Annotated in this window: 97 protein-coding genes, 10 tRNA genes, 1 rRNA gene and 4 pseudogenes (2 of these 112 only partly in view); 25 read left to right on the top strand and 87 right to left on the bottom strand. The window is 51.7% G+C overall.

What is annotated here, in order from left to right; translation table 11 throughout:
* From M655_RS26465 to M655_RS26520, 12 genes are all read right to left on the bottom strand, one after another.
* On the bottom strand, window positions 1-832 hold the 5' portion of the coding sequence (locus tag M655_RS26465) for a GntP family permease (RefSeq protein WP_005832570.1). The gene continues 551 nt to the left of window position 1, outside the view; the window shows 832 of its 1,383 coding nt (coding positions 1-832); it begins with the start codon at window positions 830-832; its stop codon lies beyond the left edge, outside the window.
* Between the two features lie 503 nt (window positions 833-1,335).
* A complete protein-coding gene (locus tag M655_RS26470; protein ID WP_005832568.1) occupies window positions 1,336-2,718 on the bottom strand; it encodes a sigma-54 interaction domain-containing protein in 1,383 nt (460 codons plus the stop codon).
* A gap of 128 nt (window positions 2,719-2,846) precedes the next feature.
* Window positions 2,847-3,239: an MmcQ/YjbR family DNA-binding protein gene (locus tag M655_RS26475; RefSeq protein ID WP_025847176.1), complete on the bottom strand. Its 393-nt coding sequence runs from the start codon at window positions 3,237-3,239 to the stop codon at window positions 2,847-2,849.
* 114 nt (window positions 3,240-3,353) lie between these two features.
* Window positions 3,354-4,583, bottom strand: coding sequence for an MFS transporter (locus M655_RS26480; RefSeq protein ID WP_007779357.1), 1,230 nt, complete (start codon window positions 4,581-4,583; stop codon window positions 3,354-3,356).
* 281 nt (window positions 4,584-4,864) lie between these two features.
* Entirely contained in the window at window positions 4,865-5,431 is a 567-nt protein-coding gene (locus M655_RS26485) for a nitroreductase family protein (RefSeq protein ID WP_026558561.1), read from the bottom strand.
* Window positions 5,432-5,530: 99 nt separating this feature from the next.
* Window positions 5,531-6,550: a FecCD family ABC transporter permease gene (locus tag M655_RS26490; protein WP_026558560.1), complete on the bottom strand. Its 1,020-nt coding sequence runs from the start codon at window positions 6,548-6,550 to the stop codon at window positions 5,531-5,533.
* Entirely contained in the window at window positions 6,543-7,550 is a 1,008-nt protein-coding gene (locus tag M655_RS26495) for a FecCD family ABC transporter permease (protein ID WP_005832560.1), read from the bottom strand. The genes M655_RS26490 and M655_RS26495 overlap by 8 nt, the downstream gene beginning before the upstream one ends.
* Window positions 7,551-7,570: 20 nt before the next feature.
* Window positions 7,571-8,578, bottom strand: coding sequence for an iron-hydroxamate ABC transporter substrate-binding protein (locus M655_RS26500; protein ID WP_026558559.1), 1,008 nt, complete (start codon window positions 8,576-8,578; stop codon window positions 7,571-7,573).
* Between the two features lie 109 nt (window positions 8,579-8,687).
* On the bottom strand, window positions 8,688-10,337 hold the full coding sequence (locus M655_RS26505; protein WP_026558558.1) for an AraC family transcriptional regulator: 1,650 nt from the start codon (window positions 10,335-10,337) through the stop codon (window positions 8,688-8,690).
* A 234-nt stretch (window positions 10,338-10,571) separates the two neighbouring features.
* Window positions 10,572-12,194, bottom strand: coding sequence for a DUF3880 domain-containing protein (locus M655_RS26510; protein ID WP_026558557.1), 1,623 nt, complete (start codon window positions 12,192-12,194; stop codon window positions 10,572-10,574).
* A gap of 28 nt (window positions 12,195-12,222) precedes the next feature.
* Window positions 12,223-13,419: a DUF3880 domain-containing protein gene (locus M655_RS26515; RefSeq protein WP_025847191.1), complete on the bottom strand. Its 1,197-nt coding sequence runs from the start codon at window positions 13,417-13,419 to the stop codon at window positions 12,223-12,225.
* A gap of 45 nt (window positions 13,420-13,464) precedes the next feature.
* Window positions 13,465-14,364, bottom strand: coding sequence for a phosphotransferase family protein (locus tag M655_RS26520; RefSeq protein WP_025847193.1), 900 nt, complete (start codon window positions 14,362-14,364; stop codon window positions 13,465-13,467).
* Window positions 14,365-14,654: 290 nt separating this feature from the next.
* Between M655_RS26520 and M655_RS26525 the strand changes: the two genes are divergently transcribed.
* The gene (locus M655_RS26525; protein WP_007779376.1) at window positions 14,655-16,661 is read left to right on the top strand and encodes an ABC transporter ATP-binding protein; all 2,007 of its coding nucleotides are present in this window, start codon (window positions 14,655-14,657) and stop codon (window positions 16,659-16,661) included.
* Window positions 16,662-16,751: 90 nt separating this feature from the next.
* Here M655_RS26525 and M655_RS26530 read toward each other — a convergent pair whose 3' ends face one another.
* Together M655_RS26530 and M655_RS26535 are read right to left on the bottom strand one after the other, a co-directional pair.
* A complete protein-coding gene (locus tag M655_RS26530; RefSeq protein ID WP_026558555.1) occupies window positions 16,752-18,983 on the bottom strand; it encodes a heavy metal translocating P-type ATPase in 2,232 nt (743 codons plus the stop codon).
* 623 nt (window positions 18,984-19,606) lie between these two features.
* A complete protein-coding gene (locus M655_RS26535) occupies window positions 19,607-20,797 on the bottom strand; it encodes an ISL3 family transposase (RefSeq protein WP_007786573.1) in 1,191 nt (396 codons plus the stop codon).
* 275 nt (window positions 20,798-21,072) lie between these two features.
* Here M655_RS26535 and M655_RS26540 point away from each other — a divergent pair, with 275 nt between their 5' ends.
* On the top strand, window positions 21,073-21,792 hold the full coding sequence (locus M655_RS26540; RefSeq protein WP_025847198.1) for a hypothetical protein: 720 nt from the start codon (window positions 21,073-21,075) through the stop codon (window positions 21,790-21,792).
* A gap of 67 nt (window positions 21,793-21,859) precedes the next feature.
* Window positions 21,860-22,402 (top strand): hypothetical protein, encoded by a 543-nt coding sequence (locus M655_RS26545; protein WP_025847200.1) that lies wholly within the window; start codon window positions 21,860-21,862, stop codon window positions 22,400-22,402.
* A 184-nt stretch (window positions 22,403-22,586) separates the two neighbouring features.
* Here the strand turns inward: M655_RS26545 and M655_RS26550 are convergent, their stop codons facing one another.
* The 3 genes from M655_RS26550 to M655_RS26560 form a co-directional block, all read right to left on the bottom strand.
* The gene (locus tag M655_RS26550; protein ID WP_005832674.1) at window positions 22,587-22,883 is read right to left on the bottom strand and encodes a hypothetical protein; all 297 of its coding nucleotides are present in this window, start codon (window positions 22,881-22,883) and stop codon (window positions 22,587-22,589) included.
* 134 nt (window positions 22,884-23,017) lie between these two features.
* Entirely contained in the window at window positions 23,018-24,433 is a 1,416-nt protein-coding gene (locus M655_RS26555; RefSeq protein WP_026558554.1) for an MBL fold metallo-hydrolase, read from the bottom strand.
* A gap of 40 nt (window positions 24,434-24,473) precedes the next feature.
* On the bottom strand, window positions 24,474-25,682 hold the full coding sequence (locus tag M655_RS26560; RefSeq protein ID WP_026558553.1) for an NAD(P)/FAD-dependent oxidoreductase: 1,209 nt from the start codon (window positions 25,680-25,682) through the stop codon (window positions 24,474-24,476).
* A gap of 276 nt (window positions 25,683-25,958) precedes the next feature.
* Between M655_RS26560 and M655_RS26565 the strand changes: the two genes are divergently transcribed.
* Window positions 25,959-26,324, top strand: coding sequence for an ArsR/SmtB family transcription factor (locus M655_RS26565; protein WP_025847209.1), 366 nt, complete (start codon window positions 25,959-25,961; stop codon window positions 26,322-26,324).
* A 13-nt stretch (window positions 26,325-26,337) separates the two neighbouring features.
* On the opposite strand, the gene M655_RS26570 is transcribed toward M655_RS26565, so the two are convergent.
* A complete protein-coding gene (locus M655_RS26570) occupies window positions 26,338-28,524 on the bottom strand; it encodes a heavy metal translocating P-type ATPase (protein ID WP_026558552.1) in 2,187 nt (728 codons plus the stop codon).
* A gap of 139 nt (window positions 28,525-28,663) precedes the next feature.
* On the opposite strand from M655_RS26570, the gene M655_RS26575 reads away from it, so the two are divergent.
* The gene (locus tag M655_RS26575) at window positions 28,664-29,107 is read left to right on the top strand and encodes a FixH family protein (RefSeq protein ID WP_026558551.1); all 444 of its coding nucleotides are present in this window, start codon (window positions 28,664-28,666) and stop codon (window positions 29,105-29,107) included.
* 13 nt (window positions 29,108-29,120) lie between these two features.
* On the opposite strand, the gene M655_RS26580 is transcribed toward M655_RS26575, so the two are convergent.
* From M655_RS26580 to M655_RS26615, 9 genes are all read right to left on the bottom strand, one after another.
* Complete coding sequence (locus M655_RS26580) at window positions 29,121-29,807, bottom strand: sulfite exporter TauE/SafE family protein (RefSeq protein WP_005832663.1); 687 nt, start codon at window positions 29,805-29,807, stop codon at window positions 29,121-29,123.
* A gap of 174 nt (window positions 29,808-29,981) precedes the next feature.
* Window positions 29,982-31,376 carry a sensor histidine kinase gene (locus M655_RS26585; protein ID WP_005832661.1) on the bottom strand — a complete coding sequence of 465 codons (1,395 nt, stop codon included), beginning with the start codon at window positions 31,374-31,376 and terminating at the stop codon, window positions 29,982-29,984.
* The gene (locus M655_RS26590) at window positions 31,373-32,053 is read right to left on the bottom strand and encodes a response regulator transcription factor (RefSeq protein ID WP_005832659.1); all 681 of its coding nucleotides are present in this window, start codon (window positions 32,051-32,053) and stop codon (window positions 31,373-31,375) included. The genes M655_RS26585 and M655_RS26590 overlap by 4 nt, the downstream gene beginning before the upstream one ends.
* A 462-nt stretch (window positions 32,054-32,515) precedes the next feature.
* Window positions 32,516-33,127, bottom strand: a complete 612-nt coding sequence (locus M655_RS26595; RefSeq protein WP_025847222.1) for an alpha/beta hydrolase — start codon at window positions 33,125-33,127, stop codon at window positions 32,516-32,518.
* A complete protein-coding gene (locus M655_RS26600) occupies window positions 33,127-34,074 on the bottom strand; it encodes a ring-cleaving dioxygenase (protein WP_026558550.1) in 948 nt (315 codons plus the stop codon). Before M655_RS26600 ends, M655_RS26595 begins: the two co-directional genes overlap by 1 nt.
* Window positions 34,071-34,730 (bottom strand): nitroreductase family protein, encoded by a 660-nt coding sequence (locus M655_RS26605; protein ID WP_026558549.1) that lies wholly within the window; start codon window positions 34,728-34,730, stop codon window positions 34,071-34,073. The genes M655_RS26600 and M655_RS26605 overlap by 4 nt, the downstream gene beginning before the upstream one ends.
* A 250-nt stretch (window positions 34,731-34,980) precedes the next feature.
* A complete protein-coding gene (locus M655_RS26610) occupies window positions 34,981-35,472 on the bottom strand; it encodes a hypothetical protein (RefSeq protein ID WP_026558548.1) in 492 nt (163 codons plus the stop codon).
* A 37-nt stretch (window positions 35,473-35,509) separates the two neighbouring features.
* On the bottom strand, window positions 35,510-35,698 hold the full coding sequence (locus tag M655_RS28205; RefSeq protein ID WP_007779412.1) for a hypothetical protein: 189 nt from the start codon (window positions 35,696-35,698) through the stop codon (window positions 35,510-35,512).
* A 241-nt stretch (window positions 35,699-35,939) separates the two neighbouring features.
* Window positions 35,940-36,398 (bottom strand): class I SAM-dependent methyltransferase, encoded by a 459-nt coding sequence (locus tag M655_RS26615; RefSeq protein WP_035423446.1) that lies wholly within the window; start codon window positions 36,396-36,398, stop codon window positions 35,940-35,942.
* Between the two features lie 463 nt (window positions 36,399-36,861).
* On the opposite strand from M655_RS26615, the gene M655_RS26620 reads away from it, so the two are divergent.
* Window positions 36,862-37,956 (top strand): helix-turn-helix transcriptional regulator, encoded by a 1,095-nt coding sequence (locus M655_RS26620; RefSeq protein WP_026558546.1) that lies wholly within the window; start codon window positions 36,862-36,864, stop codon window positions 37,954-37,956.
* A 69-nt stretch (window positions 37,957-38,025) separates the two neighbouring features.
* Here the strand turns inward: M655_RS26620 and M655_RS26625 are convergent, their stop codons facing one another.
* The 4 genes from M655_RS26625 to M655_RS26640 form a co-directional block, all read right to left on the bottom strand.
* A complete protein-coding gene (locus tag M655_RS26625) occupies window positions 38,026-38,964 on the bottom strand; it encodes a coiled-coil domain-containing protein (RefSeq protein WP_026558545.1) in 939 nt (312 codons plus the stop codon).
* Window positions 38,965-39,073: 109 nt separating this feature from the next.
* A complete protein-coding gene (locus tag M655_RS26630) occupies window positions 39,074-39,460 on the bottom strand; it encodes a VOC family protein (protein ID WP_005832645.1) in 387 nt (128 codons plus the stop codon).
* A 118-nt stretch (window positions 39,461-39,578) separates the two neighbouring features.
* Window positions 39,579-40,679 (bottom strand): threonine aldolase family protein, encoded by a 1,101-nt coding sequence (locus tag M655_RS26635; RefSeq protein ID WP_026558544.1) that lies wholly within the window; start codon window positions 40,677-40,679, stop codon window positions 39,579-39,581.
* A gap of 110 nt (window positions 40,680-40,789) precedes the next feature.
* Window positions 40,790-41,353, bottom strand: a complete 564-nt coding sequence (locus M655_RS26640; protein ID WP_026558543.1) for a bifunctional transcriptional activator/DNA repair enzyme AdaA — start codon at window positions 41,351-41,353, stop codon at window positions 40,790-40,792.
* 148 nt (window positions 41,354-41,501) lie between these two features.
* On the opposite strand from M655_RS26640, the gene M655_RS26645 reads away from it, so the two are divergent.
* The 3 genes from M655_RS26645 (at window position 41,502) to M655_RS26655 (ending at window position 44,047) form a co-directional block, all read left to right on the top strand.
* On the top strand, window positions 41,502-42,470 hold the full coding sequence (locus M655_RS26645) for a DNA-3-methyladenine glycosylase family protein (protein WP_081414816.1): 969 nt from the start codon (window positions 41,502-41,504) through the stop codon (window positions 42,468-42,470).
* A 20-nt stretch (window positions 42,471-42,490) separates the two neighbouring features.
* Window positions 42,491-43,609 carry a deoxyribonuclease IV gene (locus tag M655_RS26650; protein ID WP_005832638.1) on the top strand — a complete coding sequence of 373 codons (1,119 nt, stop codon included), beginning with the start codon at window positions 42,491-42,493 and terminating at the stop codon, window positions 43,607-43,609.
* A gap of 87 nt (window positions 43,610-43,696) precedes the next feature.
* Window positions 43,697-44,047: an Ada metal-binding domain-containing protein gene (locus tag M655_RS26655; protein WP_007779436.1), complete on the top strand. Its 351-nt coding sequence runs from the start codon at window positions 43,697-43,699 to the stop codon at window positions 44,045-44,047.
* Here the strand turns inward: M655_RS26655 and M655_RS26660 are convergent.
* The gene (locus M655_RS26660) at window positions 43,995-44,423 is read right to left on the bottom strand and encodes an SgcJ/EcaC family oxidoreductase (protein ID WP_025847243.1); all 429 of its coding nucleotides are present in this window, start codon (window positions 44,421-44,423) and stop codon (window positions 43,995-43,997) included. The genes M655_RS26655 and M655_RS26660 overlap by 53 nt on opposite strands.
* Window positions 44,424-44,580: 157 nt before the next feature.
* On the opposite strand from M655_RS26660, the gene M655_RS26665 reads away from it, so the two are divergent.
* The gene (locus M655_RS26665; protein WP_005832633.1) at window positions 44,581-45,072 is read left to right on the top strand and encodes a MarR family winged helix-turn-helix transcriptional regulator; all 492 of its coding nucleotides are present in this window, start codon (window positions 44,581-44,583) and stop codon (window positions 45,070-45,072) included.
* Between the two features lie 25 nt (window positions 45,073-45,097).
* Here the strand turns inward: M655_RS26665 and M655_RS26670 are convergent, their stop codons facing one another.
* A complete protein-coding gene (locus M655_RS26670) occupies window positions 45,098-45,463 on the bottom strand; it encodes a hypothetical protein (protein WP_026558541.1) in 366 nt (121 codons plus the stop codon).
* A 185-nt stretch (window positions 45,464-45,648) separates the two neighbouring features.
* Between M655_RS26670 and M655_RS26675 the strand changes: the two genes are divergently transcribed.
* From M655_RS26675 to M655_RS26695, 5 genes are all read left to right on the top strand, one after another.
* Window positions 45,649-46,314, top strand: a complete 666-nt coding sequence (locus tag M655_RS26675; protein ID WP_005832629.1) for a response regulator — start codon at window positions 45,649-45,651, stop codon at window positions 46,312-46,314.
* 1,061 nt (window positions 46,315-47,375) lie between these two features.
* Window positions 47,376-48,521: an IS4 family transposase gene (locus M655_RS26680; RefSeq protein ID WP_025845287.1), complete on the top strand. Its 1,146-nt coding sequence runs from the start codon at window positions 47,376-47,378 to the stop codon at window positions 48,519-48,521.
* 222 nt (window positions 48,522-48,743) lie between these two features.
* Entirely contained in the window at window positions 48,744-49,196 is a 453-nt protein-coding gene (locus M655_RS26685) for a hypothetical protein (protein ID WP_286085883.1), read from the top strand.
* A gap of 107 nt (window positions 49,197-49,303) precedes the next feature.
* Window positions 49,304-50,506, top strand: coding sequence for a transposase (locus M655_RS26690; RefSeq protein WP_129552163.1), 1,203 nt, complete (start codon window positions 49,304-49,306; stop codon window positions 50,504-50,506).
* Between the two features lie 150 nt (window positions 50,507-50,656).
* Window positions 50,657-51,064 (top strand): hypothetical protein, encoded by a 408-nt coding sequence (locus M655_RS26695; protein ID WP_286085937.1) that lies wholly within the window; start codon window positions 50,657-50,659, stop codon window positions 51,062-51,064.
* Window positions 51,065-51,656: 592 nt separating this feature from the next.
* Here the strand turns inward: M655_RS26695 and M655_RS26705 are convergent.
* Window positions 51,657-52,840 (bottom strand): annotated as a pseudogene (locus tag M655_RS26705) (IS110 family RNA-guided transposase).
* Between the two features lie 275 nt (window positions 52,841-53,115).
* Between M655_RS26705 and M655_RS26710 the strand changes: the two are divergent.
* A pseudogene (locus tag M655_RS26710) lies at window positions 53,116-53,340 on the top strand (TetR/AcrR family transcriptional regulator); the annotation flags it as partial.
* A gap of 191 nt (window positions 53,341-53,531) precedes the next feature.
* Here the strand turns inward: M655_RS26710 and M655_RS26715 are convergent.
* A complete protein-coding gene (locus M655_RS26715) occupies window positions 53,532-54,563 on the bottom strand; it encodes a LacI family DNA-binding transcriptional regulator (RefSeq protein ID WP_026558563.1) in 1,032 nt (343 codons plus the stop codon).
* A gap of 331 nt (window positions 54,564-54,894) precedes the next feature.
* Here M655_RS26715 and M655_RS26720 point away from each other — a divergent pair, with 331 nt between their 5' ends.
* A complete protein-coding gene (locus tag M655_RS26720; protein ID WP_005827925.1) occupies window positions 54,895-55,947 on the top strand; it encodes a 2,3-butanediol dehydrogenase in 1,053 nt (350 codons plus the stop codon).
* A 108-nt stretch (window positions 55,948-56,055) separates the two neighbouring features.
* Here the strand turns inward: M655_RS26720 and cntE are convergent, their stop codons facing one another.
* Genes cntE through M655_RS26765 form a run of 9 tightly spaced genes read right to left on the bottom strand, consistent with a single transcriptional unit; the run spans window position 56,056 to window position 65,377 of the window.
* On the bottom strand, window positions 56,056-57,276 hold the full coding sequence (gene cntE / locus M655_RS26725; protein WP_025848680.1) for a staphylopine family metallophore export MFS transporter CntE: 1,221 nt from the start codon (window positions 57,274-57,276) through the stop codon (window positions 56,056-56,058).
* Window positions 57,277-57,326: 50 nt separating this feature from the next.
* A complete protein-coding gene (locus M655_RS26730; RefSeq protein ID WP_026558564.1) occupies window positions 57,327-58,070 on the bottom strand; it encodes an ABC transporter ATP-binding protein in 744 nt (247 codons plus the stop codon).
* Window positions 58,057-58,878 (bottom strand): staphylopine uptake ABC transporter ATP-binding protein CntD, encoded by an 822-nt coding sequence (cntD, locus tag M655_RS26735; RefSeq protein ID WP_005827919.1) that lies wholly within the window; start codon window positions 58,876-58,878, stop codon window positions 58,057-58,059. Before cntD ends, M655_RS26730 begins: the two co-directional genes overlap by 14 nt.
* Before the next feature lie 6 nt (window positions 58,879-58,884).
* On the bottom strand, window positions 58,885-59,778 hold the full coding sequence (gene cntC / locus M655_RS26740) for a staphylopine uptake ABC transporter permease subunit CntC (RefSeq protein ID WP_025848684.1): 894 nt from the start codon (window positions 59,776-59,778) through the stop codon (window positions 58,885-58,887).
* 1 nt (window position 59,779) lies between these two features.
* Entirely contained in the window at window positions 59,780-60,712 is a 933-nt protein-coding gene (gene opp1B, locus M655_RS26745) for a nickel/cobalt ABC transporter permease (protein WP_026558565.1), read from the bottom strand.
* A gap of 8 nt (window positions 60,713-60,720) precedes the next feature.
* Window positions 60,721-62,343, bottom strand: coding sequence for a staphylopine-dependent metal ABC transporter substrate-binding lipoprotein (gene cntA / locus M655_RS26750; protein WP_026558566.1), 1,623 nt, complete (start codon window positions 62,341-62,343; stop codon window positions 60,721-60,723).
* Between the two features lie 21 nt (window positions 62,344-62,364).
* Entirely contained in the window at window positions 62,365-63,690 is a 1,326-nt protein-coding gene (locus M655_RS26755) for an opine metallophore biosynthesis dehydrogenase (RefSeq protein ID WP_026558567.1), read from the bottom strand.
* 11 nt (window positions 63,691-63,701) lie between these two features.
* The gene (locus M655_RS26760; protein WP_026558568.1) at window positions 63,702-64,508 is read right to left on the bottom strand and encodes a class I SAM-dependent methyltransferase; all 807 of its coding nucleotides are present in this window, start codon (window positions 64,506-64,508) and stop codon (window positions 63,702-63,704) included.
* 35 nt (window positions 64,509-64,543) lie between these two features.
* On the bottom strand, window positions 64,544-65,377 hold the full coding sequence (locus M655_RS26765; protein WP_026558569.1) for a histidine racemase CntK family protein: 834 nt from the start codon (window positions 65,375-65,377) through the stop codon (window positions 64,544-64,546).
* 199 nt (window positions 65,378-65,576) lie between these two features.
* Between M655_RS26765 and M655_RS26770 the strand changes: the two are divergent.
* A pseudogene (locus M655_RS26770) lies at window positions 65,577-66,125 on the top strand (SDR family oxidoreductase); the annotation flags it as partial.
* A 204-nt stretch (window positions 66,126-66,329) separates the two neighbouring features.
* On the opposite strand, the gene M655_RS26775 reads toward M655_RS26770, so the two are convergent.
* Window positions 66,330-67,109 (bottom strand): TrmB family transcriptional regulator, encoded by a 780-nt coding sequence (locus M655_RS26775; RefSeq protein WP_005827903.1) that lies wholly within the window; start codon window positions 67,107-67,109, stop codon window positions 66,330-66,332.
* Window positions 67,110-67,480: 371 nt separating this feature from the next.
* Between M655_RS26775 and M655_RS26780 the strand changes: the two genes are divergently transcribed.
* Window positions 67,481-68,256 (top strand): IS5 family transposase gene (locus tag M655_RS26780; RefSeq protein ID WP_170206163.1). Its coding sequence is split into 2 segments (ribosomal slippage): window positions 67,481-67,808 and window positions 67,808-68,256, totalling 777 coding nucleotides; the frame shifts between segments, so codons are not numbered across the junction.
* Between the two features lie 99 nt (window positions 68,257-68,355).
* Here the strand turns inward: M655_RS26780 and M655_RS26785 are convergent.
* Genes M655_RS26785 through M655_RS26805 form a run of 5 tightly spaced genes read right to left on the bottom strand, consistent with a single transcriptional unit; the run spans window position 68,356 to window position 72,093 of the window.
* Complete coding sequence (locus tag M655_RS26785) at window positions 68,356-69,885, bottom strand: GNAT family N-acetyltransferase (RefSeq protein ID WP_081414817.1); 1,530 nt, start codon at window positions 69,883-69,885, stop codon at window positions 68,356-68,358.
* Window positions 69,819-70,451, bottom strand: a complete 633-nt coding sequence (locus tag M655_RS26790; RefSeq protein ID WP_026558570.1) for a response regulator — start codon at window positions 70,449-70,451, stop codon at window positions 69,819-69,821. The genes M655_RS26785 and M655_RS26790 overlap by 67 nt, the downstream gene beginning before the upstream one ends.
* Before the next feature lie 48 nt (window positions 70,452-70,499).
* A complete protein-coding gene (locus M655_RS26795; RefSeq protein ID WP_026558571.1) occupies window positions 70,500-71,189 on the bottom strand; it encodes a sensor histidine kinase in 690 nt (229 codons plus the stop codon).
* A gap of 45 nt (window positions 71,190-71,234) precedes the next feature.
* Window positions 71,235-71,777, bottom strand: coding sequence for a HAMP domain-containing protein (locus M655_RS26800; protein ID WP_129552149.1), 543 nt, complete (start codon window positions 71,775-71,777; stop codon window positions 71,235-71,237).
* 13 nt (window positions 71,778-71,790) lie between these two features.
* A complete protein-coding gene (locus tag M655_RS26805) occupies window positions 71,791-72,093 on the bottom strand; it encodes a hypothetical protein (protein WP_026558573.1) in 303 nt (100 codons plus the stop codon).
* Between the two features lie 409 nt (window positions 72,094-72,502).
* On the opposite strand from M655_RS26805, the gene glpT reads away from it, so the two are divergent.
* The gene (gene glpT, locus M655_RS26810) at window positions 72,503-73,867 is read left to right on the top strand and encodes a glycerol-3-phosphate transporter (protein ID WP_005827889.1); all 1,365 of its coding nucleotides are present in this window, start codon (window positions 72,503-72,505) and stop codon (window positions 73,865-73,867) included.
* A gap of 101 nt (window positions 73,868-73,968) precedes the next feature.
* Here the strand turns inward: glpT and M655_RS26815 are convergent, their stop codons facing one another.
* The 15 genes from M655_RS26815 to M655_RS26885 all read right to left on the bottom strand — a co-directional run bounded on the left by M655_RS26815 (window position 73,969) and on the right by M655_RS26885 (window position 91,130).
* The gene (locus M655_RS26815; RefSeq protein WP_005827887.1) at window positions 73,969-74,976 is read right to left on the bottom strand and encodes an ABC transporter ATP-binding protein; all 1,008 of its coding nucleotides are present in this window, start codon (window positions 74,974-74,976) and stop codon (window positions 73,969-73,971) included.
* Window positions 74,957-75,976, bottom strand: coding sequence for an ABC transporter ATP-binding protein (locus M655_RS26820; RefSeq protein WP_026558574.1), 1,020 nt, complete (start codon window positions 75,974-75,976; stop codon window positions 74,957-74,959). The genes M655_RS26815 and M655_RS26820 overlap by 20 nt, the downstream gene beginning before the upstream one ends.
* A gap of 20 nt (window positions 75,977-75,996) precedes the next feature.
* A complete protein-coding gene (locus M655_RS26825; protein ID WP_005827883.1) occupies window positions 75,997-76,917 on the bottom strand; it encodes an ABC transporter permease in 921 nt (306 codons plus the stop codon).
* Between the two features lie 14 nt (window positions 76,918-76,931).
* The gene (locus M655_RS26830; protein WP_005827881.1) at window positions 76,932-77,882 is read right to left on the bottom strand and encodes an ABC transporter permease; all 951 of its coding nucleotides are present in this window, start codon (window positions 77,880-77,882) and stop codon (window positions 76,932-76,934) included.
* 73 nt (window positions 77,883-77,955) lie between these two features.
* Window positions 77,956-79,560 (bottom strand): ABC transporter substrate-binding protein, encoded by a 1,605-nt coding sequence (locus M655_RS26835; protein WP_025848712.1) that lies wholly within the window; start codon window positions 79,558-79,560, stop codon window positions 77,956-77,958.
* Window positions 79,561-79,599: 39 nt separating this feature from the next.
* On the bottom strand, window positions 79,600-80,721 hold the full coding sequence (locus tag M655_RS26840) for a C45 family autoproteolytic acyltransferase/hydrolase (protein WP_005827876.1): 1,122 nt from the start codon (window positions 80,719-80,721) through the stop codon (window positions 79,600-79,602).
* Between the two features lie 223 nt (window positions 80,722-80,944).
* Window positions 80,945-81,817, bottom strand: coding sequence for a LysR family transcriptional regulator (locus tag M655_RS26845; protein ID WP_005827874.1), 873 nt, complete (start codon window positions 81,815-81,817; stop codon window positions 80,945-80,947).
* Window positions 81,818-82,034: 217 nt separating this feature from the next.
* Window positions 82,035-83,792: a Rieske (2Fe-2S) protein gene (locus tag M655_RS26850; protein WP_026558575.1), complete on the bottom strand. Its 1,758-nt coding sequence runs from the start codon at window positions 83,790-83,792 to the stop codon at window positions 82,035-82,037.
* 1,221 nt (window positions 83,793-85,013) lie between these two features.
* The gene (locus M655_RS26855) at window positions 85,014-85,787 is read right to left on the bottom strand and encodes a DUF3800 domain-containing protein (RefSeq protein WP_026558576.1); all 774 of its coding nucleotides are present in this window, start codon (window positions 85,785-85,787) and stop codon (window positions 85,014-85,016) included.
* Window positions 85,788-85,944: 157 nt separating this feature from the next.
* Window positions 85,945-86,751, bottom strand: a complete 807-nt coding sequence (locus M655_RS26860; RefSeq protein ID WP_005827865.1) for a hypothetical protein — start codon at window positions 86,749-86,751, stop codon at window positions 85,945-85,947.
* A 211-nt stretch (window positions 86,752-86,962) separates the two neighbouring features.
* The gene (locus M655_RS26865; protein ID WP_227278673.1) at window positions 86,963-87,667 is read right to left on the bottom strand and encodes a hypothetical protein; all 705 of its coding nucleotides are present in this window, start codon (window positions 87,665-87,667) and stop codon (window positions 86,963-86,965) included.
* 49 nt (window positions 87,668-87,716) lie between these two features.
* On the bottom strand, window positions 87,717-88,253 hold the full coding sequence (locus tag M655_RS26870; RefSeq protein ID WP_165328968.1) for a DUF6037 family protein: 537 nt from the start codon (window positions 88,251-88,253) through the stop codon (window positions 87,717-87,719).
* Between the two features lie 78 nt (window positions 88,254-88,331).
* The gene (locus tag M655_RS26875; protein WP_026558579.1) at window positions 88,332-89,180 is read right to left on the bottom strand and encodes a hypothetical protein; all 849 of its coding nucleotides are present in this window, start codon (window positions 89,178-89,180) and stop codon (window positions 88,332-88,334) included.
* Window positions 89,181-89,278: 98 nt separating this feature from the next.
* Window positions 89,279-90,415: a helix-turn-helix domain-containing protein gene (locus M655_RS26880; RefSeq protein WP_026558580.1), complete on the bottom strand. Its 1,137-nt coding sequence runs from the start codon at window positions 90,413-90,415 to the stop codon at window positions 89,279-89,281.
* Between the two features lie 31 nt (window positions 90,416-90,446).
* Window positions 90,447-91,130: a hypothetical protein gene (locus M655_RS26885; protein ID WP_005827855.1), complete on the bottom strand. Its 684-nt coding sequence runs from the start codon at window positions 91,128-91,130 to the stop codon at window positions 90,447-90,449.
* A gap of 459 nt (window positions 91,131-91,589) precedes the next feature.
* Between M655_RS26885 and istA (M655_RS26890) the strand changes: the two genes are divergently transcribed.
* A complete protein-coding gene (istA, locus tag M655_RS26890) occupies window positions 91,590-92,348 on the top strand; it encodes an IS21 family transposase (protein ID WP_286085939.1) in 759 nt (252 codons plus the stop codon).
* Window positions 92,349-92,441: 93 nt separating this feature from the next.
* Here istA (M655_RS26890) and istB (M655_RS26895) read toward each other — a convergent pair whose 3' ends face one another.
* Entirely contained in the window at window positions 92,442-93,185 is a 744-nt protein-coding gene (istB, locus tag M655_RS26895; protein WP_197186756.1) for an IS21-like element helper ATPase IstB, read from the bottom strand.
* Entirely contained in the window at window positions 93,182-93,964 is a 783-nt protein-coding gene (locus M655_RS26900) for a Mu transposase domain-containing protein (protein WP_286085862.1), read from the bottom strand. The genes istB (M655_RS26895) and M655_RS26900 overlap by 4 nt, the downstream gene beginning before the upstream one ends.
* 48 nt (window positions 93,965-94,012) lie before the next feature.
* Here M655_RS26900 and M655_RS26905 point away from each other — a divergent pair, with 48 nt between their 5' ends.
* Complete coding sequence (locus M655_RS26905; protein ID WP_221843694.1) at window positions 94,013-95,299, top strand: IS110 family RNA-guided transposase; 1,287 nt, start codon at window positions 94,013-94,015, stop codon at window positions 95,297-95,299.
* A 389-nt stretch (window positions 95,300-95,688) separates the two neighbouring features.
* Here the strand turns inward: M655_RS26905 and istA (M655_RS26910) are convergent, their stop codons facing one another.
* Window positions 95,689-96,501 carry an IS21 family transposase gene (gene istA / locus M655_RS26910; protein WP_221842538.1) on the bottom strand — a complete coding sequence of 271 codons (813 nt, stop codon included), beginning with the start codon at window positions 96,499-96,501 and terminating at the stop codon, window positions 95,689-95,691.
* A gap of 209 nt (window positions 96,502-96,710) precedes the next feature.
* Between istA (M655_RS26910) and M655_RS26915 the strand changes: the two genes are divergently transcribed.
* Together M655_RS26915 and istB (M655_RS26920) are read left to right on the top strand one after the other, a co-directional pair.
* Window positions 96,711-97,379 carry a hypothetical protein gene (locus tag M655_RS26915; protein ID WP_286085940.1) on the top strand — a complete coding sequence of 223 codons (669 nt, stop codon included), beginning with the start codon at window positions 96,711-96,713 and terminating at the stop codon, window positions 97,377-97,379.
* Window positions 97,376-98,104: an IS21-like element helper ATPase IstB gene (gene istB / locus M655_RS26920; protein ID WP_286085941.1), complete on the top strand. Its 729-nt coding sequence runs from the start codon at window positions 97,376-97,378 to the stop codon at window positions 98,102-98,104. The genes M655_RS26915 and istB (M655_RS26920) overlap by 4 nt, the downstream gene beginning before the upstream one ends.
* 19 nt (window positions 98,105-98,123) lie before the next feature.
* On the opposite strand, the pseudogene M655_RS28210 reads toward istB (M655_RS26920), so the two are convergent.
* From M655_RS28210 to sigW, 7 genes and pseudogenes are all read right to left on the bottom strand, one after another.
* Window positions 98,124-98,412 (bottom strand): annotated as a pseudogene (locus M655_RS28210) (cyclophilin-like fold protein).
* Between the two features lie 353 nt (window positions 98,413-98,765).
* Window positions 98,766-100,598, bottom strand: a complete 1,833-nt coding sequence (gene glmS, locus M655_RS26925; protein WP_026556996.1) for a glutamine--fructose-6-phosphate transaminase (isomerizing) — start codon at window positions 100,596-100,598, stop codon at window positions 98,766-98,768.
* 458 nt (window positions 100,599-101,056) lie between these two features.
* On the bottom strand, window positions 101,057-102,403 hold the full coding sequence (gene glmM / locus M655_RS26930; protein WP_005832267.1) for a phosphoglucosamine mutase: 1,347 nt from the start codon (window positions 102,401-102,403) through the stop codon (window positions 101,057-101,059).
* Window positions 102,404-102,446: 43 nt separating this feature from the next.
* Window positions 102,447-103,694: a CdaR family protein gene (locus M655_RS26935; protein WP_005832269.1), complete on the bottom strand. Its 1,248-nt coding sequence runs from the start codon at window positions 103,692-103,694 to the stop codon at window positions 102,447-102,449.
* The gene (gene cdaA, locus M655_RS26940) at window positions 103,687-104,505 is read right to left on the bottom strand and encodes a diadenylate cyclase CdaA (protein WP_007780837.1); all 819 of its coding nucleotides are present in this window, start codon (window positions 104,503-104,505) and stop codon (window positions 103,687-103,689) included. The genes M655_RS26935 and cdaA overlap by 8 nt, the downstream gene beginning before the upstream one ends.
* Before the next feature lie 107 nt (window positions 104,506-104,612).
* Complete coding sequence (locus M655_RS26945; RefSeq protein ID WP_005832273.1) at window positions 104,613-105,236, bottom strand: zf-HC2 domain-containing protein; 624 nt, start codon at window positions 105,234-105,236, stop codon at window positions 104,613-104,615.
* A gap of 17 nt (window positions 105,237-105,253) precedes the next feature.
* Window positions 105,254-105,817 (bottom strand): RNA polymerase sigma factor SigW, encoded by a 564-nt coding sequence (gene sigW, locus M655_RS26950; RefSeq protein ID WP_005832275.1) that lies wholly within the window; start codon window positions 105,815-105,817, stop codon window positions 105,254-105,256.
* 178 nt (window positions 105,818-105,995) lie between these two features.
* On the opposite strand from sigW, the gene M655_RS26955 reads away from it, so the two are divergent.
* On the top strand, window positions 105,996-106,145 hold the full coding sequence (locus M655_RS26955) for an aspartyl-phosphate phosphatase Spo0E family protein (protein ID WP_005832277.1): 150 nt from the start codon (window positions 105,996-105,998) through the stop codon (window positions 106,143-106,145).
* Window positions 106,146-106,238: 93 nt separating this feature from the next.
* Here the strand turns inward: M655_RS26955 and rocF are convergent, their stop codons facing one another.
* The 12 genes from rocF to M655_RS27015 form a co-directional block, all read right to left on the bottom strand.
* Entirely contained in the window at window positions 106,239-107,135 is an 897-nt protein-coding gene (rocF, locus tag M655_RS26960) for an arginase (RefSeq protein WP_005832279.1), read from the bottom strand.
* 195 nt (window positions 107,136-107,330) lie between these two features.
* A tRNA-Gly gene (locus M655_RS26965) sits at window positions 107,331-107,404 on the bottom strand.
* Between the two features lie 48 nt (window positions 107,405-107,452).
* Window positions 107,453-107,529: transfer RNA gene (locus tag M655_RS26970), tRNA-Pro, on the bottom strand.
* Window positions 107,530-107,577: 48 nt separating this feature from the next.
* Window positions 107,578-107,651, bottom strand: a tRNA-Arg gene (locus tag M655_RS26975).
* Between the two features lie 22 nt (window positions 107,652-107,673).
* Window positions 107,674-107,749 (bottom strand) — tRNA-Lys (locus M655_RS26980).
* 5 nt (window positions 107,750-107,754) lie between these two features.
* A tRNA-Gln gene (locus tag M655_RS26985) sits at window positions 107,755-107,829 on the bottom strand.
* Window positions 107,830-107,844: 15 nt separating this feature from the next.
* Window positions 107,845-107,929, bottom strand: a tRNA-Tyr gene (locus M655_RS26990).
* A 20-nt stretch (window positions 107,930-107,949) separates the two neighbouring features.
* Window positions 107,950-108,025 (bottom strand) — tRNA-Val (locus tag M655_RS26995).
* A gap of 84 nt (window positions 108,026-108,109) precedes the next feature.
* A tRNA-Glu gene (locus M655_RS27000) sits at window positions 108,110-108,183 on the bottom strand.
* 17 nt (window positions 108,184-108,200) lie between these two features.
* Window positions 108,201-108,276: transfer RNA gene (locus tag M655_RS27005), tRNA-Thr, on the bottom strand.
* 7 nt (window positions 108,277-108,283) lie between these two features.
* A tRNA-Asn gene (locus M655_RS27010) sits at window positions 108,284-108,359 on the bottom strand.
* A 54-nt stretch (window positions 108,360-108,413) separates the two neighbouring features.
* Window positions 108,414-110,000, bottom strand: a 23S ribosomal RNA gene (locus tag M655_RS27015); it runs 1,385 nt beyond the window's last position.

Here is a 110,000-nt window from a genome sequence, read left to right on the forward strand (position 1 = left end):
CGACGTTTTTCACTTTTTCAATTTTGAACGAATCTTTGAGCATCGTAGCGTCATACCAGTTTTCGACCGTCCAGATGCCACGGCTGAACAGGTAGTTGCCGACGAGCACGAGCGCCAGCGGAAGAATCGCTACCCAGATGTTCATGTACGTTTCGGTTTTCACCAACTCCGGCTCGTTCGAATGTCCTTCGCCATAGCCTTCTCCGGCGGCAGCCGCCTGTTTGCGTCTGCGTTCCAGCCACGCCATCCCGCCGACAAAAACGATGATGGCGCCGATAATCCCCACAACCGGAGCCGCATAGGCGTCCGTACCGAAATACGTCGTAGGAATGATGTTTTGAATTTGCGGCGTTCCCGGCAAAGCATCCATCGTGTAGGTGAATGCCCCGAGCGCAATCGTTCCCGGAATGAGGCGCTTAGGAATGTTTGCTTCACGGAAGATCGCTGCGGCAAACGGATAAACGGCAAAAGCGACGACGAACAGCGACACCCCGCCATACGTCAAAATCGAACATGCCAGAACGACTGCCAAAATCGCCCGGTTGGAGCCAAGCGCTTTCACGATCGTATGCGCGATCGACGAAGCGGCACCGCTCAGCTCCATCACTTTTCCGAAAATCGCACCAAGCAGGAAGATAGGAAAAAATGATTTCACATAGTTGGCTGCGTTGGTCATGAATGTTTCCGTGTAGCTGGGCAGCAGCGCAATTCCCGACATCACGACTGCCAGCAGCGTAAAAATCGGGGCAAAGACGATAACAGGGTAGCCCCGGTACGCGAAAAACATCAACAGACCAAGCGCGATCACGATGGACAACACTTCAATAATCATACAATTCTCCTTTCAAATGGCCCTCCGCCTGGAGAGCATAGTGTGTGTACCCACCAAAAGAAATCGCTTACATCCTCTCTTGAATTGCATGGATCGTGCCAACGTGGGCCAAATTCCGACAAATCGCGATCAGACGCGGCTTTGCGCCAAACGGACAGCAACAGTAAAATGATAGCGCTTGCAAAAACTTCCGGATTTCCGGAAAAACGCGTCCGCATTTATGGAATCTAGCAAAAATCACCGCGAAATCCATCTGCCCGAAAAGTCAAAACCTTCTGCCGCTGTCCGCCTTCTCTCTTTTTCTCTTTCCGGAAACGCGGAATCTAGCAAAATGCGACAAGGGACGACAGTTAGCACACCACCTGGCTCCGTCCAGCTTTCTCGCGTGAACGTCGCCTGCCCCTCCAGCCCCTCCGGCCTCCACAGCGACAGCGCCTCTCTCGATCAAAAAAAGCCGGGACCGCGGCTTGTCCGACATGTCCCAGCTTCTAAAAGCACTGCCTTTATTTCTTCTGCTGATACTTCTCCCACTTTTCATAAAAGCTGGACTTGCTGATCTGCAAAAGCTTTGCCGCCTCCAGCTTGTTGCCTCCGGCCTGCTGCATCGCCAGCAAAATCGCTTCCCGCTCCGTCTCTTCCACCAACTGCTTGAGCGGCCGCAACTCCCTGCCGGACGGAGAAATAGCAGCAACTGGCACCACCTCGTCAGAAGCCGGCAGCCAAATGTGCTCCTTTTTCAGCACATCGTCCTCCACCAGATGCAGCGCCCGCTCCAGCACGTTGCGCAGCTCCCGTACATTTCCCGGCCAGGAATAGCCGCGCAGCACCGTCCACACGTCTTCGTCGATCACCTTGACCGTGACGCCCGTGGACTCGCTCAGTTGTTTGAGCAGGTTGGAAACAAGCTCAGGCAAATCCTCCAGCCGCTCTCGCAGCGGAGGAATCGACAGGGTGACTACGTTTAAGCGGTAGTACAGGTCGGCGCGGAACTTGCCTTCCTTGATGCGCTGCGGCAAATCCAGGTTGGTAGAGGCGATGACCCGCACATCAATCGGCGTCGTCCGCACGGCCCCGACCCGCTCCACTTCTTTTTCCTGCAGCACCCGCAGCAGCTTGGCTTGCAGCGGCAGCGGCATGTCTCCGATCTCGTCCAGGAGGATCGTTCCGTGATTGGCCAGCTCGAACTTTCCTTTTTTCCCGCGGCGCACTGCTCCGGTAAACGCTCCCTCTTCATAGCCAAACAGCTCGGACTCCAGCAATGAATCAGGAATCGCCGCACAGTTCACGCGGATGAACGGCCCCATCTTCCGCTTGCTCTGCGCATGAATCGCATGGGCAAACAGCTCCTTGCCCGTGCCGCTCTCTCCGGTAATCAGCACCGTCGAATCGCTCGTCGCCACCTTTTGGGCGAATTTTTTCAGCTCCTGCAGCTTTTGATTGTACCCGACGATCTGGTCAAAATGATAGGTCGCCCCCATCCTGCGCCGCAGTTCTTTTTTATAGTAAGTCAGCTCGTCCTTCAACTGATCGACCATTGCGGCCAGGGCAGTCAGCTCTTGCACATCCTGAAACAGCACCGTCCCGAGCACGGCAATGACCTTGCCCTCGTCCATGATCGGGATGCGGTGGGCGATCATCTTCTGCCCTTTGATTTGCTGGATATCCGCAATTTCCGCTACGCCCGCCTGGCCGACGATATGCATGCGCGTATTTTCGATGACGTCCGTCACTGGCTTGCCGATGACGTCCTGCACATTCAAAAATTCCCGATAGCTCCGATTCATCAAAAGGATTTTGCCGTCCCTGTCCGTCACGATCATCGGCTCATGGGCATTCTCGAAGACGACCTCGAGCAGCTTGCTGATTTGCTGGAGATTCCAATCCAACACGGCTCCCCCTTTGCCTGGAATATCGCTGTGCCGAACGGTCGTTCACAGCTCGTTACTTATGAATTATAGCAGGAGACATCAGGGGAAGCCTGCCTTTTCCCGCGAAAAGCACCCACAAGCCCGCTCTACTGTGCCTGCGCGTTCGCCTGCACCTGCTTGACCAGACGCTTGGGGGCTGCGCACAGATAGCCTTCCAGCAAATAGTCGGCGAGCATGTCGTAGTCCGCGATATGTTGGGCGCGAATGGACACCCAGCCGTGCTGGCCGATGTACGGCGTCTTGTAAAAGTGCTCCTGCGCAAGCAAAATTTCCTGCGTCGTCTTGAGCACCTTGAAGGACAAGGCTGGCCCGTCAGCACCGCCCTCGCCCATAATGACAAACGGCTTGTCGCTTACCCGAAACGACGTGTGCCCAAAACCATCCACCTGTTCCGTTACCTCCGGCAGACGGACCGCCAGCTTTCTCACGGCCGCTTCCATAGCCAGACCTTCCTTAGATGAAATCCGCTCATGCGCCACCTGACCGCACCCCCGCTCTTTTTTCCAATGCTCTGGCTCAAGCCTCGCTCGCGCCTGGGACAAGGCCAGAGCATTTGCCGCCACCGCAGCACACGCTGCCAACCTCATGCAGCCTCAATATGATCCAATCTGTTCTGCATCAGCTCCGGCCTTTCCTTCTTTCATGCGATACAGCGGCAAAATAAAGCTCAAGCCGATAATGAACAGCGCTGCCGAAATCGTATAGATCGCGACGAGCGGAAGGTGCAGCTTCAACACCCCGGCTATACTCATCATGATGACCATAGAACCTGTAAACAGCGGGGTCAAAATCCCGTTAACCCGCCCGATGAAGGAGCTTTCCGTATATTTGAGCAGCATCGTATTGATCCCGATCTGGATGCACGGCAAAAGCAATCCAGCAACCAGTTGGGCCAAAAGCGTCAGCCACAGATGCGTAGACACCCCGCAAATGCCCAGGGCAACTGCGTTCCCTAGCATGCCCATGACGAGCAGCCTTTGCGGCGGAACGTTTTTTGCCAGCGCCATCGTCAGCGCCCCTCCTACAATCATGCCCACACCTTGCACCATCAATAGCCATTGCAGGCTTTCTTTCGGCAGATGGAGCTGTTCTGTCACCAGGAAAATCGCCAACGGCTGCACCATCCCAATGCCGAGCCCTGCTGCCATGAAACAGGCGCCAAGCAGCGACAGCACCCGGTTGGAGAGCACGTAGCGGATTCCGCTCGCCATTTCCGCAAGCAGAGCCGAGTCTTTCTTCTCCTCTGTCTCCACGCGGTCAGGCGGCAGCAGGTACAGCACGCCAGCAGAAGCCAGAAATGCGATGGCCGTAATGACCATAGATGCTTCCATTCCCCATTGCTGGAACACGAATGTGCCGACAATCGGGCCGAGCACCATGAAAATGGCAAAGATCGTCTGATAGGCGGACATCCCGGCTTGCAACTGCTCAGCAGGCACATGCAGCTTGAACAGCTTCATCCCTGACGGCTGGGAAAACTGGGAGAGCACAGCCGAGATCAGCGTAGCGAAGAAAATCGCCTTCCACGTTCCGAGCATAAACGTGATGAGCACCGCGACCACCGACAAGGCGCTGAGCAGATCGCACCAGACCATCGTCCGTCTCGGCCGCCAGCGATCAGCAAACGTCCCGGCGAGAAACGAGAAGAGGAAAATCGGCGCGTACTCCGCTACCGAAATCATGGACACGGCGAACGGGTCGCCTCCGGTATGGTCCATCACGTAAAGCAGGATGGCAAAGTTGCGCACCCAAATCCCGATTTGCAAAAACAGGCCCGACAACAAAATGGCCCTGACATAGCGGTTCTGCAGCATATTAGACATAAAAAAGCCTCCTTATCCATTTTGCGATCTGGACAGGAGGCATTACATACTGACACCAAAAAGACATAGAAACCTTCTGCAAGAAAGACAACGGCTCTACCATCTATTCGCCAATATGCACGTACTACTCCCATCCAAAAAACGCATCGTCATTATCCGATTGCTTTTGTGGAAATAGGAGTTAGTAGATCATTGGCTTGATGGTCACCCTTCCTTGTAGAATGATCCAAGAGTACCACAAAAAGTTATAACGTGACAAGAAAAAATCTGGAAATCTTGTCCTATGCTTTGTCTACAAATGTAATTCGCTCCGCTGCCGGAACGCGCGGCTGCGGATTGGGAATCGCCGCCGGGTAGCCGATGTGCAGGTTCCCCAGCACTCTTTCGCCAGGAGCAATGCCCATCGCTTCGCGAAATTCCGGCTCGTGAATCCACGGATACGTCTCCCAGGTCAGCCCGATGCCTTTTTCCCAGGCAAGCAAGCTGAAGTTGTGGATGACGATACTCGTCGAGGCAAAATCATCCTGACGCTCGATCAGGTTCGGGCTTTCCGTCATGATGACAGTCATTATCATCGGAATCGCCATGATTTTGTTGTAAAACTTCTCGCCTACTTCTTTCTTTTTCACAGGGTCCAGCTCACGTTTTTCCTTCATGATCCGCACCGCTTCGGCGATTCTTCTGCGCCCTTCGCCGTACGTCACGATAAAGCGCCACGGCTGGGTCATGTGGTAATTCGGCGCCCAAACGGCTGTGTCCAACAGTTCGGCAACCAGCGCCGGGTCTACCTCGCGATCTTCAAAGCGGTGAATCGAGCGGCGCTCCTTAATCAATTTTGCCAGTTCCATTTTTGTTCCTCCCTTTTCTCCCCTAAAGCCAGAGGAGCGCCCCTCGTATAAGTGGCGCTCTCTTTTTCGCTTTATGAAAATGGCTTTTTTACATGTATGCTACCTTCTCGCTCTGCTGAGCAGATAGAAGAAATACGGCACGCCGATAATCGAGATGACGATCCCCACCGGCAGCTCGACAGGGGTAAACACGGTCTTGGCGATAAAGTCTGCGGCCACCACCATCAACATCCCGATCATACCGGACAGCGGCAGGACGTGTCTGTGCGCAATCCCCGTCAAGCGCTTGGCGATGTGTGGCGCCATCAAGCCGACAAAGCCGATGCTGCCGGACACAGAGACGCACGCGCTGACGATCCCGATGCTGGACAGCAGCAACCGGTTGCGCTCTTTTTCTACCGACACCCCGAGACTTTTCACCGATTCCTCGCTAAGCTGCATCAAATCGAGTACGTGCGCCTTGCGCAAGAGGACCGGGGACAACAGGATGAGCCACGGAAGCATGCCCGTAATGTGGGTCCAGTTCGCATTCCAGATACTTCCTGTCAGCCACACCGTTGCCATTTCGAAATCGTTCGGATTCATTTTCAGCGACAGATACAGCGACACAGCGCCCAAACCTGAGCCGATGGCGATTCCGACCAGGATCAGCCGTTGCGGGTCAAGCGTTCCTTTGCGCCAGGCGAACATGTAGATCAGCGCTGCGGCGAGCAAGCCCCCGGTCAGACCGAAAAGCGGCATCGCCATGATCGAAAACCAGCCTGCCTCCGTAAACTTTCCTTGGAAGAAAAACATGAACGCTACAATCGCCGCACCTGCCCCGGCGTTGATCCCCAAAATCCCGGGGTCTGCCAGGCCATTGCGGGTAATGCCTTGAATGACGGCCCCGGCAATGCCCAGGCCAAAGCCTACCAAAGCCGCAATGACGATGCGCGGCAAGCGAAAATCGAAAATGACGAGATCGTGATCGGCGGACGGTTCGATGCGCAGCAAAGTGCGAACCACATCCATCACCGACATGTCGAACACCCCATTTGTCAGGCTGATGTAAATCGCCGCAACAATCAGGAGGATGTTCACTGTCAGCAGCAGACGAAACCTGCTTTTTTTCTCAGGCATGCTTGCCTCCCCCTCTCTTGTAAATCAGATAGAGGAAGAACGGTACGCCAATAAACGCAGTCACCACTCCGATCGGCGTCTCGAACGGGCTGTTCAGGAAGCGGCTGAGCACGTCCGCCAGCCCGAGGAAAACGGCGCCCAAGACGCCTGCGCACGGAACGATCCAGCGATAATCGAGCCCGACCAAAAAACGGGTGATGTGCGGAATAACCAGGCCGACAAAGCCGATTTTTCCGGCCAGTGCGACCGAAATGCCCGTGAGAATGACGACGGCCGCCGTAGCCAGCACTTTGACCAGCATCGTCTTTTGTCCCAGACTGAGCGAGATTTCCTCGCCCAGCGACAAAATCGTGATGGACTTGGACAAAAGCAAGGCCATGACAATGCCGACGACTGCAAACGGAATCGAAAGCGAGATCAACCCTGGCTCCAATTGGTGAAGCCGGGCGTTGTACCAGAAGCTGACGTTTTGCGAGACTTGAAAGTACGAAGCGATTGCCGCCGAGACACTGCTCAAAAATGTTCCCGTGATCGTCCCGATCACAGCCAACGCAACAGGCGAAAAACCGTTTGGCAGCAACCTGGACAAAGCAAGTACCATCATTACCGCTGCTGCCGATCCGGCGAGCGACATAAAGATCATCGTCGTGTTCGATGCAGCAGGCAACAGCACCATGCAAAGCGTAATGGCGAAGGCCGATCCGTCAGAGACCCCCATAATAGAGGGGGACGCGAGGTAGTTCCTCGTCATCCCCTGCATGAGTGCCCCCGATATTGCCAAAAACGCTCCGATCATGAGTGCGCCCAACACTCGCGGCAGGCGGGAGTGCATGATGATCTGGTGGTCCACATTCCCTTCGTCAAACTGGAAGAGAGCCTGATAGATGGTGTACGCGTCGATCTGCTTGGCCCCGTACAAAACGGAGAGCACGATCACGAGCACAATCGCTATGGGCGAAACCGCAAGTATGAGGATAGGTACTGCTTTTTTCGATTGCATGCGATTAACCTCGCCTACTCCTACTTGGCAGACAATTTTTCAACAGCGGCCTTCAGGAAGTTTACTTTACTCCAAGCTGTTCCGCCTTGTGCGAGCGGATCGACTACGTTTACGAATACTTTGCCGTTTTTCACAGCGTTGATGCTCTTCCAGATCGGGTTGTTTTGCAAATCTTCCAGAGCTTTCGGGTTGTCTTTGTTCTCGTCAGTAGAGAATTGGACGAAAATGTAATCCGGGTTGATTTCGCTGAATTTTTCCAGAGACACGACTTCTTGTGCCTTCGCGGCTTTTACTTCCGCCGGAGCTGTCAGGCCCAGGTCAGCATACAGGGACGGGTTGAAGAACACTTTTTCCGGATAGATGTTGATGCTGCCGCCACGTACACGGATCACGACGACTTTTTTGTCTTTCAAGCTGTCGCCCAGTTGTACTTTGGCTGCTTCTACATCTTTTTTATAGTCATCGATCACTTTTTGCGCTTCCGCTTGTTTGCCAGTCAGCTCACCCAGCAAGAGCAGGTTTGCTTCCCAGTTGGTAGAGATGTGGGAAACCGGGAAAGTCGTTTGGATTTTGCCCAATTTCTCCATCGTTTCTGGCGGGAATTTGCTGCTGCCCAGAATGACGTCTGGCTTCAGGGACAGGATGGTTTCCAGGTTTGGTTGGGTTTTCTCCCCGATGGATTGCGCTTCCCCGGTTACTGGTGCAAACATCTCCGGGAATTTGCCGCCGACGGAAATTGCCCCTACCGGTTTTACGCCGAGCACGAGCGCGTCTTCCATGGACTCCATGCTGCCTGTGATGACGATGCGCTCGGTTTTGCTTGGAACGGTGTATTCTTTATCGAGATATTTGAGCGTGCGCGTTTCCGCTTGGGTTGCCTCTGCCGCAGGTTTTTCTGCCGTTGCGGTAGTTGCAGCAGGTGCTGCGTTGTTGTTTGCAGCGTTGGAGTTCGCTGCTTGCTGTCCGCCGCATCCAGTCAGTGCCATTGCCAGCATGGCGACGCTAAAACCAAGATATATCTTTTTCATCCTTTGAAAAGCCCCTCTCACATATTTGTGTAATATTTGTGATTGATAACGATTATCATTCGTGATTATAAAGCATCTGCGTATCCTCGACCATGGACGATATCCAGAATCAACATGGACGATCTCCTGAAAGCAGCTTCACGCATTGATTGATAATCCGTTCATGGGCCATCGCCGAATATTCCCGCCACGGGTCTGACGTAATCAGATGCGTCCGATTGTTGCGGACGGCCTTCAAGTCTTGCCAATGCACCGACAGCTTCAGCAGCCGGAAATGCTCCAGCGTCTCTGCTTCCTGGCACACGAGCAGCAAAATCCTGTCCGGGTCAAGCGCTGCTACTTCCTGCAGCGTCACAGGCTGGTCGTACACCTTCGCTTGCGTGACGTAGGCGGGATTCATTTGCAGGCCGTTGTAAAAAACGTCGTTCATGCTGCGGTTGCAGTGCACTGCCAGCTCGTGTTTGAACACGCGCAAAATGAGGAACTTCTCGTCGCCCAGCTTTTGCCGCAGTCCTTCCCGCGCTCTGCCCAGCTTTTCGTCATACGCGGCGAGCCAATGCTCCGCTTCTGCCGATTCGCCCAAAAAATCGCCAATCATCTGCAACTGCTCCCGCCACCCCAGCGCTTCAAACGGCACAAACAGCGTCGGCGCGATCCGGCCAAGCTGCTCTCGCTCCTGCGCGTTGGCCTTGTCCAAGGACAGGATGACGTCTGGTCTGGCTTCCTGCAGCATCTCGATGTTCGCCTTCCAATTTTCATTTTGGCGAAAGGCGCTCAGATGGACGGGAATGTCGTAGCGGTAGTTCTGATGGTAATAGGCCGTCCATTTCGGGTGGAGCGGCGCCGCGTACGGAATCATCTTCAACGCGAGCATCTGGCCGATGAGCGGCGCCCTGTAGGCGGCGATTTTGCGATTGCGGCTTTTCATATAAACAGTAGGAGAAACGCCCACTTCCTTTTTGAACTTGCGGCTGAAGTAAAACTCGTCGCTGTAGCCTACCTGGTGCGCGATTTCCCGCAGCTTTGCGTGAGATTGCGCCATCAGTTGCTTCGCCCGGCTGATGCGCAGCTCGGTGACGTAGTCCATCGCGGACACGCCGTACGTTTTTTTATACAAGTCCACAAAATATTTCGGGCTTACTTCCGCGATGCGCGCCAACTGCTCGATCGTAATGTTTTGCGAGTAATGCTCTTCCATGTAGGCGCGGGCCCGCTCCAGCGCCGTAGCAGAGTCCTGGGCAGTAAAATCGACGGACTTCGCGATGTGGTACCACAGCTCCTGAAACAAAATCTGGCTGCGAAAACGGTCGATTCCCCCATCCTGCTGCCACTGCTCCGCGATCGAGTCGCAATGCATGACAAGCTGCCCGGCGGATCGGACGGAAACCTCGCCCACCAAAGGAAACTCGTGTTCCTCCCGCAAAGCGCGCAAATGTCTTTTCCGCTTTCTGGACGCCATAAAAACATCGAAGCGCAACACGTACATCCGCAGGTCGTCTACGGAGTCCGGGTCGATGCCGAAGGTGCTCATCGGCGGGCAGACGTAGATGGCATCCTGACGCAGTTGATGCTCCACGTTTTCCAAACGCAGGCGTCCTCGCCCCCCGGTGACGACCAGCAAGATGTGCGCGTTCGTAAACTGCTGGCGGAGACGCTCATGCTCGTCCCCTTTTACCCAGGCAATATCGCGAAGCTTGAAAATGACATCCGCCATCACATGCTCTGTAAACTCCTGAAACAAGGCTTGCCTATCGCTCATCATTGTCACACCTTTTGCCTTACGGAATAGTTCACAACGGACTGCTTTTATGTAAAAACGAATCGTTTCTTTAATTATTCATTTTGATAATAATTCTCAATATCGTGCTAAAAGTATATCAAAATAGGGCCGAGCTTCCTATCTTCAATTATTAGCAGCGCCCGAAATGAAAAAAGCTCCACCTCCAAAAAGGCCGAGCTTTTCCGTCGCGATATCAGGCTTCTAGCGGGCTGCTCACCGTCTGCCTGCCTCGCTCATGTACTTCATGATTTTGATGACGTAATGCTGGGTTTCTTCCGGGGCGAGCGTCAGCCACTGCTTGCCCCCCTGGCGAACGGCGTGCCAGACGTGGTTCAGCCCCCAGTTGTACGCAGCCAACGCCATCGGCAGATCGCCGTCAAATTCATACAGCATCTCCTTGATGTACATGGCGCCGCCCAAAATGTTTTGCCACGGATCCGTTCGATCCACGCCGAGTCCGCGGGCGGTCCTCTCCTTGAGCTGCATGATCCCGAGCGCCCCCGCCCTGCTCATGCCTGCATTTTGGCCAAAATCAGATTCCGCATAGGCGATCCCGTAAAGCAGCAGCGAATCGAGCTGAAACAGGCGGGCTGCCTTATCCAGCCACTTCTTTATTTTCGGAAGTTGCTCCCCGTCCTCTGCCGTTCTATGCGGAATGCGCAAAATTTGACCGACATGGAGCACGTCGGAAACGAGCCGGTTTGCCTGCTGAAGCGCTCCGATCGTCGTGCCGTGCGCACAGGCAATTTGCCACAGGCTTTCTCCCGGCTTGACTGTATGCCGTGCGTCTCTCACGCAAAGCGGCTGTCCCGGACAGCCATGCTCCCCGGCACCAGGCACGCAATCGGCCGCATCGGAAGCCAAAATCCCTTCCTCCACGAGCGTGCGAAGCATAAATCGCGCGCGTTGCCCGTAAGTATGAGAACGAGCCGTCCGCAGTCCGTGCGCCTGAAGCGTTTTTCTCTCGTCTGGCCTCTCCAGATAGTGCCGGAGCAAATCCACTGTCTGTATCGGCGAGGACGATGCCAGCATATCATGGCCGGGAGTAAAAATACGCCTCAGCCCGATAGAGTCGCGCGCGAGCAGCAAACTGCCGCTTCCTGCTGCTTGCAGCATCCGCTCCGAGATTGGCTTTTCTAAAGACTGCACCTCGATGACGATATCGGCTTGCCGATAGACCTGCCGTGCCTCCATCCGGCCTGGCTGCTCCACAATCCAGTCGCGCGGAATGTTCAAGCCAAAAATAGGCTTCATCTGCCCCCATTCCTTGCCGTAAAAACGGACGGGAATCCCCAGCGCCAGCAACGGCCAGATGAGCGTGTGCAAAGAACCCGCGAGATCGTGCTCCAACTGATGCCGATACATGTACGGGCAAGCTGGAGATACGACTGCCACAGGCAGGCGTGGGCCGTTCCCGCTCTCGCCAGGCTGATACAACTGCTCGTCGTAGCCGAAGTCCATATGCGCAGCGCGGATTCCGGCCTCCCGATAGACCAAAACCGTTTCCGGCGAGACGGTAAAGACAAAATCAACCTGCATGCGCAGCGCGACAGGCAGTGACCAGATGTGGACAAAAGCCGGGTCTTCCTCCGCCCAGTAGACCAAGGGCACCTGCGCCTGCTTGATCTGCTCGCACAAGTACGCTTGCTGCGTCAAGGTCAGCTCTGGCCCCCAGCCTGTCATGACGATGAGGGACGGCCGAAACGATTGCAACAACGCAGGCAGATGCCGCTCGGTCAACAGCCCGGAAATCAGCACCTGATGGCCAGCGTCGTGAAACCCGTACGGCAAACCGTGAAGGAGCGCCTGGCACTTTTCCAAAAACAAAATTCTCATGTGCTCCCTCCACCACGTCAGTTTGCTTTTACTGCTGTCGCTCCCTGATTTTCAAATATTGATCGACGTATATATCATAGGAAGTCAGCCCGTTTTCCTTCATAATGTGCTCGATGGTCACGCCGTAAGCCTGGGCAATTTTCCACAGCGTATCGCCGGGGCGGACATCGTGCACCTCGTACCGCTCGCGAATCAGGTCCGCGTACGAGATCAACTGGCCTTGCCCTGCCGCAGTGGCGAGCGTTTGCGGCAAAAGCCCTTGCTCTTGCAGCACCTGCACCATGTAGTCGGCGCGATGCTGATAGTTGGCGTGGCTCACAGCCCGTCTTCCCTGCTCGCGGATTTCTTTTCGCTTCTCTGGATGCTGCAAGTAATGCTCGATGATTTGCAGCGTATCTGTGGCAGAAGCAGCCGCGACCAGTTCTTTTCCGGACGTGAACATGCTGCGGACGGCCTCTGTATCCTGGGTGACGAGAAACCCGCCCGAGCCTAAAATCTCATATGTCCGCTGTGTGAGCTGCGTCTCGTAGTTTTGCAGGCCGATCATGATGTCTGCCGAGCTGTAGACTTTGTGGGCATCCGGGTAAGACAAATAGCCGTGAATCCACTCTGATGGAATGTCCATGCCCAAATACGGCTTCATTTTATCCCAGTCCCGCCCGTAAAAGTCGATGCGCATGCCCTCGTGAAGCAGAGGGCGAATCAGTGTAAACAGCGAAACAAGCCGATAATGGCCGCTATACTGCTCAAATACATGCGGATAAGCGTTGGCAACAACGGCGATGGAGGTGCGATACGCCTCCTCGGCCGGAACGGGACAATGGATGCTGGAGTGAAATCCGAAATCCATGTGTGCCGCCTTGATCCCCCGCTCCGCGTAATAATCCAGGCGCTTTGGGCAAATGGTAAAGACGAAATCGGGCTGCACTCTTTGAATAAGCGGCATCGTAAAGCTCTCTGTAAACGTAGGGTCTTCTGTCGCCCAGTAAACGAGCGGCACCTCTGTTTGCCGGACATGCCGAAAAATCCAGTCCAGCTTGACGGGTGTCTGCTCCGGCCCCCAGCCGATCATGACGATCAAATCCGGCTGAAACTCTCCCAGCATCTCGGGAATGTTTTGCTCCGTCAGCGGCCCCGAGATCATCACATCGTGTCCAGAGTCGCGAAACCCGTTTGGCAGCCCGTGAATCCACATCGGATGACTTTCCAAAAACAGTACGCGCATTTCCTCACCTCGCCGTCCTTCCTTCTGTTTCCACCCGATTACGGTTTACGTCCTTTTTGGTTTGGCAAATGCCTGCAGCTTTCCAAGCCCGTACTGGATGAGCTTTTCATTTTGGCTGTCAATGCCGTAAAAGAGCGTCCAGAAGCTGATGGTCTTGACGTAAAACGTTGTGATCCGCTCCAAAAATCTGGCGTCAATCTCCCGGGTGTAATGGCTCAGCACTTTTTGGGTAAAAGCCGCGCCGTACGCCCGGTATATGCCGACAAAATCATAGGCAGGGTCGCCTACCCCCATCGCTCCGAAGTCGATAATCCCGCTCAGTTGCCTTTTTTCAAAGTCGTAGAGCAGATGCTCCGGCTTCAAGTCGTTGTGCAGCAAGGCCGGCTTGAACCGGAAGTAGTCCGGGTTCGCCAAAAACGACTGAAAGGTTTGCCGGGTCCACCGTTGCAGCTCGACAGGCATGTAGGAAAAAGCCTTCCGCTCGATCCGTGCCAGAAAGTTCTCGTAAAAGAGCCGGGTCAACCCCGGATCAATCGCCTTGTCGAACGACTTTTCCAGCGGGTAGGCATGCAGACCGCTCAGAAAGCCGCCAATCGCCTCCGCTACCTTCTCTTGCTCCTGCCCGGACAGCCCGTTCATCTCTTCGCGGTAAAGCGGCTTGCCGAAAATCATCGGATAGCCTACGTACTTGATGTCGTCGGTCGGCGCAGAAGAATAGACAAACTGCGGAATCGCCACAGGCACCATCGACTCAAGCTGTGGCAAAATTTGCGTCTCCCGGCTGATAATCGCTTTGGCTTCTTCGGTCTTGGGGAAGCGAAAAATCATTTTTTCTCCCACGATGACGACGAAATTGCTCCAGCCTGTATCGTCCACCCGGAATGTTTCGTTACGTAGCTCTGGATATCGCTCTTGCAGCAGCTTGCGCAAAGGCTCGAGTTGCACACGAAATACGCCCCTTTCCAGACTGCGTTCTAACTCAGTTGATGTATTGTATGACTTGGCTCACGAAAGGCAACGATAAAAAAGCCCCTAATGAAGCCTGCCTAGCAACATTTGGGGCTTTGCCGATATAGATGTGCTCATGGAAAAAAATTTTTTAACAATACTCAGCAAATATAGTATAATGGTGATAATGATTTTCATTTTCGTAAAAATTCATACTAGAGAGATTGTTACACATAAATGGCGGGTTGTTTACTCACAAAAACATATATAGAGAAAGGGAGGATTCTATGGAAAAAGTTTTGGAAGTAAAGGACTTACACGTGTCTTTTGATACGTATGCAGGTGAGGTAAAAGCGGTGCGGGGGGTTTCCTTCGACTTGCACAAAGGAGAGACTCTGGCCATCGTGGGCGAGTCCGGCTCCGGAAAATCGGTTACCTCGCAAGCTCTCATGCGACTCATCCCTTCTCCTCCGGGACGTATTCCGAAAGGACAAGTCCTGTTCGAAGGAAGAGATTTGGTCACCCTGTCGGAAAAAGAAATGCAGGACGTTCGCGGCCGCGATATTTCGATGATTTTCCAGGATCCGATGACCTCTCTCAACCCGACCATGACGATCGGGAACCAAATCATGGAGAGCTTCATCAAGCACCAAAAGCTGAGCCGTTCCGAAGCGCGCACCCGCGCCGTCGAGCTGTTGGAGCTGGTCGGGATTCCGTTCGCAAAAGAACGCGTCGATCAATACCCGCACCAATTCTCCGGCGGGATGCGCCAACGGATTGTCATTGCGATCGCCCTCGCCTGCAATCCTAAAGTCATCATTGCCGACGAGCCGACGACCGCGCTCGACGTGTCCATTCAGGCGCAAATTTTGGAGCTGCTCAAAGACATTCAGAAAAAAATGGGCACCTCGATCATCTTCATTACCCACGACCTCGGCGTCGTAGCCAACATGGCTGACCGCGTAGCTGTCATGTACGCGGGAAAAATCGTCGAGATCGGAAAAGTCGACGAGATTTTCTACGATCCCAAGCATCCGTACACATGGGGCCTGCTCGGCTCGATGCCTAGCCTCGATACGGACGACGAAGAGCTGATGTCTATTCCTGGCTCCCCGCCAGACATGTTCAAGCCGCCTGTCGGCGATGCGTTTGCTGCGCGCAATCCGTACGCCCTGAAAGTCGATCTGGAATACGAGCCGCCGATGTTCAAAATTTCCGACACGCACTATGCGGCAACCTGGCTGCTGCACGAAATGGCTCCACAGATCGACCCGCCCGCTTCTGCTGTGCGACGCAAGACTGCTTCTGCAGAGGCGAAGAAAGTCGAAAGCCCGCGTCCGAAAGCAACGATCTCGTACGACCAGCGCGAGAAGATCGTGGAAGTCAAAAACTTGAAGCAGCATTTCGACCTTGGCGGCGGACAAGTCTTGAAGGCTGTCGACGGCATTACTTTTGACATCTACAAAGGCGAGATTTTCGGACTCGTAGGCGAATCCGGGTGTGGAAAATCCACTACGGGCCGGACGATCCTGCGCCTGTATGACGCCACTGACGGCGAAGTGCTGTTCAAAGGCAAAAACGTCCACGGCAAAAAATCAGGCGAAGAGAAAAAATGGCTGAACCGCAAAATCCAGATGATTTTCCAGGACCCGTATTCGTCCCTGAATCCTCGTCTGACTGTATCCGATATTATCGCGGAAGGTCTGGATATCCACAAGCTCGCTACTAAAGAGCAGCGCATTGCGAAAGTACATGAGCTTTTGGAAACGGTCGGTCTCAACCGCGAGCACGCCAACCGTTACCCGCATGAGTTCAGCGGCGGGCAGCGCCAGCGCATCGGTATCGCGCGCGCTCTCGCAGTCGATCCCGAGTTTATCATTGCCGACGAGCCGATCTCCGCACTGGACGTATCCATCCAGGCGCAGGTCATCAACCTGCTCAAACGTCTGCAAAAAGAAAAAGGGCTGACCTATCTGTTCATCGCCCATGACCTGTCGATGGTGAAATACATCAGCGACCGCATCGGCGTCATGTACCGCGGCCGCATCGTCGAGTTGGCGGAAAGCAACCGCCTGTACGAAAATCCGATTCACCCGTACACCAAGTCCCTGCTCTCTGCGATTCCTTTGCCAGACCCGGATTACGAGCGCAACCGCAAACGAATTGTGTTCGACGATCAGGAGTACCTGCAAAACCAGGACGAGGAAAGAGTGCTGCGGGAAATCGAGCCAGGCCACTATGTCGCCTGCACCCAGAAAGAATTTGAACGCTACGGCGGCGGCGTGCTGGTGTAAGACTCGTGCAAAAACGTGCAAACGCGTACACGCATGCCATACCAAAAAGGGAGAGAGCCTTGGCTCTTCTCCCTTTTGCTTTTTCATCTGTCAAGGCTTCATTCTGAGCAGGCGCATGCTGTTTAAAATGACCAGCAAGGCAGCGCCCGTGTCGCTTAAGACTGCCAGCCACAAGGTCAGCCAGCCCGGAAAAATCAGCACGAGTGCGGCCAGCTTCACCACGATGGAAAACCAGATGTTTTGCTTGATAATCACCAGCGCTTTGCGGCTGATTCTGACGGTGTGCGGCAACTTTTCCAGATTGTCGGCCATCAGGACGATATCGGCTGTTTCCATCGCGGTATCCGTCCCTGCTCCGCCCATCGCGATGCCCAGGTCGGCAGTTGCCAGCGCAGGCGCGTCGTTGATGCCGTCCCCGACCATTGCGACGACTTTGCCCTCCTGTTGCAGCTTTTTCACCGCTTCCACCTTGTCCTGCGGGAGCAGCTCGGCAAAATAACGGTCTACGCCCGTCTGGGCCGCTACCTTTTTCGCCGTTCCCGCATTGTCGCCTGTCAGCATGATGATCTCGCTGATCCCGGCCGCTTTCAGCTTGCTGATCGCGCCGACGGTAATCTCGCGGATCGTATCGGCCACTGCGATCATGCCAAGCAGCTTTTGGCGGGTGCCGATCACGATCAGCGTGTTGCCTTCCGCTTGCAAAGACGCGATCTGCTCCTGCCAGGCGCTCATGTCTACGCCCAGCTCGGCAAACAGCGCGGGCTTTCCGGCGTAGTACACTTCGCCATGAATCGTCGCCTGAACGCCTTTTCCCACCAGCGCCTGGAAGTCCTCGCCCGCGAGCGCCGCCACCTGCTTTTCCTTGGCGTATGCCACAATCGCCTGGGCAATCGGATGGCTGGAGCGCTCCTCCATCGTTCTGGCAATCGCGAGGATGGCTTCCTCCGTCTCGCCTGCGGCCACCACCTGCGTCACGCGCGGCTTGCCCTCTGTCAGCGTGCCTGTTTTGTCAAAGGCAATCGCCTCAATCGCTCCGGCCCGCTCCAGAAATGTCCCGCCTTTTATCAGCACGCCGTTTCGCGCTGCGTTTCCGATCGCCGATACGATGGCAACGGGCGTCGAGATGACCAATGCGCACGGGCAAGCGACCACAAGCAGCTCCAGCGCCTTGTAAAACCATTCTCCCCACGTGCCCATGCCGAGCACGGGAGGGAACACGATCACGAGCAAAGCGAGAACAAGCACGATTGGCGTGTACATGGCGGCGAACTTGTCGACGAACGCCTGAGTCGGAGCCTTTTTCTCCTGGGCCTCCTCCACCAGATGAATGATGCGCGCAATCGCCGTATCCTCGACGAGCTTTGTCACCTTGATTTCCAGAGCGCCGCTTTCATTCACGCTGCCTGCGAACACCGCGTCGCCCGCCTGCTTGTCGACCGGGATGGACTCCCCGGTAATCGGGGCCTGATTCACGCTGGAATGTCCGGACAAAATATCGCCGTCGAGCGGGATTTTCTCCCCCGGTTTGACCACGATCACGTCGCCTACGCCAATCTCTTCTACGGACATTCTCGTCAGCGCATCGCCTTTTTTCACCCACGCTTCAGGCGGAGCCAAATCCATCAGGTTGCGGATCGAATCGCGCGTCTTCTCAATGGACTTGGTCTGTAGCAGATTGCCGATGGAAAACAGCCAGACAACTGTCGCTCCCTCCAGCCACTCTCCGATCAGCGCTGCGCCAAGCGCCGCTACGGACATCAAGACGTTCATGTCCAGCGACTTGCTCTTGATCGCGTAAAAAGCGCTGCGCGCCGGGCGGTAGCCGCCGCTGATAATGGACAGGGCGTACAAAATCGTGCTGACCCACGGAGAGGCGCTGGTCAGCGAAACCAAAAAGCCAAGCGCCAGAAACGCGCCGGACAGTGATGTGAGGACGGTGCCTGCACGATCGTTTTGGACCGCTTCGCGGGCTGTTCGCCGCTCAAGCCGTTTGGCGCTGTAGCCTGCCTTGGCGACTTCCTTGATGACGGCTTCGTCCTGCAGTCCGTCGGAGACAAGCTGCATTTTTCCGGTGGAAAAGTTGACGCTCACTTCCTTTACCGCAGGCAGCGACTTCATGTGCCGCTCCAACGACTTCGCGCACGAGCTGCAGTCCATGCCGTGCACGCGATACACAATCGCCTGCGCAGACAAAACGCCCGCGCCGTCCGAAGCGATCGCGGCGGCTGGCTCCAGCACCGTGAGAATTTTTTTGTCATGGGTATGCTCCGAGCTGCAATGGTGCCCGCTGCAGCACCCGCCTTGTTTTGGTTGATTTGACATATGCTCTCACCTATTTCCCAGGCATCTATTTTCCCCAACTGCTTCCGCGTCCATCCAACATACATTCAAACAAATATTTAATTATTATATTATCGGATACCAGTTTCTGGTTCAAGTGAAGATTTTTAAAGTTTTGCGCCTATTTGTTCCCCATGAAAAAAGGCCAACCAGAAAACGCTGGCTGACCTGACAATATAAAATTGGCTCTCGTCAGATGATATCCCCTAATGTCCAATGAGTGATCGCTGCAGAACGCAATATGGGCCAAGTACAGCTTTCAGCATTCGGAAAAAATGATGATCCAGCAGGCTATCCATTATTACGAGGATCAACTCCTCCCGGCATAGCACTTTAGACAAATCACACACTCACAATCTCCTAATCACACTTCAGCCGCGCATGCGCATTAAGTGGCGTTTCGATCCCTTTCCACCTATATTCTCATCTCTACATTTGTCTTATACAAGGCCTGTTTCCAGGGGCATATGCAGCCAAAACTTCTGTTACGTGTTTTGTGGATTATCGCAGTCGTTGAAATATGTTATATTTTTACTTTTTTTTAATAGATTAGCTCTTCACCATTAAACGTGCTTGATCTTCCTCTAGCGTAGTTTTTCACTTTTTTATATGGCTGGTTTACACTCCAGCCGAATTCGAATCTTGAACCGCTCGATGTTGCGATACCCATAGGCTCGTCGCTTGATGACTTTCACTTTGTTGTGTGTCCCTTCAATCGGAGCATTTGTAACTCGAAACGAAAAATAATTCTGAACCGACTGTCGCCATTGAACGATTGTTTTTGCAATCGAACGGACGGCAGAGGTGGGAGATGTGAGGTGCTCGGTTATCCATTGTTGGAGTGCTTCTTTTCCCGACTCTTCTGTCTGAGCTGCATATACCGTTCTCATGTGCTGAAGAGCGTTGTAAAGGCGTTCCAAATGGGGATCTTGAGCGAACCAGGCTTTCAATTCCTCCTGTTCCTCAGGTTTCAGTTTATCAGGAGGTGTGTGGAGCAGACGTTGTTCATGTCTACCCCGGCGATGAGTTCCCCGCGAACGGGTACGTTTACGAGCAGCTTCTAACGATTTGGAGAAGAGCTGAATGACGTGGAACTTGTCCGCTACTACCGTGGCATCCTTCCAAACACCGCGAACCGTCTCAGCCATTCCAGGAGCCAAGTCTGTCACAACAACCTGTGGAGGCGTAGCAAAGGGCCAGTTCATGAGAGCCTGACGAACCTGCTCACGTGAACGCCCTTCTGTAACCTGCCAGATATGCCCGCTTTGTGCATCCATGAGGTTGACACCGTACTTGTGTCCTTTTTGGAGAGCAAACTCGTCCAGACAGACCATAGTAGGCGTAAGATGATCTTGGGGCTTAGCGAGAAGCTGAGGAGCCAGTTGGTAATACCACCGTTCCAATGTCGTATAGCAGATTCCGAGTTGTTTGGAAACGCTAAGCAAATCCCTCTTCTGACACAACTCAACGGCCATTTGACGAAACGCAAAAGTAGCCGTTCCTCGATAGGGAATTCCATCCCATTCGAGAGTCCAGGTGATCTGGCAATCGTGGCAACGTTGTCGATATACAGGAACACGTACCCAGACAGTACCCCATGAAGAAATAAAGCGGTGACGAAGAAGACGGTACCCTGGGCGAGCATGATTGGTGCTCTCTTTCAGGCAGAGAGGACACAGATGAGAGGCTGGATTGGGAGTGAGAGTCACTACCCAATCGGTTTCAGTCGTTTTGTCCCAATGGGAAAGTTGAAACGATGGAAGGCCGATTAAGTCTGTGGTAAACTGGTTAGACAACGTAGATTTCCTCCTATCTTGTGATGGTCAGGACAACTTTCACGATAGAGGAACATCTACGTTTTTTCAATGTCTAGCACGGGTTATGGTGATGAATCAATAGATTACAAAATACGACAACATTTTCATTCACTTTCTGATAATTTTAATATTGTGAAAGGTCCTTCCCGGACTAACACCAAATTAATCTTTTCTCTACGATTACTTGCACAGTTCTACTAGCCTCTGTCTTAGTGGTGCCAGCAGCGAATGCAGCAAAAGTGGATTATTCGAGTTTGAGCAGTAAAGAGCTGGCAAAAAAGGTTCTTTCATTAAGCGACACTCAAACAAAATCGCAACAGCATTCGTTAAAGTCGGCGATTGCCAACCTTTCTGACGAAGAGTTTGATTCTTTTGTCCACAACTTAGTCATGCAAAATAACGGAACTGACGAAGAATTGTCGGATAAACTAAAGCCGCTCGGAGTAGAGTTGGAAACAAAGAAAAACAGTAAAATTGGTCCTACGGCAATGCAGGCTGGAGACATCAACCTCGAACTTTCAACCGCCAAACGAGCTGGTCAATCTTACTATCGTCTAATTGCTTCTTGGAATCCAAAAGATAACGAGTTTTACCCTGCGACTTATGACTTACTCTCTATTGAATGGGATCCTACTGTGGGGGAATATTACAGCAGTAACGTGGGAGATACAAAGTATGTAACTGCTCGGGATGGATCAGAACGGAAAAAGGGAATTTACTTGTTTAATGTACATGACACTGAATTAGACTTCGGTTCTTATGCTGCAGTCTATGTAACCAAAAAGAAAAACGAAAAGTTAGATTTTGGTGCAAGATATGTCCACACTTTTGACACTAGAACATGGGGAACCAGCTTCGAAGCAAACTTTAGTTACGCAAAAACGGGGCCAACTGGTGGCTTACAATTTAAACTTACGCCAACCAAGACAGAGAAAAGTTGGCAAGTTTGGGTAGATGACGTTTTGGAATGGTAGTTTAAAAATTTAAGAAGAGCATTCGGACAGCCGGATGCTCTTTTATCATGAAAGGATGGAGAGAAAAATGAAAAGAATGTCAATGTTCCTTTTGCTTGCTAGTTTGTCTCTCATGACAGCCTCTTGCACCACCGCTTCACCAGACCATGTACATGTTCAATATCAAATTACGTTAACGGATGTATTTAAACATCAACACTCATGTTCACTCTATCAATTTGAAAAAATTACCGAAGAATTATCTAATGCACAAGACAAAGAAAAACTAGCGTATATTTCAGGAATGATTGATAGTAATCTAATAGATAATCCCGCCTTCCTTCCAGCGATTATCCTAACCAATGATGAAACAAAACAAATAATAGCCGATGAACAATTGCAATCTGGAGTTTTAACATTATATCAGTATAAAAGAGATTATCTGAAAAAATTACAATCGCTAATTGAACAGAATGATCTTACGGAAATTCAAAATAAGCGAGATGAACTAAAGAAACTAAGCACTCTTATGCCGAAAATAAATGATGATCGGCTTTTCAGCAATGATAAATCAAAAATCGAATCATATAAAAAAGATCTGGAATTGGTTATCCAACAATTTCCGAAGTAACGGAATTATCCTTACTTCCCATCCGCTGTGGTGGTCTCCAGCCATAACGCAAACTGTCGATCGCTCTACCGTATAGAACCGGGAACGATCGCCAGTTTGTTGAAACAGTTCTTTTCTAGCATGGACAGCACGACTTTTGGAACTTTGCAAACGACACTGCGGCGGAGCTAGAGCCTTTTTTTCGTTACTTCGTCTGCTTCTGTGCAGCGTTGGCAGCCGTTTGCCAACGCTCGCCACAGTCCAGGCAGACGCATTTGAGAATTTTTTTCTTTTCCAGGTGCATGCGAACGGCAAATAGCACGAATGCGCCCATCAGACCGAGAAACAGGAAAATGACAGGCGTTCCTTTCACGGAGACGCCGATCACCCCGAGCACCACCAGTACAGCCGCGTAGATGGAAATATATAAAGGTCGGTTGATCGTTTCGGTAAAGTCGATTTTCTTGGAACGGCACTTTGCGCATTTTTGTTGGAAACTCATCGCTTTCTCTCCCTGTTTTCACAATCACGTACAAATGCAATCATGTCCATCTTACACGAAAACAGGGAGGGGCACTACTGCTATCCTCTGCAATTGCTCGCGAGGCGCTGATCGTCCTCGGGCGCTGGCTCCCGCTACCTTGCGATCGGAAAGCCTTGTCTCGCCCATTCGTCAAAGCCGCCGAGCAAATTTTGCACACGGGAAAAGCCGTTGGCCCGCAGCAAACTCACGGCTACCGCGGATCGTCGCCCGCTTTTGCACTGAACCAGGATCGGAGTATCGCGCGGCAGCTCCTGCATGCGCTCTGGCAAGTAGCCTAGCATGATGTGCTTCGCTCCCGGGATAGCGCCTGCCTCCCACTCTTTTTGGTAACGGACATCGAGCACGTACAGTTGTCCTGCCTGCACCTGCTCTCGCGCCTCCCCGGGCGTGATTTCTGCGTAGGATTCAAACCGCGAATCGCAAGCAAGCTCGTAGACAGCAGGGTCCATCACACCCGCTACCTGATCCAGCCCAATCGACTGCAAATCTTTCAAAACAGCACGAACGGACTGCTGGTCGGCGAGCAGGTACACGGGGCGTTCATAGTCCAGCAGCCAGCCCGCCCACGTGGGAAAAGATTTGTCGTACGGCAGGTTGATGACTCCCGGCACATGTTTTTTGGCAAACAAGCCTGGCGGACGGGTATCCACGACAACGCCCCGTTTCGTCCACGCTTCCACTACGCTGATGGAGGCTTCTGCATGCACAGGTGCGGCTATTTGCTGCACCAGCCGCGGCCCTACTTTGTTCCAATGCTTCATCATCGCAAAATAAGTCGGCGGCTCAGGCTGGCCCGCAAGCAAGCTTTGCACGAACTCCTGTTCATTTTCATGCTGCAACGCCCAATTCGTGCGCTTCTCATACCCGACCGTCGACGACTGGACGGCCCCGATCGCCTTGCCGCACGCACTGCCGGCCCCGTGCCCCGGCCAGACTTGCAAATAGTCGGGGAGCTGCTTGAAGCGCGTCAGCGAGTGAAACATTTGGCGCGCCAGCTCTTCGGCGGAGCCGCTCACGTTCGCCGCTTTTTCCAGCAGGTCCGGGCGGCCGACGTCACCGACAAACACGAAGTCCCCGGTAAAAATGCCAATCGGTTCATTCGCTGGCGAGCCGCCGTCCGTCAAGAGCAGCGCAATATGCTCCGGCGTATGTCCTGGCGTGTGGAGCACCTCGAAGGCCAGCTTGCCGATCTGGAATGTATCCCCGTCTTTGAGCAAGCGGTGGCTGTACCCGGCGGCGTATGCGTAGCGCCACTGCGGCCCTCCTTCGTCTGTCAAATAGAGGACGGCTCCGAGTCTGGCCGCGAGTTCCCGCGCACCGGAGAGGAAGTCGGCATGGATATGGGTTTCCGTCACGCCGACAATCTGCACGCCGTTTGCTTTTGCCGTCTGCACATACTGCTCGATGTCGCGCGCCGGATCAATCACAATCGCTTCGCCTGCCGCCTGGCAGCCGACCAGATAGGAAGCCTGGGCCAATTTGTCGTCGTAAAAATATTTGAGCAGCATACCGTCGCCCTCCTTCATTACTTATCCGCGTTTGTCTGTCCTACATCCTGCCTTTGAGCATGCCGTGCCAATACATGACGGGAAGCAGCTCTTTTTTCAACCAGTACATGCTACGCCGTTCACGGGATTGATCGAACGGGAACGTCTCCCGTGGAATCTGCTCGTAATCAAATTCCGCCAAAATCAATTTGCCGTAGCCCGTTACGAGCGGGCAGGAAGTATAGCCGTTGTATTGCCGATAGTCCGGCTTGCCGTTGATTTGCGACAGCAGGTTTTGCACGACGACCGGAGCCTGCTTGCGGATGGCCGCGCCTGTTTTGGAGGTCGGCAGATTGGCGCAATCCCCGAGCCCGAAAACGTTGGCAAAACGCGTGTGCTGCAGCGTATGCTTATCCACGTCCAGCCAGCCGTCAGCAGCGGCGAGCGGGCTTTTTTTGATAAAATCAGGGGCGCTCATCGGCGGCACGACGTGAATCATATCGTAGGCCATCGGCACGAGCTCGCGGGTATTCACGTTTTCGAAGACCGCTTGCTTTTGGTCCGCGCGAATCTCCACTAGGTTGTGCTGGAAGCTTGTATAAATCTGTTTTCTGTCGACGACCTTCTGCAAGGCATCGGCATACTTTTGCACGCCGAAAATAGTCGACGCCCCCGAAACAAACCGGACGATGGATTGCGAGCGCACACCCGACCGGCGAAAGTAATCGTCCGCCAGGTACATGATTTTTTGCGGAGCGCCGCCGCATCTCACCGGGGTATTCGGCTGGGTGAAGATCGCCGTCCCGCCCTGAAACTGGCGGATGCTCTCCCATGTGCTCGCGACGTAGTCGTACGAGTAGTTGCTGCATACGCCTGCTTTGCCGATGCTCTCCTTGAGACCTTTTACTTTGTCCCAATCGAGCTGGATTCCGGCTGCGACAACCAGATAGTCGTAGTGCAGCTTGTTTCCGGACGCCGTCATGACGGCGTTGTCTTTTGGCAAAAATTGCGTGACGGCCTCTCTGACCCATATCGCGCCTCTCGGAATGACCGCCGCTTCGTCGCGTACGGTCACCTCCCTGCTGACAACTCCGGCACCTGCAAGCGTCCACAACGGCTGATAGTAGTGCTTGGCCGCATCATCGACAATGGCAATCTGCCCCGCGAGTTCGCGCGATTTGCGCAGGAGTTGCGCTGCGACCGTGATGCCTGCACTCCCGCCTCCCACAATTACCAGCTTGTAACGCGTCTGTTGACCCGTCTTTGGCATAATCCTCCACCTCATCTCTTTTGACACTGTGCTAGAAGGGGCGCTTAGCCGCTCGCCCTGCCACGGGCAGGCAGCAGCCTTGAGGTTTTCTGGAATAATCAGGAAAACTCCCCTATCAAAGAGCTATGACGATCGCCCGCGGAAAATGAGCCTAATCGTTGGAGTTATATGCCCAGTCCGCATTCTTGCCAGCCGGGACTGCAAAATGCCTTTTCTCTTTTCGCGCGAATGTCTATAATAGTAGGACATTGAAGTAAGCAAGAGGTGATTTTTACGGTGGACGACATCTGTGAGATTCAATGCTATGACGAAGAAAAAGTCAGTCGCTTGAAGCCGTACGCTACAGAATCCGAAGGGGTAGCGAAAATTTTCAAGGCGCTCGCCGACGACACCCGGGCGAAAATCATTCATATTTTGTCCATGGAAGACGAACTGTGCGTCTGTGACGTCGCAGCCATCATCGGCAGCTCCATCGCCAACACCTCGCATCATTTGCGGCTTCTGCGCAACATGGGCCTGGCCAAATACCGCAAAGAAGGCAAGCTCGTCTTTTATTCGCTGGACGATGACCACGTGCGCCATCTGATCTCAGCGGGAGTAGAGCATGCCAAAGAACAGAAATCGACTGTCCGAGCTACGTGATCGCTCGGTTTTTTTATTTTTCCATGCGCCCTTTTCGCAAGCGCAAGGAATTCAGCACGACCGACAGCGAGCTGAACGCCATGGCGATTCCTGCCAGCCACGGCGCCAAAAAGCCGAGCATTGTCGCCGGAATTGCGATCGCATTGTAAAAAAAAGCCCAAAACAAGTTTTGCCGGATGTTTTTCATCGCCATTTGGCTGAGCCGGATAGCGTGGACCACCCCTTTTACCTCGCCGTGCATGATGACGACATCGGCTGAATCCTTGGAAATGTCCGCTCCCGTTCCCAGCGCAATGCCGACGCTCGCTGCGGTCAGAGCAGGCGCGTCGTTGACCCCGTCGCCGACCATGGCGATTTTTTTCCCTTTTTCTTGCAGGCGCAAGATCAACTCCGCCTTTTGGGCAGGCAGCACTCCCGCGTACACTTGCTCGATTCCCGCCTGTCTCGCCACGCTTTTCGCCGTATATGGGTTGTCTCCCGTAATCATGATGATGTCCTTGCCCATTTTTCGCAGTTGGGCGACCGCTTTTTTCGCGTCTCTTTTCAACTGGTCCGACAGCACCACATACCCGGCCAGCCGCCCGTCGATGGCTGCGAGCAGCACCATTTTCCCTTCCGCTCCGTGCCGCACCAACTGATCGAGCACAGTGCCGATGTCCACGTTGTTTCGGGTCAGCAGCTTGGGGGAACCGACCACCACTGCATGCCCTTCCACTATCGCTTCGATTCCATAGCCGGGCAGCGAGGAAAAGGACGTGGCTGTCGGGATGGACAGCCCCTGTTTTTTCGCATGGGCCACAATCGTTGCCGCCAACGGGTGCTCAGAGGTCATTTCCGCCCCGGCCACCAGGCGCCAAAACGCCGCCTCGCTCCATCCGCGCGTGTTGACGCCGACGACCTCGTGCGCCCCTCTGCTCAACGTGCCTGTTTTGTCAAACACAATCGTGTCGATCTTTTGCAACGCCTCCAAATACTTTCCCTGCTTGAACAGAATGCCCATCTGCGCCGCTCTGCCGGATACGACTAGGATCGACATGGGAGTAGCCAGCCCGAGTGCGCACGGACAAGCGATAATGAGGACGGCAATCGCCTTTTCCAGCGCCCCGCCCAAGTCTTGAGGCGCAAAGACGTAGTACCAGGCCAAAAACGTCACAGCGGCAATCGCAATGATGATCGGCACAAACACATCGGTAATTTCATCCGCCACCCGCTGGATCGGCGCCTTCGACAACTGCGCTTCCTCCACTGTGCGGATCACCTGCGTCAGCGCCGTGTCTTCCCCGACCTTCGTCGCCTTGACCTTCAGCCAGCCGCTCTGGTTCAGCGTCGCCCCGATTACGGAATGCCCGCTCCATTTTTCTACAGGCAGGCTTTCCCCCGTGAACATCGACTGGTCAACGCTCGCGTGCCCTTCCAGCACGATCCCGTCCGTCGGTACCCGCTCGCCTGGCTTGACGAGAAAAATATCGCCCACCGCAAGCTGCTCGACAGGAACCGTACACACCTCTTCGCCGCGCACCACATGCGCCAGCGCCGGTTGCAGTTCGTGCAGTTGTCCGATGGCATGTTTCGTCCGGTCCTTCGCCATCGCCTCCACATATTTGCCCAGCAGTAAAAACGTGAAGATTACCGCGCAAGACTCGTAGTAGACAGTCAGGCCGTGATTCGCCTGCCCGATGGTCGTAAAGGTCAAGTAATGGCTGTACAAAAAAGCGGTCGAGGTGCTCAGCACGACCAGCACGTCCATGTTGGCCGAGCGGTTTTTCAAGGCGTTCCACGCCCCGATGTAAAACGATTGCCCGATGAACAACTGAATCGGCAGGGTCAGCGCGAACTGGAACAAAGGCGCCAGAAACAAAGGCGGCACCCATAGAAACGACGTCACAGAAAAATGCGCCGCCATCGCCCACAACAGCGGCATCGTCAGAATGGCCGAGAAAATAAACCGCCAGAGCAGCGCCCTTTTTTCCCCTTGCGTCTCTTCCTGCTTCAAGCTCGCGGAAAAACCGAGCTGTTCGATTTTTGTCATGATCTCCTGATCGTTGGTTTGCGAAGGGTCAAAGGCTACCCGCGCCTTGTTGGTCGTCAGATTGACGTGTACCTCCTGCACACCCTGGACCTTGCGCAGCCGTTTCTCAATCCTGTTGGCACACGCTGCGCAGGTCATGCCTGTAACCTGATACGTTTGGTGGATGGTCATGAAAAAACTCCCCTTCAGCTTCCGAACATGTCCTCATGTCCAACCTATGCGCCAGGACAATTTCGTAGAAGATGAAGTATGAACGGCAGCGGCCGTGAATACGATAGGGAAGCTTGTAACTTATGGGAAAGTGGTGAACATGATGCGCAAATTTGTCGCCCTTCGGCTGTCGTGCCTGCTGCTGGCTCCATTTACCCTCATTGGCTGTGCCCCCCAGGACCATGTCGGGCACGCCAGTACCGCTGCCGCACAGCAAACGAACACGCCGATGCTTGAGGAACTGTCGATTCCTTTGCAAGTAGCGCTCGATCCGTCCCCGGCCAAAAATGTGCAAGAAAACGCGCTGCACATAACCGTTCCGGCCGAACATGCAGCCAAGCTGGAAACGGCTACCGTATCCGTCTCCCTGAGCATGCCGAACATGGACCACGGGGCAATCGTCTTCGCGGCCGCGAAGGAAAAGGAAGGCGCGTACGTCGCGCAAATCGTGCCGACCATGCTGGGCGATTGGCTGGCTACGATTACATTCGAGCTAGACGGCAAAGCCATGAGCGCCGCCTATCCTTTTCGCGTCGAGCCATGAGCCGCCGCTTCGCCTACCACAGCCACGGATTGACGGTAGGAATCCAGCCGTTGATCGCCAGGCCGCGCAAAACAGACAAGATTCCGATACATAACGCGAGCGCATTGCCGACGAAGAGCACCTTGGAACGGAGTGTTTTGGTCAGAACGAAGGAAAACAGGCCGATCGCCACGAGCGCGGGCAAAGTGCCCAGGCCAAACACGCCCAAAGTCGCCATCCCTTGCGCCATGCTTCCGGTCGCGGCTGCTTTCATATGCATCGTATAGGTCAGCCCGCACGGCAAAAAGCCGAGCAAAAGCCCGCTGACCAGCACTGGCGCGATTCCTTGCCGTGATTTGAGCAGGTGCAACAACTTTTGCGCGGACGAAAGCTGGAGCGGGCTGTATTTGTCCAAGGGCAAAGCGAACTTTTTGACGACCCAGAGAATGATGAACAGCCCTCCGGCGATATTGGCAATGCCCTGCAATCCGATGACCACGCCTGCCGCATTCACAAACGACCCGGCGAAACCCATGAATGCGCCTACGGCCATATACGTCACAATCCGGCCCGCATTGTAAGCCAGAATCGTTTGCAACAGAGACGCTTTGGACTGAAGCGTCATGGCCGACATGATCCCGCCGCACATCCCCAGGCAGTGGGGAGCGCTGAACAAGCCTGCCAGAAAGACGAGCCAGTAATCGTAGAGTCCAGTATTCATCCCGCAGCCCCTCTTTGTCGGAAAAAAGTATGGTTTTGCGCTGTTCGCCGTCCGGGCACTTTTCCGCGAATTTGCATTTGCCTCTGCGTCGGAAAGCCAACATCCTTTTCCTAGCGTAATGGATAGCCGCTGCATTTATGACTCCGCAGCAAACGAAAGCGCCCCCGGCCTGTCTTACTTCCGGGGGCGTTCATGCGCGGGCAGGCTGACCTTGACTGTCGTGCCTGCTCCTATGTCACTGTCGATGTCGATGATGCCTTTTGCCGCCTGCACGATTTTATGGACGATCGCGAGTCCAAGCCCGCTGCCTGTCGCTTCCCGATTGCGGGACTTGTCCCCTTTGTAAAAGCGCTCAAAAATATGCTGCCGCTCCTCCTCCGAAATGCCGATCCCCGTATCGCGAATCGTCACGACGAGATCAGACGGCGCTTGCTGGATCGACAAGGAAATCGTGCCGTGCGGCGGAGTAAACTTGATGCTGTTGGACAACAGGTTGATCCACACCTGATTCAGCAGTTGCTTGTCTGCCGTGATGAGCGTGTCCGGCAAATCCAGCTCTAACTCCAGGCTTTTTTGCTGCCATTGGCGCTCCAGCAGCAAAACGACCTGTCGCAACTGCTCGTCCAGCCGATAGACAGTCGGCTCGTACAAGCCCGTCTCTTTATCCAGTGAAGCGAGCGTCAAAAGCTGTTTGCTCAAAGATGAGAGACGGCGGCTCTCCTCCTCGATGATCGTCAAGTACTCATCCCTCTGCACCTCCGTCACGCCACCGCTGCGGATCGCCTGCGAAAAGCCCTGAATGGAGGCGAGCGGAGACTGGATTTCGTGCGAGACGTTGGACACAAACTCCTGGCGCATGTCATCGAGCTGCTTCAGCGACTCGGCCATTTGCGCGAAGTTGGCAGCCAGTTCGCCGATTTCGTCTTTGCGGGCGATGTCGAGCTGGATTTCGTACTCGCCTTCCGCCAGCTTTTTCGTCGCGTGGCTCAGCTTTTGAATCGGCCGCACCAAATAACGCGTAAACACCAGGATGAACAGCAGGCTGAGCAGAAACATCGCAGCCAAGAGCACGGCAAACATTACGTGGACTTCGCCAAATTGCTGCTCGATGCTGGGCCGCACAAACAAGGCGTATGTTTTCCCTTCCGCTTCCAGCGGCAAGCCGATGCTGTTTTTCAGCGTATTCTCGAAAAATCCGGTCACGAACAACCCGTGCTGTTCTTCCGTGATCCCTCTGTACATTTCCCCGGCCAGCACCTTTTGCACCGTCTCTCGTGCGAGCTGGTGGTCGCGAAAAGGCGCGCCGAACGATGTCGCTTGTCCGCGCTCGTCCACGAGGTACAACTGAAAATTGAGGTTGGCGACATGTGTCATAAACGCGTGCAGATCCATGCCGGATTTGTCCGTGTACAAAGCAACGATCTCCTGCCCGATCCGCGCAATTTTCTGTTCGTTGTAGGCGCGCATGTTGCGCTGGTAGTACTCGTTGGCGAGCAAAAAGCCGAGCGTTCCGCTGATGAGGACAATCGCGACAAACAGGAGGACGACCCGGAAGTAGAGCGATTTCATCCGTTGCGCACCTCCAGCTTGTAGCCGAGGCCACGAACGGTCGAAATGACAAAGTCGTCCGTTTTGTCCGTAAACTTTTCCCGCAGCCGCTTGATGTGGACGTCAATCGTGCGGCTGTCGCTCTCGTTGTCTCCGCCCCAGACCAAATCCAGCAGTTGATCCCGCGTAAAGGTCCGGTCGGGAAAGCTGGCGAGCTGGGCGAGCAGTTCGAACTCCTTGAGCGGGAGATGTACAGCTTCGTCCTTGATTTTCACGACGTGGCTCACCCGGTCGATGACGGTATCGTGCATGACAATGACCTGTTTGCTGACCATCTGGTAGCGGCGCAGCAAGGCTTTGATCCGGTAGAGCAATTCCGTCGGCTCAAACGGCTTGGTCAAATAGTCGTCGGTTCCGGCCAAAAACCCTTTCTCCTTGTCCCGCACCTCGCCTTTTGCCGTCAGCATGATGACGGGAAGGTCGTAGTAGTCGCGAATCTCCTTGCACAGCTCCCAGCCGTTTTTGCCTGGCATCATCACATCGACAATCGCCAGTTGCACCTTCTCCTGCTCAAGCAATGCCGACGCCTGACTGCCATCTGCGGCAGCCAGCACCCGATACCCTTCTTTTTCCAAATAAAATCGCAGTAGTTCGCGAATGTGCGCATCGTCGTCTGCTACGAGAATCGTTATTTTCATCTGGCTCCCCTCCTTACGTTCCGGCACGTATCCAAAGACTTGCGCCAGCGGGCTGAAGCTTGCCAGCCAAATCGCGGGCTGATCTGATTATACAAGGTAGCATCTCCTTTGTTTCAGCCTGTTACGCCATTTCTTGGGATGTGATCGCCACCTGATAGGCGGGTAGGTTTTGGCCACTTTGTTGGCTGCTGCTGGCGTTAAAGCTCGTCTGCATGCCCGCATGGCTTGCGGTTCCCTCATGATAGCGGAACTGTATGAACGTCAGATGAACAAGCGTTGACAAAACGGCGTAGATGCGGCTTGCGACAAGCTCGGGCCGCTCCCTTCTGTGCCTTTTCCTCTAATCGTTTCCTCCGATCGGAATGTAAGGAAATCATGATGCCGCTGCTCGGCCCAAGCGGCGTCGGCTGGCAGGAACACGCAAAAAAGCAGCAGAACGTCGCGGCTCTGCTGCTTTTTTTGTCACTCGCTAAACTGTTTCGCAAACCATTGGGCCGAAGTCTCTACTTCCATCCTGGTCAACTGGTGGCCGTTCGATTCCCAATGCAGCGTCACGTCGGCACCCGCCGAGGCCAAAAGCTGCTTGAGTTCCTCGGACTCCAGCGGTGAGCAGATCGGATCGTTCGTTCCCGCCCCGATGAACACCGAAAGTCCGCTCATGTCAGGCAGAGGAATCCCGCGCCGCGGAACCATCGGGTGGTACAAAATCGCGCCGCGCAGCGGATTCGGGTAGTGAAACAGCAGGCTCCCGGCGATGTTGGCACCGTTCGAATACCCGACTGCCACGATGTTTTCCCTGTCCAACTGGTATTGGACCGCTGCCTGATCCAAAAACTCGTGCAACTCCTCCGTGCGGTAGACCAAATCTTCCTCGTCGAAAACACCCTCGGCCAGACGGCGAAAAAATCGCGGCATGCCGTTTTCCAAAACATTGCCTCGGACACTGAGCACAGAAGCCCCCGGATGGATGAGCTGCGCCAGCGGCACCAGATCGTTTTCGTCTCCGCCCGTGCCGTGCAGCAACAGCAAGGTGGGAGCGGCGAGGTCCGTTCCTTTGCGAAAAATGTGCTTCATTACTTATCCTCCTCCAGTACGCGTACAGTGATCGGGGTCAAGCCTTGCTCGATCTGGGCGCGATGCGGCTCGTACCACTCTGGCAGCATCAGCTTTTCGCCCAATGCGTCAAACGGTTCGTCGCGCTCAAAGCCTGGCGGATCGGTGGCAATCTCGAACAAGATTTCGCCCGGCTCGCGGAAGTAGATCGCATGGAAATACTGGCGGTCGACGATGTCTGTCGGCTGAAGGCCCGCTTGCGCCACGCGCGACTGCCACAGGCGATGATCCTGGTCGTCCTTGGCCCGCCAGGCGATATGGTGGACGGTACCCGCTCCCCCTGCTCCCCTTGGCATCGGCTCGGCATTGACGTCAATGACATTGCCCAGGTCGCCGTGCGCCCGGAAGCGGACGAGGCCGTTTTCTTCGCCTACTTTGGTCAGGCCCATCAGTTTTTCCAATACTGCCATGGTGTGGGCGGGGGCGACGCTGTAGAGGATCGCTCCCCCGAACCCTTTGATCGCTTTGTCGGCCGGGACGCCGCCGAATGCCCACTTGCTCGCGGGGCCGCCTTCGCGCTCGACAAGCTCCAACTGCAAGCCGTCTCTGTCGGTAAATTGCAGGTACGTTTCGTGAAAGCGTTCCACGCGCTTGTACTCGACGCCGAACTTGTTCAGGCGCTCTTCCCAGAAAGCCATGGAGCCTGTCGGAACCAGAAACGTCGTATAGCCAACCTGCCCGCCGCCTACACGGCCGCGGCGCGCTGTCTCCCATGGGAAAAAGGTGATCGCGGTACCCGGGCTGCCTACCTCGTTGCCGAAGTACAGATGGTACACTTCCGGGGCGTCGAAGTTGATTGTTTTTTTGACCAGGCGCAGGCCGAGAATCCCTGCGTAAAAGTCGACGTTGTCCTGTGCGCTTTTCACAAAAGCGGTAATATGGTGAATGCCTGCTGTTTGCTGTGTCATTTGCTTGTACCTCCTGTTTTTGATTCGGACCGGAAAGTGTTGTAGCTGACGAACTCTCCGACTGGCTTGCGGTATCCTCGTACACGTTGGCTGGACGTGTCTTCTTTACCGATCGTAATCATCATCGCCGGGACGTAGCGGTCAGGAATTTGCAATATCTCGCGGACCGCCTCCGGATCGAAGCCGATCATCGGGCAAGTATCCCAGCCTTTGTCCTTGGCAGCGAGCATGAACAGCATAGCGGACAAGCTGGCGTTGCGAATCGCTTCGTCCCGTTTGAACGGCTCTCCCCCTGCTTCGTAAAAGGAATGGACAGACGAAACAGTATGATCGTATTCGCGCTGGTCCATGACGCCCAGGTGCAGCAGCCCTTCGTTGATGCGGCCTGCGTTTTTGTAGGCTTCCAGGTCGCCCAACACGATGATGACTGCCGAAGCTGTTTTTACCTTATATTGTCTCTGCGCCGCTTCATATACTCGCTCCTTCGTCTCCGGGTCTGTGACGACGACATAGTGCGCGTGCTGCAAATTGAAAGCAGATGGCGCAAACTTGACGAGCGACATGATGTCCTCGATGTCAGCCGTAGAGATCGGAACGGACGGGATAAATTTATTGGCGGACCGCCGTTTTTTCACCAATACAGAAAACTCGCTCATAAAAAGCTCCTCCTCATCGTCGCGAATGGCTTCATTTTTTCTGGATTTTTAATATCTTAAATTTGAGATATTAGAGAAACAAAAACGTTGGATTGCGATTGCGCTGGATACTGACTGCACGCGAGGAAGTCTGGCGACAAGCAAGCGAGTATGTGCAGTGAATATCTTTAATTTGAGATAATTATAAAACGGGAATAACTCCTTGTCAACAGCTCGGGCCGGAAGAATCGTTCTCCCGACCCTGCACAGACTAACGGCTTTCCTTGACAGTGACGCAGAGCGAAGCCTCCTGCTCAAGCCAATTCTTCATTTGTTCCAGTTTAAACAACTGTTCAATATGGTACACGCCATGCGGAAAAGCTTGTGAATACAACGCTTTTGCGACGGCGGCAGCCACTTTGGCGGTCATTTTCGACTGATCGTGCCCGTGCAAAAGACACTCCGCGATGGCCGCGCGCTTTCCCGCTTTTCCCCATGCCTCGACCTTGACGGCGAAGCGGTCATCGCCCATTTTCAGCCCCGCAAACGCCGCTACGGCTGCCTCGCGCACCCGCGGCTTGCGCAGCAATCGGCACAGCCCTGCCGCAAGCCGCGCTACCCACTCCTGGTCGAAGCACAGCCGCGTCGATACCGATGGGACACCGAGCGTCCGGGCCAATGTCTGTTGATCGGAAAAAGGAAAGCGGTACGCCTGCTTTTTCCCCAGATGGCCCCCGAAGTCGGCGAGCTTGCCGTCTGTCATGCTTCGGACGGACACCCGGCGGTGATGGAGCGTCACGTCATAGCTGGCGCAGGTCGAACCGGAGCGGACGCACTTTCCCCGCCGTTTCCCGGCAAAACGCTTCCGCTTTTTCCAGGCTGCGCCCTGCCGCATACACGCGGCCGGGGTATAGGTTCCCCAGCTCTTTGCATATTGTCGCGCCCACGTAGCCGTAGCCACCCACTACGACAATTTTGTCTTTATCCATAAGCTCTCGTCCTTTTGCTGTGAAAAACGTCCCGCCGTGTTTCACAAGATGGGTGTGACCGCCTGCGGGCAGGCAAAGCGGTCGTATCGGGTTGGTTTTGTTGACGCAAGTACTCGCCCTCGGCCCAGGCCGATGTTTGTCACTGGCGCGTCCTTTCGGGGCAGGGGGGCCGTTCTCCCGCTCCCTTTCGCAAACGCTTATCACCGCGCGTCCTTTCGCGCCAACGCTCTCGTTCCCCCCGCTACCTTTTCACAGCGAACCAGGCGTGGACCAGATAGGAGCCGAAGTAGCGGGTAGCGTGCTCGAAGCCAGCCTCCGCCATCAGCGCCTGCACGTGAGATTCCGGGATTGGATCGGACTCGTTGCCGGGCGAAGCCGCAAAACGTTCCCACTCCGCCATGGCGATGCCGTTGTCGAGCATATGTGTCTGCCAGGCTTGCGTCTGCAAGCGAAACGACTGCGACTGCGGATCGCCCGCAATCGTCGCGAGACAAAACGGGGCGCCTGGCCGCAAGCGAGCCGCGATTTGCTGCAGCAGCTCTCGTTTTGCCGCAAGTCCTTTGACAAAATGAAGCACGAGCAGGCAGGTCGCCGCTGCGTAGGCCGGCTGCTCAGGCAGCGCGTCCACCGTTCCCTCCTGCAACGTGACACGCGCCGCAAGTCCCGCCTCGGCCGTCCTGCGCTGAGCCTGCGCAAGCATCTGCGCCGCGGCGCTTCGTCGCTCTGGATGCCAGCCAGCAGTTGTTCCAGCGAGTCCCAAGTGGCTACTTTGAACGTCCCTGCTGCCGCTGTGTTTTCCATATAGACGGCCGGAATCAGGGAGGGAGCCTTCGGTGTCAGCAGCGTGATCGCGGCGGCTGGGCTGTCGCTGGATGCGCTCGCCGCTTCCTTTTGCTGATTGGACGTATCGACTGCGCAGCCTGCCAAAAGCGCCATGGCAGCGAGCCCGCCGACGAAGACACGGGCAAATTGACGGTAAATAAACGTCATGAAGTCTTTTCCAACTCCTTGCGTAATGGATAGATCGGGGAAATCGGGAGACGAGCGTTGACTTTTGGCCCGCATTCATTAAGAATTATTCTCAATTATAGAGATGAGCCAAGGGAGTACCATCCCACAAATATGGGATTTCCTTCGCTCGCTCCACACAGGAGAACGCGCAGATGAATGCAAAATGGGAAGCCAGCAAACGAAAACTGCTCGCGCTCGCCCGGCGCCACCCCGCTTCCTCCCAGGATTACCGGACGGCACTCCTGCAGTTGCTGCGGGAGTGCCTGCCTTTTGACGGGGCTTGCTGCACGGCGGTCGACCCGCAGACGCTGCTGTCGACAGGCGCGATCACGGAAGACGGCGTGGAAGCGATACACCACGGCATTTTCGAGCACGAATATTTACGCGAAGACTTCATCCGTTACGAACAACTGAGCAGGGCGGCAGAGCCTGTCGCCACGCTGTATCAAGCGACAGGCGGAGAGCTTGCGAAGAGTGAGCGCTACCGCAACGTCTTGCTCCCGGCAGGCTTTGCTGACGAGTTGCGAGCAGCGCTCAAGTACGATGGGGCTTGCTGGGGATTTTTGACGCTGTTTCGCTTTCAGGGGCGTCCTGTTTTTAGCGAGGAGGAGCGCGAGTGGATGGCAGAGCTGGCACCGCTGATCGCCTACCATTTGCGAAAAACAGCCCTCTCCCTGCCAGCCGAGGACACCTCCTGGATGGAGGAAGAGACGGGAATCGTCATGATGTCTGAGCGGCTGGCTATCCACTCGGCCAACGCCACCGCAGACAGGTGGCTTTCGCTGTTGCGCAGGTGGGAGTCGATCGATCGCCACATTTTGCCCCGGCCAGTGCGCGCCGTCTGCTTCCGGGCGTTGGCGCAGTTGAACGAGCCTGCCCCGAAAGCCTCCATGGCCAAAGTGTGCATCCGCATGCCGGACGGCCCGTATGTCACGATTCAGGCAAGCCCGATGCACGGCATGGACGGCGCTGTCCACCTCGCCGTCTTGTTCGGTCCGGCCAAGCCTGCCGATATTCTCCCGCTGGTCTGCGAAGCGTACGGATTGTCCGAACGGGAAAAGCAGATTCTCGGCCAGATCGTCCGCGGCTCGTCCACCAAGGAGCTGGCCCGCGCGTTGCACATCTCCGCTTATACGGTGCAGGATCATTTGAAGTCGATTTTCGTGAAAACGGGGGTATCCAGCAGGCGCGAGCTGATCTGGCAGTTGTTTTCACGCTTCGGGGTGGAGGCGGGCAGCCGCGAATAGCGACAGCAATAGCAAAAAGCCTGATCGCATCCAGTCTGGTTGGGGACGATCAGGCTTTTGCTTTTTGCCTCACGCATTTTCAATTAAAGCAAGCGATTTTTGCCGAAGCTCGGCTATCTCGGCTTCCACCGCCTTCAGCTCCCGCTGGAGGTCGTTCAACAGACTTTCCACCTTCGACCGCTTTTCCTTCGCCTGGCGCAGCGACGTCGAGATACGATCCTGGACGATCCAGTCGGTAATGATGTTGTCGAAGAAAAAGTCTGCGAAGGTCAGCATTTCGCCAATCTCGATGCGGATGTGGCTCTGGCGCTGCACGTCTTGCAGCTCCCGCTCGAATCGCCGCAAGCTTTTTTGCGCCTGGTGGATCGACTCGCGGGCTTCGTTGATCCGGTTGTGCTTCATCGCGGTGGAAATCGCACCGCCGCCGAGCATGTCCCACGTCCCCCAGGAGCTGGCGGAGTCGAGCTTGTCGATCGCCTTGCGGAGCTGCAAAATCGCGGCACTCCCCGCGCTGATCGCCTCTTGCAGCTCTTTTTCGTGCGCTCCCAGTTCGGCTTCCCGCTCGCTATGTACACGTAGCTGCATCGCCAGCTCAGGCCGCTGCTTGCGAATCAGCCGCTCCTTCTCGACGAGCAGAGCGACGAGCCGCGCTTCCAGATCCGACATCTGCTGCAGCCTGCGCTCTACCTCTGCAAGCTCCTCTTCCAGCTCTTTTACGGTATCGGCCGCTTCCTCGTACTTCATTTTCGCTTGCAAAAGCTCTTCCGTTTCCTTGGACAGCTTCTCTTCTTTTTTTCCAATCAGGCTGTAAAAAAACGCGCCAAAGGACATGCCGGTCAATTTATCCACGTCGCGCTGCTCCCGCTGCAATTGCTTGTGCAGCAACTCGCGTTTTTGCACGGCTTCTTTGTACTGCTCCTGCAAAAGCTTCACATTGTGCTCCGCATGAAGCTTTTGGCGCAGTTGGGCTTTGACTTGTGCAACCTGGCCGTTCAATTCCTGAAACACGGCTACCCCTCCCCTGCAAACCCTTTCTTTTTTCATACGGGAGCAACGTGCAAATGTTTCAGTTTTTGGAAAATGGCCGTTCCTTTTCCTTATCGGCGCTCTGCCCTGCTCATGACATTTGATAAATTTGGATCAGATTGCCGCACGTATCGTCCAATACAGCCAAGGTCACGTCTCCGGCTTCCGTCGGCGCCTTCGTAAAGACGACGCCGAGCTTGGTCAGCCGCTCGTACTCCTTGTGAACGTCGCTCACTTCAAACGCCGTCGCCGGGATGTTTTGCTCAAAAATGGCTTTTTGGTAGGCCAAAGCCGCAGGATTCGTGTTTGGCTCCAAAACGAGTTGCACACCATCCGGGTCTTCCGGAGACACCACCGTCAACCATTTGACCCCGCCCATTGGAATATCCATTTTGGTCACGAACCCGAGGACGTCCGTGTAAAACTTGTGCGCCTTGTTCTGATCGTCTACAAAAATACTCGCCAAGCTGATTCGCATAGTGGCCCTCCTGCTTTTTTCAAGTTTATTCCGCTAGTGTACCCCACTCAAGCCGCTTGCCTACCTGTCATCGTGTACAACTGCCAAAAATTCCTCGCTCGCTCATGAACGCTCCCTGCTACGCCTGCAAAGCCTCTCTTAACTTCTGATCGAGCACCTGAAAGACGTTTTGCAGCTTTTCCTTCGGGATCGTCGCATAGCGGTCGCCGAGGCTGACCTCATAGTAGCTGGTAGCCTCGTCTACCTCCCGAACATAATGCGAGAGCCCCACTCCCGTCTCCTCGCACACGGCGAGCAGGATAGGCTCCAACCGCTCCTTGGGCAAGCTGATGTGAACGTGAAACATGTTGGATACCGGCACAGTCGGCCGCGTGGAAATGCCGTGGCACTGGTTGTACAATCCGGCAAGCTCCTTGGCCTGCTCGTAATACTCGGCGAACTTGTCCTTTCTCGCCTCGAAGCAGACGTCAGCCGGAATGATGTACGGATACAGGCTGATTAAATCGCCGCCATGCCGTCTTTTCCAGACAATCGCTTCCTTCGTGAAAGCGGCGTCCCCTGCCAAAATCGCTCCGGCAATGCCGCCGATCCCTTTGTAGATGGAAATGTAGACACTGTCGAACAAGGCGCAGACCTCGGCGGCTGTTTTCTGGTAGTACGGCAACGTTTCCAAAAGCCTCGCCCCATCCATGTGCAGGCGAATGCCTTTTTCCCGACAGTAGTGGGAGATCGCTTCCAGCTCTTCATACGGCGGCAACTGTCCGCCGATCTCGCGCTGGGGCAGTTCCAGCAGCAGGCAGGCGATCTCTTCGTTCATGCCCAGAACGTCCGCAAGCGAGATCACCCGGTCTTTGTCGGCAAGCAGCACAGGCTCGATCTGATGCAGCTTCCGCAGCCCGTCCTCCTCGTGAATCTCCAGATGGCAGAGCGGGTGGTAGGCCACTTTGCGGATTCCTTTCGCGTCGCACCAGATGCGCATGGCGATTTGCTGGGCCATCGTGCCGCTCGGGAAAAAGACGGCCGATTCTTTGCCCAAATATTTCGCCATCTTGTTTTGAAAGTTGTCGATGACTTCTCCCGATCCGTACACATCCGCAGCCAGATCGCCGTCCACCTCTTGAAAAATGCGCTGCAATTGACGGATGTCCCTCTTGCTGTGCCCTGCGACTTGATAGGTCGTTTGATTGAAAGCTTGCAGCAGCGTTTTTTGATCGCCCATGTTGGCAGGTCCCCTTTTTCTCCATACTGAGTAGACTGCGAACAGCCTGATCGTGCCAGCACGATCTTCTCTCTCCAAGATATCACATCTTGTTCGCAGCCTACCGCTGATTATTGGTTCCCGTGCAGTTGGTTTTGGCGGTATTCGCTCGGCGTCTGTCCCGTTGTTTTTTTGAACAGCGTGATAAAATACGGCGTATTCGGCACGCCTACCTCCGCAGAAATCGCGGCAATCGGCTTGCCAGAGCGCGTCAGCAGTTCCTTCGCCTTGTCGATCCGTTTTTGCTGAATGTATTCCACAGGGGTCATTTCCTTGATCCGCTTGAATGTCCGATGCAAATGATAGGGACTGCCGTGACACATGTCTGCCAGGTGGGCCAACGTCAGCTTTTCGCTGTAGTGAGCGTCGATATAGTTGGTGATTTGCGCGACCCATTCCCGATCGGGCAAACGCTGTCCCGTAGGCTTGCACCTTTTGCACGGACGAAACTCTTCGCGAATCGCCTCGCTCGCCTGCTGAAAAATCCGGACATTGCCCCATCTTGGCGGCTTCGACTTGCACGATGGCCGACAAAAAATTCCGGTCGTTTTCACTGCGTAAAAAAACTGGTCGTCATAGGACGCATCGTTGGTGATGATCGCTTTCCATCTCTCTTCGGTGACACCCAGCTCCATTTCGCCCACCTCCACCGTCAGTATATCCTCCGCCGGACTCATCCGCACGGCTATTCCAATAAAATAGCAAGATAACGAAATGACAGCCCAGCTTTCCTGTTATACAACTAAGAAGGTTGCCGCCAGACTGACAAGGGAGGCTTTTTTAATGACGGAAAAAAGCAGAAAGACAGCCGCACAATTGCCGAGCCGTGGTCTACCCGCCGGGGCTTGGGTCGATAATAGAGAGGAAATCATCTTGCACGTGCCAACACCTTTTTCCTTTACGCAAAACCTGCATTATTTGTCGCGCGCCAAAGACGAGTGCCTGTATCAGATTGAAAACGATCGCCTATACAAAGCAATCCCGATCGCAGGCCAGACGCCTGTCGTAGAAATTCGCGCAGAGGAAGATGCGCACCTGCACATTCGCTTTCTCGGCGACGCCACTCCCACAGCAGACGTGCGCGCGCGAGTCGCGGAGTACGTCTACGACTGGTTCGATCTGGGGACGAATCTGGCTCCCTTTTACGACATGGCGCAAAAAGACGCCCTGCTGAAAGGGGCAGTCGATTCGTTTTACGGACTGCGCAACATGGGCATCCCCGACCTGTTTGAAGCGATGAGCTGGGGGATTCTCGGACAGCAGATCAACCTGACATACGCCTACACATTAAAGCGGCGGCTCGTGGAAAATTTCGGACGGCCCGTCGTGTGCGAAGGCAAAACATACTGGGTGTTTCCTGCTCCGGAAACCATTGCAGAGCGGACCGTGCAAGACCTCGCTGTGCTGCGGATGACTGCCAAAAAGTGCGAGTATTTGATCGGCGCAGCACAACTCATCGTTGAAGGGAAACTGTCGAAGGAGCTATTATGGGACGGAGGAGATTATCAAAACGCAGAGAAAACACTGGTCAACATTCGCGGGATCGGTCCGTGGACAGCCAACTACGTCCTCATGCGCTGTCTGAGGATGCCGTCTGCTTTTCCCATTGACGATGTCGGCTTGCACAATGCCATCAAATACGTACAAGGTACGGACAGAAAGCCGACCAAAGCCGAAATCGTTGCGCTGTCCCGCCATTGGACGAGCTGGGAGTCATACGCTACCTTTTATTTATGGCGTTTTCTTTACTAACCAAAGGAGGTTCCACCTGAATGCTGAAAATAGGCTCGCACGTCTCATTCTCCGGAAAAGGACTGCTCAATGCCGCCGAGGAAGCCGCTTCCTACGGCTCTAGCACGTTCATGATCTACACGGGAGCACCGCAAAACACGCGGCGCAAACCGATTGAAGACCAATACATCACCGAGGGCAAGGAAGTCATGGCCAAAAATGGCGTCGAGGAAATCGTCGTCCATGCCCCGTACATCATCAACCTGGGGTCTTACAAGGAAGACACCTTCGAGCTGGCCGTCCGCTTCCTGCAGGAAGAAATTCGCCGGACAGACTACATCGGCGTCAAAAACATCGTGCTCCACCCGGGCGCCTATACGGACAAGGACGCGGAGTACGGCATTGCGCGAATCGCAGAAGGCTTGAACGAAGTGCTCGCCGGGGTCAAAGACACCGACGTAAAAATCGCGCTGGAAACGATGGCGGGCAAAGGAACAGAGATCGGGCGCAGCTTCGAGGAAATCGCCGCGATCATCGAAAAAGTGGAAGACAACAGCAAGCTCGCCGTCTGCATGGACACTTGCCATATTCACGATGCGGGCTATGATATCGTCCACGATTTTGACGGCGTCCTGGAGCAGTTTGACCGGATTATCGGGCTGGATCGCCTCACCGTCGTCCACCTAAACGACAGCAAAAACTTCCGCGGAGCGCAAAAAGACCGCCACGCGCCCATCGGTGCCGGACTGATCGGCTTCGACGCCATGAGCTACATCGTGAACCACGAGAAAATCCGCCACTTGCCGCTCGTGCTGGAAACGCCGTGGATCGGAAAAGAAAAAGGCAAAGAACGTCCGATGTACGAAGCAGAAATCGCGCTGCTGCGCGGCGAGGTGGAAAAACGGTTCGGGGACGAGTTCATGGACCACGTAGAGCGCCTGGACTACTTTTTCCGCAAACAGGATGTGACCAGACGCGAATACGTCGTCGGCATCTGGGAGCTGTTGAAAAACGACGCGAAAGCCAAAAAAGCGGACAGCCGCGAGCCGATGGAGCGCCTGTACGACATGGCAGTGGAAGCACGGCTGTTCCCGGAGCTGTCTGAAGAGCAGCTCAACCACCGCCTGACCGCCTGGTTCGCGATCCCGAAATTCTCCTAAATACTCCTGCTCGAAAAAGCATCAACCTGGCTGCGCGGCTTCCTTTTGTTGAGGGCGAAATGACAATCCAAAACAGGAGGAAGCCGCATGCATGCCAGCGAAAAGCCCGGCGCAAGCCACCAACAGAACGGCCTGAAAACCTACACCCTTCTCGGGCCCGACCGCCGCCCTAACCAAAGTTACTCTCGCGGTACGCTGGGAGGATATCGGCGGCGCCACATATACGGACGCCTCGATTGCCCCTCCGCTCTGCGGGCTATAGCCAAAGGCGGGTATGTGGCCCAGCGGGTGTTTTTTGCCGATGAAAAAACGGCTCTGGCAGCGGGCTATCGTCCGTGCGCAGTTTGTTTGCCGGAAAAGTATGCGCAGTGGAAAGCGGAGCGCACTACCTCCGGCCTGTCGGAAGCTCCTGAATCCGGCAATTGTGAAACGCCGTAATTTTCCACACGCCACGTTGCTTGACGACCACATTCGTATTGATCGAGTCTCTGTCGTTTGGGTCCTGTTCGGGATTCGCCAGTCTGGCCTCGCCCGTTGCGTGCACCACAGCTACGTTTTCTGCAAGAAACCGCGGCTTGCATTCAGCAAGAGCGCTCGACTCCAATGTCGAACCTTTCAACGGCCCGTGAAACAGCCACCCATGCACCTCGGCGATTTGCGCCCTTCCCTTCAGATGCTGCCCCATGAACGTCACGTAATCCGCATCTTCGGTAAAACAATCCCCGTACGCCGCGGCATCTCCCCGATTCCAGGCATCAACCAGCGCAACAAACACCTCGCGAATGTCTTGCACGTCTTTTTCCCGCTGATTCATTTTTGCTCAAATCCTTTCCGTTATAGGATGGGGAAAATCGCTTTGCTTTTTGTGTTATACTTGTGTCCAGAAAAAAGCTTAATCAACCAGTTATCTTAACTGATTGTATATCTTAATTGATTAAGATATATTCGAAGCGTACACCGGAGGTCCAGTTATGTCAAGCGATGATCGCCAGCACCCTGCACTCAGCCTTACCCCCATCCAGCAAGAGCTGCTCCAGGAAATTCGCACAAACAGCTCCCGCGCTGTCATGTTCCATCAAATGATCTCGGAAAAATTGGGCTTGAATGCCACCGATCACAAATGCCTGGACTTTTTGTACAGGTCTGGTCCGGTCACAGCCGGACAGCTTGCCGAATTGACCGGACTGACGACAGGCGCGGTCACCAACGTCATCGACCGTCTGGAGCAGGCAGGCTATGTGGTGCGGGCCAAAGACCCGAAAGACCGCAGAAAAGTGGTCGTCAAGCCAACCGATCATGGCCCGGACAACATCTCGCCTTTGTTCGATTCGATCCTGCACAAGACGATTGCGCTGCTCGACCGTTACACCGAGCAGGAAACGCGCGTCATCCTCGACTTTTTGAAAAGCTGCAACGCCATTTCCTTGGAAGAAATGAACAAACAAAAAGAAGCCGGCTCTTGATAATGAGAGCCAGCTTCCTCACGACTTACAGCGTGTTGGCCGGAATCCGAAACAACACGTACCGCCCCGTCCACATCTCTGACGTGATAACGATCTTCTCCGCGCCCCGCACAAAAAAGTACCCCGATCCTTCCTGCTGAACAAAGCGCCAGCCAGCCGCCGCCACTTCCCGCTTCATCGCTTCTGCCCCCGCGCCTTGCCCGGAGGGTGCGCCGTACCAGTCGACGCCCTCCACGGTTGTCAGCTTGATGAGCTTGCCGTCGTAGCCGTTCAGGAGCGTCTTGACCTCGCTTGCCGAGCTGCCGGAAAAAGGCAGCGCAGGCCCCGCCTGCAAGTAGACGAAGCGAGCCGCCATTGCGAGCAGGCAGAAGACAAGCAACGCTAGCAGCACGCGCCCCCTCGTTCCTCGCCAAATCGTTGACACTTTTCACACATCCTTCAAAAAAAGGCAACAGAATAGTCAGGTTGAGTCATTCTCAATCGTTGTCGCCACCTCTACAATTCTTTGCAGAAGGCTGTGCCCCTTCCGCAGCAATCCCTATTGATGCAAAAAACGCTCAGAAAGAAGGATCGCCCATGATGCCTTTTCGGGTTTTGATCGCAGACGATCATCCGCACGCGCGCGAGGCGATTAAAAGCGTGCTCGCGGAGCATCCCATATTCGAACTGGTGGACGAAGCAAGAGATGGCCAGCATGCAATCCAGCTTTGCCGCTTGCATCAGCCTGATCTCGTCCTGATGGATATTTCCATGCCGCAGTGCAACGGACTGGAAGCGACCCGAATCATCAAAGCGCAATACCCGTTTATCAAAATCGTCATGCTGAGTGTCTCCGACGACATTGTCGACCTGTTTACGGCAATCCAATACGGCGCCCAAGGCTACTTGCTGAAAAACACCAACCACGAGGACTGGATATCGTATTTGCAGGAGCTGATCTCCGGTGAATCCCGCCACTCGCGCAAGCTTGCCGGAAAAATGCTCTATCCTTTCATGGACACGTCCACGAGCGACGAGCCTCCCCCCTCTCTGCTGACCAACCGGGAGCAGGAAATCGCGAAATACGTGGCGCACGGGAAGACGAACCTGCAGATCGCCAATGCCTTGTCGATCCGGGAAAATACGGTCAAAAACCACATCCGCAATATTTTGGACAAGCTGCAACTGGAAAACAGGGTACAGCTCGCCTCCTACGCCGTCCGCCATCGCTTGGCAGAGACAGACAACCAGCCGCTTGTCTAGCAGTAGAGCTTTTCTTAACAGATGCACAGGTAAAAGCCCGGCTTGTCACAGCAAAAGACAGCCGGGTTCCACCTCAAATGTAAATCCTTGTCCTAAGCCTTCGCCCCTATGTAAAGGCTTTTTTATATTGGCCGTAATACGTAGCACGAGCATTGAATGAGCGAATTCTAGCACACAAAACTTTCTGCTAAAGGACAAAAAAGAGAAGTTTGCATTGCTAAAGTCTGGTAAAACAGAACATACGCTTGCTTTTTCTCCAAAAAAACTTGTAGTGGTTGTTGTATTTTTACGTATCCCAGCAAGCGGTTAACCGCTGCAAGAGAAAATATTTACATCAACTAAAGAACTTAATGGTATGGTTGTAGCTTTGTTTTGGCTCGTTGTGTCGGGGAGTCTATTGGCATTTATAGCCGGAAGTCAGCAATTGCTCTGCAAACATATTAAAAATGCTAAAAAATCTGGTTGAAACACATAGCCTTCGCTAATGCGAGGGCCTTTTTTGTATGCTTGCGTAAGCAGAAGCGAATTAATGCGAAGGAATAGCAGAGACGGAGCTTGAGAAGCCGAAAATATTCAGGAAAAAATCTCCAGAACTTTTTTGTATGCCAAAACGTCATAACAGGTGAACATAATAAACGTCGTGAGCCGATAGTGCTCAAACGATTATCAAAGGATGTTTAGCTATCGGTGTTCCATGGGCCAGAAAGGGAACTGTTGGGATAACGCTCCAATGGAGAGCTTTTGGGCAAAGCCAACAATAATGGCTTAATGGTAAGCTTTTCAAAATACGCAAATGAAGTGCGTACGCAGTGTTTTGACATATTGAATCCTGCTATCACCGCAAAAAAATGATACGCAGTAAAGAGCCATATGATGTCTGAAGAGATTGTGACACAATCAAAAAATAAACAGGAGTGTGAAATCACTAGCGTTGCATTAATCTTTTCCCATCATTCAAAATACACATAATCTTTGGTATTTGGTTGTCTAGGGAACAAAAAAATCCTTTACACTGGAAAGGTCAGGTAGTTCCTGTCCAAATCCAACGCAAAGGATAGCTCATGGACAAGAATACCCTATTTTCTTCATTTGGTAAATGGGTTGCACCCATCAATATTATGAAACTTCAACAACGAATTGACGAAACGGATCAAGACAAGTACGTGAAGAAGCTGACGACAAAAGCGTATCTTCTCCTATTTTTACATGCCCAACTTCAGCAACGCGAAGGGCTTCGAGCCATTGCTGACGATGTTCTATCAAAGAAATTTCAGCAAGAATTAGGACTGTCATCGATCAGCCCCGCACAGCTTAGTCGAAAAAACAATCGGGTAGAACCTGCTTTGCTTGAAGAAGTTTTTGTCGACCTTGTCCAGCAAATTCAACGCGTTTCTGGAAAAGCCTGCTCTCTTCGAAAACACATAAAGATCATTGATTCCACTACAATTGGATTATGTTTGCAAAAGTATAAGTGGGCAACCTTTCGCGAAACAAAGGCAGGAATCAAAATTCATCTTCGTCTCGTTTTCGCAAGCCAGGAGGATGTCTATCCTGAAAAGATTTCCCTAACTTGTGCCAAATCCAATGACCGCACCCAAATGGAGTCGCTGATTGATGAGATCGGAGCCATGTACGTCTTTGATCGAGGGTACGTGGATTATGAAAAGTTCGATGAGTATACCGATCAGGGCATCTTTTTTGCTTCACGTCTCAAGGATAACGCGGAAACTCGTCATTTGTATACTTTCAAAGTACCACCAGAAAGCTCCGTTTTATCCGACTCCATGATCCTTCTTGGAACGCCACAAAAACGGGTGGATAATGTGTTACGACTGATTGAAACGCATGATTCGAAAGGAAATCGTATTCGAATCATCACCAATCGGTTCGACTTAGAAGCAGAAGAATTGAGCGACATCTACCGTTGGCGCTGGCAAATAGAACTGTTTTTCAAATGGATGAAACAACACGCAAAGATCAAGACGTTCTATGGAACAAGTGAAAATGCGGTCTGGAATCAAGTTTTTCTCGCTCTCATTGCTTACTGCTTGTTGCTTCTTGTAAAGCTGGAAAGAAACAGTCAGCACAGTCTGCTGCAAATCAGTAGATGGCTCAAAGTGTTTCTCTGGCAGACCTTTGAACAATGGATAGGCAGAATGGATTACCAATCCAAACGAACATCCAGAGGGCGACAGAAAAGGAAGTAAGTGTTGTTTGTTGTTGTCGATGTTGTAATAAATGTATAAAACTACCAAATGGATAGTGGCTACCTTTTGCTTGGCTGTTCTCGTTTTTGGTTGTGAAGTTGAAAATGTCATTCAGAATAATTTGACAATAGATGGATTCATTTTTTATGCAACGCTAATGATTCCGAAGGCAAAAAAATAAATGAAGAGAATATTGACCAAGGAGCATTAAATAGTCTTACTATGCATAAGGATATTTATTATATTTCTTCTAGATATAAAGGCGATTACTACATTCTCCCTAAAAACAGTCGATTAACAAAAAAAAGAATTGAATCAGGAAAAGGAGTTACAAATACATTCTATAACAATGATAAAATTACATTTATCACTAACTGGGGACAAAAAAACGAGAAGGGAACTATTTCTTATACGAGTGGAATATATTTACTTAACGATAAGAGTGAACCTGTCGAATTTGTTCTAAATAATGGTTTTTTCACAAGCGGAACCTTTTTTAACAATCATATATATGTATTGACATTTGACCCAACAGTAAAAGAGGAGCAAATATTAAAAGTAAATTTGAATGGTGAAATAGTAAAAAAGTTTGTGCTTGGCAGGTCTCCCCGATTTGAATTCAGATCAATTACTACAAGTAACGATTTTGTATATGAGCCTTTTGCAGATTTCTGAGCCCTTTCGTATCAAGCACTTGAAAAGCATAAAAAAGGACTTCACCCCAAGAAGGAGAAGTTTTCAAGCAACCACACACGAAAACTTTTCGAGGAAGGTGAAGTCACTTGTATATTCTCCAGCCATCACTTTTTTCCTTTGAGGAACTGCAAAAACTTGAATCGAAAGAACGTCTGCCCTTATTTTTTTCGGTTCTGGACTTACGCCCGTACGCCAAAGAATTGAGAAGCATTACGCCCCAAGGGGCAACGGGACACAGCCGCGAAGCGATTTTACGGTCTTTGTTGGCGGCTCCTTTCGAAGGAATTTCGCAATTTACTGCTCTTCATCTGAGACTCACAAGTGATTTACGCTTTCGTTACCAGTGTGGGTTTCCCATTGATCGACCCGTTCCATCCATTGCAACGTTTAGTCGCGTATTTGCTCAAATTGTCCAGAAAAGCGTTGCCGAGAAGCTGTTTTACGACCTCGTCATGCAATGCCGTGAAGAGGGAATCATTACAGGAACGACCATTGCCATCGACAGCACGGCGATTGATGCGTATGAAAAAAAGCAACCGAAATCTCGCTGCCAAGGAACAGGAAACGCCACCTGGGGAGCCAAGTTCGACTCCTTTGGCAATAAAATCACGTGGTTCGGTTACAAAATTCATCTGGCAGTAGACGCGGACAGCGAATTGCCTGTTGCTTTAGAAGTCACTCCTGCTCACGTCAACGATGGAGACATGGCTCCTCCTCTCCTGGCACAAGTGAACAACCAAGCCAAGGAAGTGTGTAAGAATTACGTGATGGATGGTGGATACGATCATCTCAAGAACTACGAAATCGCTCATCAATACAAGGCACAGGCTATCATTCCTCTAAACCTCCGAAACGAGAAAGAGCCACCTGCTGGTTATACGTCAAACGGAACGCCTCGATGCAGCATGGGATTTGAAATGGTGTACGCAGGTGCTGACGGAACCCATCTCAAATTTCGTTGCCCGCATGTGATGGGAAAAGTAGAGTGCCCACACGGCTCAGCTTGGTGCTCTTCCTCCAACTACGGAATGGTCGTAAAAGTGAACGTCCACGATGATCTCCGCAGATTTTCTTTGCCACATCGGGACACAAAGAATTGGAAGAAGATGTATCACAAACGGACGAGTGTAGAGCGATGCAATGCCCGTTTAAAGGAAAACCTGACAGCGAATGATCTACATGTCGGTGGCATTCAAAAAGTGAAAACGTATGTGTATTTGAATGCTATCGTATTATTGGTGTCTGCTCTGGCAGGAAAGAAAGCCAAGCCATCCAAAAAAACGGCCTAAGCACTCTTTTGAAAAAAGCAGCATCGCAAAATTCTGTCCGAATGCCCATCTTGCTTTTAGGCTTTACCTTATAAAAGTGGCATTTCCCACTTTACGTACCATTAAACTTCATTTTTTAAACGAAAACCTAATTTTGCAAAAGGCTCATATATGTATTCTAATGATGGAAAATTACTATTTATAGATACAGCAGATAATCTTCAAGAGATACCCCTTACGAACGGAACTGGTAAAGTATTTAAAATATTTCCTGATTACCAAGGAATACATGTGCTGTTCTATAACGGAGTTTTTATTCAGATAAAACAAAATAAGGTCAATAGTGTCTTGAAATTACAAAATGAATCAAATGAGCATCTAATTAGCATCCAATCCAAAATTAAAGGCAAAGTATTACACGTTCTATATACATTTGATAAAGCATATTACGGAAAATCCTATAAATATGAAGGACTTATTCGGCAATATAGCCTCGATGATGGCTCTGTATTAGCTGATTTTTATCTTGAAAAGCTAGATAATCTAAGATTAGTTGACTTCGATATAACCAATAATTAGATAGTTTAAAAAAGTAATTTGTTGTTTAACAATTCGCTTTAAAGGGAGTGTAATTATGGAGTTTTTAATATTTATTGGTTCCTATTTAATTGCATTTCACATACTTTCCATAATTATCACTGGGTGTTTACGTTTTTTTTTACCAAAGATTCATTTTCTTGTCTTTTTATTCACTAATGCGATGCTAGGGATTCTGTTCATAAAATATTTTGCATTGACTTGGTCAATTTCATTTTTATTTTTTAATTTACTTACTGCACTTATTGGAGTGGGAATCGCAAGCTTGCTTAGGAAATTAATTCATAATTTTAGGGAGGAGTGAGGGGATCAACATACGTAATTTACCACTGAGCTATACAATGCTCTTCCAGATTAACGTGTCAAACAATTACGTAATGCGGACACTTCCATGAGCGATCTCACGGCCTCTTTCGGACTTGCCCGCGGAGGGGCTCTACCACCATTTTGGAGACAAAAACCAGCTAATGTTTGTCAAGTGTTCTCCCTAGGCCATTTGTTCGTTTTTTGGTATACTTTATGAAGGCATAGCAAAGAACCTCCATTGGCGTGGAGGCTATCTGGATATATTTGGTTATGGGGTTTTGTAGGGCTCGCCTTTACACAGGATTGCGTACATGTGATGGAGAAGCTTGTTGGCGCAAGCAATCACCGCTACCTTGTAAGGCTTGCCCTCTTTCTTTTTCTTGTCGTCGTACTGCTTGAGTCGTGGATTCGCGCCGTTCCTTAGACCGCACTGTACGGCTACATACAGCGCTCTGCGAAGGCGTTTTGAACCTCGTTTGGTAATCCGGTTGCTGGTTGACGTAAATTTCCCCGAGCTGAATACGCCTGGATCTAGCCCTGCAAAGGCCACAGGCTGTTTGGGACTGGTAAACTGGCTTATATCCCCTGTCTCCGCCACAATCACTGCGGCTAGCTTCTCTCCGATTCCCGGAATGGATTGAAGCAATTCCACTTCCGGTAGGGACACAGCCATTTCTCCTCCATCTGCTCCTCTAAACGCCCTAGTCGCTCTTGCAAGCAAATCAATAAGGAAACCATTTCATCCAACATCATGACTTGCGCAGAGCTGACCTCTTCTTTGCTCCATTCTTTTAAAGCACGCTCCATGCGCTCCGTTTTCTCCTGCATCCATGCTTGGCTGTGTGATCTGCCTGTTGCTTTCCGTAAGACGCTCTCCAGCTTCTCTTCTTCCCCCTGCAGGCAACACTGCAAAACGCGTAGTGACGTCGCCGAATACAGGTCATAAAACACACCTTCAAATGCCGGAAAGACCTGATCGAGCAAAGCTCTAGCGTTGCGTTTGGCCTGCACATACAAACCCGTTACAAACTCATGCTGCCGGGTGACATGTTGAAGCTCCGCGTAGGATTCTTCCTGTGTTCGGTGCGGTTTTATCTCCCCCCGGTAATACATGTCCGCCAAGTGTCACGCATCCGCCGCATCCGTCTTCACCTTCCGCAGTTGCGTCCCTTTTGCCCGCTTTGATTGTAACGGATTGAGAATGAAATGCCGATATCCGTTGCGCGAAAGAAAGGAAGCCACCCCGCGATGGTAATGTCCCGTCGCCTCTAAAATGACAACCGGTTCTTGACCTGTTCGCTCTCGCAGTTCGGTGAGTCGTTCCCCCAGACGTTCAAATCCTTGCTTTCCATGGAGAAGGGTTTCCGCTTTCCCAAGCGCTTCATTTCGGTTGACAAACGCTTGCATGACGCTGCTCCCCTTGGGCACATCCAATCCGATAACGGGTTCCATAACATCCTCCTCAAAAATACATTCGCCGGCACTCCCACGATGGTTCCAAACCGATAGCTTCGCTTGTGATACGAGGTCACCGCCTCTACCAGCTCAAACATGGTCATTGGGGATAGGGGGAGAACAGTTTTTGTGACGGGGTGAGCTCCCCTAAAAGCCGCACGTTCTCCCGGCTACCGCCATCTTATAGTGCCTAAGAAAAAAGGCCAACCAGAAATGACTGGTTGACATGATAATACGAAAAGCCCCCCGAGAATCGCAACAGGAGGAATCCCATGACCCGCAAGACACGCGCAGAAATGTTGGCGGAAACGCGCGCCAAGTTGGTCAGTGCCGCCAGACAAGCTTTTGGCACGATCGGCTATGCAGATACTTCGATGGATGAGCTTACCGCTTCTGTCGGCCTGACGCGCGGGGCGCTCTACCATCACTTTGGCGATAAAAAAGGCTTGCTTGCCGCCGTCGTCAAACAGCTCGATGCGGAAATGGACGAAAAGCTGACCCCGAGGCGGAATTGTCCAAATCGCTGCGCAGCCTCTCCGCTTTGTTGAACGGACTGCTGGCGACGAAGCAGCCGCTGAACTAGCTGGTTCACGCACGAAAAAAGCCGAGGAAGCGCAAGGAATCATCAGCCCTTGCGTCACTCGGCTTGCCGTTTTGGCCCTATTGGCCGCTTCTGCTTTTCGACATGCTAAATATCCAAAGGCGACTGGCGAATAACCGCCACACTTGACTCCCGCACAATCAACCGCGGCTCGAACTGCACGCGCTCGTAGGCGCCAGCCCCATTCTCACGAATCCGTTTCAGCAGCAGCTCCGTAGCCAACCGAGCCACTTCCTCCCCCATGATCGAAACCGAACTGATCTGCGGAGTCGTGATCGTCGTCCAGACGTTGTTGTCGATCCCCACGATCGCGACATCCTCCGGCACGCGAACGCCCAGCTCCTTGAACCGGTTCACAATCCCGATCGCCACCATGTCGTTGACCGCGTAGATCGCGTCCGGCATGTTTTTCAGGCTGAAAAAATAGTCAGCCGCCCGCCGCCCTGTTTCAAACGAGAAGTCCTCGCCAAAGTAGACGAGCGAAGGATCGACGTGTGTCAGCGAGCTTTCGTAAGCGATGTAACGTTCCTCGGTCTTGTCCTTTGGCGCGCCTGCGTAGGCGATGCGCGTCCGGCCGATTTTTATCAGGTGCTCCATGACGAGCCGCCCTTCCTGACGGGCCATGCTGACCACATCCGCCTTCACATTGTCGTCGAGCTTTTTGCCGTAGTTGATGATCGACACCGGGACGCTCGCTTTGTTGATGAGCGGGACCAACGTTTTCGGATAGGCGAGCGGCATGATAATCAGCCCGTCTACGTGCAGCTTTTTCACCTCGCGCACAGTTTCCAGCTCTGTGCGGGCATTGCCGGAGGTGTTGATTTGCACGACACGATAGCCATGCTGCTTCGCCGCTTGCTCCACCGACCAGGCGATATCGGGAATGATCGCGTTGCGAATATCCGGAACAGCCAGCGCAATCTGATACGTCTGCCGCACCTTCAGGCTCTGCGCGGAAGTGTTCGGAGTGAAGCCCAGCTCCTCGATTACTTGCAGCACCAGCGCTTTCGTCTTCGGACTGATCCCGCCGCTGTCGTTAATCGCCCGCGAAACGGTCGCAATCCCCACCCCTGCCTTTTTCGCCACGTCTTCTATCGTCACTTTGTTATGGGTATCCACTGCGATGCTTTCCTTTCCTTCTCGGAATCGTTTTCTGCTTTCTACGAATCTGTTCTCGTTATCTATCGTTATTATAGCACACACGGTCTGCGCGGTAACGAGGTGCCACCGCAGCACAACCCAGCCATGTTGGCAAAAAGGCGGCTCCACTGGACAAAAGAAAGAGCCGCTGTCATAACACTTTCGTTACACTTCGCACTTTTTTCACTTGATATTACAGTTTGACAATATGTCAAAGTTATGACATATTATTTTTCGGAAACGTTTCCTATTTTAATTACTGTTTTCGGCAGATATACAATCCCAATTCCCTGCAAGGAGCTGACAAATGATGAAAGCGTTACGCTGGCACGGTTTGAAAGACCTCCGTCTGGAGACAATCGCGGAGCCTCAACCCCTCAAAGGACAAGTGAAAATCAGAGTGGAATGGTGCGGCATTTGCGGAAGCGACCTGCATGAATACGTGGCAGGCCCGATCTTCATTCCGGAAGGAGCACCGCATCCGCTTACAGGCGAAAAAGCTCCTATCGTCATGGGTCACGAATTTTCCGGACAAGTCGTAGAGGTCGGAGAAGGCGTAACGAAGATCAAAGTAGGCGATCGCGTGGTCGTCGAGCCGGTCTTCGCGTGCGGAACTTGCGCTGCGTGCGCGCAAGGCAAATACAACCTGTGCAACAAAATGGGCTTCCTCGGACTTGCTGGCGGTGGCGGCGGCTTCTCGGAATACGTGGCGTGCGATGAACACATGGTCCACAAAATTCCGGACACCCTCTCCTACGAGCAAGGCGCACTGGTCGAACCATCTGCAGTGGCGCTCTACGCGGTGCGCTCCAGCCAACTGAAAGCCGGCGACAAAGCAGTCGTATTCGGTGCCGGCCCCATCGGCCTGCTCGTCATCGAAGCGCTGAAAGCAGCAGGCGCAGCGGAAATTTACGCGGTCGAGCTGTCTCCTGAGCGCAAAAACAAAGCGGCTGAGCTTGGCGCGATCGTCCTCGATCCGAAAGAGTGCGATGTGGTTCAGGAGATTCACAACCGCACCAACGGCGGCGCGGATATCGCATTTGAAGTAACAGGCGTGCCTCCGGTTCTCACGCAAGCGATCGAATCGACCAAAATCGCCGGACAAATCATGATCGTCAGCATCTTCGAACGCGAAGCGCCAATCAAGCCGAACAACATCGTCATGAAAGAACGCTCGATGACAGGCATCATCGGCTATCGCGACGTGTTCCCGGCCGTCATCAGCCTGATGGAAAAAGGCTTCTTCCCTGCGGACAAGCTCGTCACCCAGCGCATCAAGCTCGACGAGATCGTCGACCACGGATTCGAAGCGCTGCTGAAAGAGAAAAACCAGGTGAAAATCCTCGTAAGTCCGAAAGCCTAATCGAAAACGATTCCACTATCATTTTTGCTTCCAGGCGAAAAACAGAGCGGAAAAGGCAGGTCACCCCCTTGCCTTCCGCTCTTTTTCCATTTTATTCCTGGTTGCTCTCTAGGAAGCTGGCTTTGCGCTCGCTGTTGCCTCGGCCAATGCCTTGCGCCGCTCGTAGGCAAACAAAATCATCGCCACGCCTAACACTGCGCACAGCATGTACATGAACGAATAAGAAGACAAATCCGCCACCGGCCCCATGACGATCCCCCCGAGCGAAACGCCCAAATCAGCCGTCGCAATAAACAAGCCGATCAAAACATTGCGGCTCGCCTGGGGCAGCACAAAGGTCAAATACGTCGTCAGCGTCGGATAGAGCAGCGCCTGCGCAATCCCCATCAGCACAGCCCCGACATAAAAAAACAGAAAGCCTCCGGCGGCCGAAAAGGTCGAAAGGCTGACACTTTGCGCCGCCACGGCCAGTATCAACATGACGCCCATGACAAAAGAGGCGCGCCACTTCCCGTCGGAAGGAATTTTTTTCCGCAAGACAAACCGCGCCAGGACAACCGTCCCCGCCTGCAGCATGAGGAAAATGCCCGCATGACCGCCTGTAATTTGCAGGGCGTACAACGGGATAAAAGCAGTAACCGCTCCGAACACAAGAGAAGCGGTCAGCATCAGCACGCTGCATGTAAACAGGTGCGGGTTTTTCACAAACTGGCTGAAGGACGAAAAGCCGACCGCCTTCTGCTCGACTTTCGCTTCAGCCTTGGCCTGCGCATCCTCTTTGTCGATTTTGGCGGTAAACCCGACTACGCCTGTCAAAACGGCGATCGCCACCATCGCAAAAGTGAAGCTGTTCATCTCCCCTGGCTGCCAGATGCCGAGAGCGAGTAGCGGCCCGACAATCCCCGGCAAGTACGCGCACAGCGAGTACATGGAGATCCCTTGGGACCGCTCCTTTTCCGGCAGGGCATCAATAATCCCGAGTTGCAGAGCCATGGAGAAAAAGGCTGTGCACACCCCTTGCAGCATGCGGGCGACAAAATACCCTTCCAGTCCGGTAAACGTGTACAAGATCAAGGCTGCCCCGTTGAGGACGAGAATCGTGCGCAACACCTTGATCGGCCCGCGTTTTTGAATGATGTGGCCCGCCCACGGGCGAAGCAGCATCGTCGTAAACAAATACGCCCCCATAATAATCCCGATGGTTGTATTGGAAGCTCCCAGCGAAGAGCCTTGCAACGGAATGATGACGTTCAGGATCGAGTTGGCGCTAAAATAGAAAAGAGTCAAAAGGTACAACCGCAAAAATGGCCAGGCCAACGCTCCTCTCACAACTTTGTTCCCTCCCTTTTACCCGTACATGTATGTCGGTTTTGCTTCCATTAGAGCATGACTGTTTGCAGCAGCTTTTTGGCATAGGCGGACTGCACGTTGCCCAGTTGCTCGACCGAAACGGTTTCCTCCACCCGCCCGCTGCGGACGATCATCACTCTGTCGCACAAATAGGCGGCCGCCTGCAAATCGTGCGTGATGAAGATGTAGCCCATGCGGTAAGTGTTGCGCAAGTCTTTCAGCAGTTCCAGCACCTGCATCTGAACCGATCCGTCCAGCGAGCTGATCGCTTCGTCCAGCACGATGCACTTCGGCTCCGTCGCGATCGCTCTGGCGATGCACACCCGCTGGGCCTGCCCGCCCGACAGCTCGTGCGGATGCTTGCTGCGATAAGTGGAATCAAGCCCGACTTGCGCAAGCAAAAAGTCGAGCTTGCTGTCGGCTTCCTTTTTCCCCAGCCCCATCATCCTAAGCGGCTCCATCAATGCCGCCTCGACCGTGTAAAACGGGTTGATCGAGGACGTGTAGTCTTGAAAAACGGCGCTGATCCTGCCGTTTCTCCCTCTGCGCTTGGTCACGCTTTCTCCCTCGAACAACACGCTGCCCCGGTCCGGCTTCTCGATCCCGAGCAGCAACCGCCCCAAGGTAGATTTGCCGCTGCCGCTCTCGCCGATGATTCCTAGGCATTCCCCGTCCCCGCATTCGAAGCTGATGCCAGCCAGCACCTGCTCTTTCTCCTTGGAAAAAAAGCCGCCTTTTCTATACGCTTTTTCTACACCGTCAACCTTCAGCAACCGCGACGCCTCCCATCACCCTACTGAAATGCTGGCTAAGCGCAAGCTTGTTGGACACCAGATAGCGTGTGTACTCATGCTGGGCTTTGGCAAAAATTTGCTGGGTCGTCCCGCTCTCGACCACTTCTCCCGCCTTCATGACCAGCACTTCATCCGCGATCTTTTTGACCGCGCCCAGATCGTGGGAGACAAACAGCAGCGAGCAGCCCATTGTTTGCCGCAATGCGATAAACTGCTCGACGACCTCATACGCAGAGACGGCGTCCAAGGCAGTCGTCGGCTCATCTGCAATAATCAGATCCGGTGCGAGGACGATCGCCAGCGCAATCATAATCCGCTGCAGCATGCCGCCAGACAGTTGATGCGGGTACTTGTTCATGATCTCAAGCGGATGTTTCAGCATGACGCTTTCCATCGCCGTTTTCATCCGCGCCGTGATCTCATCCCGGCTCCAGCCATAATGCGCGGCGAGCGTCTCCCGCAGATGGACCCCGACCACGCAAGAAGGGTCAAAGGCACGCATGCCATTTTGCACGATCAGGCAAATCTGTTTGCCGCGCTTTTGGCGCATCTCTTTTTCTGAGAGCGCAAGCAAATCCTCTCCCTGGAACCGTATCTCTCCCGACTGGCGCAGCCCGCTGCCGTTCAATCTCATGATCGCTCCGCACGTCAGCGACTTCCCGCTGCCACTCTCGCCGACAATCGCCAGGCAGCTCCCGGCCTTGAGCTGAAAACTGCTGCCCGCAACCAATTGCTTATTGGTGCGGTTATCCCAAATTTGCAAATTCGCTACTTCCAGTACGTTCATGCCCGGTCACACGCCTCCTTTTCCTTGCAGCCCGACAGCCGAAGCAAAGACACTCGCTTGCGGCTGCTCTTTTGTCCGAACGAGCTTGGGGTCGAGCGCGACCTGGAGCGCGTCCGACAAAAAGTTGACGGCCGACACCGTGATGACGATGGCAAGCCCCGGCGCGAGCATTAATTCCGGGTGGGAAAACATGACTTCCCGCGCTTCGTTCAGCATCATGCCCCACTCCGCATGCGGAGCCTGAATCCCTAAGCCGAGAAAGGAAAAGCCTGAGATTTGCAAAATCATCGAGCCGAACGAGCTGCTGGCAATCACGGCCATCTCAGGCGTCGCCACCGGAACGATGTGCCTGGCCATAATCGAGACGTGGCTCATCCCGATCGCTTTGGAAAACTTGACGTACTCCGCTTCGGCATACTGTCTGACCGATGAGCGGATCACGCGGGCAAACCAGGGCCATTTGGACAGCACGAACGCGAGCAAAATATTTTCCAGCCCTACCCCCATGATCCCGATGATCGCCAATGTCATGACGTACCCCGGAAAAGACAGCATGACATCACACAACCGCATCAAAACCGCATCCACTCGCCCGCGGAAGTAGCCAGCTACAAACCCGACGACTCCCCCGATTCCTGCCGACAGGACAAGCGCCGCGAACACCCACAGCACGCTGGGGCGAATGCCGTACAGAAGTCTGGACAACACGCAGCGCCCGAGCTGATCGTTGCCCAGCGGATATTGCCACGATGCCGAAGCAAAGCGCAGCTCCATATGCACAGCCTTTGGATCATGGGGGGCGAGGACGGGAGCAAAAATGCCAGCCAAAGCGATCAGCGCAAGCACAGCGAGCGAAACTACAGCGACTTTGTCATGAAGCACATTTTTCAGCAGTCTCATCTTATCCATCTTCCCTCAGCTTCGGGTTCAGTACCGCCTGAATCACGTCAGAAACGGCATTGAACAAAATAAAAGCGACAGCCAAAACGAGCACATACGCCTGAATGACCGGAAAATCCCGGCTGACGATCGCCTTCACGCTCAGCGTTCCCAGCCCTGGCCAGGCAAAGATGTTTTCCACCACGACGGTCCCCCCCAAAATAATCGGAATCGCCATGCAAAACACAGAGGTCGTCACCTGCAGCGAATTGCGGACAACGTGTAGCATGATCGTTTTTTCCGGCAAACCGCAGGCCCGGCTGTAGCGGACGTAGTCTTCGTTCATGTTGCCGAGCACTGCGCTTCTGACCATGCGGAAATAAATGCCCGCATAGCCAATCGTGATGACTGCAACAGGCAAAATGTAGCTTTTGTACGAATCCATGCCGCTCGTCGGCAGCAAATCGAGCTTGACGGCAAAATACCAGACCAACAGAGCCGCCAGCCAGTAGGATGGCATCGCGGCCAAAAAGAACGAAACGCCCCTGACGGATTGATCGATCAGCTTGCCTGCCTGCAGGGCGCACAGCACGCCCAACGCGACAGACAGCACGAGAATCGCGACGACCGAAACCAATGTCAGCTTGACCGTGTTGACAAAAGCCGGGCCAAGCAACGACCATACCGATTTTCCGGTGACAAACGAATTGCCGAAGTCAAGCTGCAGGCAGTCGGCGAGCCAGTCGAGGTAGCGGACGACAAACGGTTGATCCATCCCAAGCTCCGCCCTCGTCTGCGCGATCAGCTCCTCGGTGATCGTCGGCACGCCCTGCGCTTGCAGGACCACCTCCGCAGGGTCGAGCGGAGAGAACTGGATCAGGCTAAAGGTGCAAAACGAAACCATCAGCAACAAAGGAATCGAGATCAGCAACCTTTTCAACACATAGCTGCCCATCGCCATCCTCACTTCCCTGCAAAATTCATCCGTTCAAACGGCAGCTCGTACTGCGTCTGCTTGAAGGAAATGCCTTGCAGGTCTTTGGGAGCCACAATCGTCACGCTGCCATTGGTCAGCGGTACAAAGACTGCTTCCTCGTGAACGATCGTCAAAATGTCCGCGTACAGCGACTTGCGCGCCTGCTCGTCTGTCGATACCATCACGTCTTCGATTTTTTTGTACAGCTCATCGGCCCGCGCAATTCCGCTGGTCGTATGGTAATAGGACGACTTGGAGGTGAAGGCCGCAATCGTGCTCTGCGGATCGTAGGCAAGTCCCCACGTCTGGTTGAACAGCAAGTCGTAGTCTCCGCTCGCCCTTCTGTTGGCAATCGAGGACGACTCCTCGCCGACCAACTCAAGCTGAAGCCCGATCTTGGCGAGTTGATCCTGCATCCATTCCGCCTGCGTTTTTTGGGCGGAGGAATTGACGTCGTAATAGAGCTTCATGGAAAGCGGCGCGCCGTTTTTCTTCCGGACGGCGTTCTCCTGCTCCTGTACCCAGCCGGCCTGTTCCAGAAGCTGCTTCGCTTTTTCCGGATCGTACTCGCGCTTTGTCAGTTCGACATTCGCGTAGTTGACGTTGGAAGAGAACAAGGTGTGGGCAGGAGGCTCTGTGCCGCCCAAAATTTGCTTGCTGATCGTCTCCCGGTCGACCGCGTGCCAAATTGCTTCACGGACGGCCCGGTCTTGCACAGGACTTCCTGCCTTGCTGCTGTTGACGGCCAAAAAGCTCGTATTCATCGGCTGACTGCGAACAATCTGGTACTTGCCGGATTGTTCAAGCTGGTTCATCGCTTCTACATCCAGACTGTTGGCCCCCCGGTCATCGGTAAACACGAAATTGACCTCGCCTTTTTGCAGCGCCAAATAGGTCGTCTCTCCCGCAGGCAGTACTTTCGCGGTGATTTTCTTGATCTTCGGTGCCCCGCCCCAGTATTGTTCATTCGCTTCAAAGACGGCAAACTGCTCCTCTTTATGCTCTGTCAGCTTGTACGGCCCTGTGCCGTTGTAGCCGATGATGCCATTTTTCGTTTCGCCGTCAATGAAGCTTTTGGGCGAGACGAACACGTACGGCCTTGTCATCGACAGCTCCACCAGAGTCGGGTAGTACGGCTCGGACAACACCAGCTCCACCGTATGCTCGTCCAGCACGTTGCAGCTCTTGATCTTCGTCGAGAGCTTGATCCAGGAATGCTTGCTCGCATTGCTTTGCACCGCTTCGATGTTTTTCTTCACGGCCTCTGCATTGAATGGCTCCCCGTCATGGAACTTCACATTTTTTCGGAGATGGAACGTGTAGACCTTGCCGTCTTTGGAAATCTCCCATGATTCCGCCAAAAGCGGCTTGATGCCCTCTTCGGTATTTTCCACCAGCGATTCATAGACCATGCCTTGCGCATACATCGCCCCTGTGTACAAATGCGGGTTCATGTCTTTAATATCTTTGGAAGTAGCCATTACCAGCTCTGCCGGCTTTTGATTTTGATCCGGCTCAGTGGTCTGCGCCGCGTTCTCGCTGCCGCATCCAGCCAACAAAACAAGCGAGAGAACTGCGCCCCACAGCCAGGAAGCTTTTGCTCGATTCATGTTTCTGTCCCCCTGTATTTCCTACTGATTGTGTCGATTTACCGCATAGTCGCGTGCTTTGCCCAGCTCGCGGCAAATCATCTGCACGTCGTTTTCAAAGCTTTGCACGCGAAACGCGTCCGATAGCGCTGCCCCGGCCAGCCGCGAAGCCGCTTCCTCCAGCTTGCGCTCATACGTGGCGATGAACTTGTCCATTTTCGGACAATCCGCACCGAGATGCGCCGCAATTCCGCGGATGATTTTGATTCTGTAGTAATCCTCCTTGGGCATGCGCGGAATATCCCATTCGCCTGCCTTGTTGACGAACATGGTGCGAATCGGGACCGCGGAAAAGTCGAAGTATTTGCCGTCCTCGTCCGGCTCGGAAAAAGGATCGACCAGCAAGGAAGTGTAGCGGATGTAAAGCAGGTACGACTGACGGATCGGCTCGAAATACGGGAAGTGCTCGATCTCGTGCCGCGACAGGCTTTCCGGACGCACCGGATAGTTGTCGTCTGTCATGAACTGCAGCAGGTTGACTGCTTTCAGCCCCAGCTTTTCCACCACGCCCGTGATCTCCTTCCACTGCCCGAGCATGTCGGAGATGACTTCTTGCGTGATCGGGCCTTCCGGGAACATTTTGTACACGTATTTTTTGACCTTTTCCTCGCCAAAAACGACGCGCAGCGAAAACTCGTTCATAAACAACGGCGGGTGCACGTACAACGATATGTTTCGCGTCTCGGCCTCGATGGGCGTATCCATGGCTACAAGCTCGATGCCTACTTGCTCGTATAGCTCGCCGATCGCTTGGACAGCGGCAGACGGCGTATGCGTGGAGCCGATGAATACTTTTTTCTTCACGCCTGTCGTGATGACCTGATGAGACGGGCTGCCCTCCAGCCAGCGCGTGTCTCCCAAATACGTCGAAAAGCTGATGACTTCCGCCTCGGCTTGCAGCTCGGTCAAAAATTGACGGATCAAGCTGGCGGAGCCAAACGTCGGGGAAACGAGTACGACGCGGCTGGCCTTCCGCACGATTTGTGGCCCCAGTTGCTTCAGCGCTTCTATGTACGCGTCTGCCGTGACCGCCAAAATCAGCGTATCCCACTCGCCCGCCACCGTTTCATATCCGCAAAAAACGTGGTCGAGAACGCATTCGCCTGCCAGCCTGTGATGCTTTTCATTCTGGATATGTACAGACAGGCGCTGGTTGCTTTGCTTGACTGCCGAAAAGAAAGGCGCGGAACGAACGGATTCCCGCCCGACAATGCCTACCTGACTGTCCCCTTGCTTTTTCAGCAAAACCGCCAGTTGAACGGCAGCCGGCCCCGTTCCCAGCAGCAACACCTTTTGAAAAACGCTCATCATTCAGCCTCCTAGCTTGCTACTTCCGCTTTTTTGTACAAGGCGATGTCAAAAACATGCTCGGGACGCAAGACGGTTTCCACCAGCCTCCACTTGCGGCTGTCGACCTCCTGCATCGGGTAGTTGAACAGCGACTTCAAGTGATCGCCATAGCGCATGACTACCACCACCTGGTCGTTCGTCAGCGAGTAGAGCTGATCCAGCAGCTCGTATTTGTTGGAAACCGTCGAGCTGAAAATAATGTGCGTCGCCTCCCGCGTGACGGGGAGATGCTCGACGAACTTCTGCTCAAGCTGAATCGGCAGCCCGCTGCCCAGCGCTTCCACCACCTTTTGCCCCAGCTCGATCGCTTCTCCGTCGCTGTCGATGCCCACCACCATCGCCCCTGTCCGCTTGGCAATCAATAGCGGCGTCATTGGATACGAGCCGGAGCCGACCAAAAGCACTTTGGAGTCCGCACTCACCTGAAAGCTCCCAAATTCCTGCTCGATGCACGACTCGATATTTTTGAAGTAATCGGCTCCTTCCTCTTGCCCGCTCAACAGCTTCAGCGCCCGGTACTTTTCCATGATCGCCACGCAGCGAGAGGCTGCCTGCCGAACATTCTCCACCAGCTCCTGAAATTCAGCGGTTGGATGCTGCGCCATCCACGCCCACGCTTCCTTGTTGCCTTCTGCTGTCACAAAAGCCGAATATTCATCAATGACGGCGGCAAGCTCGTAGCTGTGCTGAGTCGTACCGTCGTAGCACTTCGCCAATCCGGAAAATTTGCCCAGAAAATCGTTGATACACTCCTGAAACTGTTCTGGTTTTTTCATTCTCGCCACACTCCCAGCCAATCCGTTTGGTTTTCTCATATCTCCAGATAAGCTTTGCCCTGCGCAACAATGCCGACAGACCCGCCGATTTGCAGGCTTTTGATTTCTTCTCCCTGCCAGGAAGCAGCCACGTGAATGCTTCCCCCTGGCTGTCTGATCTCCGCCGCCGCATCCTTTTGCTGCTTCCAGGCCAAATAGGCGCCCACGGAAGCCGTCCCCGAGCCGCAGCCCCGCTCCCAAATCATGCTGTCCAACTGCGGCACGTAAATGAGCGGCGCCAGCTCATGCGTTTCCGGTTTGTACAGCAAAATGCCGATCATGCTGGACGCTGACTCTGCTCCGAGCCGCTTTGCCAGCGAAGCCGCACTCCTGCGCAATTCCTCGTGCGCACGCTCCACTTCGATCACGACATGCAGGAAGTCCCGATATTGGACAAGCCCCAGACTCCACTCGCGGCCTTCATGCGCAATCGCCCGCTGCTCCAGCTTATGCGGCACAGGCATGGCTACCTGACAATAATATTCGTCCGCGATCCGGTTGACCCGGCAATGCACAAGCTGCTCCGCTCCCGAGGCCCCGAGCGAAATCTCCGTCCACTCATCCTGCCCAAGCCCGTTTTCCCGGGCGATCCAGGAGGCGAGCGCCATGCACGCGTTGCCGCAAAACTCACCTCCCGCCATTTGCAAATGGGCACTGGCTCCGCGCTGGTCCGGTTGTTCGATAAACCCTACCTGCTCCGAGTGCACGCTGTCGTAGGACATCATCCTGGAAGCAATGCGCTGGTACTCCTCCGCCGGATGCTTTGTCTTCACCAGAATCGTCATGTTTTGCGTGGGATTGAATTTGATAAAATCGACTTCTCTCCTCATTTCCCCCACCCTTTGAACATATGATTTACCGGAGCATTTCCTGTTTTTTTAATTGAAAAACGTAATCATTACGCTTTATTAGGGATAATCATATTCATATTTCTGGGAATTGTCAATGTACCAAAAACAAATTTTCTTCCTGCTGTTTCCCTCCGTTTGCACTCCTTCCGTCCCCCGCGAATGAGAGAGCAATATTTCTTTGTTCGCGGCTTTGGATGAAGCGCTGCAAACCCGGACAGGAGACAACCGCTTCGATATTTTGGTCAACAACGCTGGCATCGGGCAAATTTTGAGTCTGGAAGAAGCGACGGAGGAAACGTTTGACGAGGTGATGAGCATCAATGTCAAAGCGCTGTTTTTTGTCATCCAGCAAGCTTTGCCCCGGCTGAACGCAAAAGGGCGCATCATCAATCTGTCATCGTTTGTCACACGCGCAGCCTCGCCGTCCGTCTTCACCTACAGCATCTCCAAAGGGGCCATGAACACTTTGACGCTCGCCTTGGCCAAGCAGCTTGGCAGCCGACAAATCACGGTGAACGCCATCCTGCCCGGCATCATTAACACAGAGATGAATGCGGGCACTCTGCAAAACAATCCCGCCGGACAAAAGTACGCCGCTGGTCTGTCGATTTTCAACAGGTGGGGCGAGCCGGAAGACGTGGCGGATATCGCTGCCTTCCTCGCCTCTCCGGACAGCCGCTGGATCACCGGACAACTGATTGACGCCAGCGGAGGATCGCATTGGTAAACCGATAGCGGCCAGCCCGCTTCTCTCCCGACAACCAGCGGATATATGAGCAAAACAGCCAGTGCCCACCATCGCTTCGGATCGAACGTCTTTGCGGTCTCTGGATTGGTCGTATTCATACAGAGCTGCACTTCCTTTTTCCTAATAATTTTAGTTGTATTTTTAAATACCACTATATTGCGATCAAAAATAAAGGAATACTGGTCACAAGTATTCCTTATACGGATGAATAATGGCTTCATAATCTTTCCCGTACTTTTCGCCCAGCTCCTTGCCGAAATCCCGCTCAATTTGCTCCATGATGAGATCGTGGTAGAACGTATTTTGCAACAGCTCGATAAGTGAGGGATGATCTGTTTCCAGCACGGTAGGTTTGAGCCCTTTGCCAAAGCTGCCGAGCAACGCGGAATGGGCGTCGCACAAAAGGGAAAACTTGCGCGCGCGCACCGCGCTCCACTCTTCGCTTCGTTTGTGGATCAGCACATTTTTCAAGCTCGTCGCGCATTCTCCGATCGAAATCAGCGTCACCGCGACACCGCGCTTCTCCGCTTCCAAGAGAGGCTCTTCCACCCAGTGCACGTCTTCCGACCAAATATCTACCACGATGCTCTTGTCCGCATTCGCGACCAGCCGCCGGATGACCGTTTCAATCGCTTTGTCGCCTTGCCAGTTGTAAAAGGAGGGGGCCGTCTTCGGCACTGCGCTTAATTGCTCCTGCAGCACCCGCGTTGTCTGTTCAAACTCGGATTTCAGCAAACGCACAAGCTGTTCAATCGGGACCGCGTCATAAAGGACGGGCTCGCTTTCGATGACCCGGCATATGCCCTTTTCCGTCAAAGAACGCAGGGCCGCATACACATTCGTGCGGGATACGGACACTTTTTTGGCGACCTCATAACCGGATATTTTCGGGTCCTCGTGAAGCACCAGGTAGCATCTCGCTTCCAGATCGGACAAGCCGATTTTTCGAAGCTCGTCTATCAAAGTTGTACCTCCTTTCCTGCTCACGAGAGTTTGGATAGTATTTTTAAATACTACTATCATTCCGTACAGGAGTCAACTCCCCCGTTCGCCCGCTGAAGCATGGCGGAACGAAGGCTCGCTCCCCGCTTCTGCCAGCGGTTGTGCCAACTACCTGTGCTCGCCAAGCGGTAGGGAAAATGTAGCCCGCCAACCCCAGCTTTGTCCGCAAGTTCAAAAAAACATGCGTATTCACCGTTCGCGCACTTCCATAGAAGTCATCCCCCAGCGAGCCATGACATTTTCCCCATAAAAAATATCCCCTGCAACTAGGACGTGTCTGAAAACTAAAGAAAATGTGGTATGATTTAGGAAAAACGAATGGAGCAACGAGCATGATTCAAAGACGGTACGAAATAAACGATGAACAGTGGGAACAAATTCAGGACATGTTCCCCCCCTATCGAACAGGACGTCCGTCCAAATTAAGTAATCGTACCATGTTTAATGCCATTCTTTGGATTGCCCGAAGTGGTGCGGCTTGGCGAGATTTGCCGGAAGAACGTTATGGTTCATGGAAAACGGTCTACAGTCGCTTCTGCAAGTGGAGAGATACCGGATTACTTGTCGCCATCTTCCAAGCTCTTCACGTAGAACCTGACTTTGAAAACTTGAGCATCGATTCTACATCGGTCAAAGCTCATCAACACAGTGCGGGTGCTAAAAAAACGCAGAAGGACACGAAGTAAATCAGCACATAGGCGTCAGCCGTGGCGGAAAGACAACCAAACTTCATACCGTCGTCGATGGATTAGGGAATCCCCTCGCTTTTCTTCTCACGGGGGGGCACGTCTATGATTCCGTTCCAGCGATCAATTTGCTTCAAGGGTTTGATCTTACGGGAAGCCATATTGTTGGTGACAAAGCCTACGGCTCAGAAGGCATTCGGCATTGGATTACGGCTAAGCAGGCAGCGTACACCATCCCGCCTAAAGCGAATAATAAAAATCCTTGGAAAGTGGATTGGTACCGCTATAAAGAACGGCACTTGGTGGAGTGCTTCTTCAATAAAATCAAACATTTTCGACGAATCGCTACTCGTTACGACAAGCTGGCCAAATCATTCCTAGCGTTTGTATATGTCGCGTCCATCTTTAAACTAACTCAATAATGAGTTTTCAGACACATCCTAAACAGTCACTGTCTTGTTCCTGTCTACTTGCAGGGGCTCCTATTTTGTTTGAACCACGCTTTCATCGCAGCGGCTGATTCATTGGCGAACCAGCAGGAAAAAGCCATCTTCATCCGGCACTGGCTCTTCCTTTGCAAACCCGGCCGCCTCGAAGCACCGCAGGCATGCAACGTTATCCGCTTCAATTCCTGCGATCCACTTTTGGACACCAGACAGCTCCTGGCGCTGCATCGCTTCCCGCAGCAATGCCTTTCCGTACCCGCGATGGCGCAGGGAAGGGTTGACAATCAAGCCGATGCTTCCCGCATGCTCCTCCTCGATCTCCACCATGGCTACTCCGACAGGCTGTTCCCCCAAAAAGGCAATCCAGACGAAATACGAGTCGTTCTCCTTCACATACCCGTACCACTCCTCAAGCGGCTCCATCCCTTCCATCCTCTTCTGAACTTCCGCATCCTGAAACCACGTCCGCAAGATGGCAAAGTGCTCCTCCTGCAATCGTTCCATCCGATCCATCATCTTCATCGAAATCCTCCTTGTCATTCGTTTGTTTTGACGCTGCCGCCCGTGGCTGCATGTTTTATCAATTCCCGGGAATACAGGGAGATGAGCTGTTTGTATATAGGGAGAAAAGTCAATTTGTTGATAGATGTCCGCTTTCTCCTGAAACCGAGCTTTGTCCTCGGCGGGAAAGTAAATGGAAATCCCCTTTCCTTTTGGATGCTCGGGCGATTTCATGTTGCTCACCACTGCCTGCTCGACGGCGCGGGCAATTTTCTCGGCGCCTTCATCGTTGCGGATGGTTTGTCCAATATACGCACTGAAATCGGCAAGATCGACCATGTCTGCCTCGTCCGCATAGTTTTCGGCCCGGTTCCTCGCATCGGCGAGCTGGGAGAACGTCTGCGGCTGCGACAGGAGATCCACCAGCTTTTTGCTGAACAGGTCTACCTCTTTTACCACTTCCTCCACTTTGGAGAGGCGGATTACGGATTGCTGCAAATCCTCGTCCTCCTGATTTTGCAGCGAATGGTTGCGGTAGCTCACGGCAATCACCTCTGCCAAATCGACGGGACTGATGTCGGGACGCTGGTTCAAGGTTTGAAAGACCGCCTGGTAATCCCATCCGTTTTTGTTGGTATAATCGACGGCCGCCACCATGTACTCCCCGTACTGCCTGAGGGCATAGGCGATTTCCAGTCCGGCCATTTTGCAGGCATCAAAACCGATGAGATCAAATTTCACGCCCGTTTTTTGATAGGCGTCATGCAGGGCGGATTGCATGACGGGCAGCTTCATCTTTTTATGGCCGTATGCTTCATCACCGCCGTACCCATCGACTGCCCCTAGTCCATGCCCCCAAAAGACCAGGACGTATTTTTTCGCAGGAAAGGCGTCAACGCCCCACTGGATAAAATCTTGCAGCGTATCCTTGCTGTCCATATCCCGGCTGCCTACGTCCTGGATCAGTTCCAGCCTGTTTTTCTGAACGAGCCAACCTTCGACACTTTCGATTCGCAAAGCTCCCCCATGCTTGGACATCACCCTTTCGCAGTAATACAGCCCCAGCCCGCAATTGGCTTCTCTTCGTTTGGTCGTAAAGTACATTTGCAAATGTTTCCCTGCTGCTTCTTGAGCACGATATCGGACGTCAGGTGGTTGACCCTCTGCATCATCTCGAACAAATGGTTGTTCTTCCTGATGATGACACTGGCGTCCTGGATAATGGCATCGAGCTGTTCCTGCTCTGCATACTCTTTGATCTTTTCCGAAAAGAGCGTGATTACGCCCAGGTCGTTTTTCACCGCGTGGCGCAAAGAGGAAGTGCCTGCCTGGACCGCTTCCTTCAAAAGCGTCAATTCCCCAGACGCTCTCACAATCGTAAGCTGTGCCTCGATCCGGACGAACAATTCCTCTCGGGTAACCGGCTTGGTGAGATAATCATTTGCTCCCGAGCGAAATCCTTCGATCACATCATTCGTGCCGCTTTTGGCCGTCAGCAAGACAACCTGAAACGGGAGGCTTGCGATTTTTTCCAGCGCGTCTTTTCCGTTTTGGACAACCGTCACCTTCCATCCTTTCAACGAAAAATGGTTGCAAATCACCTGAACGTTGACGGGATCATCCTCAACCAGCAAAATGTGGACGCTTTTTTCGTAAATGTTCTCGCTCATCCGGTCCTCCTGATGCTCGAGGCCGCTTTCTTCCACAACCTCCGCCAGTCATTCGAATCCGTTGGAGACATCCGCTTCTGTGGCAGCGCTGGGGAGCGTAAAGGAAAAAATGGAGCCTGTTTCTAGCTGCGACTCTGCCTCTATCGTACCGCCATGCAATTCAACCAAATATTTGGTGATATGCAAACCAAAGCCGGTTCCTGCGATGCCCTCCTGCTCCGGTGAAGCGGCCTGCTCATACGGTTGAAAAATCGCATCGATCCGATCCGGAGGCACTCCTTTGCCCGTATCTTTTACGGAAATTTTGACCGCTTGCCCCGCTCGTCTCGCGGCAATCTCTACATATCCCCTTGACGTAAACTTGCTCGCATTGCCCACGAGGTTGTACAAAATTTGCTCGATCCTTGCCTCATCCCCTGTGACCCACAACGGCTCTTGAATCCGGTTTCTGATCTCCACTTTTTTGTCCACGAGAGACTGGCATACAGCGACCACTTCCTCCACCAAACGGGAAACGTCCACCGCCTTTGCATGCAGCTCGATTTTCCGGTTTTTTACTTTGGAGTAATCCAGCAAATCGTTGATCCGGTTGCTTAAACGCTTGGCCACAGCCAAGATCATCAGCAGATTCTTTCTCGTCGTGCCCGACACCGGCCCCCCGATCCCGTCCAAAATGGATTCACTGAGCCCGATAATTCCGTTCAGCGGAGTGCGCAGCTCATGGGACGTCCGCGCCAAAAATTCATCTTTCAGTTGATTGATATACAGTAATGACTCATTTCTCTATTGCAATTCATCCGACTTCTTTTTCAATTGATTGAAATAAAAGACAGATACCATTTCATTAAAGGCAGATGCTAGCTGGCCGATTTCATCGTTGCGCTCGCAGTCCAGCCTTGTACGCAAATCGCCCTCTTTCACTCGATGGATCTTGTGAATGAGCAGTTGCAAAGGAGTAAGCAAATACCTGGTCATGAGATATACCAACAGCAATCCGGCTATGGTGGAAATGATCGTGATGATGATGATTTGCCGTCTGTGTTCCGTCATAAGCTGATGAATCTCGGTGCCGTCGACATCGACTCCCAGGACCCCGATAAAATTCTGCTCCGAATCAAACAAGGGGACAAAGGTAGAAACAGCCGCCCCCCACTTGTCGCTGTAGGTTAAGTCACTCACCTTGACCGTTTTTTCCGCAAAAGCTTCCACCAGGTCCTGATAGTGATTATTCTCAATCTCCGTCGGCAAGGACACTTCCCTGCCCCGATAATCCAATGGAAATCCTTCGACTACATACATATACTGCCCGCGCCGATATTCCACCATCGTAAACAAGTATTTAAATCCCGTGTTGATTTTTCAGTTGCCAGAGCTGATGCCGCAACTCTTTATATTCGGGCATTTTTAAAATCGTGGACTTGTCCAACTGCTTGGCCTTTGCCTCCATCGTCTTTTCCGCAACTTTCTTGAATTTTTCCGCATCAAGATTATGTACGATGGACAAAGCCATATGTCTCGCTTGCATCCCGAAGGAATCCTGCACCAGCTTGCACGAAGAGGTGTAGAGGAAACAGAACAAAAGAGAGTTGGACAAAAGCATGACAGAAGAGAACAGGAACAGCATCTTGACTTGAAATCTCATAAATTGGTCAATCTCCCTTTTTTCTTCCTAAACTATGATATATCAATTCACGTCATATCACTAGCGTTGCATAAACCTCGCGCGGTCTTTCCAAGGGAGGATGACAGCGAAGCGATTCGTTACCATTCGCAGCGGATTTCCTTCTACATCAACGGTTTCCATGCAGCGAAGAGCGTGATCTGTTCACTTCTGCGCTGTTCCTGTTAAGTTTCTTTCAAAACACTTGAGAATAACCTTGTTGACAACGTTTTCACCGAGTAATAGAATACACTTATCGACAAGTTAACGATGATGGAGACTCGGAGACTCATACTTTGTGGCACTTTCATTCTTGAAAGCGCCATCGAAGTATGGGTTTTTTTACGTGTGTCGCCATCTTTGTCAGACATTACTTTGGGGGAGGAATACGATGCTCAAACTGTTCAGGCCTGCACCGCCTATTGACAGATTGCCTGCTGAACAAATTGATTCGGAGTATAAAAAGCTCAGGCTTCAGGTGTTTCTCGGCATCTTCATTGGTTATGCGGCGTACTATCTCATCCGCAAAAACTTCTCGCTCGCCATGCCTTATTTGATCGAAGAAGGATTTACAAAAACAGAGCTTGGTTTTGCGTTATCCGCCATTTCGATTTCCTACGGGATCAGCAAGTTTGTCATGGCCATTTTTTCAGACCGAAGCAACCCGCGAATGTTCTTGCCTGCCGGTTTGATTCTTTCTGCACTTATCAGTTTGCTGATGGGCGTTGTTCCTTTCTTCACCTCGTCCGTCACGATCATGTTTGTGATGCTGTTTTTGAACGGTTGGTTCCAGGGAATGGGCTGGCCGCCATCCGGGCGCGTCCTCGTCCACTGGTTTAGCGTAAGTGAAAGAGGAAGCAAAACAGCGATTTGGAATGTAGCCCATAACGTTGGCGGAGGCTTGATGGCCCCCCTCGCTGTTGCAGGTGCAGCGATATTTGCCGGACTTTCCGGTAATTCCGCTGCCGGGTATGAAGGCGTCTTTATCCTGCCTGCTCTCGTTGCGATTGTCCTGGCATTCCTTACGTATTTCCTGATTCGCGATACTCCGCAGTCAGTCGGCCTGCCGCCGATTGAAGAATATCGCAATGACTACCCAACCAAGACGAAGAAAACATTTGAAACGGAATTGTCCACAAAAGAAATTCTTTTCAAATACGTGCTGAACAACAAATGGGTCTGGGCCATCGCGATTGCCAACATCTTCGTCTACTTCGTCCGTTACGGCGTTCTGGACTGGGCGCCGACCTATTTGAGCGAGGAAAAGGGCTTTGACATGAACAAGTCGAGCGTCGCCTACTTCCTGTACGAATGGGCAGGTATCCCGGGAACGCTCCTGTGCGGCTGGCTGTCCGACAAATTGTTCAAGGGCCGCCGTGGACCCGCAGGGTTTGTCTTTATGCTCGGTGTATTGATCGCGGTTCTGGTCTACTGGTTCAATCCGGCGGGCAATTCCGTGGTCGATATGATTTGCCTGATCGCAATCGGTTTCCTGATTTACGGCCCAGTCATGCTGATCGGTTTGCAAGCCCTTGATTTTGTTCCGAAAAAGGCTGCCGGAACCGCTGCAGGCCTGACAGGTCTGTTTGGTTACCTGGGCGGTACAGTCACAGCGAACGCCTTGATGGGGGTTATCGTTGACGCCTCCGGCTGGGATGCAGGATTCATGCTGCTGACCGCTTCGTGCGTAGTGGCTGCGCTTGTTTTTGCGCTGACGTGGAATGTGCGGGGGCAGGAAGTCGTTAAAAATCATTAAAAAGCCTCTGATAAAGCAAAGAAGCTGGGAAACCTGTATCGGTTTTCCCAGCTTCTTTTTTCTTTTGACGCTCGCCCTTTTCAACAAATTATGTGCCAGTGCTATTCCCTCTCCGTCCCGTATAAATGGCAGGAGACAAAATGGTTGGGAGCCACTTCTTGCTTGACTGGAGCCATGCTCTTGCAAACGTCCTGCACAAATGGACACCTGGTATGAAAAACGCAGCCGGCTGGCAGATCGAGCGGAGAGGGGATTTCTCCGCGAAGGATGACCCGCTCTCTCCGCTTTTGCGGGTTAGGGATTGGCACGGCGGATAACAAGGCTTGCGTATAAGGATGCAACGGTTGTGCAAACAAACTCTCCGTAGGCGCCTGCTCCACCATATGCCCCAAATACATCACGCCGATACGGTCAGAAATATGGCGAACCACGCTGATATCGTGCGCAATGAACAGATAGGTCAGTTGAAACTCGTCCTGAAGCTGCTGCAGCAAATTAATGATTTGCGACTGGATCGAAACGTCCAGCGCAGAAACAGGCTCGTCGCAGATTACAATCTTCGGATTCACCACCAATGCCCTCGCCAACCCGATCCGCTGCCGCTGGCCCCCGGAAAATTCATGCGGGTAGCGATAAAAGTGGTCCAGTTGCAGGCCAACTTTATGCATGATCTCCATGACCCGCTCCGTGCGCTCATGCCTGGAACCGATTGCGTGAATCGCCAACGGCTCCTCCAATGTTTGCCCGATGCGCTTGCGCGGATTTAACGAGGAAAACGGGTCCTGAAACACCATCTGCATGTCTTTTCGCATCGCCCGAAGCCCTTTTCCCGACAGTTGAAAAATGTCTCCGCCGTCATAAAGCGCTTTTCCTTCCGTCGGCTCGGTCAGGCGCAAAATCGTTCGGCCCATCGTGCTTTTCCCGCAGCCCGATTCCCCGACAATGCCCAGCGTCTCGCCCTCGTAAAGCTGGAAAGAGACGTCGTTCACCGCTTTGACGTACCCTTTCACCCCGCCCAAGACCCCAAGCGGCCCTTTGACCGGAAAATATTTGCGCAAGCCTTGTACATCGAGGAGTGGTTGTTTTGCTTCACTGCCCGTATGAGACATAACGGTCCTCCTCTTCCATGGCGATTTTCTCAAAGTGCCAGCATCTTACCTTGTGTCGTGCGTCATGCGCCTTCACCTCTGGCGCGTGCTCACGACAGACATCATCTGCGTACGGGCAGCGCGGGGCAAAGCGACAGCCGACAGGAATGTTGTGCAACGTAGGCACCGTCCCTTCAATGACGTGCAGCTTTTGCGAACGATCGCCATCCAGTTGCGGAATCGACTTCATCAGTCCTTTTGTGTACGGGTGGCACGGGTTCGCAAACAGCGTTTCCGTGTCGGCTTCCTCCACGATTTGCCCCAGGTACATCACAACGACACGGTCGCAAATTTCAGCGACTACCCCCAGGTCATGCGTAATAAAAATAACTCCCATCTCCTGCGTTGCGTTCAAATCGAGAATCAAGTCGAGAATTTGGGCTTGAATCGTCACGTCCAAAGCGGTTGTCGGTTCATCGGCAATCAGCAGGCTCGGCTGACAGGCCAAGGTCATCGCGATCATCGCCCTTTGCCGCATGCCGCCCGACAATTGATGCGGGTATTCGTTCACCCTTTTTTCCGGAGCCGGGATTCTCGTCATCCGCAGCAGATCGACAGCCTTTGCATACGCCTCCTTTTTGGAAACATGCTGATGCAGCAAAATGGCCTCTGCGATCTGATAGCCGATTGTATATACCGGATTTAACGAGCTGAGCGGGTCCTGAAAAATCATCGAAATTTCATTGCCGCGAATATGCTCCATGGCAGACGTCGGAAGCGCGAGCATGTCCTTTCCTTTAAAGCGGATTTCCCCCTCGTACTGAGCCGTATGCTGTTCGTCAAACAGCCGGAGAATCGCCTGCGACGTGACGCTTTTGCCACACCCTGACTCGCCGACAACTCCCACGATCTCTCCTTTTTCCACGTGAAAGGAAATGCCATCCACCGCTGTAATCCGGCCGCGCTCGGTAAAAAAGTGCACCTTCAAATCTTTTACTTCCAAAAGAGGCTGGTGCTGCACGGGAAATCCCCCTTTCCTTTTCACTTTTTCCTTCTCTTGAATGGATGATTGGAATGCGGGTCTACCAAATCCCGAACGCCGTCTCCCCAAAAATTCAGTCCCATCACCGTCAAAATAATGAGAATCCCCGGGAACACCGTCATCCACCACGCTTTGAAAATGACCATTTTTCCGTCGTACAAAATGTTTCCCCAGCTAGGATCTGGCGTAGGGACACCCGCGCCCAAGAAGCTTAACGCCGCTTCCGTAATAATCGCGTCCGCAAACACAAAGGTTGCCTGAACCACAAGCGGCGACAGCGTATTCGGGGCGATGTGCAGCCAAATTATGCGTGTCGCGCTCGCTCCTTGTGCCTTCATCGCTTCAATATAGGTTTCTTCGCGAACAACGAGTGCTGCCGAACGAACAATTCTCGCGACATACGGGATAAAGACGATCCCGAGCGCGATAATCACGTTTTCCTTCCGCGGACCCAACGCAGCGACGAGCGCGATTGCAAGCAATATCCCCGGAATCGCCATTAACCCGTCGCAAATCCGCATCAAAATTTGATCGAGCACGCGATAATAGCTGGCATACAATCCGATCACCATTCCAATGACGGAAGATACGATGGTCACTGAAAATCCAACCCCGATGGAAACTTGCGCCCCGTAAATCAGCCGGGTCAACAGATCGCGCCCAAAGTTATCCGTCCCCAATACATGCTCGGGTCCTGGCGGCTGCAACCGATTGGCCGGCTCCATTTCATACGGGTCATGCGACACCAAATAAGGCCCGAAAATCGCAAGGGCCGACATCAGGATGACGATGAGGCTTCCGGTCAGCATCATTTTGTTTGCGAGGAAACGTCGGTAAAACAGTCGCCGCTGCTCCTTTTTCAGCGTTTGTTTGATCTGGGAAAGTTCGACCTTGTCAGCGTTGATTTCAAGCGCACCCATCCGCTATCTCCTTTCTACTTCCTCTCAAGTCTCACCCTTGGATCAATCATTCCGTACAGCACGTCCACGATCAGGTTGATAACGACATAAGCCGTCGTCACAAACAGCACCACGCCCTGAATGACCGCGTAATCCCGCCGTTCCACAGAGTTAATAATCAGTTGCCCGATGCCGGGAATATTGAAAATGGATTCAGTCACGACCGCTCCCGTAATCAATCCCCCGAATGTTTGTCCAATGACCGTCAAAATCGGCAGAAAAGCGATGCGCAAAGCATGCTTGTAAATAACGCCCCGCTCTTTTACCCCTTTCGCCCGCGCTGTTTTGATATAATTCGTGTTTAACACTTCGAGCATGGAAGAACGCGTCATCCTGGTGATTAAAGCAGCCTGTATCGCTCCTAGCGATAGGGAAGGGAGAATCAAATATTTCAGATGTGTCCACAAGCCCATCTCAAGCGGCTTGTAGCCAGCCACAGGCAACCATTGCAGCTTCACGCCGACGAGCAAAATCAGAAAGAGAGCCAACAAAAAACTCGGTACAGCCATACCCAACAGCGAAAACCCCATGATCGTCTGGTCAGTCGCCGTCCCGCGCCGAATCGCCGCCTTGATCCCGATCGGAATCGCAATGGCGAGCGCCACAATCTGGGCGAGAATCGCCAAGGAAATCGTCGGCGACAAATGGCTCAAAATCGACTGCAAGACGGTTTCCTTCATAAAATACGACTCTCCCAAATCGCCGCGGAACACTTTCATCAGCCACTCCGTGTATTGCTGGTACAACGGCAAGTTCAGGCCAAGCTGCTCGCGCAATGCCTCAATGTCTTGGGCGGTGGCCGATTCTCCGAGCATGACCGTAGCCGGATCGCCAGGCGTGATGTGGATTATCAGAAAAATGACGAGCGAGACGACAAAAAGCACAGGAATAAGGGCGAATAGCCTTTTTGCCAAATAAATGTTCAACGTTCACCCTCCTTTTATCAGAACCTTCCAAAAACGATCCACCCATTTCAACAGCAAATGGGTGGAAGCCGCTTTATTTCTGGTTGGATACGTTCCAAAAGATCAGTCCGTCCAGCCATGTCATGTTTTTCACAGAAATCTGGGTTGCGGAAACGCTGTTGCCATCCCCTATTTTCACGACCGGCACATATTCGTAGAACCATTTTTGCAGTTCATCGTAGACGGCTTTTGCTTGTTCCAGATTTGCTGCTCCCCGAAAACTTGCCAGCAGCTTGTCAAGCTCAGGGCTGTCCGTCCAGCCCGGAAAATCTTTGCGCATAAAGGCGAGTGAGCTTGGCTCCGGCTTCGGCGTGTTGGTAATGACCAAGATGTCGAATTTGTTTTCATCGTTTCGCAGCTCGGTGAAGGTCGGCCAATCGTACACTTCTAGCTTCGTTTTCACGCCCATTTTTTCTAGCTGCTGCTGGAAGGCGACCGCTCCGTTGTACATATCTTCGTAATCGCGGCTGGTGACGATTTTGATTTCGTCCCCTTTATACCCCGCTTCGGCCAGCATTTGCTTGGCCTTCTCTGGATTGTTCTGGTTGTAAAGCTCTTTTCCGGCATCGCTCGACCATTGTCCCAACTGATAGTACATCATCATGCTATGGTTCAGTTTGTAGTACTTTTCATTCGTATAGGCACCGATCAGGATCGACTCCGCATCTATCCCCGCACCGATCGCTTGCCGCGCCTTTGCATTTGTAAACAAGCCTTTCTTTTTGTTGAAGTAAAGCGTCAGCATTCCCGTTGGGGCAACCTCGATCTTGATGTTGGAATCCGTCTCCAGCCGCTCGACATTATCATAGGAGACGTCAGCCGCCACGTCGTATTCCCCCGACAGTAAGCCCGCCACCTGTGTAGATGCGTCCGGGGTAAACTGGAAGTACAAATCGTCCACCAAAGCTTCCCGTTTTCCTGCCAGACCGTCAGCCGCTTCCTCCCGCGGCGCATAATCCGGGTACTTGGCCAGATGAATATACTGATCCTGCTTCCACTCCTTGAACTGGAATGGCCCTGTTCCTACGTAATCTTTTACGCCCTTCGGATCGGCTGTCTCAATGATCTCCTTCGGCATAATGGCCGGGTAGTTCCCGCCCAAATAAGCAAGCACAGGCATGGCAGTCGCAGTCGGCTGCTGCAAATGCAGCACAGCAGTATGGGCGTCCTTTGCTTCAAACCGGGCGTCTTTGAAATGATCCTTACCCGCACTGGCCGTCGTGATCCAGCGGTTCATCGAAGCGACGACATCATCTGCCGTCAGCTCTTTTCCATTGTGAAAACGAACCCCTTTTCGCAGCCGAAACGTAATCGTCTTCCCATCCTCGCTCTGCTCCCAGGAATCAGCGAGCATCGGCTTGATTTGATAGCGCGAATCTACCGTGACCAATGTTTCAAAGACATTTCTGCCAATGGTTGCCGACGCCTGGGATGTCGTCACATGCGGGTCAAGCGTCTGAGGCTGTGCCTGGTAGGCCACCTTCAACTCGCCCCCCGCCTTGGCATCTGCCGCAGGCTTTGCTTCTGTCTTTGTTTCGGTCTTCGCTCCTTCGTTTTGCGCCGTTTGCGCTCCACAGCCCGCCAAGGAAAAAGCGAGCAAAAGCAGGCAGAGCTTTTTTGCCAGACTCGGACTTTTCATCTTCAATGATCCCCCTTTTGATAGCGCCAACTTCATTCCCTATTCAGAAAACGAGTAACGCTTGTATTCGTACTGATTGGGCGGCCCGATGGCGACCCACAAGTTCCCTTCTATCGGTTCCGCAATGACCGAAGCAAACGTGATGATGTCTGCCCCGTTGTCTCCGGGAGATTGGACTGCCTCGTCGCCTGGAACCTGGCACAGACAATGCGGATACGTATGGCGATCGCGTAAAATGTCCTGCATGACCGCGACATTCAGCTTGCCGTGATTCTCCTGCAACAAACGCTGCATGCGCTCAAGCCGAATCCGTGAATTTACCAGCTCTACCCCGTGCAAACGTTCCTCGTCCACTAACTCTGCTGCCGTATAGTGGTTGGAATGGGCGAGCAAGCCGTTTTCCGGCCGAATGATGACCTCGCGCGTCGGCGTGTTTTCCAAGTCAACAGCGCCGTGTTTGTCCATCATAATCAGGTTTCGCGAGGACGCCCGATGAATGCGGCGAACGAGTTGAATCGCCTCTACCAGCGCGGCCGCAGTCAGGGCCAGCCGGGAATACATGTAGCGCGGGAAGCCTGCGCGCCATCCATCACAGGTCAAAAAGTTTGCAAAAACGCCCATGCCCCGATTGTTAATGCCGACATACGAAACCTGGCCGGCGGTGGTCAGCATGAGAGTGGCTGGTCCCTTGTCCGGAACGATTTCGACGACCACCCCCAATTCGGAATAAAAAGCAGGAAGATCGCAGTTTTGCCCGATCAACGGCACGCCGTTGGAAGTCGCTTCCGCCAAAACCGCAAAGGTCGTGCATTCATTTTGCGCTTTGAAATAGCTGTTGATCTCCGCCCGCAATTGCAGCAAGTAAGCCTCTTCGACGGCGATGCCCGCCCCTTCGGCAATCCCCATTACCTCTTCATCGAAGAAGGGAGCGTATTTTTGCACATACGGCCGATATTGCAGCACCGCCTCTTCAAGCTGGCGGGCAGAAATCTGAAACCTGCGATCCAGACGCTCCTTGGCGTAGTCGAGATGCTTTTCGATCAAGCTCGCACAGGCTTCCCCAAACTGTTGCCCGATCTGCCGATGCGTCCCGCGAAAACGGAAAAACGGAAATGATGCGGATGATTGACACTTGTACGTATTCTTCGCCTGCTCTGACATCTGGTTCTCTCCTTACACATTGTTTCGGCTGAGTCTCTTTTTTGTACGTGGGTGGGTCGGTAAGCCAGGTCAACTCCTTGTCAAATTTTTATAAAATTCTGTACCATCAAAATAGCACGGCAGATTATTAAAGTATATTTTATATTTTTGTTGTTAATTGAAAAAAATTTTTAAGTATCGCAAATAAAAAAACAGTGCCCAGTGCACTGCTGACAAAAAAACGCTAGGAATAATCCATCATGTTAAACGAAGTGATGTATTCGATAAACTTATCGACGACTGCCAGTTGGGTCGCCGATTCCCGATACATGATCCACGTTTTGACTGTAATCGCCTCCCCGCTTTTGTAAACCAGTTCTTTCGTTTGCAGTAGGTCTTCTGCGCGCAGAAAGCAGTCTGGAATAATCGCATAGCCCAGTTCGTTTTTGACCATCTCTCTGCAAATTTCAAAAGAATCGACCTGCATCGAAATCAGTGGCGGTTCCGCGAATCGTTCATACCACCATTTATTGATATCGTCGTTAAAGTCGATGTTGTTTTTATAGTTGATCCGCGGAATTTTCGGCAAATCCGCAAGCTGAATGTTCTCTTTGGAGATCAAATAGACGTTCTCTTCTTTTACCAGGTACTTCTTTTCCGACCAAGTATAGTTCCCTCTCACGATGCCAACATGAATGTCCTCATTTCGCAGCAAATCGTAAATCTCGTCGCTGATCCCCGTGTTGACGTTGATCTCGACCTTGGGATACAGCTTGAGGAACTCTTTCAAGATCGGCGGAAGCTTGTAATGAGCAATGACGCGCGAAACGCCCAACCGCAACGTCCCCTGCGGCTCGCTGCCCATGTTCAGCACATAGTCCCTCGCTTTTCTCAGCTCCGCCAACGTTTTTTTGGCAAACTGAACGAGATACCTGCCCTCCGGGGTAAACTCTATGCTCCGCCCGTTTTTCGAAATAATGTGAACCCCAAACTCCTTCTCAAGCTGCTGCAGCCGATAGGTCAACGCTGGTGGTGTGATATGGAGAAGTTCTGCTGCCCTCGTGAGGTTCTGTGCTTCGTATATGTACGTTAACATTAAGCAATCCTTCTCGTTCATCGTTACCTCCTGCGGTTTTGTGGTTGTGGGGATGAGGGTGTTTTATTACTGTTCTACTTGGGAGGGCGGGTTCCTTTTATTTTTGGGGGTTCGAAAATATTTCACTCTGACCCATGTTTTCGCTTATTCTCCATCATGTAAATGGCCGCGCTCCTTTCCTTGACAGCAAAAGAGATGACCAGGAAGTCATCTCTTCACTCAGAGTTTTGCTTCAAGATTACGCCTCTTCAAACAGCCGTTCGCCCCGGTGCAGCCGAGTGGCTATTCGGGCGATATGCGGCTGTTCGCGAGGGGTAGGCGCGTGGGCCGCCAAATAGCGGGTTGCCGCCAGAAGCATCGTTTCGCCAGCATGAGTGGCAAAAGCGTCGCTACGCATTGCCCAGCGATCATACTCGGCTACCGCCGCTTCGTACATTTGAAACGAATGAAATTCGGCGTCTTCGCGTAAAAGCGCATGGCCCAACGTATTAAGCAGGGCGTCAGGGTCGCCGCCGGCGTGTAGGTAGCCGGCTGTCCACTGCGCCGCTTCTTTCACCTGCTGGCGTTGATCCAAAATTTCCAGCAGCCGCTCTGGGCGAGAAGTGTCGACGGCTGGTACAGCCGAGCCATCCGGGCGTTGGGCCGCAGGGATATTCAAAAAACGATCCAAATAAATTCTGATTACCCCGTGGTAGATCGCGCGGATGAGCAGCGGATGGGTCGAGCGACGCAGACGCTCATGCACGGCGTGGGCATAGGTAAAGGTATGCAAAACGGAGAGCCAATCCCCGAAATCGTTCTGGGTATGGAAACGAACGATTCGCTCCGCCGCAGCCAAAGCAACCAGTTGGGCCAGTTGAGCCGGATGTGCACCTGATTTCAAAAGCTCCGTCACAAGGATCACCGTTTTAAGAGGCTCGTCGCTTAAAAGCTGTTCCACAATTTTCTTCTCGTCTGCTGCGGAAATGTCTGCACAGGACTCTGCCAGAGGAAGGCTATCCAACTGGGCGAAAGCTTCCTTCAGTGGAACGACTAGATTTACTGGTGACTGCCATTGATGAAGTTCCTCGCTCCGGGTCGGATTGGCGAGGAGCCGAACAAGCGAGGTCAGCGTCTGCTCGGTGTGCTCTTCGCCGATAAGGCCAATCGCTTCAAAAGCTTTATTGTGGAAATCGAACGTATGGCCGCCGTCCAAATAAAAGTGGTCCGTCACCGCCAGCAACATCATCTCCGAAAGCTGCTCCAGGGAAGCCCCCTGCCGAATCGCCGTGAGCAACACTCTTTCCGCCCCTTGTGTGTCGCGGACCTCGATACAGTTGCGGTACCATTCCGTCAGCCGTTCCAACGGCACTTCGGCCCCCGGCAGCGGCTTTAGCAGATGCCGCGCTGCTGCACCGGATCTGTTGCGAGCCACGTGAAGCAGCCCTTGATAAAGAGCGAGGATCGTTCCTACTTTGTCTAGCTTCGGCAGCACATTGGCCATCGCGGTAAGGATGGTGAGCCCCGAATCCCACCCTCTTCCGTGCGCGGTGCCGAATTTGATGCCGACCTGCATGATTTCCCCGGCTGAAACGCCGGCCTCCACCAATCCGACGACAGCTTTGGCAATCACGAGTCCGAGATTTTGCTCCAGCCCTTCTTGCAACCGAAGTTTGTATTTTTCTATGCTGTTTGTCTGTTTTGGATGCGGATTCACCCAAACGACTCCATTTTCCATTTTCACTTCATAGGATGGGACATCGTCCGCCCACGGATCCAACGTTCCGCCGCTGCAGACATCAAAGCGCGCATGATGCCAATGACAGGTGAGTATCCCGTCGCACAAGCTCCCCATATGCAGGGGAAATCCCATGTGCGGACAGCGATTGTCTACCGCATATACCTGTTCCTCATGATAAAACACGGCGATCCCACCATGGATTACCTTATGGCCTTTCTCTTGGATCGACATCAGTGTACCCACGTTGATCCAAGGCTGGCTTTGGGTTTGTTGCATTCTGATCCCTCCATTAAAATTCTGTATTTTCAAGCAAATTTATCACCATTCACCCACTTTGTCAACATTTTTATTTGAAATGTATGGTAACGTCGTTAAATCTATCTCATGTAAAACTACTAGGGACAATTTGCTATGGATTGCTATTAAAGGTATTTGCGGAATATGGATAGGACATTGATGAGCATACTCCTGTAGCCGTTCAAATCTCAAAAAAAGCAGATGCCATTAGGCAAACTGCTTTTTTCGCATCAGAAGACATTGGCATTTTATCCTAAACGAGTGGGAAATTCCCTGTCATCCATGACGTATAGTCCGCTATTTCCTTCTGTTTTGATTAACCCTTAGTAATTAAGATGCTTCCAACCCAGCACGTTACGCTATAATGTCAGAATCAAAAATAGTCATCTCGCCCATGTCATCTTTCGCCCGCTCCCACTCCGCCTTACAGCCGCAAGGCTTCACAGCCTCTCTACGCCCTCTCCAACCAAAATCCCGAAGCAATTATAGTCGTAAGAAGAAACAGGGCAAAAACAGGATCCAGGAGGAGAAAATCGGGGTCAAAAAAGCAATTATAGTCGTGTTAAAGGCAGGAGAAAAGACAGGGATGGACCAGAGTTAATCGGATGAAACATCGGAGGAAATGATCGAGAAAAAACAGAAGAAAAACGTCCGAAGCCCTTGCCACGCTTGCATTTCTCCTCCCTCCCCGTCAACCGCTTTCCCTTGCATTTTCGGGTCTTGCGACCCTTTTGAAGCAGAGAAAAAAGCCGAGGAAAACAGGAGTCGATCCCCGCTTCTCGCTCGGCTCGTAGCACGACTATTTAAGCTTTAGTACGACTGTTTATGCTTTGAGATGACTTTGATTGCTTTCTACATAGTAGGGATAAGGAACAATGGGGAGAGGAATTAAAAAAACCGCCTTCGTATTGAAGACGATTTTTTTGGGTTGCACGTAAGCGGCGGGGTAATTAATACCCTCATGAACCAAATCATGAGCAAATTGCTCCGCTCCTCAAACCCATTAGCATTTTATGTTATTACAGAACAGTTTATACAAAGAAAAAAGAAAGGCTTGCCCGTGAACGATGAACAAATGAACTATGTATAAGAACAAGATCATTTGTTTCCATGAACTGAATCATGTGCAGACTACTGCAACGTTCCTCAATCCCTTCTGAGTGATATTATACCATGACTTCCCCATCTGTCAACAACGTATTAAGGCATAATCTTCATGCCAAAACGATCAAATTTCCCCAAACCACCATCGTACCTTAACGGCCGAAGAGCTTGGTAAATGTTAAATTGAGGCTGTTTATTCCCAAGTGCATTTCTTGCAAACGGGTTTGGAACAAAATCTGCAATTTGCAACCCTGCAATATTTTCGGTTTTACTCGGAAAGTCAATATCCTTGAGTAAGGTTTGCATGGCGAATGGATTTACAAACATTGAACCCATTGCTTTAATGTGGTTGTACCTTAGACGAACTTGTTTATCCTGATGTGACCTGGATTCAATAAGAATATGCCCGATTCCACCAGCATTGATCAGGAATTGACAAAAGTTCTCCATCACAATTTGCATTGCGGACAAATAGTAATCCGATTGAATGTCTTTCTTAAAGTGCTGATCTAAATCATCCATTCGAATAACCGCACCCAAAACATTACATGGTATATTTTTCAACAAAGTATCAAGTTCGCTATAAAGCATTCTTGAGTAACTATTACTTCGGAATCTCAAGTAATGTGACTTAATTTTGCTTCTATCAACCATCCTGTTTTGGGCTTCCCGCACTTCTTTTTCATGCAGTACAAGGTCTAAAGGATTCGATAGGTCATACCATATTTGCTGTTTTATTTTGTCTAAACCTTGTTGTACCAAATGATAGTCATCTTTCTTTACAACGATACCTGCTAAGCAAAAAACAGGATTTAAAAACCCTGGATTATGAGTTGTACTTTCATCCAAATAGAGATAATATTCCGTCATCTTGAACTTCCTTTTCTACATAATTCCATACTATTACCGATTCGCTGTCATCATATCATTCTCCTTTTTTTCTGTAAAATCGCCATTTCAATTTAAAATTTGCAAGAATAAAACGGACAGCCATCAAAAAAATCAGGCTGTCCCTTTATTTCACATTCTAATCCATAAAGAAATCCCATATCCCTTTTACAACTGAACCAACACCAACCGCAACAACAGTACCCACTGCTAACGGAACCCACACTGGAGCTGAAACACTCGCTAATGCAGTCGCCGCCACACCCGTTGCTATCGTTGCCGCACCTGCTCCAGCGGCGGCTGAGATTCCTCCGCCTACCCCCTCGTTAGCCACTTTCCCAACGTATTCCGACGTAGAGATTTTTTCATCAAGCCAATCGCTTCCTGACGATATTGCTGTAAATCCTGCTGAAATAGCCGCACCAGCAATACCAGCACTTCTTGCCACGGAAGCGACCGTAGAGGAAGTGGGCATTTTTCCTAATGCCTTTCCAGCAATTCGAGTGGTATCCGTTGAAGAAAATCCTGAAGATTGCATGGTTTTGTTTAGCCCAGCACTCTTTGCTGCCTTATTAAACGCTTCCGCAGTTTCTTTTGTTCCGACCAGATTCGTACCGTTATACTCTCCTTCAGCAACCTGTTTAACTGTCTTACTGATAGATTGTGCTGTATCTTTTACTTGGAGTCTTTTTACAACTTGTCCTGCCTGCTTTACTACGATATCATCCCTAACTGCTGTAGTAGATTGTGTCAAATGAGCTGTCGCCCCTGATAATATATTCTTTGGATTAGCATTTAGCTTATCCTTGACCAATATCTCATGAACAACGCCATGAAGATTTTTATTTCTTCCTCCCCTTTCAAGGGCCTCAAGAGCTACTTTTGCTTCGTAAGTTTCTATCATTCCCAGTGCGACCGTGCTGGATTGATTGCTGTCCTTTGACATTGCAAAACCTCCTATGTCTCATATTGGATCAGTCGTGAAAAGTCTTTGAAACCCCAAACCATTCACAATCATTTCCAATACCTTTTCACTCTAAACTTCAGCTTTAATTTATTTTTCACAGAGTTCAAGGAGGTTACATAGAAAGGAACTTTGACATGATGGGCAGAGCAACTGGTGTCTCATTAATAAATTTACCTATTTTTTTGTTTTTTCAAGATCCCTTACTCTGTATGAAGTCGTCAATAATTTTTATGAACGGAGTGTATCCCGTTACTATTGTGACTATTGAGCTAATGAAAGCTATTATCCCAATAATGAAAGTAATAAACTTTACTATTATGTTATTCGAAAAACTGTAGTATGTCGTGTACTGAATAAGACCAGACCAATGCATAAGATATATTGGAAATGTGACAATAAATCGGACTCCTTCTCGAAACCATACAAATGGATTTTTTATATCCCTCATTCGACTTTCTCTATTACTATCAAGAGAACCGACATAGGTTAATAACACATCATCGATTGCTCCAATTAATTCACGTAACATTCTGATTTCGAAACTCAACCCAAACCCATGATCCATCCTCAAGTAGGTTTCCTTTATTTCGGAAATACCATTGACAATCATTTGATAATTCCTAATCATATAATTGGCTCCAGCAGGTTTATACGTGGAAGCTATTCCGTAATCACCCATTATAATCTGCATTTTCGAACTATTAAGTTTTAACCACTGATACTTCTCTCCATCAAATGTCTGATTCATTAGTCCGTTGGCAAATTCCCTATAATTATTGAAAAAATCAATGGAGAAGTTTCTTTTTTCATTAAATGCTTTCGCCCCAAGAATCAATCGGACCAGACCGATTACGCTAACAAACACCAATACAATTACACCAATCCATTTATCCATCCTCAATACCCTTTCCATTCCAGCTTTGCCCCACTTTTTTTGCAGGCTGTTAATCTGGCAAATGAAATTTTTGAGCTAAACTCTTATCGTGCGTCCAACGGCTACTGATATTTTTTCTCTTGCATATCAAATACGCCTCATAATCTAATAACAATCTTGTTTTATAAAGGTTCTCGGAACTGACTTTATCTCCACGCTTCTCGTTATCTCTCCAACCCATGAAATATATTTTGTCAGATTCTTCTATGTCTTTCCGATAAGATGCAATATCTGATGGTTCAGGAGTATTTTTAACATTTGCGAACTGAGGAATCCTTTTATTGAATTCAGTGAAAAAGTAGAAAGTTTTGAATGGATTATCGGGATCATACTGTAACCCAAGTATCTTACGCAACTGAGTATATTTATCTCCTATATTGGTATCAATGATAAATCCGTTGTTCACATTGACCTCAAAGTAAAAGTTATGAGCCTTAACCCCAAACATCAACTTAAATGGGATTTCATCAGTAAAAAAGAAAATATCGAAACCGACCTTGTTATAGGTAAACGCAAACTTATATCTTTTGATCCCTTTTGCCTTCATATCAGTGTACAATTCTTTAAGTCCAGTTAGCTTCAGAGTAACCACCCCTGGTAAACATTGAACCCATCGTTCAAGTGCTTAATTGGCAAGCTGAAATGAGCGAGCAGAAATTTTACTCATATATTCTTGCCAGTAATTTTCTTCGTCCCCTTCTATATTATGAAGCCAAAAATACATCATAATGGCTTCGAGGTGTTGCTTCTTTCCTTTAATAAATGGTTTATCAGATATTCTTCGGTAGAGCGAATTCAGATTAAACAAGTTGCTTTTCTGCTTGTAATCATAATCATATTTCCAATACGGAACATCGCTCTTTATTCTATGGCTTACTGGCCAACTATCTTTATCGTCATAAAAGCGATGAACCCAATCACTACAAAATGCCAAAATATCAACCTTATACTTCTGCCACGTTTTTTCAACCCATTGATCCACTTCATCGGAGATCAATAATTCATTGCTATAATTAGGCTGGCAATGAATCTGATGATAATCCTTTATAAAAGAAAATAGCATTTCTGTTTGATCTTTCAGAAAAGGATTCTTTTTCACTAATTGAGCATAGCATTCATATGACGAGCTTCTGAATTCACTATCTGAACAATATAGGTAAAACAGCTCGTCTTTTTTGAGAAAGTTTATAATCGCCCGATCCAATTTCTTATTGTACTCGTTATAAATATGAACCAGCCAATCCTGGATCTCCTCATCATAATGTGAAATACTATTCCTATACTTTTCGAGCCGCTCATTATTCAAAACAGTCTGCTCATCCAACTTGGTTGTATTCAGGTATTGATTGAAATACTCAAATACATAGTTAACACAGGTCTTCATATTTTCCATGCGGTTTGCAAGACTGAATTCGTTCAATTGATCTTCTTTCTTCCTTCGGGCAATATATTCTTCGATTGAGAGCAAATTCATCCACCTGCTTCACCAAAATATTCAAACATAATCCTTGGAAACGATAATATGTAAGAAGCTCCGTTCAGGTTTGAACTGGAGCTTCTTATCGGTCTTAATCATCTCTTTATCAACCTTATAGTAGGCTCAGGTTCTTTATAGTTTAGAGTACCTTGGTCAAGATTGCAGAGCATTTCGATGTATTCTTGTGGTACGGATATCTCTTGTATTAACTGCAATTCATTTTTGATTTTGTTCTCCAATAGCATTAAGATGCTTTTCCTTAAAACTACAGGTTCCTGTAGAGGAAAGACATCATCGAGTGGCTCTTTTGTCCTCATCTTTTTCATGGACATTTGTTTAACAAGTGATGTGTATTTACTCTCATCAATTAGCTTTAAATCTAAACACCTGTACAACATAGCGGCAATTGAAACATTCCAATATTTCTTCAGCTCCACAAAATGTAACAATGATGTTGAGGTTACTGTCTTTGCAAATGCCTCGGCTGGCAACAACAATGCTGATGCAAACCGATTTGCTTGATTCTCCATTTCTTTAAATTCAATTCGGCTAAGTACGTCTTGATTATCGATTTCCTTGTGCATCAATATGTGTCCTAATTCATGAGCACCATCGAATTGCCGTCTGAATGCGGATTGCTTATCATTACCAAGAAAAATAAAAGGTCTACCTTTTCGGTGCTGGCAAAAAGCATCGACCTTTTCACTATCAGTATCTACTGAAAACACAATGACTCCATTTCTCTCCAATAAGTGGACAATATTCGTGATTGGTTTATCGCCCAGGTCCCAATGTTTTCGAACTTGTTCGGCTAATTGCTCAATCGAATTATTATTCCACTCTGAATTAAGGCAAAGGGAACTATCAGGCACGTTTAGCTCAGGGAATTCGATATACTCGGATAAATATTCATAGATATACCCCGCTAACAATGTTTTTTGAAATTGAACTTCTTTACTCTTCTTTGTAGCTGTAGCATTTGCACGAAAAAATGTGTTACCAACATATTGTTCTTTGAACTCACGGTAAAAGAAGTTTTTTGGGAATTTAAGTGTATTGATTAACGCCAGCACTGTCTCGTGCTTTGGTGAATGCTCTCCCAGTTCAAATTGGGATATCGCTTGTTTCGATATCCCAATTTTTTCTGCAAGGTCACTAATTGTCATTCCCCGTACTAAACGTGCCTCCCTTAGCCTTTTCGGGTTAAACTGCGGCTCTTGTTTTACATTCATAATAAGTTACTCCTAATCTGCTGAAGTTTTTCTAAGTTGAAGGGGAATTCTTTAATTTAACTACGATATCGCTGTCCTCTTTTGGTGTTTTAAGCCGAGGTTCGATATCGGAAGCTCGGTAGTTGTTCAGTGGAATAATGTCTCTTGTATTGAGGATGATGGAATCCGTAATATCTTCCTTGTAGATCCAATCCTCTTGGTCAGGTCTTAAAGCTCCCTCATAAATGATATCACTATCCCGATCATAACTTACTATGATTCCAAAGGGGTGATTATCTGAACCAAGAAACAAAGACGGCTGATAAATCGTATCACCCAGTAATTCTTCTTTTGGTGCTCCCAAATCCAGAAGGCGGTCGAAATTCGATGAAGCAAAGTCCCCACGATACCCACTCGGATTGTATATGTATTTGTTTTTAGGTAGTTTTGAAACCAAGATAAATATGTTTCTTATCGTATCATGAATAACGATATATGGATGAAAACCAGCTTTTTTCTTAAAAACTTTCATCTGTGTATGAGGGGCACTCAGAATCATTTTTTCAACATGCGTATTTACAGCATCGTACTGTAAACGAGGGTCATACGTATTTGTAGTGAACGATGGAAGCAATGCCTTTATTGACTGATACTCCTTTTTGCCCTCTTGTATTCCCCTTACTATCAGGCTCCTTTGCTCGTCCAACAGCATACACTTCTCAAGATACATTTTCATGAATACCCCTCCCGTTCCCCATCAGATACTACCATTATTTACCCAACTCCACTTTTTGTCAAGTAAATTAGATTACCTCATAGAAAAATCAAGTTTTGTGTTAACTTTTCAACTCCTGTCTACAAATATCCCCTCAGCACAAAGATTGGTAATGTAGAACTATCAATGCAATATTTTCATTACACAGTCGAGATATTCGGTTATCCGAAAAAATTGTAGAAAAGACACGTTTTCCTTAAAAGAAGAAAATGGGATGGCTCACTACCCCGCCTTTCCCATTTCAATTTGCACAAATCTATTCAGTGTATATCGCATAATAAAAGTACAGAAAATCGCAGCGTAAAAATGCAGAGCTAGCCTGCGTTTTACAAGGCGGAAAAATAAATAGGCACTTGCCAACATCACTCTATTAAGTCTACCTTGGTCTTTGTCCAGAAGAACCAGGGAGATGTGAGAGGAATGTTGAAAGTGCCACAGCAACAGTATATCAAATTTTTGTACGAGAATGAGGATTATTCAATCTCGGAGATTGCGAGAGCCATGGGAGTCAATTGGCGGACAGCCAAGAAATACGCCACAAAGGACGATTGGAATGAACCCGTTTGTCGGCGCAAGAGACGATATCCCGTTCTCGGTCCGTATCTTGACATCATTGATACTTGGTTAACGGAGGAGCAGGCGTTGCCCCGCAAACAGCGTTATACCGCGAAGCGAATCTTTGATCGTCTGCGTGATGAATACAGGTTTGAGGGCGGACGACGCACTGTTGAAGAATATGTAGCCAAACGCCGAAAAGAACTCAAGCTGGAACGTGCCGAAAGCTATGAACGACTCGAACACCCCGGCGGCGAGGCACAGGTTGATTTTGGTACAGCCTATGTTGGGCAACCAGGTCAACTCGTGGAGCGCAAAGTGCTGATTATGTCCTTCCCGTTTAGCAATGCGGCCTTCGCCTTTCCGGTTCGAAAGGAGAACACAGAGTGTTTCCTGGAGGCAATGAAGCGCATCTTTGAACGGATGGGAGGCGTTCCGAGGAAAATCTGGTTCGACAACTTGTCGGCGGCGGTGGTCTCGATTAGCCGTGATGGAAAGCGGTCATGCACCGATCAGTTCCTGCGGTTTGCTACCCACTACCGGTTCGACCCAGAATTCTGTAATCCCTATCGTGGTCACGAAAAGGGGCATGTGGAGAACAAGGTGGGGTACAGTCGGCTGTGAATGTCAATCAAAATGTTGACCACCGTGCTCATCAAAAAATTGACCACCATGGCAAAAATCAATCCACCCGTCGGGTGGGTAACTTTTTCATGATCACGATCTTTGAATGCTCTGCTTAAAGCGATAACTGTCTCCATTCATTGCAAAGATATGGGCACGATGGGTAAGCCGATCAACCAAGGCTGACGTCATTTGCTCATCTTTGAAAATCTGTGTCCATTCCGTAAAATCCAGATTGCTGGTAATGATCATGCTTCCTTTCTCATAGCGAGCCGCACAAAATTGGAATAATAACTCCGCCCCGGTCCGACTCAGAGGGACAAACCCGACTTCATCCAAAATAATCAAATCTGTTTTCAACCATTGCCTCTCTAACTGGAGGATTCGCTTTTGGGACTGAGCTTCCATAAGCTCGTTACATATTTTAGCAGCAGTCCAAAACTGGACGGAATAGCCTTGATGGCAAGCTTCCTTCCCGAGTGCAATGGAGAGATGAGTTTTTCCAGTGCCAGAGTTTCCGATAAACATGATGTTCTCTGCTTTTTCGATGTACTCACAACGAGCCAGTTGAAGCAATTTGGGCTTATTGAGAGACGGAATCGCCGAGAATTGAAATTGATCGAGCGTTTTCATAGAAGGGAATTTAGCGTGCTTGATGCGACTCGCAATTTGGTTAGCATCCCTTTGCTGAACTTCTTGCTCTAGTAGGGCTAAGAGGAACTCCTCGTAGGGAATTTGCCGTTCAGCAGCATCATGGGCGATTTCCTTATAGACACGTTTAATCGCAGGTAAACGAAGGCGTTTCGCGTAGGTTTCAAGCAGGAAACTCGTACTCAATGAACCACACTCCTTTTCTGTAACAAACGATTATACTGGCTAAGATCTGGGGCCTTTACCTGAATACGTGGAACAGAGCTATCCTCCGCCAACGAGAGTTGGGGCAAACGGTGTTCCGGCAATGTTCGCTGAAGCAATAATTGCCTTACGGCATCATACTGGAACATCCCTTTTTGGCAGGCCTCCCCCAGTGCTTCTTCGACGAGAGAAGTATCGAATTCACGGTGCAAAAGCAAGAGTCGAACGAACTCCTTCATCCCTCCTGGTCGGTTACGGCACTTGTCCAAGAACTTTTGGTAAATGGCGGGTAATCCTGCCTGATGCAATGGTCTAGCATAAAGAACTGCTCCTGGGCGAATAAGAAGTAAATCCAGATAATGATCGTATTGCAAAATCTCCTTTCCTTTTTCCAAGCACCGCTCATGCGTCGCAATCAGGCTTTTTCCGTGATACACCTCAATTTTTTCAGCAAATACTCGGCAAATAAGTTGGGTCGATGCATAGGAAACCGGGACGGAATAGGCATTTTTTTCAATGTGGATCATGGATAGCGTATTGCTTTTCACGGGTACAACACGGAAACAATCCAATGGCCGTGGAGGCAATGGAAGCATGATGGGCAACTCTTGAACAAATGCTTCTCCAACCGTTAGGGAAGACCGGGGAACGGTTGTATTCTCGTAAGAGATACATTTTTCGAGGAGCCATTCCTGTAATGAAGAAATTTGAGCTTTGAAAGAAAAAAGCGCCTCCTGTATGCTGGGTCTTGGAATGGTCACATTCACACTGCCCTAATGAAAAGGAGGACGCTCTACATGAAGTATAAGCTGAAACAGAAACAGAATCAACGGATTACACGAATTACCGAAAAAACACTGGTTGTTGGCGCGGACATCGCCAAAAAGATTCATGTAGCTCGAGCCGTGGATTTCCGAGGCATTGAGCTTGGGAAAGAATGTGTGTTCCACAACGATCAGGAGGGGCTAACGAAACTGGCTGCGTGGATGAAGGAGCTTGGCCGGATACATGAGAAAACCGACATCGTATTTGGCATCGAGCCTACCGGACACTACTGGTTCCCGTTAGCGGCATTTTTGAAGGAGCAAGACATCAGGGTCGTCGTCGTGAATCCGCACCATGTGAACAAGAGCAAAGAACTTGAGGACAACTCGCAGACCAAGAGCGACTACAAGGATGCGAAGGTCATTGCCGACCTGATTCGGAGCGGGAAATATTCAGAGCCCAATTTGCCGACCAAGGAATATGCAGAGCTACGCATTCTGATGAATTTTCGGGAGAAGGTCATGGTGAGCTTGAATCAAGTGAAAGCTCGGATTACAAACTGGTTTGACCGCTACTTTCCGGAGTATCCACAAGTGTTTAAGGACTGGGAAGGCAAGGCATCACTGATGACCATGCGCCAGTTTCCCACTCCAGAGGAGATTGTCTCGATAGGCGCCAGAGGCGTTCTCACACATTGGAAGACGGAAATCAAGCGTGGGGTGGGCATCAAGAGAGCGGAGCAGCTCTATGCTGCCGCTACGGTCTCTATCGGGCTTACCGAGGGGCTGACAGCTGCCCGAATCGAGCTTGCCGCCTTGCTGCAGCAGTACGATCTGTACTGCAAGCAAGAAGAAAGCATTATGACGGAAGTCCTGCAGATTCTGGAGAAGATCCCCGGAACGAAGCAAATGCTGAGCATCCCAGGGATTGGCATTCTGACCGTCGCCGGCTTCTTGGCGGAGGTTGGCGATCTGAACAACTACGACCATGGACAGCAGATCATCCGTCTGGCTGGGCTGAATCTGACGGAGAACAGCTCTGGAAAACGTAAGGGAAAGACCGGAATCAGCAAGCGGGGGCGCTCTCGCCTAAGAGGCATCTTGTTCCGCTGCATGCTGCCGATGGTAGCCAAAAACAAAGAGTTTAAAGCGCTCCACGAGTATTATACAACGCGTAGTCAAAATCCGCTCAAGAAGAAGCAATCGATTATCGCCTTATGTGGAAAACTGGTTCGCGTCCTCTATGCACTGGGGACAAAGCAGAAAGAGTATAACGCAAACGAAGTATTGGGGCCGATTCGACAAGCCCAGCTACAACAAAGTGCTGCATAAAGCTTATCAACAAACCTGTCATCTCGCTTATTCACATGTGTACAACCATGACAACGGAAGCACCGGAGAAGCCGAAGAATTATAATCCATAAGGGCAACGACCCAGTCGAGGAGCTAGAATCGGCCTCCACCCCTTGAGAGGTAGAACGAAGGAATGTAAGGGCATAGACCCAGCGTGACATGGGAGGGTAAACCCCGAGGGCGGATGTGGAGATCCACTGTGCGATCATACCTTTTTATCCACAGTCTGGAAACTGGTGATTGCAGGCTCTATTCCCGCCACAGCCCTTACAGAAATATTTGTATCTCCTTCAATCTTCCGACAAGAGCTTTAAGATGTCAAAGTTAAAAAACAGAGAATGAGCGAGAAAACAGGAGAAAACATTACTTTATAGTGGGAGGATTTGATTTAGCTCCTCCAGAGAAGAAACACTAGGCACAGGTGTAAAAAATTGCCTCTGGGCAAACTGTACGAGGTTTTCCACTTGGCCTTTTTGATGCCCTTTTCCCGGATCACAGAAATAGCTTTCAAACAGGTAGTGGGCACGTAGCTGAATAAATCGCTCTTGTTCCTCGCGATTTTTGCCTTCCAATACCTTCTTAACGGCTGTTGTCAGGTTGTCGTATGTGATGACTTGGGGAACAGCACCGAAAAATTCAAAAGCATCTACATGACCTTGGAGAAGAGCCTCTTGCTTCTGATGAGCAAATGTCTTGATGAAAATCTTTCTGCTGTATGTGCAACGCATACAAAAGACTTGAACCTTCACTTGTTTCCCTTGTAAATGAACCGTAACCTCACCCCAGTCAAATTGGGCAAATCGCCCTGGCGGGAAATCAAGAGGGACAAATGCTTTAGGAGGAGAAACCCGCAACTCTCTGACGTAGCGTCGTACAGTAGATTCACCGCCGGTGAATCCATGTTCGTCAACGAGTCTCTGGTAAATACGTTTGGCAGTATGACGCTGCTTCGGGGGAGCCTGTTCATCTTGACGCAGCCATTCCAAGATGATGGGCTTGACAAAATCAATGACTGGCTTCGGCTTCGGTTTTGAAAGCTGGTATACAGGGATTTCCGTTGATGTCAAGGCTTTTCGTATCACTTGACGCGAGTAGCCAGTTTCGCGAGAAATTTGACGAATCGACTTCCCTAGCAGAAAGTGTTGTTTCCTGATAAACTCATAATTAGCCATCTGAAGCATTTCCTTTCCTCCTATATCTTGTTGTCTAGACAACTACAAGATACAGGAAAGAGGTGCTCAGGTGGTCAACTTTTTTATGAGCGATGTACCACTAGGTGGTCAATTATTAGATTAGCATTCACAGTCGGCGTAATTGGCTCGTACCACCACCGATTTGCGAAACGGATGCTGACCTTGAGACATACTTGGCCCAGGCAGCAGAGGCAGACATGGATCGTCCACACTATGCCAAGAAAGAGCGTATCGTCGACTTGTGGGAGCAAGAACGGAAGAAGCTTTTGGCTATGCCAACCGTTGCGTTTGAGGTTTTCAGGCTTGAACCGGCCCGCTTGAACAAATATCGGGAACTCCGGTTTGAAACAACCACATATCCACTACCGCAGTGCCGTGCGCTAGATCCCGTATTGCTCAAGGTGAAATGGGACGAGATCGAGGTTTTGTCGGGCGACGGAGAGTACCGACACCTGGGGACGTTGCCTCGCCCGTACACGGAAAAGGCAATCCCGATTGAGTGGACAGATGTGTTTGAGGGTTACCTGAGAAAGCCAAGGACGGTGATGTACTCCGATCTGGCGAGGTTCATGCCTGCTTCCGTCCGCAGATTCGTGCAAGTGGAGTATATCGATCTGAGGAAATCTCGTGTGGCTCTGATTCGTCGATTGTTAGATACACACCAGATGTCCGACATGGGTGCTGCACTCGATACACTGGCTGGGCATTTCGATCCTGACACAGTCCTTGAGCATGCGCTATATGCGATGAAACATCCTGAGTTTCACCCTAAGCCGTTTGCGGAGGCTCATACACCGATGGAGATTCACGGGCACACACCGGACCTCAGGCAATATGACGCCATTCTGGGGGTGAGCAGAGCATGAAACACGAATTGGTTACTGCATGCAAGAACCTCCACTTGGGGTATGTGATGGAAGCGTACGAGGCGATTGCGTTCAATGACCGCTCGCAATACCTGCTTGAAGTCCTCCAAGTGGAACTGCGGGGCCGAGAGATATCCAGGATTCGCAGACTCATGAAGAAAGCCCGGTTTCCACAGATGAAGACACTAGAGGATTATGATTTCGGAGCAGTCACCTTCCCAGCGCATTGCAGTCGTGAGCTCCTAACGGATCTGGCATTTCTCGAGCGGAAAGAGAACGTGATGATGCTGGGCAAAGTGGGAACAGGCAAGACCCACCTGGCAACGGCACCAGGCGTGGAGGCTTGCCGACGAGGGTACGAGGTACGATTCTTTCGGGTGCATGACCTTGTGGCCGCGTTACAGGACAAGTACCAATCCGGGACGCTTAGCCGTTTTCAGCGGGAGTTGCAGAAGGCTGAGTTACTCATCCTCGACGAAATGGGGTTTGTGCCCTTTCACAAAGACGGAGCTGAACTACTGTTTAACGTCATCTCCGAATGCTATGAGCAAAGGAGTATGATTGTCACCTCTAACCTTGAGTTTGGCCAGTGGAACACGGTGTTTGGAGATGCCAGACTGACAGCAGCGCTCGTGGACCGACTCGTTCACCACGCACACGTCCTGGCTTTCACCGGCGAGAGCTACCGGCTACGAAATGCGCTATCCGGAGTGAGATCGTCATAATCTTCAGCGTTGGCCGTGCCTATGCACAAATCCGCAGCGATTCTCTGTATTTTTGACTTGCGAAAAACACCTGCATATCCTGAAGCTTTTTTGTAAGCTCTTCGGAGTCAGATTCGATCTTCCCTAGTATGACAAGCCCGCTCGAATACCCCCAGTCTTTGTAATACATGTTCACATCGTTCCAAGGAGCGTAATAACCGAAATCGCTGACTTCCGGATCACTTCGGCGGTGCACCTTCTGTAGATAATTCTTTGTCCAAGACACTTAATTTTTCGAATCCGCCATACTCCTTAAATGTTAGTGTCATGGGGAGTTGGGACAAAAAGTCCCGGCTTGTCGGATTATCATTCAGGCATCGTTTGAAAGTGAATAACTGATAGTGCTCCTTAATTTTTCCTGGTTAAAAATCTCCAGTCTCAGAAAATGCCCACCGCAAGGGCTGGAAGGCGTTAAAAATCATTAAATCACAAAAAGAAGGATGAAAATCGTTGTGATTTTTATCCTTCTTTTTCATCATGGCATGAATAAGCATAAAAGAAAAAGAGCCGTGGAAAAGCAGGAGTGAATCCCCGCTTCTCGCTCGGCTCGTTAGATGACTATTTAAGCTTTTAGATGGCTGCGATTGCTTGTTACGCAAACTTGTAAAACAAACGCTACTCCCTACTCCACCGTCACACTCTTCGCCAAATTCCGTGGTTTATCCACGTCCAGGCCGCGCGCGACGGATGCGTAGTAAGCGAGCAATTGCAATGGAATGACGGTCAGAATCGGTGTGAGCATTGGCAGGGTGGCTGGCATGTAGATCACTTCGTCCACGCTCTTCGCCAGGTCGTGGTTGCCTTCGGTCGCGAAGCCCAGGACGTGGGCGCCGCGCGCTTTTACTTCCACGATGTTGCTCACCATTTTTTCGTAGATGTCTGGTTGTGTAGCCAATGCGACGACTGGTACGTTCTCTTCAATCAGCGCAAGAGTACCGTGCTTCAGCTCACCAGCCGGGTATGCCTCGGAGTGGATGTAGGAGATCTCCTTGAGCTTCAGGGAGCCTTCCAGCGACACCGCATAGTCCAGGCCGCGGCCGATGAAGAACAGGCTGTTTACCCCTTTTGTGCTCTCGGCAAAGTGGCGAACCTGCTCAGCATCTTCGAGCATGGATGCGATTTTGCCTGGGATTGTCTCCAGATGCTCCACGACAGTGGCTACCTCGGCAGCCGCAAGCGTGCCTTTTACCTGCGCCAGATACAGGCTGAACAGGTACAGAGCTACCACTTGGGAAGTGTACGCTTTTGTCGAAGCTACCGCTACCTCAGGACCAGCCCAGGTGAAGATCACCTCGTCGGCCTCGCGCGCCACAGAGCTGCCTACGACGTTTGTGATCGCGAGTACCTTCACGTTGCTCTTCTTCGCTTCGCGCAACGCAGCCAGCGTGTCTGCTGTCTCCCCGGATTGGCTGATGACGATCATCAAAGTTTTGTCCGTGTAGATCGGATCACGGTAACGGAACTCGGAAGCCACCGCTACCTCTACAGGTACGCGGGTCCATTTTTCGATGACGTCTTTTCCGACCAGACCTGCGTGCATGGAGGTACCGCAAGCGACGATGTAGATGCGGTCGTACGCCGCCAGCTCGGCATCGCTCATTTTCAACTCAGGCAAAATCACGCGCTTGTTCTCGTGGTCAATGCGGGCGCCCATCGTGTCGCGAACCGCTTGCGGCTGCTCGTAAATTTCTTTGAGCATAAAGGAATCGTAGCCGCCTTTTTCCGCTTGAACCAGATCCCACTCGACATGGAACAGCTCCCGCTCGATTTTCTCTCCGGTCTCTGCGTCCATCAGTTCCACGCCGTCGCGCGTCAAAACAGCCATTTCGCCTTCGTTCAAAATGTAAACGTCGCGGGTATGCTCCAGGATAGCCGGGATGTCCGAGCCGATAAAGCTCTCGCCCTGGCCTACGCCGACTACCAGCGGGCTGGCCAGACGAACGGCTACCAGCTTATCTGGTTCATGCTCGGTCATGATTCCCAGCGCATAAGCGCCACGCATGCGTTGCACAGCGCGACGCGCCGTGGACACGATATCCCCGTCGTACATGTCGGCGAGCAGGTGAGCGATGACCTCGGTATCTGTCTCGGAAGTGAACGTGTAGCCTTTTGCCAGCAGCTCTTCCTTCAACGGCAGGAAGTTTTCGATAATCCCGTTGTGAACGACGGCAAAAGACGTTTTTGCGTCCGTATGAGGGTGGGAGTTCTCGTCAGACGGCTTTCCGTGCGTCGCCCAACGTGTGTGCCCGATTCCCATGCAACCGGCAAGCGGCTTCGACGCCAGACGATCTTCCAGCACAGCCAGACGTCCTTGCGCCTTTTCCAGCTCCAGGCCGTTGTCGTTCACTACCGCGATTCCCGCCGAGTCATAACCGCGATACTCCAGCTTGCGCAGGCCTCCGATCACGATGTCTTGCGCTTGTTTATCTCCAATATATCCAACGATTCCGCACATAAGTGTATGATCCCCTTCCATATTGACGGGGACACAACCCAAAACCAATGGTACGGGGGAGTGCCCCCGCCATTCCATGTTTATGATCTATGTTTTTTCCTTTGTCCGTGGCTACAAACGTATCATACGCAAAGTTTTGTCCACCAGATCACCCTGGTGCTTTGTCCTTGCGTTCTGCGGCAGTGATACTGCTGCCGGGAGGTACCCGCCGAATCCTTCGATAAACCTCCACCTCGTCCACTGGGCTCCATGTCGGGCAGCCGCAGTGCTGGCGCTTTACGACAGTTGTTTTCCGATCCTCGTATCCGCTTTGTCTTCGTCCGATCTCCTCCAATTTTTTCAAATCGTGCGTGCATGCACATGAACACTGTACCACAGATTGAGAGGAGCGACAACACCTTCGTCATTTACATGTATGCAAAAGGGAGTGGCGTCGCACCACTCCCCGAAACATTTTTTTACACCAGTTGCTGTTTTACCACGTCAACGATGCGATGCACAAGCCCTTCCAGTTGCGCAGCATCCGGTCCTTCTGCCATGACGCGCACGATTGGCTCTGTGCCGGATGGACGAACCAGCACGCGTCCGTTGCCCGCCAGCTCTTCCTCCACTTCGCGAATGGCCTGCTCGATCGCTTCGTTGCCGTTCAGCTTCGACTTGTCCTCTACGCGGACATTAATCAGCAGTTGCGGATACTTGACCATCACCTGTTTCAGCTCGGACAAAGGCTTGCCCGACTCCTTGATGATGTTCAAAAGCTGCAAGCCTGTCAAAAGCCCGTCACCTGTCGTATTGTAGTCCAGGAAGACGATGTGGCCGGACTGCTCGCCGCCGAGGTTGTACCCGCCGCGCAGCATCTCCTCGACCACGTAACGGTCTCCTACAGCGGTTTTCGTTGTATGGATGGAGCACTCCTCCATCCCTTTGAAAAAGCCCATGTTGGCCATGACGGTCGTCACGACTGTATTGTTGTTGAGCTTTCCTTTTGCTTTCAGCGCGCGCGCACAGATCGCCATGATGTAGTCGCCGTCGATGATTTCACCTGTCTCGTCAACCGCGATACAGCGGTCTGCGTCCCCGTCAAAGGAAAGACCCAGATCGGCCTTGTGCTTCAGCACTTCCTCCTGAAGACGCTCAGGATGGGTAGAACCGCACTGCTCGTTGATGTTGACCCCGTTCGGGTTGGCCCCGATCGTAATCACCTCTGCGTCCACGTCTGCAAACAGACGGGCGGCAAGCGACGAGACAGCTCCATTGGCGCAGTCCAGAACGACCTTCAAGCCGTCAAAACGCTCGGATACGGTACTTTTCAGGTGAGAGAGGTACTTTTGCCCCCCCTCGAGGAATTCCAATACCGTACCGATCTGTTCTCCTACCGGCCTTGGCAAAGTGTCCTCTGCCGCATCCAAGTACTGCTCTACTTCTGCTTCCACTTCGTCGGACAGTTTGAAACCGTTGCTGCCGAAGAACTTGATTCCGTTATCCGGAAACGGATTGTGGGAGGCGGAGATCATGACACCCGCATCCGCACCCAGTGCACGCGTGAGATACGCCACGCCTGAGGTGGAGATGACACCCAATCTGACCACTTCTGCTCCAACCGAGAGCAAGCCAGCCAAAAGCGCGTTTTCCAGCATCTGTCCAGAAATGCGCGTATCGCGCCCAATCACCACTTTTGGTTTGCCTTCCTGCTTGTGTCTAGTGAGAACGTAGCCGCCAACGCGTCCGATTTTAAATGCCAGCTCGGGTGTCAATTGTGTATTGGCAACCCCACGTACACCGTCTGTTCCGAAATACTTCCCCATGTTTGTCCCTCATTTCCTTCCTTGTGCACACAACAGCTTATGTCTACCTTTGCTTGTTCGTGATTTCGATTGTGACCTTTTTCGGTGCGCTCGCAGAAGTCTTGATATAATCCGGCTGATTGAAAATGTAATTCAGAGGTACCTCGTACACACCAGCCGGCATGTTGCTAACATCTGCTACGACCTGCAAGTCTTCGTGTCTCAATTGATCCAGCACCTGTGCCGCGCCGATTACTTCAAAGTCAATTGTAGACAACTCCTGGCCATCGGTGGACAACACCTTGGCTTGCATAGTCTCTGACAACCCGCTGATGCGAATCGGGATTTTCTCCAAACGCTTGGTTGTGGACGGAACTACTTTCAGCGATACCTTGAGATACTCCGGTTCTACCTTCACAATGTTATCCATTAACGGTATCTTTAGCTCCAGAAGGCGATCTGATGTAATGTTGGCAAGATCGATTTCCGGACCCGGATAGGTGTTCGCCTTCATGGCGTCGATGACCTCTTTCGGACCGAAAACGGTCACCTCATCCACATTCATATCCATACTAGCCAAACTATAGCCATTCGGCATTTCATTCGTCAAGTTTAATTTGATCGGCACTTTCACAAAAGGACTCGTGACCGGGATATTTACTTCTACAGTAAGCGGAATGACATCCGCACCTTGAATCACATTTCCTGACTTGTCCACTACTTTCAGTGGGACTGTAGTCTTAATCGCAGAAGTAGCCCCTTCCAGATCGACAGACGCTTTGACAGCCGCCACTTTGTCTACCTGGCTTTCCGGCACTCTGACCAGTGCCCGGAACGGCTTGACGATCGGTTCTCCTGCGGTATAGCCGGGAGCTACTTGCCCCAGTTTTTCCACCGTAACCTCCCGCTCCACCGTCTTCTTCTCTTCCAGGGTGATTTCCACGATGTTCGGAATAATGCCCACTTTCACCTCATCGGGGAACCCTTTGTACTGGACAGGCACCCTGTGAGTCCCTTTTCCTAAATTGGTGGCATCGACGTACACTTCCATCGAATCAGCCGGGAAAAAGTTATGCCGGTAGAACGGGTTGTTGCTCTCCAATGCGACCTTTACCGTTCGCTGCTGCTTGACGACCTGAAAACGGTCTGTATCGTACTTGACATGCAAGGTCACACCGTCAATAAAGACGGGCTGGCTCGCTTCCGGAGTCGGTGTTTGCTCTGTCTCCAGGTTGACGACCATCCACATCATGACAGCCAAAAGCAGCGCTACGGCCCGTGCAAACCAATGACTGTTCAACCACTTATCCATGTTTTCGCCTCCATTGCCAACGACTGCCAATGGACTTGCCCTTTGACAGAGGCTGGAGCTGTTCGGTCAGCATCTCTGCCAGTTGCGCCTCCGTCAGATTTCGGTTCATCGCGCCATGCGCGGCAAAAGACACTTGTCCTGTCTCCTCCGAAACAATGATGGACATGCCATCCGAGACCTCGCTGACGCCGATTGCCGCGCGGTGGCGAGTCCCGAGCTCCTTCGAGATGGAGTTGTTCTCAGACAGCGGAAGGTAACAGGCAGCAGCCAAAATGACGTCCTTGCGCATGATGACGGCCCCGTCATGTAAAGGCGTATTCGGAATGAAAATGTTGATTAGCAGCTCCGAGCTCACGCGTCCGTTGATCGCGATGCCCGTCTCTACGTAATCGTTCAGCCCCGTCTCTCTCTCAATGACGATCAAGGCCCCGATCCGCCGCTTTGCCATGTAGGTGACCGATTTACACACCTCTTGCACCACACGGTTCACCATGTCATCGTCTTGCAGGCTGCTGGAGCGGGAAAAGAGCTTGCCTCGCCCAAGCTGCTCCAGCGCGCGACGCAATTCCGGCTGGAAGATGATGACCACAGCCAGTACCCCGAAGGTAAAAGCTTGCGACATCAACCAGTGCAGTGTCGTCAGTTGGAAGTACTTGCTGAGCAGCCAGGTGATGACGATCACCATGATCCCCTTCAGCAACTGTACCGCTCGCGTCCCCCGAATGAGCATAATAATTTTATAAATCACGTATGTAACGAGTAAAATATCCGTTCCATACCGCAGTAAATCCCCATAATCCATCGATATCATAACGAAGCCCCCATATCTCGCTCCATCTAAATAAGGTCAGCCTGTCTCCTGCGGAAAAAGCACGGCTCCACTGCCGTGCTGTTGATAGCTGTACTCTCTATTTTCTCTTATGGCAAGATCGGAAGCAAGTCATTTCCAATATTTTTCACCTCATACCAGATCCAATCGAAAATCGCTTCAATGGATTCGGTATTGCCTACCACTTGAGCGGTAGAGGCCACGAACACTTTTCCTTCGATGGCCACGACATTTCCTTTTACTTGCCCCTGAACATCCACGTTGCCGTTGCGCACCACCAAATCTCCATCAATGCTCGTTCCGGCTGGTACCACTACGACATTGCGTTGCCGATCTATTTTCAACTTATCCATGTTGGCTGAAGATACCTGCAACGTATTATCGCGGTCAAACCAGTTCGCGCACAAGCTGCCAGTCATGAGGAACAAAAACACCGCTGCTGCTGTCAAAAACGGGTGGTTCCGCAGCCAGCTTGAAAACAGGTTAGCCTTCGTCGGCGCAGGCAATTGGGCGAGTACACGTGCCGTAAAATCAGGAGAAACATGAATATGTGAAGCGCTCTGTACAAAAGCGATGGCCCGCTGCAGCTCGTGCATATGCTGGCGGCAGCTCGCACAAGTTTTTATATGTGCTTGCAAATGCTGATTGGCTAATTCATCAGTGTCCCCATCCAAATATTCGTGGATGAGAATAATCATTTCCCGGCATTCCATCGTGATTTTCTCCTTTCTCACATCAATCGCAACTTGCTTCGCAACGCTTCCCGTCCTCGGTGAATGCGTGTCTTGATCGTCGTAATGGGAAGTTTTACGATATCGCTGATCTCCTGCAACGACAAGTCCTCAATGTAGCGCAAGATCATAATCGAGCGATATTTCGGCTGCAACTGGGACAGAGCACCCTGTACTGTCTCCTGCAGCTCCTGCGTCACGACTTTGTCTTCCGGTGTTTTCTCACTAGAAGACAGGCGCGAATACCAGTCCATTCCCTGTCCAGGTTCGGTTTCTTCATCCAATGAAAAGTCAGGTCTTTTTTTACGGCCACGGTCGATACATAGATTGGTCGCGATCCGGTAGATCCACGTGGAGAACTTGTAGCTGTCATCGTACGAATGCAGATTGGCATACACGCGCAAAAAAGTCTCCTGCGCGATGTCCTCCGCATCCTGACGGTTTCCCACCATGCGATAAGCAAGTTGGAATATCTTGTCTTTATAAATTTCGATCAACTCCGCAAATGCTTCACGGTCTCCACGCTTCGCTCGCTGAGTCAACCGTTTCTCTACAAAATCCATGCGATCCTCCCCACAATACCGTAATCCTATATACGGATGATACTGCAAATGGTTTCGTTCTAAATGCGTGTTTGTGCAGGTAATTTGTTGGGAAATAGAGGAATAAGGTAACTGCCTACCTCTATATATTATTGATGATAACTCTTTCATCCCTCAGTTGGAAAGGAGAGTGGGACGTATGTCGAAGCAGGACGTTCTCCTCCAGATCGAGCAGCTACGCAAAGAGCTCAACGATCAGTATAAGAAGCAGGCAACCATCACTCCTGAATTAGTCGCCCTAAGCGTGCAACTTGACCATCTATTAAACGAACTACATCTCCATCCTTAGAATGTACTTCTTTCTCCCACCAATGTAAAGATGCGTAAAAAGCAAAAAGAGAGGCGATTTTTGCCTCTCTTTTTGTTCTCAGACAACGATTGGTTACAGCAGTTTATCGCCGAATACAGAGCTCATCAACGCGACTGCGACGCGCGCTGTCATGTTTTCACGGTCGAGGATCGGATTTACTTCCACAAATTCTGCGGAACAGAGAATGTCAGCGTCAGCCAGCATCTCCAGGGAGACATGCCCCTCCCGGTAAGAAATACCGCCGATAACCGGGGTTCCTACTCCTGGCGCGTCATGCGGGTCCAGTCCGTCCAAATCCAGGCTCAAGTGTACGCCATCGGTGTTTTTGGACACGTGGGCAATCGCTTCTTCCATCACGCGAGCCATTCCCAGCTTGTCGATCTCGTGCATGGTGAACACTTTCATGCCAATGCGCTTGATTAAATCGCGCTCGCCTTGATCGAGGTCGCGCGCCCCGATAATCACCACGTTTTCAGGCTGCAGCTTTGGCGCAAATCCGCCGATGTTCGTCAAACGCTTATGTCCATAGCCAAGGCTCGCCGCCAGCGGCATCCCGTGGATGTTTCCCGATGGAGAAGTCTCTCCTGTGTTCAAGTCTCCGTGCGCATCGAACCAGATGACCCCGAGATTTTTCACGTGCTTGGCGACACCTGCAATCGTTCCCAAAGCAATGCTGTGATCGCCCCCCAGCACGAGCGGGAAACGGCCTGCCGTCATGATATCGCTTACAACATCAGCAAGCTTTTCATTCGCTTCTACAACCTCATCCAAGTACTTATGGTTTTCTGTTTCCGTAAACCGATGAGGTCGTGTTACAAAAATATCTCCACGGTCCTCGATATGAAAGCCCATTTTCTCCAAACGAGCTACAACACCTGCGTAACGGATTGCACTTGGTCCCATATCTACTCCACGACGGTCTGCACCCAGATCCATCGGTACACCGACAATACTCATGTTCTTGTTCATGTAGACGCCCCCATTCCTTCGATCGTTGTTGCTCCACCCCTATATTGTAGCCTCCGATCGCGAAATGACTCAACTCGACAGGATTTTGCATAAATAACCCGTCTGGCCTAACGTCGTTCAAAATGGAATGGGAGCAGTCTTTACCTATGAAAAAAACGAGCAACCGAATCGGCTACTCGTTTTAGGCAATACGTATGGAGCGGGTGATGGGAATCGAACCCACGCGACCAGCTTGGAAGGCTGGAGTTCTACCATTGAACTACACCCGCGCAATTTTAGTTAGAAAACAAAAACCCGGCAACAAGTGCGGGGAAAAATGGTCGGGAAGACAGGATTCGAACCTGCGACCCCTTGGTCCCAAGCCAAGTACTCTACCAAGCTGAGCTACTTCCCGATTTTTCTGTTTTTACAGCGCTTCTCCTCACTTTTGGAAGTAAGGAAGCGTGCCCTGAGAGATTCGAACTCCCGACCTTTTGATTCGTAGTCAAACGCTCTATCCGGCTGAGCTAAGGGCACATATTTTATAAAAGGTAAAAACTGGTGAGCCATGAAGGACTCGAACCTTCGACCCTCTGATTAAAAGTCAGATGCTCTACCAACTGAGCTAATGGCTCGCAAATGGCTGGGGTACTAGGATTTGAACCTAGGAATGACGGAGTCAAAGTCCGTTGCCTTACCGCTTGGCTATACCCCAAAAATGCGAAAAAAATGGTGGGGAGAGACGGATTCGAACCGCCGAACCCGGAGGGAGCAGATTTACAGTCTGCCGTGTTTAGCCACTTCACTATCTCCCCATTTTTAGTTCAACAACAAGTGGTGGAGGCTGACGGGATCGAACCGCCGACCCTCTGCTTGTAAGGCAGATGCTCTCCCAGCTGAGCTAAGCCTCCAAAGTACCCCACAAAGAGAAGAGATTGCGTTGTAGCAACACCGAGTACTTTGCGGGGACCCCAACAACTGGTTGGATGTATAAGTGACCCGTAGGGGATTCGAACCCCTGTATGACAGCGTGAAAGGCTGCTGTGTTAAACCGCTTCACCAACGGGCCATGTTCATAATCATTTCTGGTGCTCCCGACAGGAATCGAACCTGCGACCTCTTCCTTACCATGGAAACGCTCTACCGACTGAGCTACAGGAGCAAATGGATGGCTCCTCGGGACGGACTCGAACCGCCGACCGATCGGTTAACAGCCGATTGCTCTACCAACTGAGCTACCGAGGAACGTTGAAGGATTTGTTCCTTCAAAACTGAATACGCATGTTTGCTAAGAGATGTGTGGATAAGTCCTCGACCGATTAGTATTCGTCAGCTCCACGCGTTGCCGCGCTTCCACACCGAACCTATCAACCTCATCGTCTATGAGGGGTCTTACCAGCTTAACGCTGTGGGAAATCTCATCTTAAGGGGGGCTTCACGCTTAGATGCTTTCAGCGCTTATCCCTTCCATACATAGCTACCCAGCCGTGCTTCTGGCGAAACAACTGGTGCACCAGCGGTATGTCCACCCCGGTCCTCTCGTACTAAGGGCAGCTCCTTTCAAATTTCCTACGCCCGCGACAGATAGGGACCGAACTGTCTCACGACGTTCTGAACCCAGCTCGCGTACCGCTTTAATGGGCGAACAGCCCAACCCTTGGGACCTACTTCAGCCCCAGGATGCGATGAGCCGACATCGAGGTGCCAAACCTCCCCGTCGATGTGGACTCTTGGGGGAGATAAGCCTGTTATCCCCAGGGTAGCTTTTATCCGTTGAGCGATGGCCCTTCCATGCGGAACCACCGGATCACTAAGCCCGACTTTCGTCCCTGCTCGACTTGTAGGTCTCGCAGTCAAGCTCCCTTCTGCCTTTACACTCTACGAATGATTTCCGACCATTCTGAGGGAACCTTTGGGCGCCTCCGTTACCTTTTAGGAGGCGACCGCCCCAGTCAAACTGCCCACCTGGCATGGTCCTCTCGCCCGATGAGGGCGACGAGTTAGAAACTCCGTACATCAAGGGTGGTATCCCACCGACAGCTCCACAGAGGCTGGCGCCCCTGCTTCTCAGCTTCCCACCTATCCTGTACATGATGCACAAAGTTCCAATACCAGGCTACAGTAAAGCTCCATGGGGTCTTTCCGTCTTGTCGCGGGTAACCTGCATCTTCACAGGTATTATGATTTCACCGGGTCTCTTGCCGAGACAGCGCCCAAGTCGTTACGCCTTTCGTGCGGGTCGGAACTTACCCGACAAGGAATTTCGCTACCTTAGGACCGTTATAGTTACGGCCGCCGTTTACTGGGGCTTCGGTTCAAAGCTTCGCTTGCGCTAACTCATCCCCTTAACCTTCCAGCACCGGGCAGGCGTCAGCCCCTATACTTCGCCTTGCGGCTTCGCAGAGACCTGTGTTTTTGCTAAACAGTCGCTTGGGCCTTTTCACTGCGGCCCCCTCGGGCTCAGCCCGCCCAACGCAAGCTTACGCTCACGTTGGGCGGGGACCCTCACCCTACCGGGGCGCCCCTTCTCCCGAAGTTACGGGGCCATTTTGCCGAGTTCCTTAGCAAGAGTTATCCCGCGCACCTTAGGATTCTCTCCTCGCCTACCTGTGTCGGTTTGCGGTACGGGCACCTTGTTCCTCGCTAGACGCTTTTCTTGGCAGTGTGAAATCAGGGACTTCGGTACTAAAATTTCCCTCGCCATCACAGCTTGCCCTTAGCGGCGTGCGGATTTGCCTACACACCAGGCTTACTGCTTGGACGGCCATCCAGTAGGCCGCTCACCCTATCCTCCTGCGTCACGCCACTCACTCAAACGGAACAGAGGTGGTACAGGAATATCAACCTGTTGTCCATCGCCTACGCCTTTCGGCCTCAGCTTAGGTC

The sequence above is a fragment of the Brevibacillus sp. NSP2.1 genome, from assembly GCF_000470975.2.
Taxonomy (GTDB): domain Bacteria; phylum Bacillota; class Bacilli; order Brevibacillales; family Brevibacillaceae; genus Brevibacillus; species Brevibacillus agri.

Excerpts from the sequence above, each read along its gene's own strand:
- M655_RS26480 (WP_007779357.1), bottom strand. The coding sequence starts at position 4,583 with ATGTCTAATATGCTGCAGAACCGCTATGTCAGGGCCATTTTGTTGTCG.
- M655_RS26485 (WP_026558561.1), bottom strand. The coding sequence starts at position 5,431 with ATGGAACTGGCAAAATTGATTAAGGAGCGCCGCTCGATTCACCGCTTT.
- M655_RS26490 (WP_026558560.1), bottom strand. The coding sequence starts at position 6,550 with ATGCCTGAGAAAAAAAGCAGGTTTCGTCTGCTGCTGACAGTGAACATC.
- M655_RS26495 (WP_005832560.1), bottom strand. The coding sequence starts at position 7,550 with ATGCAATCGAAAAAAGCAGTACCTATCCTCATACTTGCGGTTTCGCCC.
- M655_RS26500 (WP_026558559.1), bottom strand. The coding sequence starts at position 8,578 with ATGAAAAAGATATATCTTGGTTTTAGCGTCGCCATGCTGGCAATGGCA.
- M655_RS26505 (WP_026558558.1), bottom strand. The coding sequence starts at position 10,337 with ATGAGCGATAGGCAAGCCTTGTTTCAGGAGTTTACAGAGCATGTGATG.
- M655_RS26510 (WP_026558557.1), bottom strand. The coding sequence starts at position 12,194 with ATGAGAATTTTGTTTTTGGAAAAGTGCCAGGCGCTCCTTCACGGTTTG.
- M655_RS26515 (WP_025847191.1), bottom strand. The coding sequence starts at position 13,419 with ATGCGCGTACTGTTTTTGGAAAGTCATCCGATGTGGATTCACGGGCTG.
- M655_RS26525 (WP_007779376.1), top strand. The coding sequence starts at position 14,655 with ATGGAAAAAGTTTTGGAAGTAAAGGACTTACACGTGTCTTTTGATACG.
- M655_RS26530 (WP_026558555.1), bottom strand. The coding sequence starts at position 18,983 with ATGTCAAATCAACCAAAACAAGGCGGGTGCTGCAGCGGGCACCATTGC.
- M655_RS26545 (WP_025847200.1), top strand. The coding sequence starts at position 21,860 with ATGAAAAGAATGTCAATGTTCCTTTTGCTTGCTAGTTTGTCTCTCATG.
- M655_RS26550 (WP_005832674.1), bottom strand. The coding sequence starts at position 22,883 with ATGAGTTTCCAACAAAAATGCGCAAAGTGCCGTTCCAAGAAAATCGAC.
- M655_RS26555 (WP_026558554.1), bottom strand. The coding sequence starts at position 24,433 with ATGCTGCTCAAATATTTTTACGACGACAAATTGGCCCAGGCTTCCTAT.
- M655_RS26560 (WP_026558553.1), bottom strand. The coding sequence starts at position 25,682 with ATGCCAAAGACGGGTCAACAGACGCGTTACAAGCTGGTAATTGTGGGA.
- M655_RS26570 (WP_026558552.1), bottom strand. The coding sequence starts at position 28,524 with ATGACCATCCACCAAACGTATCAGGTTACAGGCATGACCTGCGCAGCG.
- M655_RS26575 (WP_026558551.1), top strand. The coding sequence starts at position 28,664 with ATGATGCGCAAATTTGTCGCCCTTCGGCTGTCGTGCCTGCTGCTGGCT.
- M655_RS26580 (WP_005832663.1), bottom strand. The coding sequence starts at position 29,807 with ATGAATACTGGACTCTACGATTACTGGCTCGTCTTTCTGGCAGGCTTG.
- M655_RS26585 (WP_005832661.1), bottom strand. The coding sequence starts at position 31,376 with ATGAAATCGCTCTACTTCCGGGTCGTCCTCCTGTTTGTCGCGATTGTC.
- M655_RS26590 (WP_005832659.1), bottom strand. The coding sequence starts at position 32,053 with ATGAAAATAACGATTCTCGTAGCAGACGACGATGCGCACATTCGCGAA.
- M655_RS26595 (WP_025847222.1), bottom strand. The coding sequence starts at position 33,127 with ATGAAGCACATTTTTCGCAAAGGAACGGACCTCGCCGCTCCCACCTTG.
- M655_RS26600 (WP_026558550.1), bottom strand. The coding sequence starts at position 34,074 with ATGACACAGCAAACAGCAGGCATTCACCATATTACCGCTTTTGTGAAA.
- M655_RS26605 (WP_026558549.1), bottom strand. The coding sequence starts at position 34,730 with ATGAGCGAGTTTTCTGTATTGGTGAAAAAACGGCGGTCCGCCAATAAA.
- M655_RS26610 (WP_026558548.1), bottom strand. The coding sequence starts at position 35,472 with ATGACAGACGGCAAGCTCGCCGACTTCGGGGGCCATCTGGGGAAAAAG.
- M655_RS28205 (WP_007779412.1), bottom strand. The coding sequence starts at position 35,698 with ATGGATAAAGACAAAATTGTCGTAGTGGGTGGCTACGGCTACGTGGGC.
- M655_RS26615 (WP_035423446.1), bottom strand. The coding sequence starts at position 36,398 with ATGCTTGCGCAGGCTCAGCGCAGGACGGCCGAGGCGGGACTTGCGGCG.
- M655_RS26620 (WP_026558546.1), top strand. The coding sequence starts at position 36,862 with ATGAATGCAAAATGGGAAGCCAGCAAACGAAAACTGCTCGCGCTCGCC.
- M655_RS26630 (WP_005832645.1), bottom strand. The coding sequence starts at position 39,460 with ATGCGAATCAGCTTGGCGAGTATTTTTGTAGACGATCAGAACAAGGCG.
- M655_RS26635 (WP_026558544.1), bottom strand. The coding sequence starts at position 40,679 with ATGGGCGATCAAAAAACGCTGCTGCAAGCTTTCAATCAAACGACCTAT.
- M655_RS26640 (WP_026558543.1), bottom strand. The coding sequence starts at position 41,353 with ATGGAGCTGGGTGTCACCGAAGAGAGATGGAAAGCGATCATCACCAAC.
- M655_RS26645 (WP_081414816.1), top strand. The coding sequence starts at position 41,502 with ATGACGGAAAAAAGCAGAAAGACAGCCGCACAATTGCCGAGCCGTGGT.
- M655_RS26650 (WP_005832638.1), top strand. The coding sequence starts at position 42,491 with ATGCTGAAAATAGGCTCGCACGTCTCATTCTCCGGAAAAGGACTGCTC.
- M655_RS26655 (WP_007779436.1), top strand. The coding sequence starts at position 43,697 with ATGCATGCCAGCGAAAAGCCCGGCGCAAGCCACCAACAGAACGGCCTG.
- M655_RS26660 (WP_025847243.1), bottom strand. The coding sequence starts at position 44,423 with ATGAATCAGCGGGAAAAAGACGTGCAAGACATTCGCGAGGTGTTTGTT.
- M655_RS26665 (WP_005832633.1), top strand. The coding sequence starts at position 44,581 with ATGTCAAGCGATGATCGCCAGCACCCTGCACTCAGCCTTACCCCCATC.
- M655_RS26675 (WP_005832629.1), top strand. The coding sequence starts at position 45,649 with ATGATGCCTTTTCGGGTTTTGATCGCAGACGATCATCCGCACGCGCGC.
- M655_RS26680 (WP_025845287.1), top strand. The coding sequence starts at position 47,376 with ATGGACAAGAATACCCTATTTTCTTCATTTGGTAAATGGGTTGCACCC.
- M655_RS26685 (WP_286085883.1), top strand. The coding sequence starts at position 48,744 with ATGCATAAGGATATTTATTATATTTCTTCTAGATATAAAGGCGATTAC.
- M655_RS26695 (WP_286085937.1), top strand. The coding sequence starts at position 50,657 with ATGTATTCTAATGATGGAAAATTACTATTTATAGATACAGCAGATAAT.
- M655_RS26720 (WP_005827925.1), top strand. The coding sequence starts at position 54,895 with ATGAAAGCGTTACGCTGGCACGGTTTGAAAGACCTCCGTCTGGAGACA.
- cntD (WP_005827919.1), bottom strand. The coding sequence starts at position 58,878 with ATGAACGTACTGGAAGTAGCGAATTTGCAAATTTGGGATAACCGCACC.
- cntC (WP_025848684.1), bottom strand. The coding sequence starts at position 59,778 with ATGAGACTGCTGAAAAATGTGCTTCATGACAAAGTCGCTGTAGTTTCG.
- opp1B (WP_026558565.1), bottom strand. The coding sequence starts at position 60,712 with ATGGGCAGCTATGTGTTGAAAAGGTTGCTGATCTCGATTCCTTTGTTG.
- cntA (WP_026558566.1), bottom strand. The coding sequence starts at position 62,343 with ATGAATCGAGCAAAAGCTTCCTGGCTGTGGGGCGCAGTTCTCTCGCTT.
- M655_RS26755 (WP_026558567.1), bottom strand. The coding sequence starts at position 63,690 with ATGAGCGTTTTTCAAAAGGTGTTGCTGCTGGGAACGGGGCCGGCTGCC.
- M655_RS26760 (WP_026558568.1), bottom strand. The coding sequence starts at position 64,508 with ATGAAAAAACCAGAACAGTTTCAGGAGTGTATCAACGATTTTCTGGGC.
- M655_RS26765 (WP_026558569.1), bottom strand. The coding sequence starts at position 65,377 with ATGAGGAGAGAAGTCGATTTTATCAAATTCAATCCCACGCAAAACATG.
- M655_RS26785 (WP_081414817.1), bottom strand. The coding sequence starts at position 69,885 with ATGTACTTTACGACCAAACGAAGAGAAGCCAATTGCGGGCTGGGGCTG.
- M655_RS26790 (WP_026558570.1), bottom strand. The coding sequence starts at position 70,451 with ATGAGCGAGAACATTTACGAAAAAAGCGTCCACATTTTGCTGGTTGAG.
- M655_RS26800 (WP_129552149.1), bottom strand. The coding sequence starts at position 71,777 with ATGGTGGAATATCGGCGCGGGCAGTATATGTATGTAGTCGAAGGATTT.
- M655_RS26805 (WP_026558573.1), bottom strand. The coding sequence starts at position 72,093 with ATGAGATTTCAAGTCAAGATGCTGTTCCTGTTCTCTTCTGTCATGCTT.
- glpT (WP_005827889.1), top strand. The coding sequence starts at position 72,503 with ATGCTCAAACTGTTCAGGCCTGCACCGCCTATTGACAGATTGCCTGCT.
- M655_RS26815 (WP_005827887.1), bottom strand. The coding sequence starts at position 74,976 with ATGTCTCATACGGGCAGTGAAGCAAAACAACCACTCCTCGATGTACAA.
- M655_RS26825 (WP_005827883.1), bottom strand. The coding sequence starts at position 76,917 with ATGGGTGCGCTTGAAATCAACGCTGACAAGGTCGAACTTTCCCAGATC.
- M655_RS26835 (WP_025848712.1), bottom strand. The coding sequence starts at position 79,560 with ATGAAAAGTCCGAGTCTGGCAAAAAAGCTCTGCCTGCTTTTGCTCGCT.
- M655_RS26840 (WP_005827876.1), bottom strand. The coding sequence starts at position 80,721 with ATGTCAGAGCAGGCGAAGAATACGTACAAGTGTCAATCATCCGCATCA.
- M655_RS26845 (WP_005827874.1), bottom strand. The coding sequence starts at position 81,817 with ATGAACGAGAAGGATTGCTTAATGTTAACGTACATATACGAAGCACAG.
- M655_RS26850 (WP_026558575.1), bottom strand. The coding sequence starts at position 83,792 with ATGCAACAAACCCAAAGCCAGCCTTGGATCAACGTGGGTACACTGATG.
- M655_RS26855 (WP_026558576.1), bottom strand. The coding sequence starts at position 85,787 with ATGACGGAATATTATCTCTATTTGGATGAAAGTACAACTCATAATCCA.
- M655_RS26860 (WP_005827865.1), bottom strand. The coding sequence starts at position 86,751 with ATGTCAAAGGACAGCAATCAATCCAGCACGGTCGCACTGGGAATGATA.
- M655_RS26865 (WP_227278673.1), bottom strand. The coding sequence starts at position 87,667 with ATGGATAAATGGATTGGTGTAATTGTATTGGTGTTTGTTAGCGTAATC.
- M655_RS26870 (WP_165328968.1), bottom strand. The coding sequence starts at position 88,253 with ATGAAGGCAAAAGGGATCAAAAGATATAAGTTTGCGTTTACCTATAAC.
- M655_RS26875 (WP_026558579.1), bottom strand. The coding sequence starts at position 89,180 with ATGAATTTGCTCTCAATCGAAGAATATATTGCCCGAAGGAAGAAAGAA.
- M655_RS26880 (WP_026558580.1), bottom strand. The coding sequence starts at position 90,415 with ATGAATGTAAAACAAGAGCCGCAGTTTAACCCGAAAAGGCTAAGGGAG.
- M655_RS26885 (WP_005827855.1), bottom strand. The coding sequence starts at position 91,130 with ATGAAAATGTATCTTGAGAAGTGTATGCTGTTGGACGAGCAAAGGAGC.
- istA (WP_286085939.1), top strand. The coding sequence starts at position 91,590 with ATGTTGAAAGTGCCACAGCAACAGTATATCAAATTTTTGTACGAGAAT.
- istA (WP_221842538.1), bottom strand. The coding sequence starts at position 96,501 with ATGCTTCAGATGGCTAATTATGAGTTTATCAGGAAACAACACTTTCTG.
- M655_RS26915 (WP_286085940.1), top strand. The coding sequence starts at position 96,711 with ATGGATCGTCCACACTATGCCAAGAAAGAGCGTATCGTCGACTTGTGG.
- istB (WP_286085941.1), top strand. The coding sequence starts at position 97,376 with ATGAAACACGAATTGGTTACTGCATGCAAGAACCTCCACTTGGGGTAT.
- glmS (WP_026556996.1), bottom strand. The coding sequence starts at position 100,598 with ATGTGCGGAATCGTTGGATATATTGGAGATAAACAAGCGCAAGACATC.
- glmM (WP_005832267.1), bottom strand. The coding sequence starts at position 102,403 with ATGGGGAAGTATTTCGGAACAGACGGTGTACGTGGGGTTGCCAATACA.
- M655_RS26935 (WP_005832269.1), bottom strand. The coding sequence starts at position 103,694 with ATGGATAAGTGGTTGAACAGTCATTGGTTTGCACGGGCCGTAGCGCTG.
- cdaA (WP_007780837.1), bottom strand. The coding sequence starts at position 104,505 with ATGATATCGATGGATTATGGGGATTTACTGCGGTATGGAACGGATATT.
- M655_RS26945 (WP_005832273.1), bottom strand. The coding sequence starts at position 105,236 with ATGGAATGCCGGGAAATGATTATTCTCATCCACGAATATTTGGATGGG.
- sigW (WP_005832275.1), bottom strand. The coding sequence starts at position 105,817 with ATGGATTTTGTAGAGAAACGGTTGACTCAGCGAGCGAAGCGTGGAGAC.
- M655_RS26955 (WP_005832277.1), top strand. The coding sequence starts at position 105,996 with ATGTCGAAGCAGGACGTTCTCCTCCAGATCGAGCAGCTACGCAAAGAG.
- rocF (WP_005832279.1), bottom strand. The coding sequence starts at position 107,135 with ATGAACAAGAACATGAGTATTGTCGGTGTACCGATGGATCTGGGTGCA.